Consider the following 99,054-nt stretch of genomic DNA (forward strand, 5'->3'; position numbering starts at 1 on the left):
AGCGGAATCAAGGACATCGTGGTAACTGCGCAGCGCCGCAGCGAAAGCCTCCAGCGCGTGGCGGTGGCGGTGACTGCGGTAAACAGCGCCGCTCTGGTCAGCGCAGGCGTTTCGCAGCCGCAGGATCTGTCGAAACTGGTCCCGGCGCTGATGATTGCGACGACCGGCGGTTCGGGCACGCAAGTCACCGTGCGCGGGGTCGGCAATTTTTCGGGCAATCCCTATGCCGAACCGGCTGTGGCGGTGAATCTCGACGGCGTCTATATCGCCCGCTCCGCCGGAGCCGATGGCCTGTTCTATGACCTTGAGCGCGTCGAAGTGCTCAAGGGGCCGCAAGGCACGCTGTACGGCCGCAACGCAACGGCAGGCGCGCTGAACATCATCACCAAAAAGCCCGAAGACAAATATTCGGCCAGCGGCAGCATCGAGGCGGGCAACTATAATCTGTGGCACGGCACGCTGGCCCTGAACGCGCCGCTCGGCAATGGAGCCGCCTTGCGTGTCGCCGGCCAGATCACGCGGCGCGACGGCTACTTCACCGATGGGTACAACGACGACAAGAGCGAGGCCGTTCGCGCGCAACTGAAGTTGGCCCCCACCGATCGCCTGAACGTGCTGCTCGCCGCCGATTACGCGCATCAAGGCGGCAAGGGACAGGCGGCTGTGATCGCCCCTTACCTCTCGGCCAATCCCTACGCCGGACCCACGGCTGACGGATCGAACCAGTTGCTGGCGAATACCTCTCTGGGGATCTCCGGCGGGCACAGTTCCACCCTGCTGCCGCCGTTCACCACCAACGGTTACGTCGATGCGAACAATGTCGGCGTTTCGGCCACGATCGACTACCGCTTTGATGGGGCAACGCTGAGCATCATTCCGGCCTACCGCAACAGCAGCAACGATTATCTGCACTACAGCGCGGGATTTCCGGTTCAAACCTACGAAGGTTCGGCGGTAACTTCCATGGAAGCCAGACTGGCATCATCGGATCGCGGGGCCAGGCTGAAGTGGCTGGTGGGAGGCTACTTCTTTAACGAGGATCTCCATTTCAGCCTGTTTGCCAATCAGGGTGTTGCGTTCAGCCGCACCGAGCCGCAGCTCAAGACGCAAAGCGCCGCCGCCTTTGGACAGCTGACTTACGCGCTGCTCGACGCGCTCCGCCTCACCGGCGGGCTTCGCTACACGCATGAGCACAAGACCCAGGGTGGACAGCACGGCGCCGCCGCCGGGGCCGACACCTCGTCCTGCGCCCCCTACGATGCCTCGACCGGAACCTGCTATGCCGCGCTGACCGGCGATCTCAATGCCGACCGCGTGACGTGGAAAGCCGGCGTGGAATTCGACGCCGGCCCGCAATCGCTGGTCTACGCCAATGTCGGCACCGGCTTCAAGGCCGGCGGCTTTTTCGGCTCGTTGCCGCCCAACACCTACAAGCCGGAAACGCTGACGGCCTATACCATCGGCTCCAAGAACCGCTTTTTCGGCAACACACTGCAAGTCAACGCCGAAGCGTTTTATTGGAATTACCGCAACAAGCAAGTCACGCACATGGGCCCGATCTTGCCCTCGGGCTTTGATCTGATCACCGAAAACGCCGGCAAGGCCGAAATCTACGGCGCCGAAATTGAGACCCTGTGGCAGCCCACCCCTGCCGATACGCTGAGCGCCGATGTGCAATATCTGCATTCGCGCTACAAGGATTTCAGCTTCACCCAGACCACCGTCACCGGCCCGGCGCAAACCGCATGCCCGGTCACGACTCTGAACAGTACGGCTGTGACTGTGAACTGCACCGGCCGAACCGTGCCGCTGTCTCCCACATGGACGGTCAACCTTTCCTACCGCCACCGCTTCGAGTTCCGTGACGGATCAAGGCTTGATGGCCAGATCGGCACCCGCATCGAAAGTGGCTTCTGGCTAGGCGAAGAATATCTGCCCGGCGAATATCAGAACGCCACGACAGTATCGAACGCGACACTCACCTGGTCCGCGCCGGGCAACCGCTACTCTTTCGGCGGATTTATCGACAACATCGAGAACCGAACGGTGAAATCGATGGCCTTCGTGCAGCCGGTGCTGGGCGTACCGCTGGTTGGGCTGCGCCCGCCTCGCACTTACGGTGTGCGGCTGGGCTTCAATTTCTGACCCGACAACCGAGCGTGCCCGACCAGCGTCGATTGGCCGGGCACGCATCGTCCGAACCGACGCGCTCTGACCTCCGCCAATCCAGGAGTATTGCCATGACTTGCACGATCAATCCCGGCTCGCGTTATCGCATGCCCGTCGTGTTCGGTCCCGCCGTGGGGCCTCGCCAGCATCCCGAAGGGCGCATGTGGAGGCCCGAGGAAACCGGCACCATGCATGCGGATTGGATGCGCGTCGCCTATCGCACCGATCCGGCCAAGCTGGAAAAGCTGCTTCCGCCCGGCTTCAGCCTGCGCGGCGATCCGGTCCTGTCGGTATCGTGCGCGTGGTTTCGCGATCTCTATTGGCTGGCGGGACGCAGCTACGGCATCCTGTCGCTCGATTTCCCGGTGACCTATGTCGGCAAGGACGAAACCATCGAGGGAAGCTTCTGCCCGGTGATATGGGAAGGCCGCCCCGACGCGATCATGACCGGCCGGGAAGAATTGGGCTTTCCCAAGATGTTCGCCGAATTCCCCGATATCGCGTGGGACAAGGACAAGGGTACTGCAACCTGTTCGGCAAGCTGGCTCGATTTCACCTTCTTCGACATCGCCCTCACCGATCTGGCCGAGGACGCCAACCCGACAAAGATCCTGCCCGGATCGGATGGCGGCGCGCAGCTTTACTACAAATACATGCCGCGCACGTCACCCTTTGGACGCGAAGGCGCGGATGTCAGCTATGTCTGCTGCGGCGCGCCCAAAGGCTCTGCCGCCGCCAATATCGTGATGGATGATTTCGCCTATCGCCGCTGGACGGGCAAAGGCAACGTCAACTGGCACCGCGCGACGTTCGAGCAACTGCCCTTGCAGTTCCACATCGTCAACACTGTGGCCGATCTCGACATTCTGGAGGTCGTGGCGGTGGAAATGGTCAGCTTTTCCGGCCCCGGCATCGCGATCGCGACCAATTCGATGCGCATCGTCGAACCGGCCTGAGCCCCGCGCCATGGCCCTCGTCCCACGCCCGATCCGCAGCTATGTCGCCCGCGAAACAGCGCTGGGCGGCCTGGTCAACGCCCTGTTCAGCGTCGCGGTATTCCTTGTCGCATTTGGCCGGCATCCCTTCATCCCGGTGTGGGCCTCCATCCCGGTGTGGGGCGTGGGACACCTGGCTTTCGACTTCGCCCCGCAAAGCTTCGGCGTCGCGTTCATGAGCACGTTGGTGCCGGGCCTGGTCGCGCGTCGCAATCTGCGCTCCGGCAAAGTGCCCGCGATCGAGGGGCATTCCGTCCTTCCGCAGAGCCTGCTCCGGCGCGCGATGCTGGTGGGCACGGCCTCGGCATGTCTGGGCTGGGCGTGCTGGGCGCTCCTGTTCCGCCTGCTCGGCATGGAGCAGATTGCCTGGCTGACCGCGCTGGTGGTGAAGGCGACTTATGGCGCCGTTCTGGGCAGCGCGACGATCGTCTGGACTCTGCCGATGGCGCTTCGACGACCGCAAACAAGAAATTGACCATTTCGTCATGGGAAAAATGCCCCGCGCGCCCCGGTTCTTCATCCGGGCATCTGACGGGATCACGCGGAAAGGGAACCGGATGTCAAAGATTTATGACGTTGCGATCAACGGTTGCGGCCCGACAGGGCTTGTCGGCGCACTGCTCCTCGCTCGTGCCGGCCACACAGTCGCCATTCTTGACCGGCACGAGGCGATCTATCCCCTCCCCCGCGCCATCGCCTACGATCACGAGGTCGCCCGCATACTCGGTGTGCTGGGCCTGACCGAAGCGATGATCCCGCTCGTCGCCACGCCCGGCGTCTATCAATGGCAGAACCGTGACGCAGAGTTGCTGTTCGAGCTGAATTGGGGCGATGCCGCCAGCATCAGCGGCTATGCCACATCATACCTGTTCAGCCAGCCCGATATGGAAAAGGTGCTGAACGCTGCGGCCCAGGCCGAGCCGTTGATCGAGGTCATGCGCGGGGTCGAGGCGACCGGCTTTGCCCAGGATGGCGACGGCGTAACCTTGACCGGGCATCGTCTGTCGGGCGAGGCGGTATCGCTGCGCGGTCGCTGGCTCGTCGGGGCCGATGGCGCCAACAGCCTGGTCCGCCGCGGCCTCGGCGTATCGCTGGAAGACCTGGGTTTTCGCGCCGACTGGCTGGTGGTGGACGTGATCCCCAAAGGGGGGGCCAGCCTGCCTCTCGACGACAATCTTATGCTGCAGGTGTGCGATCCGGCGCGGCCGACAACCGTGGTCTCCGGCGGACCGGGACGGCGGCGCTGGGAGTTCATGGCGCTGGAAGGCGAAACGCTGGAAGAGCTGAATTGCGAGAAGCGCGCCTGGGAATTGCTGAAACCGTGGGGCGTCACACCCGACAATGCCGTTCTGGAACGCCATGCTGTCTATACCTTCCGCGGCGCCCTTGCCGAAACATGGCGCCATGGCCGCGTGTTTATCGCGGGCGATGCCGCGCATCTCACCCCTCCTTTCGCGGGCCAGGGGCTGTGTGCGGGATTCCGCGACGCGGCGGCGCTGGCATGGCGGCTCGATCTGGCCTTGCAGGGCAAGGCCACCGAGGCACTGCTCGACAGCTATGAAAGCGAGCGCAGGGCGCATGCCCGCGCGTGGGTGATGAACGCCATCGAGCTGGGCAAAGTCATCTGCGTGCTCGATCCCGCCGCCGCTGCCGAACGTGACGCGGCGATGAAGGCCGCCCGCGCAACGGGGCAAGCACCGCCATCCTCGGGCATATTGCCGCGTCTGGGCGCGGGCATGAGCCTGACGGAACGCCACGGCGGCGCGCTGGCGGCAGGCGGGAAGGTCAGCTTCGGCGGCAAACAAGGCCATTTCGACGATGTGGTGGGCAGCGGCTTTGTGCTTGTATCGCGCAGTGGCGATCCGGGGCGTTCGCTTTCGGGTCAGGCGGCGGACCTATTCGCCGCTCTGGGCGGGATCAGCGCCGATGTCGGCCCCGATGTGGATTGCGCAAACGCCTATGCCCGCTGGTTCGACGAACTGGGCGCCGATACCGCACTGATACGGCCCGATTTCTATCTGGTCGGCGCGGCCAGCGGCCCCGCCGCCGCCAATGAACTGGTGATGGCGCTGGCGCCCTTTGTCACCGTGCCGGAACCCGCCCGGGCCTGAAGCGCCCGCCCGCGAAGAGAGGATGTATCATGACCGTCATCGAAGAAGCCAACCGCACCGCCCTGCTTGCCCGCGCGGACGTGCGCCCGATCATGCTGGCGCACGTCGTGCTGCGCAGCGCGCGCTATGCCGCCATGCGCGATTTCTACCTGACGCTGCTCAACGCCCGGGTCACCCATGAAGACGGCGTCGTTTGTTTCATGACGTATGATGACGAGCATCATCGTGTCGTCGTCATCGGCTTGCCGCATCTCGCGCCCGTGCAACACACCGCGAGCGGACTGGAACATTTCTCCTTCACGTACGCTACGCTTGGCGAACTGCTCGGCAACTACGAACGGCTCAAGGCGGCGGGCATTCACCCGGTGTGGACGATCAACCACGGCTTCACCACCTCGATCTATTACGCCGATCCCGACGGCAACATGATCGAAACCCAGTTCGACAACATGACTGTTGCGCAAGCCACCGCATTCATGGGGACCGATTACTTCGCGAAAAACCCGATCGGTGTCGATTTCGATCCGGAGGTGCTGCTCGCCCGCTATCGCGCGGGCGATCCGCTTGACGAACTGATCCGTTTCCAGTCGGCGCCTTATGCCGCCGGCAAGGCGCATATCCGTCCCGCCAATGTCCCGCCCTATGACGCCGACGGGGAACTGCTCTGAACCGGCTGACCGAACTCGGCGGCAGCCGCAGTTGCGGCCTCCAGCGCCGCGCCATCCACCACGCCGAGCGACCGCAGCAACATGAAGCCCATCTCGCGGATCACCCCCTGCGCGTCGGAACCACCCGTTCTGAGATGATCGATGGCGCTGGAAATCATCGCGAACACCGCCAGCATCCCGGCCTCGACCGATATGGCGTGAAAGCTGCCGCAGCCCAGCCCCGCTTCGATATCGTGGCGCAGGCCGCGATTGATCGGCGCGGCGATTTCGGCGCGCCGACGGGTGAGGTTGATCATCGCCCGGTAACGTTCGGGATGAATGCCGGCATAGCGGACCATCGCCCCCATCGCCCGCGCAATCCGCGCCGCCGGATCGGCGACGTCGATATTGGCCGCATAGATCTCATGCTCGCAATCGCCCTGAACAAGTTCGACAATGGCCTCGCCGAGGCTCTCCTTGCCATCGAAATAGTTGTAAAAGCTGCCTTTTGCGACATCGGCGGCCACGGTGATGTCATCAATGGTCACCCCGTCTATCGATCGCGCCGCAAACAGTCGCTGCCCCGCGCCGATCAGCGCGTTGCGCGTGCGCCCGCGGCGCCGGTCATTACGCGGCGCGCGGCTCGTGCCGGATGGTTGATCGGTCAAATTGGCCCCCGCTTGCGACATATCGCGCTTGTGCCGCGCGCAGCTTCCAAATTTCAACCCTGTTCAGAGTAAACTTGAGGAGAAACCGCATGACGAACTCCGTCATCATAACCTGCGCGATCACCGGATCGCTGCACGTCCCGTCGATGTCACCCTATCTGCCGATCACCCCGGACGAGATCGCCAGCGAATCCATCGCCGCCGCCGAAGCGGGGGCCGCGATCCTGCATCTTCATGCGCGTGATCCCGAAACCGGGTGCCCCACCCCGTCCCCCGATGTATTCCGCCAGTTTCTGCCGCGCATCAAGCAGTCCACCGACGCGGTGATCAACATCTCCACCGGCGGCGCGCCGGGCATGACGATGGATGACCGTCTCGCCGCTTCGGAATGGGTGAGCCCGGAAATGACCTCGCTCAACATGGGGTCGATCAATGTCGGCCTGTTTGCAGTCCTCGACAAGCTGCACGATTTTCGCTTCGACTGGGAAAAGCCGTTCCTTGAGGCATCGCGCGATCGCGTCTTCCAGAACACGTTTGCCGACATCGAGCAGATCCTGAGCCGACTGGGCAAAGGGCACGGCTGCCGCTTCGAGTTCGAATGCTACGACGTGGCGCATCTCTACAACCTCGCCCACTTCCTGGAACGCAAGCTTTATGAACCGCCGCTGTTCATCCAGTTCTGCCTTGGCATTCTGGGCGGCATCGGCGCCGAATTCGACCATTTGCTGCACCTGGTGCGCACGGCGCAGCGCCTGTTCGGCGATGACTTCGAATGGTCGGTTCTGGCCGCCGGGCGTCACCAGATGCCGTTCGCCACGCAAAATGTGCTGCTGGGCGGGAATGCCCGTGTCGGCCTGGAAGACAGCCTGTCCATCGGGCGCGGCAAATTGGCCACGTCCAATGCCCAACAGGTCGTCAAGATCAAAACCATCCTCACCGAACTTGGCTATACGATCGCCACGCCTGCCGAAGCTCGCCAACGCCTGGCCCTGAAAGGCGCCGACCAGGTGCGATTCTAGAATTCTCCTCGCCAGCAGCCAACCCGTCGGGATGGCTGCGGCAATCGCGCGGGCCAATCCATGGGCGGGCCCGCACCACACATACGATTAAACAATTTTACCATACTTTAAGTCAACGACGAGCTTCCAATAGGGGGACTATCACCCCCTTGAACCGTGACAACGATCCGGTTTTGCCAATCTGCGAGGGCAGATGGCGCATGGGTATGGGGAGGATGGATCATGATAAAACAGAAAGACGTGCTGTGTTCGGTGGCTGCGGGCGCCATTGTTCTGGCTGCCGGCCCGGCTTGGGCCCAGAACGCCACGTCAACCACCGCATCAACCGCAGCACCTGCCACTCCGGGCGCAACGCCCGAAGCATCTGGCTCGGGCATTCAGGACATTGTGGTGACGGCGCAGCGCCGGACCGAGAGTTTGCAAAAGGCGGCGTTGGCGGTCAGCGTTCTGGGCAGTGACGCGCTGAAGCAGGCGGGCGTGACCCAGGCGCAGGATCTGACCAATCTGGTGCCCGCGCTGACTTTGTCGAGCACAGGCGGCGGCGGCACGCAGGTTACCATTCGCGGCGTCGGCAACTTTGCGGGCAACCCCTATGCCGAACCTGCGGTCGCGGTAAACCTGGACGGCGTCTATCTGGCCCGTTCGAGCGGGCCGACCGGGTTGTATTATGATCTTGACCGGGTCGAGGTTCTCAAAGGGCCGCAGGGCACGCTGTATGGCCGCAATGCGACCGCCGGCGCCGTCAACGTGATCGCGCGCAGGCCGCAGAACGGCTATGAAGCCGAGGGCGAGGTCGAATACGGCAACTACAACAACCGGCGTGTCGAACTCGCGCTCAACGCACCGATCGAAGGTGTGGGCGCGATCCGGATTTCCGGGGTCGTGGCCAAACGTGACGGCTATGAATCGGATGGTTACGACGACGAAGACACCCAGGCTGTGCGGGGTCAGTTGCTGGTCGATCACGGCGGGCCATTCTCGCTGCTGGTGGTGGGCGATTATGCGCACACCGGCGGCATGGGCTCAGGGGGCGTCTTTGCCTTGTCGGAAACCGGGTTTGTGTCGTCGAACCCCTATCTGGGCGCGGCCGTCGACGGATCGAATGCGATTTTGCAGGGCGCTTCCCTGGGGATAACGCACGGAGCCACTGCAAACCTGCTGCCCCCGTTCAAGACCGACGGCTTTATCGACGTCAACAACTGGGGCATCAGCGCCACGGCCAAGTATGACTTCGGTGGGGCCGAGTTGACAGTCATCCCTGCCTATCGCAACAGCGTGAGCCACTATCTGCATTACGACGCCGGTTTTCCGGTCAATTCGGACGAGTACTCGAAGGCAACTTCAGTCGAAGCCCGGCTTGGCTCCAAAAACAAGGCCGCTGCCCTGCAATGGCTGATCGGAGCCTATTTCTTCAATGAAGACCTCAATTTTGATCTGGTTCCCTATCAGGGCGTGGCCTACGGACCGACCCAGCCGATCCTCAACACGCGCAGTCTCGCTGCGTTCGGTCAAGCCACTTACGCGCTGACGAGCGCGCTGCGCCTGACCGGTGGCCTGCGCTATACCAACGAACGCAAGACGCAGAATGGTCAGTTGGGCTATGGCCCGGGGCCGGGCTTGCCGGTCACCTATGTGTCCCTCGACGGCGGGCTGATCCAGGAAAGCCGGGTGAACTGGAAGGCGGGCGTGGAATTTGACGCCGGCCCCCACTCGCTGCTTTACGCCAATGCGGCGACAGGCTTCAAGGCGGGCGGCTTTTACGCATCGGCACTCAATCCCACCGCGCCCGATCCGGCAACGTCCAATACCTCACTGCCAGAAACGATTACCGCGTTTACCGCAGGCGCCAAAAACCGGTTCTTCGGCAATACGCTGCAATTGAACGTCGAAGGTTTTTACTGGAAGTACAAGGATCAGCAGATCACCCATATCGGGCCGGTTTATCCGGCGGCTGCGGGGAATAACCTGATCACCGAAAATGCCGGGAGTGCCGATATCTATGGCGCCGAAGCCGATCTGGTCTGGCAACCGATCTCGACCGATCGGTTTGCCGCCGATGTCCAGTATCTCCATGCGAAGTACAATAGTTTTGTATATTATCAGGCGAATGTTGCTGGCCCCGGCAGTTCTCCACAGACTGCCTGCGCCTACACGACAAACGCCGCTGATACTCAGTTTACCGTAAATTGCTCGGGCCGCGTCATGCCCCGGTCTCCGAAATGGACCGTGAACCTGTCGTACCAGCACACGTTCGAACTCGGTCATGTCGGCACGCTTGATGCCAGGGTCGGCACGCGGATCGAATCCGAATCCGTGCTCGGCATCGAATATCTGCCCGGCGAATATCAAAAGGCCTATACCAAAACCAATGCCAGCCTGACCTGGCATGACGCAAACAAGCGCTATTCCATCACCGGATACGTCGACAATATCGAAAAATCCGTGGTGAAAACTTACGCCTTTGTCCAACCGGTCGTCGGCATTCCCATGGTCGGCCTCGACGCTCCCCGTACTTACGGCGTGCGCCTCACCGGCAAATTCTGACCAACCAATCAAACGGGCTCCGGCAGGCCTTAACCTGCCGGGGCCCGTTCATCCATGCAAAGTCACCGAGTGCAGGCTCTCAAGCCGCCCCATTGCGGCTTTGCATCCGCCATTGCCCCGGCGTCTTGCCGAACTGACGCGCAAAGGCGCGCACCAGGGCCGGTGCGGACCCAAACCCGATCTCCTGCGCAATATCGCTTAGCGAAGCATTGGAGCGCCCGAGCATATCTGCTGCAATTTGCAATCGCAGGCGGTTGATTGTCTTGAGCGGGGTATCGTTGAAGGCCTTGCGAAACCGCTCGAAGAACGCTGCCCGGCTGAGACCGGCGGCCACGGCCAATGTTTCAACCGTCCAGGCGTCGCCCGGACGCGCAAAAAAGGCCGACATCGCGCGCAACACGAATTCATCGTGCAGCACGCCATTGCCCGGCAACGTGCCCTGCCACAGCTGCGAGCGCACAAATCCGACCAGTTGCAGCATGATCACTTCGGCCAGCCGGCGCGACACGCCGCTGTCCGGCCCGCCGCCAGCCTGATCCAGCTCGATCAATTCGACGCAGCCACGGATCATCGCCGCAAACGGATCGGCATTCGCGGGAATGATCACCGCGCCATGCGGCAGGCGTTGCAGCACGGCGGCACTTCGGTCGATGCTGCTCATGATCAATTCGAGCGGCAAGTCACCCGCCCCTCCCTGACCGCCAGCCCCTCCCTGACCACCATCTACGCGCTGCAGATCGGCGCGATGCAGGTGGCTGCGGTCCAGCCATTGGTGCGGATGCCCTTCCACGCCAACCGTCGTGCCCTGCGTGACATAATGCAGCTGGCCGGGCCCGGTCCGGAAAAAGGCGCCGCCGCGTTTCACATAATAGAAGCAGGCGCGCCGGGTTTCCGGAAAGTCCAGCGCGAACGGACGGTTTATCTCGAAGCGATCCCACGAAAGGCCGACCAGGCGCAGATCCGGCGTCCGCAACAACTGCGCATAGTCGCCAGACGCAAAATCAATCGTTCCACGCTTCAGGTTAATGACACACCTCCACCATCACGGCATCCCTGAATGATAATCGGCCGATACTCAAGAGGCCGGATAGCGAAGAAGGATGCATGGGAATGGCGATATCCGCATTGGGCTATATATGCGTGCGTGCCCGCGATCTGCCCGCGTGGGAGCGCTTTGCGACTGGCGTGCTGGGGCTCCAGGCGCAAAAGGACGCAGATGGCGCGCTGCTGTTGCGCGCCGATAGCCGCAGTTGGCGGTTCCGCATCGAGCAGGGCGACGAGGATGACGTGACCACCGTCGGCTGGGAATGCACCAGCGAGGCCGATTATCTGGCCACACTGGCAAAGCTGGGCGATCGTGCGACGATCAATCCCGCCCTGGCCGCCTCACGCGGGGTGCGGGCGCTTGCACAGTTTACCGATCCGGCCGGTATGGCCTGCGAACTCCACTGGGGGCCGACAGACGCGCCGCATGTGCCATTTGCCTCTCCCATCGGCGTCAGCGGCTTCGTCACCGCAGAACAGGGGCTTGGCCATGTGGTGATCGTGGCGGCCGATCCGGCGGGCTATGAAGCCTTCTACAAAGACCTCGGCTTTTCGGTCAGCGACTATATCGACATGCCGTTCGGCCCGGATCTCGTGCTGCCGGTCACGTTCATGCATTGCAACCCGCGCCACCACACGCTTGCTTTTGCACCGGCACCTGCCGTGTTCACCAAGAAATGCATCCACCTGATGCTGCAAACCCAGGTTCTGGACGATGTCGGCCTGGCCATCGATCGCGCCGAAAAGCTGGGCACGCCCATCGCGATGACGCTGGGTCGCCACAGCAACGACCAGATGCTGTCGGTCTATTTCGAAACGCCCTCGGGTATCGAGTTTGAATATGGCTGGGGCGCGCGGGTGATCGAGCCGGGCTGGCAGGTCGTCCGGCGCGACGCGATCAGCATCTGGGGCCACAAGATGATCGGGGGCCCGGCGGTCCATGGTTGATCAACGCTTCATCGAGGTCAACGGCGTGCGCGTGGCCTATCACGACGAGGGCAAGGGGCCCGTGCTGGTGATGCTGCACGGCTCCGGGCCGGGCGCGACCGGCTGGTCGAACTATAGCCGCAACATGCCGGAACTGGCGCGTCATTTCCGAGTGATCTGCCCCGATCTGCCCGGTTTTGGCGCTTCGGACGTGAAGCCGGTGACAGGCGCGATCCCCGGCTTTTGGGCCGAAACCATCGTCGCGCTGCTCGATGCACTCGGGATCGCCAAGGCGCATTTCGTCGGCAATTCGATGGGCGGCATGATCACCCTGAAGATCGCCCTGGAATACCCGGAACGTATCGCCCGCATGGTGCTGATGGGGCCCGGCGGCGGTTTTCCGGTCACGGCGCAATGGCCCTCGCCCGGTATCGTCAACCTTGTCACGTTTTACGAGGGCGAAGGCCCGACGCTGGAAAAAGTGCGCTTTTTCATCGAACAGGCGGTGTTCGACCGATCGGTCATAACGCCCGAACTGCTGGCCGAGCGCCTCGAAGCCGCGCTCGATCCGCGGATCGCCGCCCAGCCGCCGATGCGCCCCGGCCCGGCGGGTCCGCCGGAGGAATTGTGGCGCGACCCGCGTCTGGCGCGCCTGCCTCATGACGTGTTGATCCTGTGGGGGCGTGAGGACCGCATCCTGCCACTCGACACCGGTTTCACGTTCATGAAGCAGATCCCGCGCGCGCGGCTGCTGGTCATGCCGCAATGCGGCCATTGGGTGCAGTGGGAGCATGCGCAGGAATTCAACGAACAAGTCGCGCTGTTTTTGCAGGCGGCAACACACGACAAGGGAGATGCATGATGGCGACGATGGCAAAGCAGCCTGCGGCAAGCGTGATTCCGAGTGAACAACAAGTGCTCGATACCGTGCGGTCGCTGCTCCCCTGGCTCCGCGAAATGGACGCAGAATCCGAAAGGCAGGGCCGTTGCCCGGAGGACGTCGCAGCCCGGCTCAAAGCGGAAGGTCTGTTCAACATCCTCAAGCCCAAGGCATGGGGCGGCTGGGAAATGTCGATCCAGACCGCGCTGGAGGCCGTTCGCCTGATGGCGAGCGCTTCCCCCTCGATCGCATGGGTGGCCGCGTTGATGGTGATCCACAATTGGGAAATCGCGCTGGTCGATCCGCGCGTCGCCGAAGAAATCTGGGGGCCGCAGCCCGATGCGTTGATCTCCTCCTCGTATGCCCCGTTCGGCAAGGCCGAAAAAGTGGACGGCGGCTATATCGTCAACGGCGCATGGGCATGGTCATCGGGCTGTGACTTGTGTGACTGGGTGGTGGTCGGCGTGATGTTCCCCGCCGACAACAGCTTTGGCGCCGAGCAGAAAGTGATGATCGTACCGCGCACCGACTACGCCATCGATCAGGCAAGCTGGCAGATGGCGGGCATGCAGGGCTCGGGTTCCAAGACGGTGGTGATCAAGGACGCCTTTGTGCCCGAATGGCGGGTCCACAATGTCATGGAATCCTTCGAGGGCCACAATCCCGGCAATGCCACTTTTGACGCACCGATTTACAAAGTGCCTTTCGGCGCCCTGTTTGCGTGGTCGCTGGCGACATTGTGCATCGGCATGGCCGAAGGCGCGATCGACCTCTATGTCGGCGCGATGCGCAAGCGGCGCCATGCCTATGATGGCAAGCCGGTGGCGCTCGATCCGCACACCCAGCTCAAGCTGGGCGAGGCCGTGGCGATGGCCAATGCGGCGCTCGCAACCCAACAAAAGGATTTGGCGGACATGATGGCCTACATCCATCGCGACGGCGCCATCCCCAAGTCGGCGCGCATTGCCTACAAAAGCAACGCGGCGTTCGCGGCCCGCATGGCAACCGACGCACTGACCAAAGTCGTGAAGGCCGCCGGCGGCAGCGCTTTTGCGCTTTCCAACCAGTTGCAGCGCATGTTCCGCGACATCCACACGGGCAGCAACCATGCCTTTATCAACCCCGATCGGGGCGCATCAAACCACGGCGCCTTTCTGCTGACTGACGAAATCCACGACTTCGTGATCTGACCACGACGATCGTCCTTCATGGCGTGGCGGAGATCGTCGGCATAGCCCCGGCGATCTCCGCTCAGCCGCTCAGGGTAAACTTGCAGCGACTTTCGTCGGCCGCAATGGGCCCGAGGCCGGTTCGATCGATCAGGATTGGCCCGGGTTCCAGCCGCCGCCCACTGCCCGTGCCAGTGACACCGCCGCGTTCAACCGCAAGGTATGAACCTCGATGGCGCGGCGTTGTTCAAACAGCGCGGTGGTCTGCGCGGTGACGACGTCCAGATAGTTTGACGCCCCCTTTTCATAGCGCAGCATCGACAGGTCGGCAGCCTGTTGCGCCTGACCGGCGGCCCGGATCTGCGCGCTGTCCTCATCGCCGAAGTGGTGCAGCGCGGACAGGCTGTCTTCGACTTCCTGAAACGCGGTCAGCGCGGTGGAACGCCAGGCAGCGCCAGCCTCGTCCCAGCGCGCGCGGGCGGCGCGCACGCCCGCCTTGCGGCGACCGCCGTCAAACAGAGTCAGCGCCAGCGTCGGGCCCAGCGCCCAGAACGCATTGGGCGCAGCGACCAGACCGGCGAGAGCGGTGGCATTGGTCCCGCCTGCCGCAGCCAGATCGATCGTCGGGAAGAACGCGGATCGCGCGACCCCGATCAGACGGTTGGCCGCGTACATCCGCCGCTCTGCTGCCGCGACGTCGGGTCGGCCTTGCAGAAGCGTGGACGGCAGCCCGACCGGCGGAACCACGACATGCAACGTGTCTTTTGCGGGCGGCAGGACAAACGATGGCGCAGGCATGCCGACAAGGCTGGCAATGGCGTGTTCCAGCCGCGCCCGTGCGGCCAGGACATCGGCCAGCTGCGCCTCGGCATCGGCGAGTTGTGCGCCCGATCGCCCGGTGTCTATGCCCGTCGCCACGCCGCCGGAAAAGCGATCCCGGACCACTTTGTCCGCCTCGGCATAGACGGCGATAGTGCCTTTCAGCAGGTCGGTTTCGGCATCAAGCCCGCGCAGTGTGATATAACTCGTGGCGAGGGCGGCCTGAAGGCTGAGGCGGATCGCGGCGGCATCGTCGCTGCTGGCCTGCGCATTGGCTCTTCCGGCGGCGATCGAACCTTTGACACGCCCCCACAAATCGACCTCGTAGCTTGCCCCGAGTGCCGCGAGATTGTTGCCGTAATATACCGGCTGGCTGGCGCTGCGCAAAGGACGGTCGTCAGATTGCCGATCATACCCCAGCGCGCCGACCGCCCCGATCGTCGGCAGGGCATCGGCCTGAGCCGCGCGCAGTGCGGCGCGCGCCTCTTCGCTGCGCGCCAGGGCGGCAGCAAGCGTCGGGCTGTCGCCGGCAACACGGTCCTCAAGCGCGTCAAGCTGCGCATCGCCGAGCGCGCGCCACCAGTCTGACGGCGCCGCCGGTGTTCCGGTTGCTTCCGCCCAAGGCCCCGCTTCGCGGAACGCTGCGGGAACGGGTGTGCTTGCCGGGTAATTGGAGGCCGGATGATAAGGCGGCGCACCGGCACATCCGGCAAGCAGCAGCATCGTACCGGCCAACGGCAAGAACCGGTCGAGACGCCGACTGGGCTCAATCATGCGCGCCCTCCACCCGAACGACTTCGCCTTCGCTGATCGAATCCGGCGGGTTTGCGATCAGCCGCGTGCCCGCCGTAATTCCGGAGTTGATTTCGACTTTGCCGCCAAGATCGCGGCCGATGATCACCGGGATCAGATGCACCCGGCCATTGGCGGTGACAGTGGCAACCTGGCTGCCATGATCGCGCAGCACAAGCGCGCCTGACGGCACAATCAACCGGTCACCCGCGCCGGGCAGGGCAAAATGGACTTCGGCATAGCCGCCGGGTTTCAGCTTGAACCCCGGATTGTCGGTCTTCAGCTGCACCTGCAACGACCCGGTGCGCTGATCGATGGCAAACGACTGATCGGTCAGCGTCGCGGGAAACGTCTGGTCGGGATAGTCGGGCAGCTTCAGCGTGGCGGTCAAACCATTGTGCATCGCTGCGGAATATTCCTGCGGCACGTTGACATAGATGCGCATGCGCCGTTCGTCGGCCATGGCGAACATCGGCGTCTGATTGGTCGCGCCCGGGCCGACCAGATCGCCGATGTCGGCATTGCGCTGGGTGACCAGACCGGCAAAAGGCGCGCGCACGGTGGCATAGCCCTTCATCGCCAGCAGGCGCCCCAAAGCCGCGGCGGCTTCGTCGACGGCGGCGGCATGGGTCTTGGCATCGGCGTTCTTTTCGTCGGTTTCCTGCACCGAGACGGCCTTGCTTTTGACAAGGTCGTTCCATCGCGCGGCGGTCGACCGGGCGAGCGCCGCTTCCGCCCGCGCGCGTTCGAGCGTCGCGCGCGCCTGAATGATCTGCTGATCCAGCTCGGGCGTGTCGATCGTCGCCAGCGGCGCATCCTTGCCCACATCGGCACCGATGTCGCGAGTCCAGGCATGCACATAGCCGCCGACCCGGGCGTAGATGTGCGCGGTAAACCACGCCTGCATCGTGCCGGGCAGGACCAGTTCGTTCATCTTGCCCGCCGTCGTCGGCGTGATCAGATGAACACTGGGCCGGGCGGTGTCATCGGACGTGACCTGCGCCTCATGCGAATCGCGCGTTCGGACATAGATCCCGCCGACGAGAACCAGGGCGGCCAGCCCCGCCGCGATCACCCCAAAGCGGGCAAGACCCCGGGGCGGCGCCCCGTCGCCAGTGGGCAGGCCGTGGGGATCAGACATGCTGTGTTTCCTTCTGAGAATCGAGCCCGAGGGACGCCGTGTGGTCCGCCTCTCCACCGGCGGTGCCGGTCTGGCGGCGGTGCGCCAGGCTGAAAACCACGGGCACAAAGACCAGCGTGGCAATGGTTGCAAAGAACAGGCCGCCGATCACCGCGCGGCCGAGCGGGGCATTCTGTTCGCCGCCCTCGCCAAGGCCCAGAGCCATCGGCGCCATGCCGATGATCATGGCCAGCGCAGTCATCAGCACCGGGCGAAACCGGGTCGCACCGGCTTCGAGCGCGGCACGCACCGCATCGCCGGTCGCCTCAAGCCGCTCACGAGCAAATGTGATCACCAGCACCGAATTGGCAGTGGCCACCCCCATGCACATGATCGCGCCGGTCAGAGCCGGGACCGACAGCGTGGTGTGCGTGGCAAACAGCATCCAGACGATCCCGGCGAGTGCGGCGGGCAGCGCGGTGATGATCACGAAAGGGTCGATCCAGCTCTGGAAATTGACCACGATCAGCAGATAGATCAGCACGATCGCACCACAAAGGCCCAGAATCAGCCCGGAAAAGGCAGAATTCATCGTCTGCACCTGGCCGCGCAAGGACACCGTGGCGCCCTTGGGCAATTGGGCATGGGTTTGATCGAGCACGCGCTGAATGTCATTTGCCACCGCGCCGAGATCGCGCCCCTGCGGCGTCGCATAGATGTCGATCGCAGGCGCAATGGCATAATGGCTGATCACCGCTGCAGTGCGGCTTTCATGGATCTGGCTCAGCCCGCCCAGCGTCTGGAACGAACCGGCGCCGCTGCCTGTCACCGGCACGTTGTTGAGCGCGCTGATGCTGTTGGCGCGATATTCGGGCGCCTGCACGACGATCGGGTAGGACACGCCGTTCTTCGGATTGAGCCAGAACGTCGGCGCAAGCTGGAAACTGCCGGCGAGGTTTACCGACAGGGCCCGGGTCACGTCGTTTTCGGTGATCCCGACCCGGTCGGCGAGCGCCCGGTCGACATCGACCTTGAGCTCGGGATAATTGCTCGGTTGCTGCACGCGGACGTCGGCGATACCGGCGATATGGTTCATCCGGCCCATCACCTCGTCGGCATAGGCTTCGTTGGCGGCGTTGTCCGGGCCCGACACGATCACGTCGATCGGCGCGGGCGCCCCGAAATTGAGGATCTGGCTGACGATGTCTGCGGGCAGGAACGAAAAGCTGCTGCCGGGAAACGCGCGCGGCAAATCCTGGCGCAAGCGACGGACATAGCCGGCGGTGGGGTGATGATCTTCGTTCAGCGTGATCATGATGTCGCCATCCTGCGGGCCGATGCCGCCGCTGTTCGAATAGGCCATGTTGATCCCCGACACGGTCATACCGATGTTGTCGATGATCGATCCGGTTTCCGATTTCGGCAGATCGCTGCGGATGCGCGCCTCGACCGCGTCGAACAGGGCGGCGGTTTCTTCCAGCTTTGTGCCGGTCGGCGCGCGCACGTGGATGCTGATCTGTCCTGAATCGACCGCAGGGAAGAAATCGCGACCGAGGAACGGCACCAGCACGAAACTGGTAAGCACCACCACCATAAAGCCGATCACGAAGGTCCGGCGGCTGGCGAGCGCAAGATGGAGCACGCCGACATACCAGGTGCGAAACACTTCGAAACGACGTTCAAAGCCCTGCTGAAAACGGCGCAGCACATTGTGCGATCCCGGATGACCGATCATCGCGTCATGACCGACCATCTGGTCCGCGATATAGGCGGGGGCATGGGCCCGCAGCAGCCAGTTGGCCATTGTCGGCACCAGCGTGCGCGACAGCGCAAACGAGGCGATCATGGCAAAGACCACAGACTTTGCCATCGGCGTGAACAGAAAGCCCGGCACCCCGCCAAGAAAGAACATCGGCACAAAGGCGATGCAGATGCACAGCAGCGAAACGAACGCCGGCTGCACGATCTGCCTTGCGCCATCGAGAATCGCCGTTTCGACGCCCTTGCCCTGTTCCAGATGCCAGTTGATGTTTTCGATGGTGACCGTCGCGTCATCGACCAGAATGCCGACTGCCAGCGCCAGCCCACCCAGCGTCATGATGTTGAGCGTTTCACCCGAAATCGACAGCCCCATGACCGCAGCGAGAATCGCCAGCGGGATCGAGGTGGCAATGATCACGGTCGATCGCCACGACCCCAGGAACAAGAGGATCATCAGGCTGGTCAGCGCCGCCGCAATGATCCCTTCGCGCACCACGCCGCTGATCGCCGCTTTCACGAACAACGACTGGTCGGACAGAAGATCGATCTTCAGCCCATCGGGCAAAGTGGGGCGCAGCCGCTCGATCAGCGCGCGCGCATCGTTGACGATGGCGATGGTCGAAGCATTGCCCGCCTTGAGCAGCGTCATCAGCACCGAGCGCTGCCCGTCGACGCGTACTTCGTTTTGTTGCGGCGGCGATCCGTCGTGGACATGGGCAACATCGCGCATGAGCACGGTGGCGCCGTCGACGGTCTTGATCGGCAGCGAATTGAGCGAATCGATCGCTTCGGGCGCATTGTTCAGCCGGATATTGTATTCGAACGGCCCGATCCGCGCGGTGCCGGCGGGTACGACCTGGTTTTGCGCGGCAAGCGCCGTGCCAATATCGGTAGTCGACAGGTGACGGGCCTGCAGCGCCTGGGGATCGATGTCGATCTGGATCTGGCGCACCCGGCCGCCATAAGGCGAAGGCATCGCCGCCCCCTGCACTGTCGCCAGCGACGATCGGATCTGGTTCTGCGCGATGTCGAACAATTGCTGTTCGGACAGCGTCTTCGAAGACAGCGCCATCTGCAGGATGGGCACGGTAGACGCGCTGTAATTGAGAATCAGCGGCGGCGTCATTCCGGCGGGCATCTGCTTGAGAACGGTCTGCGAGGCCGACGTGACTTGCGCGGTTGCCGTACGAATATCGACACCGGGGCGAAAGAATACTTTCACCACGCCGATGCCGGTGTACGACTGGCTTTCGATATGGTCGATGTCGTTGACGGTCGACGTCAACTGGCGCTCGTAATAATAGATCACCCGGCCCGACATGTCGCGCGGCGACAGGCCATTGTACTGCCACACCGCCGCAATCACCGGCACACGGATGTCGGGGAAGATGTCCGTCGGCGTGGTGATCCACGAGATGACCCCGCCCAGAACGATCAGAATGGCCATGACCACAAACGTGATCGGCTTCGACAAGGCAAGTTTGACCAGTTTCAGCATGACACTTCCCCTGCCTGCGCAGCGGACCCGGTGGCAAATAAAGAAAAATTCACCACCCGGCAGGCGTATCGCCCGATGCTGCCGATGCGCGCGGGGCGACGATGCGCGCGACCAATCCCGGGCGAGGTTCCGCATTCGCCGGATCGAGATGCAGGATATAGCCGTGCAGCGCGACAATCACGGCAACAAGGCTCAGCCCCAATCCGGAACCGGCCCGGCCTGTTTCCGCAGCGGCGCTGCCGCGCTGAAACCGCTCCAGCACGCTCGCGCGCTCTGCCAGGGGAATGCCGGGCCCGTCATCGGCGACCGCGATGACGATTTCGCCGCCTTCTTCGGTTGCTCCAAGCGTGATCCGGCCCCCGGTGGGGCTGAACTTGATGGCATTTTCGACCAGATTGCCGACCGCTTCGAACAGCAGTTGTTCGTCGCCCAGAATGCGCAGCCCGTCCGTGCCGCTACAAACGAGGGCGATGCCGCGCTCTTCGGCCAGAGGCTCGTAGAGCTCGGCCACGTCGCGCACCATGTTCATCGGATCAAACCGGACAAATTGAGAATGACGGCCCGACGCTTCGAGTTCCGACATGCGCAAGAGCGCACGAAAACGCGCCAGCACGACATCCAGCTCATCCCGCGCGCCCGTCAGCAGGGCAGCAGCCTCGGAATCACGCGCAACGACGGAAAGCAGCGCAATGCGTTCAAGCCTGGTCCGGACATGCGACAGCGGCGTGCGCAAATCGTGCGCAATCGCATCTGTCGCGCCTTTCACCTGACGCAGCAGACGCTCGATCTGCTCGACCATCGCATTGATGATTCCGGCGATCATGTCGAATTCGTCGCCGCGCTGGCCGATCACCACGCGCAAATCCAGTTCACCCATCGCAATACGCGTCGCGGTAACCTCAAGCTGACGGATGCGGCGCATCGGCCATAGGCTGAGCAGGAGCCCCGCCCCCAACGCAACCGCAACCGCGCCGGCGCCGCTGATCATCATGATCATCCAGATCCGTGCGCGCAGATCGTGAATCTGCGTTATGTCGCGCGATACGACAATGGTCAGCCGGTCTGCGGCAGGCAGCGCCAGCGCGCGCACCGGAGCCCCGCGCGGACCGTTCAACCGTTCGAACATGCGCCCCAGCGGAAACGGAGGCGCCAGCCCCGGATCGCCCAGCAGGCGATGCCCCGCAGCATCGAACACCGCGATGCCCTCAAACCCGCTGGTCGTATCGCGCAGCGTGCGCACCGTCTGCGCCAATTGGGCCGCCGATGGGGAAGCCGCCAGCATCCTTGCCTTGTTCGCCACATTCTGGTCGGTGCGATAGATCAGTTCGGCGCTGGTTTCGGCATAAACCACCCACAACACCGCAAAGATTGCGAGGGCAAAGACACCGGTAAGCCCCGCACTGAGGCGGAATGCGGTGGTATGGCGCAGATCGATGAGGCGCGGGGTACGCTGCGGGCTGGTGGCATGCGCCGGAATGGTCATGCCACCGCCAGCCGATAGCCTTGGCCCTTGATCGTCTCGATCATGGCGGGCCACCCCGGTCGCTCCAGCTTTCGCCGCAGACGGGCGATGTGGACATTGATCAGGTTGTCGCTCGCTTCGAAATACAGGCCCCAGACTTGTTCGAAGATCACCTGCCGCGCCACGACGTGGCCCGCATGGCGGACAAGGAATTCGAGCAGGCGAAACTCCTTGTTGACAAGATCAAGCGCTTCGCCGTCGACCCAGGCCTTGCGCTTGACCAGATCGAGCGCAATCGGACCTGCGCGCAGAAAGCTGTCTTCGGGATAGTCGAGGCTACGCCGCAACAGCACCTCGATCCGGGTAACCATCTCGGCGGGCGAAAACGGCTTCCCCAAATAATCGTCACCACCGGCGCGCAAGCCGGCGATGCGCTCGTCGACATCGCCCAGCGCGGAAATCACGAGCACCGGCGTGGTAATCTGGCGCGCACGCATGCGGGCCACAAGCGTCAGCCCGTCAATCCCGGGCAGCATGCGATCGACCGTTGCCGCATCAAAACGTTCCGAGCCCAGCCGGTCGAGCGCCATGCGACCATCGACCAGATGGACAACGCGATGGTGTTCGGCCTCCAGCGCGGCGCAGATCAGCGCCGCCGTCTCGGCATCGTCCTCAACAACCAGGATGTGTGCCATGGGGGCCCGCCTTGCATTAAGCCAAATTCAAACGACATTGGCCGGTCGGGCAACACATTCAAGTAAAATTGGTTTCACATCCCGGCGCACCCAGCCACCTATACCGCGCCGCCTATGCCGTGCCGTCCCGCACGAGGCCAACCTGTTTGATCTGCAGGCAAAATATGCCGAAGTGGTCCCGAGGCACAGCGAATGCCCGTCCGGGCCATCGCCCATCGGTCGGCCCGGAATCCCGCCAAAGCCGATCCGGAACAGTTGGAACCATTCGCCGCCACGCCCGGCGCGCGGTAGTGGGTCAGATTTCACACTGACCCGCTACCGAATTCCGGCCTGACTTGCGCCGGACGATAAACGCCTGCAATGTACCGCAAAACCGAGTGTCGGACCTCGTGCGGCATGGCCTGCCATACGCGCGGTGAGGCCGACATCATGATTGGGAAGGTGTAGTGATGACCCGTCGCATTCTCGTGACCGGTGGCTTTGGCGTGCTGGGCCGCGCCGTTTCCGGCGCTTTCACAAGTCGGGGCGGCCGGGTGGCCCGGGTCGATTTCGCCCGATCCGCGCCTGATGCGAATCCCGGCGGGGTCGACATCGGCGGGGTCGACCTGACCGACATGGCAGCGACGCTGGCCGCGCTCGACCAGGTGCTCGATGCGTTTGGCGGACTGGATGTGCTGGTCAATATTGCCGGGGGATTCGTCTGGCAGACGCTGGCCGATGGCGGGCCGGAAACCTGGTCGAAAATGTTCGCGATGAACGCGCTGACCGCCGTGACCATGACCCGCGCGGCGCTGCCTACGCTTTCCACCACACCCGGTGCCGCGATCATCAACATCGGCGCGGGCAGCGCAGTGCAGGCAGGCGCGGGCATGGGCGCCTATGCCGCGTCGAAAAGCGCCGTTCACAAATTGACCGAAAGCCTTGCCGCAGAATTGGCGGGCGATGACTGCACCGTCAATGCCGTGCTGCCCAGCATCATCGACACGCCGACCAACCGCGCCGACATGCCCGATGCCGATTTTTCGCAATGGGTACGGCCAGAGGCGATTGCCGATGTGATCATGTTCCTCGCCTCACCCGCCGCGCGCGCCGTGACCGGCGCGCTGATCCCGGTCGGGCGCGGCGGCTAACGGCACAGGGGCAGGCAGGACGGTCCCGGGTCAGACCTGCCGTTCTCTTGTGCGCGATGCCCCCGTCAGAACGGGATGATCGTGCGCAAGCGCTGTCCTGCGACCATCCCGGCCAGACACCCCATCATGCGTCGCCCTGCATCGCCTGTTCGACGTCGTGCGCGCTGCGCGCGATCGGCGGGCCGAGTACCCGGCCACCCTCGGCGGTGACGTGCACGTCGTCCTCGATCCGGATGCCGCCAAAACCGCGCAGGCGATCGAATGCATCGTAATCGATCAGCCCGGCGTGGCGCGCTTCGCCGCGCCACATGTCGATCAGTTCGGGAATGAAATAGAGCCCGGGCTCAACCGTGACCGTCATGTCCCTGCGCAAGGGGCGGGCAAGGCGCAGATTGCGCAGGCCAAACAGCGCGCTGCGACGGTTTTCGCCATCATAGCCGACGTTGTCCTCGCCCAGCGCCTCCATATCATGGACATCGAGGCCGATCTGATGCCCCAGGCCGCACGGAAAGCACAAGGCATAGGCGCCCGTCGCCACGATGTCGTCGACCGCACCGCGAAACAGGCCGAGATCGACCAGATCCTCGACCATGATCCGCGCGGCCAGCAGATGCAGATCAACGAAGCGGACCCCCGGACGACACGCCTCGATGGCGGCCTGCTGGGCCCGCAGCACGGTTTCGTAAAGCCGCAATTGCAAGGCATTGAACCGGCCGGAAACCGGGATCGTCCGGGTAATGTCGCTGGCATAGCCGCCATGGCTTTTGGCCCCGGAATCGTTGACTACCAATTCGCCCGCCGCCAGCACGCGGTCATAGCGCAAATTGTGCAGCACTTCGCCCCGGCCCGAAAAAATCGGCTGATAGGCAAAGTGCAGGTCGGCTGCGCGCATGATCCCTTCGAAGCGCCCGACCACTTCGTGCTCGCGCACGCCGGGCCGGGTTGCCGCCATCGCGGCGTGATGCATCCGCGCGGTGACAGCCAGTGCCGCTTCCATCTCGGCGATTTCCGCCGCCGACTTGATTTCGCGCAAGCCGACAATCGCGCGCACCAGTGCCAGATTGCCAGGCGCGTTCGCGCTTGCCGCAATCCGGGCCAACGACTGCCCGGTCAGCCGAGCGAGCGTTACCATGCCTTCGGCGCAATAGGGCGGCGGCCAGGCAATCTGGCGGCCGCGACCGATCGCATCGGCCATGGTCGCGGCCAAAGCCGCCCCATCGGCACATCGGGTAACCCCGACACGCGCCGCCAGTTCGCCGAGCGATGGCCGGGAACCCAGCCACACCGCCTCATCGATCCCGGTCGCTTCGCCAAACAGCCAGGCGTCGCCGGTCTCCGTGTCGATCAGCCCGGCAAGGTCCGGCTGGTCGAGCCCGAAGAAATACCGGAACGTCCCATCCTGAACGAACGGATACTGATTGGCGCGGAAATCCATCGCCTTTGCCGCATTGCCCGGCACCAGCAGCAACGCCCCCGGCACGGCGCGGGCCAAAGCCTCGCGCCGTGCCCGGTAGGTGTCCGGGTCAAACACGCCCCGCATGGCGGGCGGGGCCGGATCTGCCGGGCTCATCACCGGATCAGAAGTGATAGCCAAGCGTCACACCCATCGTGCGCGGCTGGGTAAGTGCCACGCGGCGCGTCGTCGGCAAGTCGGCGGAAATCGCGGTCGGCAAGTCGGTTTCACCCGCCTTGTTGAACAGGTTGTTGACGTAGAGCGCAGCTTCCCACGGGCCCTTGGCCGGGTTCAGGCCCACCCGCGCGTTGAAGATCGAAAAACCGCTGCGGCGGTAGAACGGGCTGGTCGTATCATAGAGAAAGTTGGCAGGGCCGAGGTAGGAAAAGTCGACCCGGACAAAGCCGTCATACGTCTCGCCGACATGGTCGCGATATTCGGCGGCGGCATTGGCGGTCCACTTGGGCGTGTCGAGCAAGTGATCGCCCGATTTCGCCGCAGTGCCGGGCACGTCGTTGCTGAGCGTCGCGTCGGTATAGCCAAACCCGCTGCTGAGCGTGATCGCGTGTGTCGGGTGCAGTTCGACTTCGAGTTCGCCGCCCTTGCTGACCGCCTTGCCGAAATTGGCCGTGATGTTGAAGCCGCACTGCAACACGATCTGCTGCTGCACGCGGTTCCAGTCGATGTAGTACAGCGATCCGTTGACCGTCAGGTGACGGTCGAACCAGCTCGTCTTGGCACCGACTTCATAGTTCCACAGATGATCCGCGCCATAGGAAGTCAGCTGGCTCTGGCTCAGGCCAAGGCCGGCCACTTCGGTGCCGCAGACATTGGCCGGGGCCGGATTGTTGGGGCCGCCGGGGCGATAGCCTTCGGACACCGTGGCATAGAGCATCTTGTCGCGCGTCGCCTGCCATTGCAGGCTGAACTTCGGCGTGGCGCCATGGTCGTGGGATTCGCTCGACACGGTGGAATAACCGCCGTTGAACAGGCCATCGCCGGTCTGGGTAAAGCTCTGGTCGACCTGAAACACGCGCAGCCCGGCGCGCGCGCTCAACGTCGAGCTCAGCTGGAAAGACGCTTCGCCAAACGCCGCATATTCCTTGAGCCGCGCATTACGGGTTCCCGCATAGATCGTCTGGAAGCTGCTGAACGGCGCGGTGTTGGTATACGTATACGCGCTCGGGAACGGGATGCTGGAGGCGAGCGGCGCGGTCACATCGTGAAAGAAGCCGCCGACGATCAGCTGAAACGGACCCTTGAAACTGGTCGCTGCGCGCAGTTCCTGCGTGAATTCCTTGTTGTGATACGCGCCATACATCGCCACCGGCTCGACCTTCGGCGTGGAGAAGTAATACGCCACGACTTTCGAAGAATCGTCGACCAGCTCGACATCGCGATGGAAGTACGAGCTTGACGAGGTGATTTCGACCGAGCCCAGCTGCTGCTTGATCGTCAGATTGGCGATCCAGCTTTTCTGGGTGTTGGTTTCGGCAACGTCGCGCGCCTGGATCGGGTTCTGCAGCGAGCCGGGAACGGCATCGAACGTGAACGGCGAACCGAGCTTGGTGTGCTGATACAGGATCGACGGCTCGATGCTGAGCGTGTCGGTCGGCTTGTACAGCAACGCCGCACGCACGCCCTGGGTTTCATAAGTGTTCACATTGTGCTGACGCGGCGCGGTGGTGTCGGCGGCGAGGTAATTGGTCGGATCGATCGGGTAACGGTCGATAAAGCCGTCGTCGCGCCGGGCGTAGGCGGCAACGCGAACGGCCAGCACATCCTTGACGATCGGCGCGTTGATCACGCCGTTGACGCCCCAGTTGAAACCGCCGTGTTCGGTGCCCGACAAGTCGGTGCCGACTTTGCCTTCGATCTTTTCGAGATTGGGCTGGTTGGTGATGTAGCGCACGGTGCCGCCCATCGAGCTCGACCCGTAAAGCGTGCCTTGCGGCCCGCGCAGCACTTCGATCCGCGAAACGTCGAGCATCGAGGGATCGATCACCCCGCGCGTCGACAGCAGCGCCGCATTGCTCGACGCCGCGATCGGCGTGTCATCAAGGTAATAGCCGACCGTCGCGGCCGAACCCGCCGTCGAGGAAATGCCTCGAATGATCAGGTTGTTTTCGCCCGGCCCCGAAGAGACCACCGCCAGCGACGGCGCGATCCGCGACAGGTCATAAACGCTTTGCACACCGCGCTTTTCAAGCTCTTGCGAGGTGAACACCGAAATCGACAGCGGCACTTTCTGCACCGATTCACTGCGCTTTTGCGCGGTGACGACGATTTCGGTCGAATCACGCCCGCCCGCGGAATCACCGACGACAGGCGCCGCAGCCTGAGCGAATGCAGGATTGGCCAGCAGCGCGATAGCCATTGCGCCAAACGCGGATGCGCCCTGCAGCATGGTTGAAGAACGGAACCCCATGGTCTTTCCCCTAGAAAGAATGTTTTTTTCGACACCTCACCCGAAAGTCCGGTGCCGCTTGCCCCCTAAACTTCGTAAAAATGTTCGGTGTGTCAAACTTTTTTGATCATGGCGCATTTTTGTGGGCGTGCTATGGCATTCGGGCGACACAGGAGAGCGGCGTGAACAGGAACAACATGGTGATGAGCGCAATCATCGGCGGGACCGCCGCGGCGGTCGCGGTAGTGGCCGGATCGGCCCACGCTGCCTCAACCAATTCTGCCTCAACCAATTCTGCCTCAGCCCACGAAGCGCAAGCCCGCGCCGACATTCAGGCCGTGCTCACAGCCAGTGCCGCAGCATGGAGCGCGGGCGACCTTGACCGGTTCATGGCGTCCTACGCCCCGATGGCCACGACGACCTATCTCAGCGGCACGCATCTGGTGCACGGCTACGCCGAAATCCGGGCGATGTATGCCCAGCGCTTTGGCGGCGGATCGCAAGCGGCCATGGGCGAGCTGACAGTCGATATCGTCGATTTTCGCCTGCTCGGCCCTGCCCACGCCTATGTCATCGGACACTTCCACCTGCACCGTGACGCGGCGCACGGCGGCGATGCCGAAGGCCCGACTTCGCTGGTCTTCGAACGCACGCCGGCAGGCTGGCGGATCGTGGCCGATCACAGCTGATTGCCATGCCGGTGACGACCCTGCCTGCACCTGATGCACCATCCAGACCTGGCCATGCGGGCCTGCCGCCGATCGGCGCTGCCATTCGCGACCGGCGCAAGCGGCTTGGCATGACCTTGCAGGTCCTGGCCAGTGCCAGCGGCCTGTCGGCGCCGTTCCTGTCGCAAGTCGAGCGGGATCTGGCGATGCCCTCGCTCGTCTCGTTGACCGCGATCGCGCAGGCATTGGGCGTCGAGATGAGCTATTTCGTCGGCACGCCGCCGCCGGGCCAGGTCGTCCGTCGCGGCAACCAGCCGGAATTGCTGCAAGTCGGCAGCGGCCCGGTGGTCTATCACCGGCTGAGCGGTCAGCACGAAGAACGCAAGATGGAGGCGCTGCACATGACCGTGCCGCCCGGCATTGCATCCCCCCTCGCCCGCCGCGAAGGCGAAGGATTCTGGTATATTCTCGGTGGCGAATTGAGCGTGTGGATCGGGCAGGAACATTTCATCCTGGGCCCCGGCGACAGCGCCCATTTCGACCAGCGCCACCCCTATCGCATGCGCAACGACGGGGCCCGCGACGTGACGATGATCTGGGTCGGCACGCCCGCGTTGCTATAGGCCATTCGCAGCGCGTCAGCGGGCGGATTCGCGCACGGTTTCCATCGCGACGAAGGTCGACGTGCTGGCGACATGCGGCAGGCTCGATATTTTCTCGCCAAGCACCCAGCGATAGCGGCGAATGTCGGCTGTGCGGACCTTGAGCAGGTAATCGAAACTGCTCGCGATCATGTGGCATTCCTCGACTTCGGGAATGAGCCGCACCGCCGCATTGAATTCGCCGAGCGCCGCCTCGCGCGTGTCGGACAGCTTCACCTCGGTAAAGGCGACATGATCGAGCCCGACTTTCGCGGGATCGACGATCGCGCGAAATCCGACGATGACCCCGCTGTCGACCAGCCGCCGGACACGCTGCTGGCACGGCGTCTTTGACAATCCGACCTTGTGCGCAAGCTCGGTGAACGTGATCCGGCCATCCTTGCGCAGAGTATCGAGGATTTTTCGGTCAAAATCATCCAAATCGACTGCCATCACCGTCATACCCATCATGATTGGCTTTTTATCGCCGATAAAAAAGTCGTTATAGGCATATTCTACGGCATATGAAGTCGGATTGCCGCCAAGGCCTGGATTATGCTGACACCATGATCGAACAGCCCGCCTTCTCCGCATTCGCGCCGCCCATCCGCCCGTCATCACCGCTCCGCCGGGCGATCACCGCCGCATATCGGCGTGACGAGCGCGATTGTCTGGCGCCCTTGCTCGAAGCGGCAACGCTCGACGCGGCGACAAAGGCCGCCGTGCGCGAGACAGCGCAAAGGCTGGTGCAGACGCTGCGCACCGATCACAAAGGCACCGGCGTCGAAGGCCTGGTTCAGGAATATTCGCTTTCAAGCGAAGAGGGCGTGGCGCTGATGTGCCTTGCCGAAGCGCTGCTGCGCATTCCCGACGTGGCCACCCGCGATGCGCTGATCCGCGACAAGATCGCCCAGGGCGACTGGGGCGCACATCTTGGCGGCGGCAGGTCGCTGTTCGTCAATGCGGCAACCTGGGGCCTGGTCGTTACCGGCAAGCTGATCGGCAGCGTTGACGATCGGGGCCTTGGCGCCGCGCTCACACGCCTTGTCGCCCGTGCCGGAGAGCCGGTGATCCGGCGCGGCGTCGATTTCGCCATGCGCATGATGGGCGAACAATTCGTCACGGGCGAGACCATCGCCGAGGCGCTGAAGCGCGCCCAGCGGCTGGAGGCAAAGGGCTTTCGCTACAGCTATGACATGCTCGGCGAGGCTGCCGCGACGCGGAGCGATGCCGAGCGCTATTATGGCGATTACGAACGCGCCATCCATGCCATCGGCACCGCCTCGAACGGGCGCGGCGTTTATGCGGGGCCCGGCATTTCGATCAAGCTGTCGGCGCTTCATCCGCGCTATGGCCGCGCTCAGGCCGATCGTGTCATGGGCGAATTGCTGCCGCAGTTACGCAAGCTGGCGCTTCTGGCAAAGGGCCATGCCATCGGCTTCAACATCGATGCCGAAGAGGCCGACCGGCTCGAACTTTCGCTCGATCTGCTGGAAAGTCTTGCGCTCGATCCCGAGCTTTCCGGTTGGGACGGTCTCGGCTTCGTCGTGCAGGGCTATGGCAAGCGTTGCCCGACCGTGATCGACTGGATCATCGATCTCGCTCGCCGCGCAGAGCGGCGGATCATGGTCCGGCTGGTCAAGGGCGCCTATTGGGATGCGGAAATCAAGCGCGCGCAGGTCGACGGGCTGGCGGACTTTCCCGTCTATACGCGCAAGGTCCATACCGACGTCGCCTATATTGCCTGCGCGCGAAAACTGCTGGCTGCGCCCGACGCCGTCTTCGCGCAATTTGCCACGCACAACGCGCAGACCCTGGCTACCATCCATCATCTCGCCGGACCCGATTTCGCAGTCGGCAAGTATGAATTCCAGTGCCTGCACGGCATGGGCGAGCCGCTTTACGAGCAGGTCGTCGGCAAGGAAAATCTCGATCGCCCCTGCCGCATCTATGCCCCGGTCGGCACGCATGAAACGCTGCTCGCCTATCTCGTCCGCAGGCTTCTGGAAAACGGCGCAAACACGTCTTTCGTCAATCGCATCGCCGATCCGTCGGTGCCGATCGACGCGATGATCGTCGATCCTGTCGATCAGGTGCGCGCCATGCCGCATCCCGGCGCACGGCACGACCGGATCGCCTTGCCGTCCGCGCTGTACCCCGATCGCCGCAATTCGGACGGCATCGACCTGAGCGACGAAACCGCGCTCGCCACGCTGGGCCAGGCCTTGCGGGAAAGCGCGGCGATGCCATGGACGGCAGCTCCCGCCTCGGGCGCCGGGACAAAGCGGCCGGTGCGCAATCCCGCCGATCATCGCGACATCGTCGGTATCGTTGCCGAGGCTTCCCCCGAGCAGGCGACCGCCGCCGTCGCGCATGCCGCGACCTCTGCGTGGCGCACCTTTGCGGTTGCCGATCGTGCCGCGATGCTCGACCGCGCCGCCGATGCGATGCAGGCGCGCATGCCGATCCTGCTTGGCCTGATTGTGCGCGAAGCCGGCAAGTCGCTGCCCAATGCCATTGGCGAAGTCCGCGAAGCGATCGACTTCCTGCGTTATTATGCCGCGCAGGCTCGAGCGACGTTCGGCGTCGATCAGGCGCCGCTGGGCCCGATCGTGTGCATCAGCCCGTGGAACTTCCCGCTCGCCATCTTTACCGGCCAGATCGCGGCGGCGCTGGTCGCTGGCAACCCGGTGCTGGCCAAGCCCGCCGAGGAAACGCCGCTGATCGCCGCCGAAGCCGTGCGGCTCTTGCACGAGGCAGGCATTCCCGCCGATGCGCTTCAGTTGATGCCGGGCGATGGCGCGATCGGCGCGGCGCTGGTGGCGGCCCGCGAAACCGCCGGGGTGATGTTCACCGGGTCGACCGATGTCGCGCGGCTGATCCAGCGTCAGCTATCGACGCGCCTGTCGCCATCCGGCAACCCGATCGTGCTGATCGCCGAAACCGGCGGGCAGAACGCGATGATCGTGGATTCCTCGGCGCTTGCCGAACAGGTCGTTGCCGATGTCATCGCCTCCGCCTTCGACAGCGCCGGGCAGCGCTGCTCCGCCTTGCGGATCCTCTGCCTGCAAGAAGAGATTGCGGAGCGGACGTTGACGATGCTCAAGGGTGCGCTGAAGGAATTGCGCATCGGGCGCACCGACTCGCTCAAGGTCGACATCGGCCCGGTCATCAGCGCCGAAGCCAAAACGACGATCGAAACGCATTGCACCGCCATGCGCAAACGCGGCGCGCCGATCGAGCAGCAGCCCCTTCCCGCCGAAGCGATCAACGGCACATTCGTCGCGCCCACGATCATCGAAATCAACGACATCGCCGAGCTGAAGCACGAAGTGTTTGGCCCGGTGCTGCACGTCGTGCGCTATCGCCGCGACCGGCTCGATGCGCTGATCGATGCGATCAACGCGACCGGCTATGGACTGACCTTCGGCCTTCACACCCGGCTCGATGGAACGGTCGCGCATGTCACGTCACGAGTGAAGGCCGGCAATCTTTATGTGAACCGCAATGTGATCGGCGCCGTCGTCGGCGTGCAGCCCTTCGGCGGGCGCGGCCTGTCCGGCACCGGACCAAAGGCGGGCGGTCCACTCTATCTCGGGCGACTGGTCGCACAGGCCCCGGCATTCGCCGCCCGCGCCGACCATCCCGACGCGGCCATCCATGATTTTGCCGATTGGCTCGAAACCTGCGGCGAAACGGCAAGTGCCGCACTGGCGCGGCGCTATGCCGTAGCCTCTGCGCTCGGCGCAACGATCGCGCTTCCCGGCCCGGTCGGCGAAAGCAACCTCTATGCGCTTCATCCGCGCGGCCCGATCCTGATGGTCCCGGCCACCCGCGCGGGCCTGCTTGAACAGATGGCTGCGGTCCTCGCCACCGGCAATCGCGGCCATGTCGAAACGATGCCGCTTCCCGACGATCTGCCCGCGACGGTCGCCGCTGCCTTTTGTGCGCCGATGACCGGGCCCTATGCCGCCGCTCTGGTCGAGGGTGATGCCACGATCGTCCGGCAAACCGTCGCCCGCGTGGCAGACATGCCCGGCCCGATCGTCCCGGTCCATGCCGCGCAGGCGGACCTGCCGCTCGCCTATCCCTGCGCATGGCTGCTCGAAGAAGTATCGACATCGATCAACACGACGGCGGCGGGCGGGAATGCCAGCCTGATGATGATCGGATAAATTGTCCGCCTCCACCGCTGCGTCTGCGGCACAAGCCGCTTGACATCCGGGGCGGTGCAGTCGCCTCATCCGGCGCGATACCCTTCCCCCATGGAGGCCGCATGACCACGATTCCCGCCGAAACGCTCGACAGGCCGGTCGACATGACCCGCTTGCGCACGTTTGTCACCGGCCTCGCCGACGTGCTCGCCGCCACCGACGACGAAGCCGAAATCCTGCAATCGGGGTCAAAACTGCTCGCCCGGCTGGTCGCCCACGACGACTGGTTGCCCGACGCTTTTGCCGTGCCCCACCCCGACCGCTATCAGCAATACCTGCTCCATTGCGACAGCCGCGAGCGGTTCTCCATTGTCTCGTTCGTGTGGGGCCCGGGCCAGGGCACGCCGATCCACGATCATCGCGTCTGGGGCCTGATCGGCATGTTGCGCGGGCGCGAACAGGCGCAGCGCTATGATCGCGCGCCCGACGGCAGCCTGCACAGCCATGGCACCGTCGACACGCTGAGCCCCGGCGATGTCGAAGCGGTCAGCCCGCGCATCGGCGACATTCATCGCGTGTGGAATGCGCTGCCCGATGCCCCGTCGATCTCGATCCACGTCTATGGCGGCAATATCGGCGCGGTCGAGCGCGCGACCTTTGCCCCCGACGGCACGCCCAAACGCTTCATCTCGGGCTATGCCAATACGCTGATCCCCAACCTCTGGGACAAGTCGACAAAAGCATGACCGTCTCCCCGCACCAGATCCGCAACGCGCTGATCGCGCGTGACGAAATCGCGCTGATCGACTTGCGCGAAGAATCCGCCTTTGCGCTGGGCCACCCGCTGTTTGCCGCGCAGATCCCGCTGCGGCGCCTCGACATCGAAGCGCCCTGGCGCCTGCCCCGGCGCGCCGTGCCCTTGGTGCTCTATGACAATGGCGAAGGGCTGGTCGCGCCCGCGATCGAACGGCTGGGCACACTCGGTTTCAGCGAAGTCCACGCGCTCGAAGGCGGGCTGGACGGCTGGCGCGCGGCGGGCTTCGAGCTGTTCGAAGACGTCAATTCCTATTCCAAGGCCTTTGGCGAGCTGGTCGAACATCAACGCCACACGCCCTCGCTGCCCGCGCCCGATGTTCAGGCGCTGATCGAGGAAAAGGCCGACATCGCCATTCTCGACGCGCGGCGGTTTGACGAATACGCGACGATGTCGATCCCCGGCGGGGTCAGCACGCCCGGCGCCGAACTCGTGCTGCGCGCGCGCGAAGTGGCGCCCGATCCCGATACCACGATCATCGTCAATTGCGCGGGGCGCACGCGCTCGATCATCGGCGCGCAATCGCTGGTCAATGCCGGATTGCCCAATCGCGTCTATGCCTTGCGCAATGGCACGATCGGCTGGACTCTGGCCGGGCAAAGCCTTGAAACGGGGCAGCAACGCCGCGCGCCCGAGCCGCAGGGCGCAAGCGTCGACGAAGCCCGCGCCCGTGCCCGCGCGGTGTCGTATCGCGCGGGGGTGCGCCATATCGACTGGGACGAACTGGCCTGGCTGCGCGCGCAAACGGGCCGCACGCTCTATCACTACGACGTGCGCCTGCCCGAAATTTACGCGGCAGGCCATCTGCCGGGATTCCGCGCCGCGCAAGGCGGACAACTGGTGCAGGAAACCGATCACAACGCCCCCGTTCGGGGCGCGCGCATCGTGCTGTCCGACGATCTCGGCCCGCGCGCCGACATGACCGCCTCATGGCTGGCCCAGCTCGGCTGGGAGGTGCTGGTGCTCGACTGGCCGTCGCATGTCGCGCTCGAAACCGGCCCGGACGGCGCGCCGCCGCCGCGCGGGCCCGAAGGCCGCTACAAACGCCCCTACGAAGGCACCGACAACGCCGCCGCCGCGATGCAGGCCTATCTCGACTGGGAATACCGCCTCGTCGAACAGCTCCGCCGCGACGGCACCCATGGCTTTACCGTGATCTGATCCCCGCCTCGCCGTCGCGCGCGCGCCGTCTGTCGCCACGCGTTGCGGTGTAAGATCGCACACCGTCAGGCCTGGTCTGCGAGCAAATGATCGAGCACACGCTTTTCCAGCACCAACAGGGCGCTGGCCCGGTTGGTGCGCATGACGACCCCTTGGGCAAGCGCCTGCGCATTGGCGCGCACCGCATCGGCAAGCCGAGCGAATTCCGCGCGCGCCCGTCCGTCGGTGCCGTGCAGCGCGCAAAGCTGGCGCCAGTCCTGCACGAAGCTTTCGAGCATCATGCCGAACCGCGCGGCGCGCATCCCGGTTTCGGCCCTGTCGTCGGCAGCCGACAGTTCCGCGCGCATGTCGCCAACCAGCAGCTCCACTTCGGCGGCAGGCATCACCGGCGCGCGCTGGTCGCATTCGGTGAGCAGGTGCGGGTTTGCTGCGGGGTTCCAGGGGACCATCGGCCATTGCGCGCGCGGCGGCGTCTGTCCGCAGGCGAAATGCCAGAAAGCCGCCGTGCCGGCCGTATCCGCAACCAGATGGATGCGCGCTGCGCTGGCCGGATTTTCCACGTGATGCGGGCGCCAGTTATCAAAGATCCATGCGTCTCCGGCGGCCATGTGTACCGATTCCCCGTCGCAGTGAAAGCGCACTTCGGGCCGGGTGAAAATCGGAATGTGCAGCCGCACCCGCTTGTGCCAATGATGATTGATATCGGCGTGAAGCGGAACCCCGACCCCCGGCGCCAGGCGCATCAGCCGCGATCGGCTCCAGACCACGCCAAAGCCCGCCAGCACCTGACACATGTACGGCATCGCGACGAGCCAGCGCGTCGGCAGCATCTGCCCGTGATGGGTGTCGGTTTCGGCACCATCGACAGTGATCAGGCGCGCCGCGCTATTGCCGGAAACGCCATCGGGATGCGCCGCCCATGCCTCGTCCGGCAACGCCGCGACTTCGGCCTGCAGACGCGCCGCGTCGAAAAGCACGGGCAACTGGTAAAACGGGCGAGGCAACCGCATCGATCACATCCTGTAGCGGGTCAGGACATCGCCCAGCCTGTCGCGAAGCGGTGCCAGCCATTCGGCATAGCGCTGCCATTGCGTCAGGCCATCCCGGCCGATGGGCCGGCGCACTTGTTCGGAACTGGGCGTGCGCACGCTGCGCCGGGTTTCGTGAAATCGCAGGCATGCGGGATCGAAGGCCAATCCGCAATGCGCCAGGATGCGCCGCACATTCGCGTCAAGATCCTCGATCACATCTTCGTAATGCACGGTCAGCACCCGCCCCGGCAGGACCGCGTTCCAGTGCTGCATGCAATCGAGATAGGCGCGGTAATGGCGGGCCATGTCGTCGATGCCATAAGTAAATTCCTGATTGGTCGTGCCGAACAACTGCTTGAGATTGCTGAAACAGCACGCCATCGGTTCGCGCCGCACATCGATGATGATCGATTGCGGCAGGATCAGGTGGATAAGGCCGATGTGCCAGAAATTGTTCGGCATCTTGTCGATGAACAGGGGCCGACCCAGGCGGCGGTAGGCGCGCGTTTCGGCGAGGAACCGCGCGCCGAGCGCCCGGGCCTGTGATGGCGACATCTGCAACACCGCCTCCGGGTGCAGCGGCAGGCCGCATGCTTCATCCAGACCGCACAGTTCCCCGGCATAGTGCCCGATTTCGGTCAGTTCCTGCGTGCCTTCCACCAGCGGGTGCGAGGCGAGGATCTGTTCGATCAGGGTCGAGCCCGAGCGCGGCAGGCCCAGGATGAAGATCGGCGCCGGATCGGCGATTCCCCAGCCGTCGCGTGCGGCGAAAGACTGCGTGGTGAAAGTCTGTTTCAGCCGCTGCACGCAGGCTTCCGCGTCGTCCGGGCGATAGCGGCTGGTGCTGCGGCGAAGCGCATTGCCGCGCGCATAATCGCGCCACGAAGCCGCATGATCGCCCCGATCCTCCAGCGCCTTGCCGAGCGCAAAGCACAGATAGATACGATCCATGTCCTGCACGTCGCCCCCGGATTGCGCGTCGCGCATCCGGGCGATGTCATCGTCGGTAAAGCGATAGGTCTTGAGATTGGCAAGGCTGAACCAGGCCACCCCATAACCGGGCCGCGCATCAAGCGCCGCGCGATAGTCGGCGATGGACTCCTGCGGCCTGCCCTCGACTTTCAGCGCGTTGCCCCGCCACAGGCGCAATTCGGCGATTTCCGTATCGGATTCGCACGGACCGGCGAGCAGCCCGGCATAGAGATCGATCACGGCATCATAATCGCCAAGACCGACGCAGGCCGCGCCATATTGCTTGCGATAGGCCCGGTTTTCCGGATCATGTCGCAACAGGATATCGGCCTCCTGCCGCGCGCGCAGATGCTTTTGCCGCTGCAACAGCACCATCGCATAATCGAGACGCGCCGCATGATAGTCCGGCGCGAGGCCGAGCGCCGTTTCCAGCAAGGCCTCCGCCTCGTCGGGCGCATCGCTCTCGCTGCAAATTCGCGCCAGCAGGCGCAGCGCGCCGACATTGGCGCCATCCTTGCGCAAATAGTCCCGGATAACGCCCTCTGCCAGCGACAGGTCGCCATCGGCATAGAGGCTGTTTGCCACCACCACTTCGGCGGGGAGTTGTTTCAGCGCCGCCCAATTCCGGGCCGCCGCCGCCGCCTGAGCGCTATCGCCCAGCATGCGGCAAAGCTGTTCGAGCATGTCCCAGGCGGCCGGCAAAGTCGGGTTCAGGCGCACCGCCTCATGCAGCGCGTCAAGCGCAGCGGGCGCATCGCCGAGCGCGATGTGGCAATGGCCAAGCTCGTGATAGAGGCGGCTGAACCGGGGATATTGCCCCTGCAACCGCGCAAGCGCCGCCAGCGCGTCGGGAATGCGGCGACCGATGCGCAGATCCCGTGCCTCTTGCAACAAGGCCTCGCGCCAGGCGTAAGCGTCGGACGCCGTCACCGCGCAGCACCGGCGCGCAATAACGGCTCCAGCCACTGCGGGTCCGGCTGGTCGGCGTCGTAGTATTCGAAGATCAGATGGATCCGGTCGGTTTCGCCCGGATTGCGCACCCAGTGCGGGCCAAGGTTGTCGACCTCCACCGCCTCGCCGATGGGAAAATGGTGGTGGCTCCCGCCGAAAAAGCACACCACTTCGGGATTGGTCACCACCGGCACGTGAATCTTGTGCGGCCACTTCGCGGCGGGGTTGGCATCGATATGCGGGTGAATGATCCCGCCCGGCGCCATCCTCGCCAGCATCACGCGCGGAAAAACCCCGCGCGCATAGCCAAAGCCGCGCACCGCCTGCGCCAGCACCGGCTCCAGCACGCCGCGCCAGCCCGGCCAGGCTGTGCGATCGTGCGAACGGCGCCAGTCAAGCGGGCTGTCGATGAAGCGAAAGACGATGTGCCGGGTCGCGTCCAGCACATCGAACTTGTTGGGTTTGGCGGCATTTTCCGCGTCCCACACGTCCTGCGGGATCGCCATGACGGCTGTGGTCAGGGCCGTCATCTCGACCGGCCCGAGCCTGCGGACCGATGTCGTCTTGCGCGGATTGGCGACAGGGGCAAAGGTCATGGCGTACCTTCGAACGCATAACCGAACAGATCGAGATCGACGGCATAGCGCGCCGCAACGCCGTCGATCAGATCCCGATCGTAATAGCGGCGATAATCATCGCGGTTTGTGCCATTCACGCGGGCCAGCGGGCGCGAGGGAATGCCGATACGCGCGCAGATGGCATCATAGGACGCCTGCATGTCCTCGACCCGGCCAATTGCATCGGTCAGCAAGGTCTTGCCGTCCCGATCGAGCAGCAGCGAGGCCTGGGACTGAAACAGGATGTGCCCTTCCGGCGGATCGCGAAACAGAAAGTGGCGCATGACTTCGCGCGGCTGTTGCTGAAACAGGTCATTGCCGCGCAGCATAAACGCACAATATGACACAAACCGGTCAAACGGATTGCGCACAAAAGCAAATTTGAAAAAGCTGCCGAACGCATCCTCGCCGAGACAGGGGCGCACCTGACCCAGCGACAGGTGCCCATGCTGGACAGCCGCAAGATCGGCCCACGGGAAACGCCGGTTCACGAACAGCCCGACTTGTTCGACATCGTCATCGCCCATGTGCTCGCGCAGGGCCTGCCGCACCGAATGCGTGCCGGTCTTGGGCACGGCGGCAAAGATGAAGCGGTGTCGGTGGGATACGATCATGAAAGGGCACCATACCGAAAAAGCCCCCCTCCGCCGGAGGGGGGCTGCCTGTGCGGCGGATGTCAGAACTTGTAGCTGAACCCGGCCAGATACGTCGCGCCACTTTGCGTCTGGTTGTACAGATAGCGGTGCTGGCTCCAGAACTGGGTGTTGGTCTGGTTGGTCAGGTTGACCGCATCCAGCGTCAGCTGGAATTTGGGCGTGATGTTCACAAAGGCTGCGGCGTCGATATACGTCGATGCGAAATAGCCCTGCGTGCCCGCGCTCATCGGGTCCGTATTGTGCCCGGTGTAATAAGCGCTGCGGTGGTTCAACGAAGCGCGCAGGCCCCAGACCTTGGTTTCGTAATAGAGCGTGGCGTTGAAGCTGGTCGGCGAAATGCCGGTCAGCGCCTGATCGGCATGGACATAAGTGAAGTTGCCAATCGCACCCAGCTTGTCGAACGGCTTGGGCAGGAAGGTAAACTGCGCCTGCGCCGCCAGCTCGACCCCGGTCACGGTCTTGGTGCCGGGTTGATTGGTCGGCTCGTCAAATTCATAGACATTCGTGTTGGCGTTGGCCCCCTTGATCGATCCGTAGGGAACTCCGGTCTGACTGAAGGGAATATTGTAAACTGGCACCGTGTCAAAGAAGTTGGTGATCCATTTCTGGAAAACGCCTGCGGACAGCAGCCCGATCTTGCCGAAATAGTATTCGACCGAAAGATCGAGCGTGTTGTCCTTGTACGGCTTCAGCCCGGGATTTCCGCGTGAAACGGTGATCTTGGCATCGGGTGCCACCGTGCCGTCGTTGTTGTATTTGTCGGCTGATGCCGTGCCCTGCGCGGCGAGCGAAGTCAGCCCCGGACGGTTGAGGTTCTGCGTGGCGGCAAACCGCACCAGCACTTCCGGCGTCAGCTCGACCACAGCGTTCAGCGCGGGCAGAACGCCCGTATAGTGGCCTTTGACGTCGGCCGTGCCCAGATAGGCATAGCTGTTGCCCTGAACCCAGCCCTGGCTGCGGGTATCGGTATGATAGCCGCGCAGGCCCAGGTTGCCGCGGAAATGCTTGCCGAACAGCGTGCCGTCCCAGTCGAGCTGGGCATAGCCGGAGAATGTGCCCTCGGTGGTGGTAAACACCTGCTCGATGTCCTGGATCGCACCGCCCGTGCCGTCTGCCTTGGGCCCAAGCCGGTGATATTCGTTGAACTTGGCAAAGGTCTTGTCGAAATCGCCGACCAGCCATGAACCCACGCTGTTGGTATAGACGTCGGTGAGACCGACCGCCGAAGTGCCGCGCATCTCGCCGTTGGTGCCATTGACGTTGCCGTCGTAGTAATAGTTCGCACCGCTCTGCGAAAAGCGGTGGTAGGCCGCCCCCGCGCGCACGGTAAACACCGGGTCGATCTTGTAATGCAGATTGACCACGCCCTCGAACAGCTTCGATTCGTTCCAGAACGAACGGTAGTAGAAATCATCCATCGTATAGTTCGACGGGTCGGTCAGGTTCGTGCCGGGATAGCTGAACGAGGCCGACTGGCCATTCGCCCCATAGTTGGCCACAAGATTGCCCTTGGCGCGCATATAGAGCTTGTCGTCATAGGGGGTGTCATACTTCGACGTTTCCACGCCGATATGCCCGTCCACCTTGAACCGATCCGAAGCGTCCCACTTGTAAGTGAGCGCGCCCTGATTGAAGTTGTTCTTGTTGAGCTCGCGGCGATGTTCGCTGCCAAAGGTGACATTGCTGACGTCGGACGAGGTGACGTAGCCGTTGTTGTCGTATGTGAGAGCGTTTACGACCGATGAGGTCTGATACGCTGCGGGCCAGCCCTCGCCCGCCGGAGCATCCAGCGTGGTCGACCCCGGACCGCTGATCGGCCGCGTGGCAAAATGATACTCGTCGCGGTGGGTGGTGAACTGACTGTGCAGCAGATCAAGCGTCAGCAGCAGATTGTCTGCCGGGCGCCATTGCACGGCGCCGGTCAGACCCAGCCGCTCCTGCCGGGCATCCCACGAAGACAGGCGGTTGCCGTCAGCGAAATAGAGATCGCCCGACAGGAACTTGGCCTGCTCTGCAGATGACAGATGCGAGATGTCGAGACCGCCAGCAACCAGGCTCTGCATATCCGACGCACCGGGATTCGTATAGTTGTAGGTATCGTGGCCCTGCTCGGTTGTCCGGCGCTTGCTGTATGTGGCCGATACCGAGATGCCGAACGTGTTGTTCCAGTTCTGGCTGAACAGCCCGACAAGGCGCGGCTGCGCGTCCTTGGTATATTGGTTGGTGCCCAGCTTGCCCGAGACCGTGGCCTTTGTGCCAAGGCCGTAATCGAACGGCTTGCCGGTGAACAGGCCGACCGTGCCGGCCATGCCGCCCTCGTTCTGGGCCGCCTGATAGGTCTTTTCGACTTCCGCGCGGGAGAACAGTTCCGAAGCGAAGATGTTGAAATCGAACGAACGGTCACGGCTGCGCTGGCCACGGCTGTCCTGCGCGGAATCGACATTGCCCAGCACTTCCATGCCGTTGAGCTGCACACGGGCGAAATCCGAGCCGAGGCCGCGCAGCGAAATGCGACGGCCTTCGCCCGCCTCGCGCGTGATCTGCACGCCCGGCAGACGTTGCAGCGATTCGGCCAGGTTCAGTTCCGGGAACTTCGCCATGTCTTCGGCGACGATCACATCGACCTGAATGTTCGCGATCTTCTTGAGGCGACGCGCCTCTTCCAGCGAATGCCGAAAGCCGGTTACCACCACCTCTTCAGCCGCCGGATCGGCGGCGGGCTGACCCGAGGCCGGTTCGGCCGGAGCCTGCTGCGCACTGGCAACAGCAGGAAGCGCGGCAGCAACCAACGCGGCAACGGTAGACAGCAATATGGTCTTGGTACTCTGGCATTTTGCCAGAACGGGATCTTGGGATTTCATGATGGCCCCCGCCAGTTGGTATGGACCAGACCGGTTAAGCAGGCTGCGGCGACATCTCTGTGACAGTTTGATCAAGATCAATTGCAATAAGACTTTTTATCCATTCAGACACAGCCGACAGCACGCCAGACGTGCGCAACGATAGCGGCCCACGCCGCCTTTTTGGTATATACCACGTTAGCGAGCTAAGCGCGCATCGGGCCGATTCCCGGATCGGTCCGGCTGCTCGCCCCGGTTTCGACATGCCCGGCAAACTGCTGCGCGAATCCGGGGGCGTCGAGGGCCGACACACAGAGGCTGTACCAATGGTCGCTGGCCGCAATCGCCCATTCGCTCGTGACCGACTGCCCAGCCGCGACCGCGATCGACCGCCGCCGCTGCGCCGGGTCTGCGACGGGATAGGCATCATCCATCGCCACTTCGACAATGCGGGTCCGGGTGCCGTGGTTGGTGATGGCCAAGGCGATGTCCCCGCCCGCGACCTCGGTCAGCGCGAGCGCCAGATCCTGATCGGCGAGCCCCGCAAAGCGCCGGTAAAATCCGTTGGGACCATGCACGATCAGATCATGGCCGCCCGGCGTTTCGCCCCCGTTCCCGCTGTCGTTCCAATGGCCCGCCGCATGACGCTCTCCCGCGCCGATGGTATAGCGCCACGGACCTGCCGAACCGGTCGCGTCGAACACCTGAAACACCGCCCCGGTCGCCCCGGCATTGACCAGATCGATCCACAGGCGGCCTTGCGCAATGCGCGCATTGGCGGCGATCCGATAGGGCAGCGCGCGCGCCGGCTGCTGGCCCGCGTCCTGCTGCGCCAACGCCTGTTGCGCCGGGATTTTCAGGCCCGGAGCGGCCAGCGAGCGGGCGATCCGTTGCGCGTAATCGGCGGTATCGGGCAAAGTCAGGCCGGTCCAGTCGCGGTTGGGCGAATGAAAGTCGAAACACGAGGTCAGATCGCCGCACACCGTCCGGCGCCAGGCGCTGATATTCGGCTCCATCACCCCGAAACGCCGTTCGAGAAACCGCAGGACCGACGTGTGATCGAACACTTCCGAACAGACGAAGCCCCCGCGCGTCCATGGCGACACGACGATCGCAGGCACACGGATCCCCAGCCCCAGCGGATAGCGGCCCCGGTTCGCGGCTTGCGCATCGTGCGCATAATCCTTGCTCTCACCCGCGACCGAAACCGTGCTGAAGCCCTGATCGGGCGCGAGCGGCGGCATCGGCGGAAGCATGTGATCGTAAAAGCCGCCCGCCTCGTCATAGTTCAGGATGAACGCGGTCCTGGCGAACATGTCGGGATGGTCGACCAGCGCTTCGATCAGGCGCGCGCTCAAATGCTCGCCCTTTGACGGCACCGCGGTCGGGTGTTCGGACAAGTCCGCAGCGGTCACGATCCACGACACTTGCGGCAGCTTGCCCGAGGCGAGATCGGCGCGAAACGCCTCCACCAGCTGATCGCCGTCCGAACGGGTCCGGTCGGCGCCGGTCTTGTGCTCGGATACCCACGACCGCCCGCGCAGATACAGCGGCGAATCCTTGGCGCACGGCCGGAACGGTTTGAACACCGACAGGATATTGTCGCCGAAGTTGTCGTATTCCTGATAGATTTTCCACGAAACCCCCGCCGTCTCCAGCCGCTCGGCATAGGTTGTCCACGCGTGCGGGCCCTGCGCCATCGGCCGGTCCTCGGCCATGTCGGCGCTGGGCGTTTCGTCTTCGCCATAGTTGCTCATTTCCGGGTCGCCGCCGACGGCCCCGCCCCCGTTGCATCCGGTCCACAAGTGCAGCCGGTTCGGGTAAGTCTGCGTCAGCGTCGAGCAATGATAGGCATCGCAGACCGTGAAAGCGCTCGCCAGCGCATAGTAATAGGGCAGATCGGTGCCCCGATAATAGGCCATCCGCTTGTGCAGTTCGCCGCTATGGCCCCAACCGTCATAGCGACCGCCGTTGACGATCGGGATGGCGGCCTGATGGCCCTGATCGGACCCGTCGACGACAAATGCGTCGGATACACGCGAATCGCCGTGAAACGGCATGACATGGCCGTCGGGATGCTCGTGGCTGGGCTGGCGCCACACCGTCGCGCCATCGGGCAGCCGCAACGGACGCGGATCGCCAAACCCGCGCACGCCGCGCAGCGCGCCAAAATAGTGATCGAACGAACGGTTTTCCTGCATCAGGATCACGACATGATCGACATCCATGATCGAGCCGGAAACCTGGTGCGCAGGAATCGCCATGGCCTTGCGGATGGCAGCGGGCAGCACGCCAAGCCCGACGCCCGCCGCCAGGCCGCCGCCTGCCCGTTGCATGAAAGTCCTGCGATCGGTCTGCATGTCCGTGTTTCTCCCGTCAGGATTTGGTGTATACCAGTGCTTGGGGACGGTTTCGTGAAACCTGCGAACCGGTCCGCGCAATCCGCGCCGGACTGCCTTGCTCCCTTCGCAACATGTGGTACGTCAAAACGAAGATGCACACGCCGATCAGCGGGAGCGCCCTTTACGAAGGGCTCCATTATCTCGAATTGCGCAACGCGATCGCGGCGGAGATCGCTGCCGGTACGCTCAGGCCGGGCGAGCGGCTGCCCTCCGAACGCGCCCTGGGGACGGCAGGCGGGATCGCGCGCGGCACGATCCGCGAAGGTTTGGCGCAGCTTGAAGCCGAAGGCCTGATCTACCGCAAGGATCGCAGCGGCTGGTACGTATCACCGGCGCCGATCGTCTATGATCCGACCCGATGGGAAGGGTTCATCTCTTATGTCGAGGCGCAAGGGCGCACGCCATCCACACGCACGCTGGACGCCACGCTCATTTCCGCCGACGCGTTCCTTGCCGGGGTGATGGATCGACCGCCCGGCGCACCGCTCTACCAGATCCGTCGCTGTCGCTCCATCGACGCGCGCGCCGTGCTGGTTGAAACCATCATCGTGGATGCCGCACTCGCGCCCGATTTGCTGCGATTTTCGTTCGATCAGTCGCTGACCAGCATTCTCAAGGCGGAATACGGCCTGGCCGTGACCCGCAACAAGATCACGATGCAGCCCTGCGCGCTGACCGGCCACGAAGCCCACACACTTTGCGCAAAGCCGGGGCTGCCCGGGCTCAATGTCGTGCGCACAAGTTACGATGCGCGCGGCCGGGTGGTGGAATTCGACCGCGAATACTGGCGCCATGACGCCGTGACGATCAGCGTCGAGGCCCGCGTTCGCTGAGCGCTTTGGCTTCGGCGCGGCACATCGCCGCGTCGGGCGCCGGAGCAGAGACACGGACTTTGACCATTTCGTTGCGCGCGGCCTCCAGATCCGCGCGGAATGCAGCGGAACCGTGCAAGGCGGCAGTCGCCGCCGCACCGGCCAGCCAACCGGCCTCGACCGCGCTGCGGCTGTGCGCGCCGCATATCACGCGGCTTTCGCCAAAGGCTCGCCCGCGCGCCAGGATCGCGCTGGCCCGGTCAGGCACGAGCTCGGCCAGGATCAGCGCCTCCATCCATCCGCCCGCAGCGTGGCCGGACGGATAGTCGCCATTACCGGCAAGGTGCGCGGTCCGCGCCTGGCAGATCCGCACCGCCGGGCCCATGCCGATATAAGGGCGCGGCGTATGGTAAAACGCCTTGACCGGATCGACCACACCCGCCGTGCCGGCGCGGTCGAGCAGCCGCGCCAGCGCAGGCGCGGTATCGGGCGCAAGGCTGACCCCGAGCGCGCAGGCAAAGTGAACAAACGGCCCGCTTTCGACATCCGCAACAGCCAGCCGCCACCGTGCCGAGCCCGCGAGCCGACGCGTGGCGGCAAACACCTGACGATCCGCGCGGGCAACCGGCCCATGCCGCCGGGGCGGCGGCGGCAGGATGCGCAGGCCGTCGGGCATGGTGTTGCCAGGCAGATAGGCGCTGTCCCGCGCCCCCGGCGGATTCGCGTGTTCGACCGCGACCGCCCCGCAACGGGTGCCCATGCGCTGCGGATTGCACAGCGCCGCAGCGCCCCCCGGCAGGCGCACCTGATAGGGGCTGTGCAAACCCGGCTCTGGCCAGAGATAGTCGGTCGAAACATATTGCGCGCCCGAGGCCAAGGCGGCATCGCGCCGCCGCGTGTCATTCGCGCGCGCTTCCACCGTGTCCGCATCGGCGCGCGTGCGCACGATAAAACCGGCCGCGACCGCCTTGCGGATGCGCTGCGCATCGACGACCGGATCGTTGAGCGTCAGGTAGGCCGCCGCCGGCGAGCTTTCGTCGGTGTTGACGAAAAACACCCGGCCTTCGAGCGAGCGCCGCGCCCCGCGATAAAGCGCAACGACATCAGGCCCTTCGTCCAGCGCGAACAGCACTTTGCCGCGCGCCTGCCCCAACCGGGGCCAGGCGTCGTGAAGCACCGCCTGGCGCAGCGTCGGATACCCGCGCTGAACGTCGTCCGGCGTGATCAGCGAGGCGGGAGGAAACACCGCGCGCACTTCGCGATCGAGCGCATCGAACATGGCGGCGTCGAACGGCAAGGCATCGATCCCGCCGGGCATGGCCGCCGCATCCGCCTTGGCGTTGAACATCAGCATGATCGGCACATGATCGGGATGATCAAGCGACCAGCGCCGCACGATCCCGAGACATTCGCGCAAGGTCACGCACGAACTGAGCACGTCCAGATCCTGCACATGCATCACCTTGAAGCCCGGCTCGGCCAGTGCCGCGCGGCGCGCAGGATCGAGCGCCACCCCCGCCGCGCGCAGACCCGCCGGATCGAGATAGCGCCCGCCGACAGGATCGGCATAGACATCGATTTCGATCTGTCGCACCCCGGCATCGAGTTGCTCGGGCAAGGGCCGGTGGCGATAATCGATATCGTCGGCCCGTTGCGGCGCGGCCTTGCGGATCAGCGCCAGCACGGCGTCGGGCACTGCCGTCTTGTAACTGTTGTGCGTGCCGACGGTGACCAGATCGTTGAGCTTGAGATTGTGGTCCATCCACGCGCGGGCACACCCGGCGCCTGCACCGGCAAGGTCGATCGCCGCCAGGTTACACCGGGCAGAAGCCCCCGCGATGCCTGGGGACAGCAGGAAGGCCCCCGCAAGCGCGACCGAGATCTTCCACCGCGCACCTGCCACTTCGCCGTCTCCGCCATCGTGTCGACGCCACCTCGCCGTCACAATATTGGTCTAGACCACAGCAAAGTTACCGTCGGATGACCACGGGCTCTCTCTCCCGACCGGCAAAGACCCCGTTGTGGCCCTTCCCGCAGCGGTCACCCGATGTGCAGCAGATGGATCAGCGTCAGGCTGATCGCCCCCAGCACGGCCAGCGACAGCACGACCGCCGTGGTCACCCTGCCGCCTGCCTGGGCAACGGTGCGCACATCCACGCCAAGCCCCAGCGCGGCCATCGAAACCACGGTCAGCAGCGTCGCCGCAGTCCCCATCGGGGCCAATGCGGCATGGGGGATCATATCCAGCGAACGCAGTCCGGCGAGCCCGAGAAATCCGATGATGAACCAGGGCACCAGATGATGCAGCGGCGGGCGCCCCGGCACCGGGCGCTCGCCGGTGGTGACATGCGGGGGCAATTCGTCGGCTTCCTCGCGCAGACCGGTCGACGTCAGCGACAAGACCACGCAGACCGGGCCGAGCATCAGCACGCGAACCAGTTTGACCAGCGTTCCCATCTGGACCGCAACCGGCCCGATCGGCGCCGCCGCAGCAATGACTTGCGGCACCGCATAGACGGTCAATCCGGCCAACGCGCCATATTGCAGCCCGCTCATGTGCAGCCCCGCGCCGACCAGCGGCAGGCCGAGCACGACCACGACGCCGAGCACGGCGGTAAAGCCGATCGAGGCGGCGACATCCTCGCCATCGGCGCCGATCACCGGAGCGACCGCCGCAATCGCGGAATTGCCACAGATCGAATTGCCGCAGGCAATCAGCAAGGCCATGCGCGTGGGCAGCCGCAACAGCTTTCCAATGGCAAAACTGCTGACAATGGCCGCAGCGACCGTTCCGGCGATGCCGATCAGCAACCACGGCCCAGCCGCGACGATCGTGGCCGCGCTGATCGACGCCCCCAGCAGGACGACCGCCAGCTCGAGCAGGAATTTGGCACTGAAACCGATACCGGGAAACCAGCGCGCATCAGGCGTCCACAGGCTGCGCAGCGTCGTGCCCGCCACGATCGCCAGAACCAGCGCTTCGAGCCAGGCGCGGCCGAACAGCATCTGTTCGCCTTGCTGAAGCGCGAATGCGGCCCCCGTCACGGCGACGCAAAGGATCACGCCGGGGGCGAGGCGCGAAACGCGGTTTGAATGCGGCGGGTTGGTCCGGGTTGTCATGGCTTGGTCCTCTTGCCATGAGCAATGGGCGCGCCGATTTGATCAATCCAACGGGCAATATCGATCATTTCAATCCATTTTGCGGATTGATGGATACCCCCGCCCCGCGCATGACCGGGGCGCTCACATCAGCAGCCCTTCTGAATTTTCAGTATTTCCGGCATTCGCACGGGTACGCGCGCCGCATGTCAGGCCACGCCCAATCGTTCACCAATTACGATCAAAATATATCACTTTGATCTTATATAGAGATCAAATGATCCAATCGAACGGCCCGCCAAAGCTCTTGATCACATCCAGCAGCGCATCGGCGGCCTTGCTGCGGTAGCGCTCTTTCTGGCGCAGGCCAAAGAACGGCCGCTCGGCAAGATCGAACGGCAAGGCAAACAGCGCGCGCGCCTCGATCGCCGGGGCGACGACCAGATGCGAGAGCACGGCATGGCCCACCCCCGCCCGGACAGCGGCAAGCACCGCCTCGTTGGACGGCAAGGTCAGCACGACATTGAGATCGCGCGGATCGATGTCGCGGGCCCGCACGGCATCCTCGAACGTGGACCGGGTGCCCGAGCCGCGCTCACGCATGACCCACGGCGCCTCTCTGATCCAGGCATTGGTGATCGCATCGGCGGGCGCCCGGCCCACCAGCAGCATGCGGTCGGTGCCGATCTTCCAGTGGGCCAGCCCCGGCTCGTCGATGCTCCCTTCGATGAAACCAAGCTCGGCCTCGCCATCGAGAACGCAACGCGCCGCGCCTTCGGTATTGGCCAGCGCGACCGACAGCTCGATCTGGGGATAGCGCGCGTGAAACGCGGCAAGCCTTTCCGGCAACCAGTATCCGGCGATCGTCTGGCTGGCGACAAGACGCAGATTGCCGCGCTTCAGCCCGCCATATTCCGACAGGGCCAGTTCCGCGCTGGCCGCCCGCGCCAGCACCGCGCGCGCTTCGTGAAGGAACATCTGGCCCGCATCGGTCAATTCGATCCCGCGCCCCACCCGGTGAAACAGCTTGATGTCGTGGCGCGCTTCGAGCGACGCGATCGCCCCGCTTGCCGCCGACTGGGTGACATTGAGCATCTCGGCGGCGCGCGTGACATGCTCGCGCTCGGCCACCGCGACGAAAATCCTCAGCTGTTCGAGTGTCATCTATCTTCCCGGGGGCGCCGCAAGGCCGTCAATCGAAGCCCCAGTGGATTGTTTTTGACATTTGCATCCCGCCATCCGGATAGCACGGTCGCAAATGTCAAAAACGGAAAATCCACTAGAATCAAATGTTTCTAGTGGTCCGAAAAGATTCTGACATTTGCACACTACCTAGCCGAGAGCGGGTGCAAATGTCAGAATCGGACCACTAGGTTAGGCCGTGGATCGACGAAGGAGAAGATCCCAAGTGGATAACCACCGCCAACCGCGAAATTCCGCGCCGGACTGGGTAGATTCCGACGCTGCCGAGCCCTCGCGCCGGTTTCTATGAAGTCTGTTACGCAGCCTTGCGCGATCAGCCGCCGAGCGGACCTGTTCAAAGGTCTCCGGCTGGCGCCAATTGAGGAATTTTCGATGCGCATGAAAGCTCTAACCATTACCATGGCCGTATTGGGCATGGTGGGCGCGGCATTGCCCGCATCCGTCGCCATCGCGCAGCACGCCGGCCAACAGCATCAAGGCGGCGGCCATCAGGGCGGCGGGGGCCATCAAGGTGGCGGTCATCAGGGTGGCGCTCATCAGGGCGGGGGCGGCAACCCGCATGGCGGCGGCCAGGGCGGAGGTCACGGCGGCGGCTATGGCGGCGGGCACGGTGGCTATGGTCGCGGAGACGGCGGCGCAGGGTTCGCGTTCGGCGCGGTGCTCGGCTATTATGCAGGTCATCCCTATTATTGCCGTCATCACCGTCATTGGCGCTGGAGCCATCGCCTTCACCGCTATGTCTATTACACCAGAGGCGGCTATTGCTGATCGCGAACCACCCTTGATACCCACAGCAAGGCCGCTCCCGACTTGGGGCGGCTTTTCTGCGGGCTGACTATGCCCTGTCGCTCTCGTCCCCTGTCGCTCTCGGCACCGCCGAATGACATCTGCGCGCCGGAAACGAGGCCCGCTTGGCGCGCAAGGGTGCTATGCCATGGGGGCCCCTCGCAGGATGGAAACGCCCATGGAAAGTCTGCCCCTGACCAAGGCCTTCACGTTGATCGAACCGGGACCGGTGATTCTCGTCACGACGAACGATGGCCGCAAAGACAATGTGATGACCCTGACATGGTCGATGGTGCTGGATTTCGCGGCCAGTTTTGCGATCACGACCGGGCCGTGGAACCATTCCTTTGCCGCGCTGTGCGAGACGCGCGAATGCGTGCTGTCGATCCCCACTGTCGACCTGATCGATACGGCGGTCGGCATCGGCACCTGTTCGGGATGCGATACCGACAAGTTTGCGAAATTCGGCCTGACCCGTGCGAAGGGGGAAAGGGTCCGAGCGCCGCTGATCAAGGAATGCCTCGCCAATATCGAATGCCGCGTCGTCGATCTGATCGAACGGCACAATATCATCGTGCTCGAAGGCGTCGCCGCCTGGTTCGACAGCGCGCGCAAGGAACAACGGCTGATCCATGCCGTTGGCGACGGCACGTTCATCGTCGACGGGCGCACGATCGACCGCAAGGCCATGATGCGCTCAAAGCTGCCCGACGGACTTTGAGCAGCGCATGACGAGCTGCCCGCGCCGCCGTCCCTATTTCGAAGCGAACAACAGGCGACCGGTGCCCAGCCGCGCGAGAAGCTGGCCGATGTCGTCATGCGACACCGCGAAACAGCCCTCGCTGCGCCCGACCCGGCCGTGCGCCCTGGCCATGCCGCGGTCGACATAGCTCGCGGCGTGGATCACGATCGCCCGGCTTTCGGCCAAGCTGTTTTCGGCATCGAGCCCGTGCAGCCGGCGCGACCGGCCGTGCTTTCCCGAATACGTCTCGCTGGTCAGGAAACTGCCCTGACACGATGCATTGGAGCCGGGACGGTTCGACAACCGTTCGACCCAGCCGCTGTTCGCCGGATCCGACCCCCGGCCATGCGCGACGAGCATGCTCGCCACGACCCGGCCATTGCCGACATCGACGATCTGAAAGCGCGGCTCGCGCGAAGGAGCCGAAAAATCGACGAGACCGATCACGTCATGATACGGTATCGACGATCCATGAACCTTGAGCGCAGCCATCGCACGTGCCAGCAGGGCAGGCTTTTCGCCGGTTTTCACCGTGGCGAATGCCCGCGGCACAACCAGCCCTGCCGATCCGGCAACAACGACGCCCAAAAGATTGCGCCTGCTAAATTTCATTTTGTGCGATTCCCAAAATCTTATACCTCCAATGTGGGTATCGCAGGCCGGGTTTGCAAATACCTGGGTCAAACTTCGGACATATTTTTTGGATGCATGACACGATGAAACGATGGCTGGTTCTCGCGCTGGCGCTTGGGGTGTGCAGCGGCAACACGGCCCCGCCGCAACCGGGCTGGACACCCGCCGAAATCACCACGCTGAAACATTGGGTCGCCGCAGCGCCCGAAGACGCCTTGCCGGTTTTGCCCACGCATGACCTCGATCAGGCGTTGGCCGGGCCCGATCATGCGGCAATCGATCAGGCCGCGACCCGCCTCGCGCTGGCGCTGGCGCGCATCCATTTGCGCGGCGCGACCACTCCCACTCAGGGCCAGGACTGGCACCTGGTCGACACCGACGCGCGCATCGACATCGCGGCGCAGCTCGGCGCTGTCCTTGCCGGATCCGGCGGCAGCACCGCGCTTGATCGCTTTTTTGCAGGGGCGCGGCCGCAATCGCCCGATTATGCGGTATTGCGCACAGCTTATGCCTCGGAACGCGATCCCGCCCGCCGTGCGACGCTGGCGCTCAACATGGAACGGTGGCGCTGGATGCCGCGATCGCTGGCCCCCGATCATATCGAGGTCAACACCGCCGCCTTTGAAGTCAGCTTGTGGCGGCAGGGGCATCGGGTCGGCACCTGGCCGGTCGTCGTCGGCAAGCCGAAATCGCCGACGCCGGTTTTTTCCGCCGAAGTCACCGGGGTCACTTTCAACCCCTGGTGGGACGTGCCCGCCGATATTGCGCGCGAAAGCATCATCGGGCTGATGCGGCGCCACCCGGCGCTGGCGCGCCAACGCGGCTATGTGCACACCGCCGGGCGCTATCGCCAGCGGCCGGGCCCGGCCAATGCGCTGGGTCAGATGAAACTGGTGATGCCCAACCCGTTCAACGTCTATCTCCACGATACGCCCGAAAAAAAGCTGTTCGCCCGCGATGTTCGCGCCTTCAGCCATGGTTGCGTGCGGGTCGGCGATGCGCTGGGCTTTGCCACAACGCTGATGCAGGGCACCGCTTCTGCCGATGCGATCAAGGCGATCCTCGCCACGAGCCGCACGACGACCGTCGACCTCGCCGCGCGACTGCCCGTCTATGTCACCTATTTCACCGCAACCACGCACGCCGACGGCACGCTCGCGTTCCTGCCCGACGTCTATGGCCGCGACGCCGATCAAGGTCACGCCGACGATCCGGCGCACGACTGCGCAGGTTAGCCGCGCGCCCAGCCGCCGCCCAGCGCGCGAAACACATCGACTTGCGCAAAGGCGGCGTCGCGGCGCGCGGCGACGAGATCACTTTCGGCGGCGGCCAGCGTGCGCTGCGCATCGAGCACAGTCAGGAAATCGATCCGGCCTTCGCGTTGCCGGGCCAGCGTGATGCGCGCGGCACGCTGGGCTTCGTCGCGCGCGCGCTCCAGCGTGTCGATGCGTTCGCGCAGCCGGGCATAGCTCGAAAGCGCGCGCTCGGTTTCTTCGAGCGCGGTCAGCACCGTCCCGTCGAATTGCGCCAGCGAGGCCGCGCCGTCGGCGCGAGCGGCGGCAATGCGCGCGCGAACGGCGCCGGTATTGGGGAACGTCCAGCTGATCAGCGGCCCCAGCGCCCAGCGCGAGGAATCCGCGCCAAACACGTCCATGCCGCCCAGCGCAGTCGCCCCGCCCGACGCGCCGAGCGTGATGTGCGGATAGAGCTCTGCGGTGGCCACGCCGATGCGCGCGGTATCGGCGGCCAGGCGCCGCTCCGCCGCGCGCACATCGGGGCGGCGGGCGATCAAGGCGGCACCATCGCCGACCGGTATGGGCCGGGCGGGATGCGGCGTGACGCTGCGTTCGCCGAGGTCCGTCGGCATGTCCTGCGGCGTGCGCCCGGTCAGCGTGGCAAGCCGCAGCAGCGCGGCCCGGCGATCGGCCATGATCTGCGGGATGGCGGCCGCCTGTTGATCGCGCAGCGCGGTAACGCGGATCAGATCGAGCCGGTCGGACCGGCCCACGTCTGCACGCGCGCCGGTAATGCGCACCGATCGATCGAGCAGGGCCACCGTATCGACCGCGACTTTCAGCCGTTCCGCGCTGGTGGTCAGGTCAAGATAGGCGCGCACGGTATCGGCCACGACCGCAACGCGCACGGCGTCGGCATCGGCGTCCGCCGCCCCGGCATCGCCGCGCGCCGCCTCGATCCCCCGGCTGACCCGGCCAAACAGATCGACCTCGTAAGACAGTGTCAGCCCGCCATCATAGACCCAGGCCTCGCGCGCCGTGCCCGGCGTCAATTGCGCGGCGGAAAACCGCTCGCGCTGCGCCGACGCGGCAAGGCCGGTTGTCGGCAATCGCTCTGACCGGGCATTGCGCAACAGCGCGCGGGCATGGTCGACACGCGCAGCGGCAAGCCGGATGTCGGTGTTGGCGGCCAGCGCATCCTCGACCACGCGGGTCAGCACCGGGTCGTCATAGAGTTCCCACCAGCGGTCGACTGCCGCTTCGCGAGTGACCCCGGGGCTGTCCGCGCCAAGGAACGGCGCCCCGGCCGAAACGGAAAGCTGCGGGGGCTGGTAATTCGGTCCTGCCGCGCAGCCACTCAGCAGGCTGAGCGCCAGTAGCAGATAGACGATGTGTCGGTTCATGATCGGCATCCTATTGCGCGGGCATCAGCACCGGACGGCGCGCGCGGCGGTGCAACGCGTCGGCCATCCGGCGGCACAAGACATAGAAAGTGGGCGTGAACAGCAGGCCGAAGCCGGTGACCCCGGTCATTCCGTAGAACACCGCCGTACCCAGCGCCTGGCGCAGCTCCGCCCCTGCCCCGCTCGCCATGACCAGCGGCACAGTGCCGAGAATAAAGGCGAGGCTGGTCATCAGGATCGGGCGCAAGCGCGTGCGCGCGGCATGGATCGCGGCTTCGACCGGGCTCATCCCCAGCTCGTCCTCGGCGGCCCGCGCAAATTCGACGACGAGAATGGCGTTTTTCGCCGCCAGCGCGATCAGCACGATCAGGCCGATCTGGGTCAGGATATTGTTGTCCATCCCCCGCAGATTGACCCCCAGCATCGCGGCAAACAGGCACATCGGCACGATCAGGATGATCGCCAGCGGCAGCGCGAGGCTTTCATATTGCGCGGCCAGCACGAGGAAGACGAACAGCACCGCCATGGCAAACACCACGCCCGCCGTATTGCCGGCATGGCTTTGCTGATAGGCGATGTCGGTCCATTCCCCGCCGTAGCCGGGGGCCAGGGTTTCGCCCGCCAGCTTTTCGATCGTGGTCAGCGACTGCCCGGTGGAATGGCCGGGCGCGGTATCGCCATCGATTTCGACCGCCGGTTGCAGATTGTAGCGCACGACGCGATAGGGCCCGGTCTTGTCGCGAAATGTCGCCACCGAGCCGAGCGGCACCATCTGCCCGGTGTTCGACCGGGTCTTGAGATTGGCGATGTCGGCGACGGTTTCGCGATGCGCCTGATCGGCCTGGGCGGTGACCCGGTATGTCCGCCCGAGCAGATTGAAATCGTTGACGAACGCCGATCCCAGATAGACCTGCATCGCCTCGAACACGCGCTCGGGCGGAACGCCGAGCAAATCCGCCTTGCGCCGGTCGACATCGGCATAGACGCGCGGCGTGCCGATATCGAACAGGGTATAGACCTGATGCAATCCGGGCTGTGCATTGGCCTTGGCGATCAGCGCCCCGGCCTGCTGGTTCAAGGCGTCATAGCCGCGCCCTTCGCGATCCTGCAGCATGAAGCGATAGCCGCCCGCCGCGCCGATCCCCTGAATGACCGGCGGCGGCACGATCAGGATACGCGCCTTGTCGTATCCGGCGACCGCCTGCTTCGCCTGATCCATGATCCCCTGATAGGTCGCGCCCAACGCGCGGCGTTCGTCAAACGTCTTGAACGGGAAATAGATCGCCGCCGAATTGGGCGCGGCGGTCTGCGAAGGCCCATGAAACCCGGCGAACATCACCGCGCCGCGCAGCCCCTTGATCGGCAGGATGCGCGCGGCGACATCGCGCGTGACGGCATCGGTGCGTTCGAGCGAGGCGCCCGAAGGCAATTGCACAACGGCCAGGAAATAGCCCTGATCCTGCGCCGGGATAAAGCCCGAAGGCGTCACCCAGAACAGCGCAAGGGTCGCCGCGATCAATCCCGCATAAGCCGCCAGCATGCGGCGCGGCGCAGACAGCAGGCGCCGGGTCAGGTCGGCATAGCCATCGCTCAACCGGTCAAACCAGCCATTGAATGCCGCGCCCGCGCGTGACAGGACGCCGGGGTGATCCCCGGAATGATCCGATACCGCATGCGGCCGCAGCAACAGCGCGGCGGCGGCAGGCGACAGCGTCAGGCTGAGCACCAGCGAAATCACCGTCGCGCTCGCGATCGTCACGGCAAACTGCTTGTAGAACGCGCCCGACATCCCGCTGATGAACAGCGTCGGCACGAACACCGCGCACAAGACCAGCACGATGGCGACCAGCGCGCCCGCCACTTCGTCCATCGAGGTGCGCGCGGCCTGCAACGGGCTTTGGCCAAGGCCGATATTGCGCTCGACATTTTCGACCACGACGATCGCATCATCGACGACGATCCCGATCGCCAGAACCATGCCGAACAGCGACAGCGCATTGAGCGAAAAGCCGAGCGCGAGCAGCACCGCCGCCGCGCCCAGCAACGAGACCGGGATGGCGACAATCGGGATCAGCGCCGCGCGCCAGTTCTGCAGAAAGACGAGGATCACCAGCACGACCAGCACCATCGCCTCGGCCAGCGTGTGATAGACCGCATCGATCGACTGACCGATGAATTCGGTGGGGTTGTAGATCACCGAATAGCCCATGCCGCGCGGGAACGTTTTCGAAATGGTGTCCATCTCCGCCTTGATCCGGTCCGCCGCCGCCAGCGCGTTCGAGCCGGGGCGCTGCATCACCGCGATGACCACGGTGGGCTTGTTCGACAGATAGGTGTTGGTGCCGTAATCCTGCGCGCCGAGTTCGACCCGCGCGACATCGCGCACGCGCACCTGATGCCCCTGGGCGTCGGTGCGGATGACGATGTCGGCAAACTGGTCGGGCGTGGTCAGGCGGCCCTGCATTTCGACGCCAAGCTGAAAGGCATCGCCTTTGGCCACCGGCGGCGCGCCCAGCGCGCCCGAGGATACCTGCACATTCTGCGACCGCAACGCGGCGACGACTTCGCCCGCCGTCAGATTGAGCGCCGCCGCACGGCCCGGATCGATCCAGATGCGCATGGCATAGTCGCGCGCGCCAAACAGCTGCACATCGCCGACCCCGTCGAGCCGCGCCAGCCGGTCTTTCACCTGGGTCAGCGCATAGTTCGACAGGTAATCGCGGCTGAGGCTGCCATCGGGCGACTGCAGATTGACCACCATCAGAAAGTCGGGCGAGGTCTTGCGGGTCACCACGCCCATCCGCTGCACTTCTTCGGGCAGGCGCGGCACCGCCACGGCCACCCGGTTTTGCACCAGCACTTGCGCGGTATCGAGATTGGTGCCGATCTTGAACGTGATGGTGATCTTGACGGCGCCGTCGCCGGTCGACTGGCTGCTCATATAGAGCATGTTGTCAACGCCGTTGATTTCCTGCTCGATCGGCGCGGCCACCGTGTTGGCCACGGTTTCGGCCGAGGCGCCGGGATATTGCGCGCTGACCGTGACGGTCGGCGGCACGATGTCGGGATATTGCGAGACGGGCAGGCCGAAAAAGGCGAGTGCACCGACAACCGAAATGATCACGGCGATCACACCGGCGAAAATCGGGCGGTCGATGAAAAAGCGGGATAGACGCATGGGGATTTGTCCCGAAAAAAGGAGCAGGCGCGCGCGTCCGCCACCAGGCCCAACCGCGCCCGGCGCCGAATGCGAAAAAAACGTCGAAATCAGCGGGCGAGCGTGGCCTGCGCGGCGGCAGGCGCGCTGCTGCCGGATGCCATATCATCGGATCGAGCCGCGAACGGAGCCGGGCGGGTCTGCACTTTCGCCCCCGGCATCGCCGCCTGAAGATTGGTCACCACCACCCGGTCCGTGCGTTGCAGCCCGCTCCGGATCACGCGCAAGCCGCGCACCACCGGCCCCAGTTCGACGGGCCTTGCGACCACCGTCCCATCGGCGCCGACCACCAGCACGGTCTTGCGCGCCTGATCCGACTGGATCGCTTCATCGGGCACGAGCAGCGCATTGACCGTCCCGCCGCCCGACAGGCGCATATTGCCGAACAGGCCGGGCGTGAGGAACAAGTTCGGATTGGCAAGGACCGCGCGGCCCCGGATCGTGCCCGAATGCGGATCGAGCCCGTTGTCGGTAAAATCGAGCCGCCCATGCCAGGCATAGCCCGCCTCGTCCTGCAACCTGATCTCGACTTGCGGCGGCGCGCCTTTCGCGGTCTTGTCGCGTTGCGCCTTGAGGAACAGCGCTTCGGAGGAATCGAAGTCGAAATAGATCGGGTCGAGCGCGTTGATCGTGGTCAGCAGCGTGGCATTGGCGCCCTCGCCCGCCGCGACAAGATTGCCGACATCGACCTTGCGGTCGGAAATCCGCCCGGTGATCGGCGCGCGAACCTGGGTAAATTCCATGTCGAGCCCGCGTTGCCGCGCCCGCGCCTCGGCGGCGTCAAGACTGGCCTGTGCCGATTGCAATCGGGCGCGCAAGCCGTCGACTTCGCCCGCCGAAACCGCTTCATCGCCCGACAGGCGCGCGGCGCGGGCATAGTCGGATCGGGCCAGCGCCAGCGCACTGCGCGCGGCGGCGACATTGGCCTCTGCTTCGGCCAGCGCCGCACGATAGGGGCGTTGATCGATAGTGAACAAGAGCTGCCCTTTGCGCACCACGTCGCCGTCGTGGAAATGGAGCGCCGTGACTTGCCCGGCGACGCGCGGACGCACCTCCACCGACTGGCTCGGTGCGAAACGGCCGACGAAATCGTCCCATTCGACCACCGGTGCGACCAGCGGAGCAGCCACCCCCAGCGTCACTTCGGGCACGATCGCAGCCTTGGCCGGGGGACGAAGCACGGTGGCCCAGCCCAGCCCGCCGACGAGAACGAGCGCGATTGCGCCGATCGCCAGTTGGCGCGTGGACCGGCGTTTCATCGGGCGCGCGGACAGATCCGCATGCGTGTGGCCTGCACGCGATTGCGCGGTATCGATGCCAGTTTCGATGCCAGTATCGATGGTGGTTTGCATATCCATCAGGATGAACTCCGGAAATTCAGAATCGGGCGGGCAGCAGAGGGCAATCGGCAGCAATGCGCGGCGGCAGGAAGTCGCGGCAAGGCGCCCGCCGCGCCGCATGGCACACCGGGCCGCAGCCGCTCCGGCGGGAACGGTCGGGTATATGCGGTCCAGCCCTCTTCCCGGATGGACCGGCCCCGTCCGGCGGCGCCCCGCGAGTGGGGGGCAAGGCGCCGCCGGACGAGTGCCGGTTTCAGCCTGAAACGCCCGCGCTCCACAACAGGGACACGACAGGCGCCAAGCCGCTTCCGGCGCAGGCCATGCCTGTCACCGGACTGCCAAATGGCGCAGAAGCCCCGGAACGCTGGGATTGATCACGTCCGGTTGGTTGCACTTTGGTTGGGGGGGAAGCCAAAGGCCTCTACGCATTCAGTACCAAGCGGTATAGAATGCGACAGCATCGGCGTCAACCAATTTCTGTACCGTTCGGTAATCTATGATAAGGCGGGGATGTGGCGGGCGCGCTCAACGCCCCGGCCACAGCGCCAGCGTCGTCTGCACCAGTTGTTCCAGCTCTTGCGGGCTCGCACCGGAACCGGCCTGCACGCTCATGCCCTGCATCACTGCCGAGAGATAAGCGGCCAGCGCTTCGGGCGTCACACTCTCGGGAAAGTCGCCCTCTGTCCTGGCGCGATGAAAGCGCTCGATGATCGCCCGATCGGACGAGACTCGCCGCGCCATGACTTCCGCGCGAATCGACTCGGCAAAGTTGGCGCAGGCGACCGCGCTGATCACCCCGAAGCAGCCGCGCGGATCGCTGGCCCCGCTTTGCAAGGCTAGCGCGCCGCGCAGGAACCGCTCGGCCACGGCTTTGGCCGTCGGCGCTTCGAGCGCGCTGCGGACATAGGCCAGTTTGTCCCGTTCATAGAGATCGAGCGCCTTGCAAAACAACGATTCCTTGTTGCCGAAGCACGCATAGAGGCTGGGCTTGGTAATCCCCATCGCCTCGGTCAGCTCGGCCATCGAGGCGCCTTCGTAACCGCGTTTCCAGAACACCTGCAACGCGGCCGCCAACGCCGTTTCGGCGCAGAACTGGCGCGGACGACCACGTGGGGCGCCCATCATCTCTGGTACCGTCACCTCTGGTACCGTCGGCTCTACGGCCTCGTCGGAGCAAATCTCGCTTTCCATACCGAGCGGTATATAGGGATTCGCCGGGCCCGCGTCCAGTTGGCCGTTCAGGCGGCCACGGCCAGGCGGTTTCGACCGCTGTTCTTGGCGTGATAGAGCGCGGTATCCGCCGCCGTCATCACCGCCTCGGGACTGGTACCCGGCTCAAACGGGGCAAGACCCGCGCTGACCGTTGCCCGAAGCACCGTGTCGACCGAAGGGTGATTCTCACGGGCTGCAAAGCGCTGCAGGATCCGTTCGCAGATCTGCCGGGCATCGGCGATCCTGGCGCCGAACAGCAAGACGGCGAATTCCTCGCCGCCGAGCCTGACGGCATTGTCCCCGCCTCGCACGGATTGACGCAAGACCTCGGCAAACACCTGAATCACGCGATCGCCCGTCGTATGGCCATAAAGGTCGTTGATCCGCTTGAAATGATCCAGATCGAACAAAGCCAGACAGCCCGACTGACCGGTGGCAAGACCGCGCGCGAGATCCTGATCAAAGGCACGGCGATTGGCGAGGCCGGTCAGCGGATCGGTCATCGCCTGACGGGCAAGCGTATCGACCATCGCGTGTCGTTCGGAAATGTCGCGGATGATGGTGAGCGTACCGCTGACCCGCCCCAGGTGATCGAGTACCGCGCGTGTGCTGCCTTCGACCCACAGCTCACGACCGTCCCGGCATAGCGTGCGATACTCGATCACCGCCACCGCGTCCTTCGACTCCATGACCGCGTGGCGACTGGCCCGCACTCGCGGCGCATCGCGGGGATGGATGATCTCGAAAACCGAACGCCCGACGACATCTTCGGGCAGATAGCCCCACAGCCGCGCCACGGAAGGCGACGCGAAAATGACTTTCCCGTCGACTTTCACGCGCATGATGACATCGCTCGACCGCTCGATGATCAGTCTGTGCAGCGCCTCGGCCGCCTGCACCCGCTCAAGCAGGCGCCGACGCGCCGCAAGCTCCGCCGAAAGCGGCAGGAGAAGCACGACGACAGAGGCGAAATACCCCTGCAAAACCTCGAATCGCAACCACGTGCCGACATGAACAAAGGTCGTCGGCCCATAGCCCGCAGACGTCCCGACCAGCCCGATCGCGATCAGAATCATCACCGAGGCCATGGCGCCGAAGCGGCCAAGGCGCAACGTCGCGGCAACCATCGCGATCACCGGCAAAAGCACCAGCGGAAAGACCTTTTGCCCAAACGTGATCGTCGTGACCAGCGCCACGATACCCAGCAGGATGGCCGCTTCGCGCTTTTGATCCGGCGATGCCGATCGCATCCATTTGATCGCCTCCCCCTGCCGCGCGAGCAACAGCGGCGGCGAAAAGGCGATAAATCCCAGCGCGTGCGCGGCAAACCAGTCGCGCCAGGCCTGATCATAAGGCAAGCCGGTGGCAAAGTGAACGAACCAGGCCGCAGGCACGCCGCTTGCGGCGGGCAACAGCAAACCGGCGACGCCCAGAAAGCGCACCACTTCGTCGATCGATTGCAGTCGCCCGAAACGCGGATAGACCCGTTTGACGACAAAGGCCGCGCCCCAGGCCTCGATCACACCGATCACCGCCAGCGGCAGAGCCACTGCCGCGCCAAGCCCGAAGCACGCAATGGCCAGCGCTCCACAGGGCACCGCCCCCAGGATCAAGCCCAGCCAACGACGCCGTGGCGACAGCACAAACTGTACGAACAGCACTGCACCGGCGAACCACACCACCGCCACGCCGCGATCGAAACGCGACAACACGAGCCCGAGAACCATGCTCAGGAAATAGGCCAGCAGAAACAGGCCACGGGGGATCAGGCGCCCAAGCCGGGAGGACATCATCGCGACCAGCATGTCCATGTTTTTGTTACATGGAGCCTTATCACAGGTGACGAGGAGGGCAAGGGCTCGCCCTCAGTGCATTGCCCCGGCGGGCATGGCCGTACTCTATTCGTAGCGCAGAGCATCGATCGGGTTCAGACCCGCTGCCCGGCGCGCGGGGAAATAGCCGAACACCACCCCGATCGCCGCTGCGATCAGAAACGCGATGATGTTGATCCGCGGCACGAACAGCCAATCGACCTGCATAAACGGCGCAAGCACCAGCACCAGCAGTTGCGCCAGCACCAGCAGTTGCGCCAGCACGATGCCGATGACCCCGCCAAGGCACGACAGCACGATCGCCTCGACCAGAAACTGGGTCAGCACTTCAATCGAAGCCGCCGGCCTCGGCATCGGCGCGCGCGGCCTCGATGCTGCGCCCCCGCCCGCCAAAGATGTCGACCTGATACGAGGCATCGGCAGCAAGCGACAGGCTGTTTCCCGACGCGGTGGTGCCGGCAATGGCCTGGCTACGGTTATAGCCCCAGGATGCGGAAAGCGTCGGCACCATCGCGCTGCGGGCCTGTATCAGGGCTTCGCGCGATTGCCGCAAACGCGACAGCACCACCGCAATGTCCAGATTGGATTTCAGCCCTTCGCTCTCCAGCCGGGAAAGCTCCGCATCGCCAAAGCTGTTCCACCACAGCGGATCGCTGCCCCTGTGCGATGGATCGCTCGCGGATTGATCCGTCGGCACCGAATAGCGCGGCGGAACCCCCAGCGCGACCGGCGTCGGGGCATGATAATCCGGGCCCGCCGCACATGCGGAAACAGCCAGCACGCCCGGCAAGGCGATCAGCCCGAACCGGCAGCCAGCCCGCTCGGGCGCCGAAACGGTTCCGAACGGGTATCGAGCATTCCATCGCGCCATCAATTGCAGCGCTTGCGCCTGTTGTGGGCAAGCTCGTGCCCGGCGACACCGCCGGCCGCCGCGCCGACCAGCGTACCGCCCGTGCCGCCGAGAATCACATTGCCGAGCACGCCGCCGCCGACCGCGCCCGCGACGGTCCCGGTGGTCTTGTTGAAACGCAGGCAATGCCCGTGGCCCGACTGGGCATGGCGGTAATGATGCCGATGATGGCGCGCCTCAGCCGGGCTGGACAGGCCCAATCCCATGACAACCATGGCCGTCACGCCCAATAGATTTGAAATTTTCATGCACCATTCCTTGGTTATGCGTCGACGGGGCTCGCCTGCCGGTCAGGGCATCAATTCCCCGGTCTTTGGCCGCCCGGTTTTTGACCATGGCCTGGCTGGCCCTGCGGGTTCCCCGCATGACCGCCGCCCTGCTGACCAGACGCATGACCGTTGCCGGGGTTTACATGAACCGGGGCCTGACGTTGCGGAGCGACCTGGCGTTGCGGAACGACCTGTCGATGCTGCGTCCCGCCATGTTGCGCTCCCGCGCCTGGCTGAGCGCGCTGCGGCATTACCGATGGCGCGCCCCGGTTTGAGCCCCACTGCGGTTGATGGCCGGTGTTGTATTGCTGTTCCCAACGCGGCCGCTCGGCATAGAACGGCCTGCTGCGATAATGGCTGTCCCAATAGCTGCCGAACACGAACGACAGGATGCCGATCCCCATCGAGGGCATGATACTGCGCCTGCGCCCTTGATAGTTGACGACAATATCTCGCCCGGCGATCCAGCCACGATCATAGCGATTGCTGGCATCGCACCAGCTCCAATCGCTCAGGCAGCCATAGACGACCACGCCGCTGTTCCTGCGCAATCGCTGTAGGGCAGGGTAATCGGATTCAGGTCCGGCGTACATCGTCGTCGAACGAACCGTATAGCCGTTCATCTGCCTGGCCACGGCCGGCGAAATCGGAAGTGCCGCAGCCAATACGGCCGCGACGAGCACATAATTGCGCATCATGTTCAATCCTGGCGATTGTGCTGTTGGTCGTGGTGATCCTGATCGTGATCGCCCATGTGATGATCCCCCCGTGGACGACGGTCGTCCCGGTCGGGACGGCCATCGTGACATGCCGACAGGCCAAAGGTGGCCGTGATCAAGCCAATGACCAAGGCTGACTTACCTGCTTTGCGCGTCATCGAATAATCCCTTCGCAGAGTGAAGCTTTCGCAAAAGCTCTCGAAAATCAAACTTTATGACGTCCTCGAATGTGTGAAAGCCTCGGAATCTACGCGTTGACTTGCCCTTCGGGTGATGATGCCCCCGGCACAGCGGCTGAATGGGTAGTTTCCGATCCTGTCGAACGGCGATTTCCGGGTGCAGAGCAAAGCGATCTGGCCGCTGCGCCCCGCCCGATGTCTTGCGGGAGGGGCCTGCCAGACCGGCAAAAACGGCGACGGAGATCACATTGCCATGACCAGCATCCATCTGAACGGACACCATCGCAAGGCGCTCGCCGGACTGTTTCGCCATCCGGCATCCCACAATGTCGAATGGCACGATGTCGTGTCCCTGCTCAATCATGTCGGCACAGTGACCGAACGGCACGACGGCGCTCTTGAAGTCGCCATCGGGGCGGATCGGATCACTCTCAAACGGCCGCACGGGCACGATGTGCAGGGCGAAGAATTGCGCGATTTGCGCGCCTTTCTGACCAAGGCCGGGTTTTCGCCCGAAAGCCATCCGCCGCTTGATGCGGCTGATGAAGGGGGCAACCGACCCTGTATCGTGTTGATCGACCATCAGCACGCACGCCTGTTCGGATTGCGCGACGACGACGTCGATCAATTTGCCCCGCGCGTCCTCTCGCCCGAAGACGCCGATGGTTCGCGGCGCAAGCTCGAGCATCGCCAGGGAAACGACGACCATGACGGCGGCCATGCCGAAGAAGAAGACGCCTGGTACGAACGGATCGCCATCGATCTGGAACCGGCCCATCGCATTGTCGTATTAAGCGACGGCAAAGGGCGCAGCAGCGCGGGGGCCTATCTCGTCGACTATTGCAAGCGCCGTCATCCTGCCCTTGCCACGCGGATCGTCGCGACCGAGCGTGTCGATATTGCGCACCTGTCAGACGCCGAAATCGTTGCCGCGGGGATCGCCTTGCTGGACGCCGAACCCATGAATGCGCAAGAAAATGGGTAGATTCCGAGCCTGTTGCCGCGTTTGCGCCGCATTATAGGCATTCTTACCCCCCGTGGCGCCTGACTGTGCACTCCCCACGGTCAGGCGCCCTTTTTTCGGGGAGGCTGATCATGCGCACAGACCGTGCTTCGCACAGTCGCCAGTGGCGCAGCGGGCAAGGGTGATCGACCGCAGCGCCGATTGCCGATCCTGTCCGGGTCTTTCACAAGGAAACCACCATGTCGCTTGGCCTTCTTCTCGTCATCGTCCTCATCATCCTGCTGCTCGGCGGCTTCAGCGGTCGCATTGGCGGCTATGGCTACGGCTATGGCCATGGCGGGATCAGCGTGATCGGCATCGTGCTGATCATTGTCGTCGTCCTGCTTTTGACCGGGCGCATGTAATCCGGGCCCAATCACGCGGAACGCCGCTTTTTCAAAATCAATGGCAGGAGTTTGCCCGCATGACGCTTCTCAACATCATCATCACCCTGATCGCGGTCGGGGCCATCCTGTGGCTGATCAACACGCTGATCCCGATGGATGGCAAGATCAAATCGATCCTCAACGGGGTGATCACGATTGCGGTGCTGATCTGGCTGCTCAAGGTCTTCGGCATCGCCAGCATGCTTTCGACGATCCACGTCGGCAAATAAAACCCTCAAAATCATCATTCTTTTTGCCGAGACTGGCAGTTATCAGATTGTGATAAGCGGGTAAGGCCGGGATTTGCCAGCATCGCGGAGCCAGCCTACCGCACAGCGAAACGGCGTTGAACGCTCACCCGAGCCCATTGCGCCCGAGCCTTTGCTGCCCGAACGTTTTGCTGGAGGAATGCCGGTTTGCCTACCAAGTCGAGTCCGGGTCCGCGCACATCCGGCGGGGCCGCCGCAGCACGCGTGATCGCCATTCACACGGCGCGCGAAGAGCTGCGCACACAAGATGCCTTTGCTCCCGACAGCGATAAAGTGGTAGCCAGCGGCTCGACCACTTCACGCGGATCAGGGCAAGCCATGGAATCGAAATATTACCGGAACTGGCATTTGGCAAAGACCAACAGCGAGTTCCTCGTCACCGAATTCGAATGGGCACTGATCCGCCTGCACGAAGCGTTTGCCCGGTGGGTGGCGACATCCAGCTCGGTGCTGATCGACGAAGACATCAAGTTTTCCGAACACATGATCCTGCATGTCATCCGCATGCACGACCGGCCCAAGAACAGCGTCACGATCGCCCGGATGATGAACCGCGATGACGTGGCCAATATCCAGTACAGCCTGCGCAAGCTCGAAGCGGCCAACCTGATCGTCAAATCGCGCGAGAAATCGGGCAAGACGTTTGCCTATACGGTGACCGAAAAGGGCAACCAGATCACCCAGGGCTATGCCGATATTCGCAGCGACCTGTTGCTTCGGGCGATCAGCACGATTGCCAACATCGATGAACGCATTGCCGAGATGACCCAGACGATCGGCGTACTGACCGGCATTTACGAAGAAATGGCGCGCAGCGCGGCGACGTTCAGCACCCAGTACTGAACGCCTTCCTTTCGCCGAACCACCCCCCGCCCGCGCCCCTCGCGCGGGACGGAATGGCTTTGCGCGCCCGCAATACGAGCCACCGGATGGAGCAAACGATGAACGACAATCCCGAAATCGGCCGCCTTCTGGCCACTTGCGGCTACAACACCAATTGCCACGACGTCGGCTCGGGCGAAGCGGTCATGCTGTTGCACGGATCGGGCGCGGGCGTATCGGGCTGGGCCAATTGGCGCGGCCTGATGCCCGAACTGGCGCGCACCTATCGCGTCGTGGTGCCCGATCTCGTCGGCTTTGGTTACACCGAAACGCCCGACGATTTCACCTTCCGCTTTCTCGACAGTTGGGTCGACCAGATGTTCGCCACGCTCGACGCGCTGGGAATCGAACGCGCGCATATCGTGGGCAACAGCTTTGGCGGCGCGGTGGCACTGTGGATGGCCCGGCGTGCGCCCGAACGCACCGGGCGGCTGGTGCTGATGGGCCCCGGCGGCTGGCCTGCCCAGGTCGGGCCCGAACTCGCCGCGCTGTGGGCCTACAAGCCGTCGATCCCGGCGATGCGCGAAGCGATGAGCGTGATGGCCTACAATCAGGCGCTGGTGACCGAAGAGCTGATCGAAATGCGCTATCGCGCCACGTTGCGCGAAGGTGCCCAGGAAATGTTCGAACGGGTGTTTCCGCGCCCGCATCAGCGCTGGCTCGATGCCCAGGCGCTGCCGATCGGCGATCTTCAGGCGATTGCCAACGAAGTCCTGCTCATCCACGGCCGCGACGATCGCGTCGTTCCGCCAGACGTGTCGTGGAATCTCAGCCGCTATCTGCCCAATTCACAACTTCACGTGATCAGCAAGTGCGGCCACTGGACGATGATGGAACATCCCCGCCGGTTCCGCCAACTGGTCGAAAACTTCCTCGCCGAAGAAACCGCCTGAAACAAAAAAAGGGGGGCTGCGAGGCCCCCTTCCCTTTTCCTGAAACCAAAAAAAGGGGGCCATGCGGCCCCCTTTTTTTCAAAGGCCGAGGTCGCCGCGCGGCCGGGTCAGCGTGTCGATCAGCGCATAGGCGATCTTGTGCGCGCAAGGCATCAGATCGGGCACATACGTCGCGCCCATCCCGCCCAGCCCTTCGGCCACCGGCAAAGGCGATCCCGTTGCCGGCCAGGGCCAGCCCATCCGCGCGGTCGGCACGCCAAGCCGACGCAGCGCCGCGCCATCGGTCTGGCCGCCGAGCAGGTCGGGCTCGGGATAGTCGCGCCCTTCGATATGTTCCCACCCGCGTTGCGCGGACTGAATGATCCAGTTGTCGGGATCGGTGGTGCCGCCCGGCGTCGAACCATACATCGCCCAATCGAGATCGATGTCCGGATGGGCCGCGCAAAACCCGGCGATGAAACGGGCGAATTGCGCCTTGACCTCGCCCGGCGAGGTGCGCGGATTGATCCGCACATCGAAAAAGATCTCGGTCGCCGCCGTCGGAAACGCCGGGCGCCCTTCCCAGCCGCCGCGAACCCCGCCGATCCAGCCATAAGGCTTGATCTGACCCGACGTATTGGCGTCGGCATAGTCGATCAGCCAGGCTTCGAGCGCCGTGATGACAGTCGCGGCAGGGACCACCGAGCTGCGAAATTCGGGCAGGCCGCGCGGCACCCCGGCGTAGCCCAGGGTGCCCTTCACCGTAATCTTGAACCAGCCCATCCCCGGCTCTTCGTGATAGACCCAGTTCCACGGCTTCATGATGATCGCAAAGTCGGGCGCCATGCCGCGATTGAGCAAATGGAACACACCGTTCGACATGCCCGCATTGTCGCGCTCGGGAATGTTGACGGGCATGCCCCCATCGGCAAACGCGACGTTGAGATCGCCGGTCAGTTCCACCCCGCTTTCGACCACCGCCGTCGCGATTTCGACAAGTGTCGCAACCATCGCCTTGGGGTTTGACGAGCCGAGGCCATAGACCCAGTCATCGACCATGCGCGCGCGCGGCTGCAAGTCTGCCGTGCGATCGGGGCCAACCCAGGGGTAATCGCTGTCGTCGCCTTCCAGATGCGTGTCGATCGGGGCATAGAGCAAAAGCGTGGCGCCGCCGCCGCTGCCGCGCCGTTCGGCCAGCACATTGCCGGTCGTCGGGCTCATCGGCTTGTAGGCGCTGTTCAACCCCGCTTGCGCCAGCCGGTCCGCAATGAATTCGCTCGCCGCGCGGGTCGCGCCGGTCGGGCTGTGAATGTCGGTCAGATCGAACAGCAACTGCTTGAGCCGGTCCGCATCAAGCCGGGCGCAGACCCGTTCGTAGAGCGCCTGCTGCTCGGGCGAGAACGGCAGTTTGCGGGTATCGGGCATGGGCAAAGGCTCCGTCTCAGGCTGTAGGGGGGCAAGCTGGGGGGTCGAGCAGGCGCGCGGCGCGCGCCAGCGTGCGGCGATCGCTGCCGCGCCGTCCGTTGAATTGCAGGCCGAGCGGCAGACCGCCCTCCTCGCCCGCCGGAAAACCGAGGCTGGGCGTGCCGAGCGCAGTCCACGGGCGGCAAAACACCGGGTCGCCGGTGCTGTCGAGCCCGCGCGGCGCAGGTCCGGGCGCGCTGGCGCAGAGCAGCAGGTCGGCGGCCCCGAAGATCTCTTCTTCCATCGCCCGCGCGCGGTCCTGCACCGCGCAGGCCATCGCATAGGCCTCGTCCGCAATGGCCAGGCCACCGTCGATGAAGTCGCGAAACCTGGCGCTGACCGCGTCCGCGCGCTCGCGTCGCATCGCGCCGAGCAGGCGCGCGCATTCATACTGGTGGATCAGCTTTTGCGCCTCGCCCAGATCTTCGAGAATGGCAGGCGGTCTGCAGGCAAAAACAAGATGCCCGGCATCGGCAAATTCGCCGGCCCAGCGTTCCACCGTGGCCTGCATCGCGGCATGGGCCCACATCCCGTCTTGCAGGACACCGATCACCAGCGGGCGATTTTCGGATTCCACCTGGCTGTCGTCGTCGGCCAGCACGGCATCGGCCAGCGCGAGATCGGCGACATCGCGCGCGAACGTGCCGACGGTGTCGAGCCGGTGCGCGGTATCGATCACCCCTTGCGCCGGATAGCGGCCATGGCTCGGCTTGAAACCGAACGTGCCGCAAAAGGCCGCCGGGCGGATCACCGAGCCCGCCGTCTGCGTGCCCAGCGACAGCGGCACCTGACCATCGGCCACGGCCGCCGCCGACCCGCTCGACGATCCGCCGGGGGTGTGGCCCGGATCGGCGGGATTGCGTGTCGGCCCCGGACGATACGTCGCGAATTCGGCGGTGACGAGCTTGCCCATGATGATCGCGCCCGCCGCGCGCAGCCGCGCCGTCACCGCCGCGTCCGCCTCGGGATAATGGCCGCGAAACGCCTCCGACCCGAATTCGGTCGGCATGCCGCGCACATCGATCACATCCTTGATCCCGACCGGCACGCCATGGAGCGACCCTCGGGGCCCCGTCCATGCATCGGCGGCGCGCGCCGCCGCCAGCGCCGCATCGCGATCGAGGTATGCCCATGCGCGAACGGCATCGTCGCGCGCCTCGATCCGCGCCAGAAGCGCGCGCATCAGCGCCTCTGCGGTCAGATCGCCCGCCGCGATCATCCGCGCCGCCCCGAGCCCCATACTGTCAAGCGTCATCAGCGCGGAATCCGGTGGCCATAGAGCATCGGCTGATCATAGAAACGGACTTGCCAATCAGGCCCGACCAGTCGCCCGCCCCAGCCATATTCGACGCCGTAATCGCCCGGCGTGCGGATATAGAACGAATGGACATGGTCGTTGGTGTGCTTGCCCAGATCCATGATCATCGGATGGCGGTCGTCGCGCGCGACATCGTAGGCATAGCCCACGTCGTCATAATCGAGCGCTTCGAACATGATATGGTTGAAGTGACCGCTTTTGCGCCCCATGCACAAGTTCATGATCGCCAGCGTGTGATGGCGCGGGTTGCAGTGGAGAAACACTGCCGCCGCATCGGCCCAGCCCATGTAGTCCGACAGGCCAAAGCCCATCACTTCGCGATAGAACGTCACCGCGCCTTCGACGTCGTGGGTGTGAAACACCACATGCCCCAGCCCCAGCGGCCCGGTGCGATAGCCGGCGATGCCGCGCGTCGGAACAAAGGCATAGCGGTCGCTGTGCTGCCCGACGATCAGCTCGGTCTCGACCGAAAGAAACGGTTCGAAAAAGCGATAGAGCCGATGGACCCGCCGCTCTGCGCAGAGCTCCGCGCTGCCCTCGGTCACGTCAAGCCCGCGCGCGCGCAGCTTGGCCACGAGATCATCGAGCGCCTCGGCATCGGGCAATTGCCAGCCGACCGAGCGCAGCGCGTCGGTGCCGGTGGGATAGAGCGTGATGCGATGGTGCATCTCGTCGCAGCGCACCTCGATCGCGCCGTCGGCGCGCTCGGTCAACTGCATCCCCAGAACCCGCGTATAAAGGCTCTGCCAATATGCGGGATCGGCCATGTCGAATGTGACATAGGCCAGCGCGTTCACTCCCATACCCAAACCTCCTGCATCCGGTGCGCCATAAAGTGTCACGCGCCGCTGGCGGTGAAATGCTCGGCAAAGATGTTTTCGCTGGAAAGGCCCAGCGCTTCGAGATGCGCGCGCGCCGCCGCAATCATGCCGGGCGGGCCGCACAGATAGGCGACCGCGTCGGGCGGCAGCGCGTCATCGGCCGTGATCGCGGCGACCGGATTGCCGGTACGCGCGCTTTCGCATGTGCCCCGATCGACGCTGAGCCGGGTTTCGAGCCCCGGCAGCCAGTGGCCGCGCAATTCAAGCCGGTCGAGCGCGAACAGCCCCTCGGGCGTCTGACACCCGAACGACAGCAGCACCGGAGGCTTCTTGCCCGGCGTCGCGCGAATGGTGTCGATCATCGACAGCATCGGCGCCAGGCCGGTGCCGCCGGCGATCATCACATGCGGCGCCTTGACCTTGTCCTTGAGGAAAAACGCGCCGAACGGCCCTTCGATGGTGACCACGTCATCGACCGCCGCGCGGTTTTCCAGCCAGTCGGACATGACCCCGCCGGGCAGGAGGCGAATGAACAGCTCGATCCGGGGCAAGTCGGCCGGCGTCGTTGCCATCGAATAGGACCGCACCACGTCGGTGCCCGGCACAGTGACATTGATGAACTGGCCGGGGCGGAAGGTCATCCAGCTCCCTTCCGCCAATTCGAGCTCCAGCCGCACGACATCGGCCGCGACCCGTTCGACCGCATTGACGAAGCTTTGCGCGACGACCGGCTTCGTCTCGCCCACCTTGCTGTCATAGCCGAGGCTGAAGCTGCATCCCCCTTGCGCCTCGGTCATGCACAACAGCCGAAGCCCTTCGGCCTTTTCCGACGGGGTCAGCGACGAACTTGCCCCCGCGCGATGCTCTGCATGGCCCGAAGTGAGCCGGGCGAGACAGCTTGAACAGCTGCCCGACCGGCACTGGTGCAGCAAGGGCAAGCCGGCAGCGAGCCCCGCGTCGAGCACGTTCTGGCCGGCTTCCACCGCCAGAACGTGCTCTGCCCCATCGGCAAAGGTCAGAGTGACCTCGCTCACCTCAGCGCTTGTTAACATTCTCGATCTTTTCGACAAAGTAGCCTGGGGCCTTGCCTTCGGCGAGGCGGCGCATGCGGATCGAGCCGGTCTTGGTGGCGTTGGTCACGCCCTTGCCGGGCTTGGCAATGCCGCGATTCCACCGCGAGGCGAGCTTGCGCCAGACCACCGGGGAAATGTCGGTCTCGACCAGTTGTTCGTCATCCCAGCCGGTCCCGTCGGCATAGAATTCCTCCATCGCCTCGCGCGCATAGAGATCGCAGTCGTTGAACCCTTCCAGGCACAGCGGCACATAGACGGTGTCGAAGCGATATTTGAACTTCTTGCGGTCCTCGTCGGTCTTGCAGACCCGCACCAGCACTTCCCAGTATTCGTACATGTCATCGGTGATCGGCACGTACCATTCGTACTGAACGCAATGTTCCTCGGGCCAGTTTTCGACCATCAGCACGCCGGGCAGCACGACCGAAGTGCGATAGAAACGCCCCTTGAGGTTTTCGACCTTGAGCCCGAGCGCCTCGTTTTCGAGCACCGGCTTCCAGCGGTCGGTGAACAACCACTGCATCTGCCCCTTGGGGCCGTCTTCGTCTTCGATCAGCGTGATCGCATCGTCGGACGCGGGCAGGATCCCCAGCGGCAGCACCCAGTCGAGCGCGTGGACAATGGTATTGTCCTTGTGGACCAGGATATGCGCGTTGTCGAAACCGTTTTCGCAGGCGATCCGCCAGTTCGACTGGCCAGTGCGATGCATCCCCATGGCCACCGCGCCTTCATCGAGCAGCGAGGGCGTATCGGGCCACAACGGATGCGGAAAGCGTTCGTTGTTTTCGGGGAAACGTACGGGCAAGTCGTGATGAAGCGGCGGCACATCTTCGAGCGGGAAGTCATCTTCGCGCACAAAGACGAAGATCATGCCCGCCACTTCCTGCACCGGATACGTGGTGACGCCGGTCTTGCCGATCAGCGTGCTGTCCGGATTGGCGACGATGTTGTTCAGCATGCCGGTTTCAAGGTCGTAATTGAAGCCGTGATACCAGCAGGCGATCGACGTGTCGTTGAAACACATCGGTTTTGACGACAGGCGCACGCCGCGATGCACGCATTGGTCCTTGATCGCATAAAGCTTGCCCGCCGCGCGCCGCAACAGGATCGGCACGCCGGCGATCTGGATGCCTTCGACTTTCTGTTCGGGCAGTTCCTCGGAAAACAGCGCGGGATACCAATGGTTGATGAAACCCCAGGCGGCATCCTTGTAGGGCTGATACTGCCCCTGGGTCTTTTCATCGTTCATCCGCTCGGCGGCGATCTGGTTGGCGCTGACCGTCCTGCGTCGGCGGACGGGGGTCTGTTCGTTCATCGGACTGGTTCCTTTCGGCTGAGGCAGCCATGCGGGTCATCGGCAGGGGGGGAATTTCGCGCCCGGCATTTTGCATGCCGGGCGCTTGGATCAGCGGAAGCTGTAGCCGGCGGTCACACCCCACCAGCGCGGCTTGCCGTAAACTTCTTCGGAACAGCCGCAGAGGTTCGACAGGTCATAGCCGCTGACTTTGTAAAGCTTGTCGGTGACGTTGTTGACAAAGACGCCCAGGTTGTAGTGGCCGCCCGCGTCCTTCCAGGTCACCCCGGCGTTGAACAGCGTGTAGCCGGGCATCCACTGCGAATCGAAATTCTGCAGATTGTTGAACGAGCCCGAGGTATACGTGCCGTCGCCATTGACCGTCAGCGACCCGCCCGCGATCGAAACCGGCAGGCGATAGCTGACCCGGCCCGCGATCTGCGTGCGCGGGGCAAACGAAGGGCGCACATTGCGAAACACGCCAGGCGCAATCTGCAGATCCTTGACTTGCGCATCGAATGCCGAGACCGAGGCATTCAGCTGCAATCCCTGCACCGGCCGCAGCACGAGTTCTGCTTCGGCACCATACGTGCGCGCATTGCGGTTCTGCACCACACCCGACACGTTCTGGAACGTGAACGCCTGATAGTTGTGGTAATCGTAGTAATAGCCCGAAGCATCGAACGTGCCCGCCCCGTTGAGGAACGTCAGCTTGAACCCGGCTTCGTAGGACCACAGCACTTCGGGGCTGTAGGGAATCTGCGAAGCGGGCAGCGCCGGAGTGCCGTCAGGCAGCTTGGCATTGAAACTGCCGCCCTTTACCCCGCGATTGACCCCGGCGTAGATCAGGAGATCGTGATCGGGATGGTATTCGAGCTGCGCCTTGCCGGTCCACAGCGTCTCGGTGCGGCTGTCGTCAAAGCTCGGCTGCAACGGGAACAGTTCCGAACTCGCCGTGACCGGATTGATCGCAAAAGGATCGAGATTGGCCGTGGCGCCCGACGCGAAGTCATACGTCTGATGCTCGCTGATGATGCGGCCGCCGACGATCACTTTCCACTTCGGCACGAACTCGTATTCGACTTGCCCGAACAGCGATCCCGACGACGTCTTGAGCCGGAAACTGTTGGTCAGGTCAATGCCGGTGTCGGTCGCGCCAAGGCTCCCGGCAAACAGGCTGTAGGCCGGCGCGATAAAGCCGTCCGAAGCACGCGCGTTGATGAACAGGTAATAGGCGCCAAGCGTCCAGTCGAGCTTTGGCCCGCTGCCCGACAGGCGCAGTTCCTGGCTGAAGCTTTGCGTATGCGCCAGCGTGCCATAGGCAACGAAGCTCGTCGGCGAAGCGGCGACGTCCATCGCAAAGCTCTTGTCGAAGCTCTTGAAGTCGGTGATCGAAACGAAATGCATGCCGGAAAAGTCGTAATTGACATGCAGCGCGCCGTTATAGCTGTCGGTCCAATTGGCGTTCGAGCTGGCATAACCGACCGAAACCTGGCGCAAGGCCGGATTGGGCGCGGTAAAGCCGAACCAGTCCGCCCCCGCCAGACGTGACGTCGGCGAGCCGGAAAAGCCGGTGTAATTGGCGCCGCCCGGCCCGATCGCCGCGCGCGTCTCGGTCGGCGAGGCGGCATACGAATTGATCACACTGCCCGCAGCATTGACTTCGGCAATCGTGGCTTCCTGCTGATAGGGCCCGGTCGACATGCGCTGCCGCGCGATCGAGCCGACCAGACGCACGGTCAGATCGCTCGACGGCTGATATTGCAGCTGCAGGCGTCCGGCGAGCGTGTCCGCATTGCCTTCGTTGGCGCAGCACGGCGATGTGACTCCGCCCAGATTGACCGGCGTGCCGCCTGCCGCCCCTGCCGGATAGACGTTTTTCAGCGTGGCATCGTTGCGGTCGTAATAGAACGAGGCCCGCGCCGAAAGCGTCTGCGTCAGCGGGCCGCCGATCGCGCCGTCGATCCGCGTCTGGTTGTAGCGGCCATATCCGGCATTGAGAGTCGCATCGAGCTGATCGCTCGGCTTGGTCACGACATACTGGACCAGGCCCCCGGTCGCGTTGCGCCCGAACAGCGTGCCTTGCGGACCTTTGAGAACTTCGACGCGTTCGAGGTCGAACATCCCGAACGTCTGCCCCTGCATGTTGGGGACATAGCCATCGTCGACATAGACCGCGACCGGCGCCTCGACCGCGTCGTTGAAATCGTTCTGGGTCACCCCGCGGATCGAAAACTGGCTGTTCTGCCCGCCGACATTGCTCGACAGCGATACGCCCGGCGTGATGCGGGCAATATCGACCGAGGACTGGACGTTCAAGGTCTTGAGCGCTTCGCGGCCAAAGGCGGCGATGGCGATACCGACATCCTGACGCGATTGCGCGCGATGCTGCGCGGTAACGATGATCTCGCCCCCATCGGCAGGTTTCGGCGTCGGCTGCGCGGCATCGTCGGCCATCGCGGGCGACGCGGCGGTCATCAAAGCGGCGAGCGACACGCCCGCCAGGCTCAATTTCGAAATCCCCATCATGTTTAGCTCCCCTTGTCGAGCCAGTCCCCGGACATGTCGGCGCCGTTGCAGACGCCCGCCCTTTTCTAAGCGAACCCCACTGGTTCGGATCTGGCTTGTGGAGAGAGAATGATGGGCAGACGGCCGTGCTGTCAAAGCGCACCCCTGCCTGCGCTCTCATATCATGAGAGGATGATCGAGGCACCCTTTAGAGGAAACGACTTTATCTTGGATTGACTATCAATTGATCTTTGATACGCTTTCTATCAATCAGGACGGGGCCAACCCGTCTGTCAACCAATCTGCCAGCCACGAACAACCCGTCCCGAATCACGAGAGGGCGGACGCGCAAGGACTGGCCGACATGGGGGGAAAGCATGGCCACGCCGCGCATTCAGTCCGTTGACCGGGCTTTCAGTCTCCTTGCCTGCATCGCCCGTCGCGGCGGCAGCGAAAGCTTGCCCACGATCGCCGCGCAATGCGGCCTTTCGGTGGCGACCGCGCATCGCCTGCTGGCGACGATGGAATCGCTGGGCGCGGTGATTCACACGTCGCCGGGCAAATACCGCATCGGGCTCGGCGTGCTCGAACTCGGCCGCCATGCCTCGCTCGACGGGCTGCTTGCCGCCGCTGCGGACCCGAGCCTGCGCCGCATTACCCAGACAATCACGCCGACCGCGCATCTCGGCGTGCTCGACAGCGAATTCATGGTCACGTATCTCGCCAAGGCAACCGTGCGCAGCCACCCCTTGCCGACGCAGATCGGTTCCAAGCTCGAAGCTTATTGCTCGGGCCTCGGCAAAGTCCTGCTCGCCGCGCTGCCCGAGGCGCACCTTGACGCCTATCTCGCCGAAGGGCCGTTCATCGCCTTGACCGGGCGGACGATCATCGAGCCCGCGGCGCTCTCGCGCGAACTGATCAAGGTGCGCGAACAGGGCTATGCGTTCGACGATTGCGAACTGTTCGATGACTTGCGCTGCGTTGCGGTCCCGATCCGGGATGCCGATGGCCAGGTCGTTGCCGCGCTGTCCGGCTCTGCCCCGGCGCCGCGCCTGCCGCACCAGTCGGTTCCCGCCATCGTTGCCGAATTGAACCGCCATGCCGGCGAAATCGGCCGCAAGCTCTACCCCGCGCAGCCCGTCTGCAACTGAACCGGAAAGACCGCCATGACCCGCCATCGCATCCGCATGATCGTCCCCGTTCCCCTTCCCGCAGAAGCGCTGGCAGGATTTGCCGCGCAGCTTCCCGCAGGGTTGGTGCGCGATGACATCAGCGTCGAATTCACCGGCGTTCGCGCCGGAACCTCATCGCTCGATTCGGCCTATGAGGCGACCATGGCCGATGCCTTTTGCCTTGAGGCGGGTCAGCGCGCCGAAGACGAAGGCTTTGCCGCCGTGTGCCTCAACACGGTCAGCGATTCCGGGCTCGACGCGCTGCGGTCGCGGCTGTCGATCCCTGTCGTCGGGCCGGGCCGCGCGTCGTTTTTCCTTGCGGCGGATCTCGCCAAGCGGTTTTCGGTCGTGACGATGTGGCCGCAATGGCACTGGATCTATCGCAAGCTGGCGGTCGAAACCGGGCTTGGCGCGCGGCTGGCCTCGGTGCGCGATATTGCCACGCGCCCCGACACGCGCGAGTTGCTCGCCGGCAAGGAAGACATCGTGTTCGGCAAGCTGGAAGAGCAATGCCGCCGCGCGATCGACGAAGATGGTGCCGAAGCGATCATCCTGGGCTCGACGACAATGCACCAGTCGCACCGCTATCTGGCCGAACGGCTCGATGTGCCGGTGCTCAATCCCGGCCTGATCGCGTTCAAGCAGTGCGAAACGCTGCTCGATCTCGGCCTTGCACATTCCAAGCGCAGCTATCCAACGCCGGAAAATCCGCAGGACGCGGTACTGGCGGGCGTACCTGCGGTGTTCTGAAACGCTATCCGGCGGACAGTCCGCCATCGACCGACAGGACAGAGCCGGTGACATAACCGGCCGCGTCCGACATCAGCCAGACCACCGCGCGCGCCACTTCGTCGGGCTGGCCGATGCGCCCCATCGGCACCATCGCGTCCATGGCATGGGCATCGCCATCCATCACACGCAGGAAATTGGGCGTTTCCGTCCCGCCGGGGGCGACGGCATTGATGCGAATGCCCGCCCCGGCGCATTCCAGCGCGACCGCCTTGGTCAGGCCGACCACGGCAAACTTGCTCGCACAATATGCGGCGATGCCGGGCATGCCCTTGAGCCCGAAAATCGAGGCATTGTTGACGATCGCCCCGCGGCCTTTACGGCGCATCGCGGCGACCTGATGTTTGACGCCCCACATGACCGCGCGAAAATTGAGATCGACGACGGCATCGTCGTCGTCGGTCGCATCGATCGGCGCGGGATCGCCATGGCCGCCCGCATTGTTGAACGCGCAATCGAGCGCGCCGAATGCCGCGATACAGGCGTCAACCGCGCCCATGGCCACGGCCCGATCGGTGACATCGCCGGGATAAACCACCGCGCGGCCGCCGAAATCGGCAATTTCGCGCTGCACTGCCTCGAGCAGCGCGACCCGTCGCCCGACGAGCACGACGGAGGCCCCTTCGCGCGCCATGGCGAGCGCAGCGGCGCGGCCCATGCCGCTGCCCGCGCCGGTGACCAGGCCCGCCCTTCCCGCCAGCACACCCGTCACGAGAAGCTGCCCGCGTAAGTTTCGCGCAGCTTGGCCTTCAGGATCTTGCCCATCGCGTTGCGCGGAAATTCATCGAGCACATGGACCGCCTTGGGCTGTTTGAACCGGGCAAAGCGCGACGCGATCAGCGCCTCCATCGCGCCCATGTCAAACGCGCCGCCATCGAGCGTCACCGCCGCCATGACCGCCTCGCCGAAATCGGGATGCGGCACGCCAAACACCGCCACATCCTGCACGCCCGACACTTCGGCGAGGATCATCTCGATTTCCGCCGGATAGACGTTGTAGCCGCCCGAAATGATCAGATCCTTCGACCGCCCCGAAATCGTCACGCGCCCTTCGCTGTCCTTGAACCCGGTGTCGCCGGTCAGGAAATAGCCGTCGGCATGAAAGCTTTCCGCGGTCGCTTCGGGCCGCCGCCAATAGCCGCGACAGACATTGGGGCCCTTGATCTCGATTTCGCCGACTTCGCCCGTCGGCACTTCGGCGCGCGCGCCATCGATCACGCGCAACGACACACCCGGCAGCGGAAAGCCCACTGTGCCGGGGATACGCCCCGCCTGTTCATAAGGGTTGGAGGTGATCATCACCGCTTCGGTCATGCCATAGCGTTCGAGAATGCGATGGCCGGTGCGTTCCTCGAAGGCGTTGAACACCGAGGGCAACAGCGGCGCCGAGCCGCTGATGAACAAGCGCCGCGCCGCAGCCACGTCGCGCGTGAAGGCCGGATTGTCGAGCAGACGGGTGTAGAAAGTCGGCACCCCCATGAACACGCTGACCAGCGGCAATTCGGCAATCACCGCCTTCGCGTCGAACTTGGGCAACATGCGCAAGGTCGCCGCGCTGAACAGCGCGAGATGCAATGCCACAAACAGCCCGTGGGCATGAAACAGCGGCAGCGCATGGAGGATCGTATCCGCATCCGAAAAGCGCCAGGTTTCAAACAGCGCGGCGACATTGCTCGACAGATTGCCATGCGTCAGCATCGCGCCCTTGGGCCGCCCGGTCGTGCCGGAAGTAAACAGGATCGCGGCGAGATCGTCGGCCCCCATCGGCTCCGCGCCGCCAAGGGGCTCAAGCGTTGCGGCAAGATCGGGCAACGCCCCACTACCATCGCCTTCGAGCGTGACCCGGCGCACCGGCGCCTCGGCCAGGTCCGGCACGGCGGTCGCCGCCGCATGGACCAGCAGCACCGGCTCGGCATCCTCGATCAACAGCGCCACTTCGGCGGCGGTATAGGCCGCGTTCATCGGCACGAAAATCGCGCCCGAGGCCAGCACCGCGAGATAGGTGAAAACAAATGCCGGCGAATTGTCAGTCTTGACCATGACCCGGTCGCCGCGCCTGACGCCAAGCTGCGCCAGCGCCGCGCGATAGCGCCCGATGCTGCGCGGCAGATCGCCAAAGCTGCAAACCGTTTCACCGCGCCAGACCAGCGCCGGCTTGCCCTCGTGCCCGGCATGGCGTGCATGGAAAATGTCGATCAGGTTTGCAGATTGTGCGGACATGCGCCTGTACCCTTTGGTCGTGAAATTGCGCCCGTTTCAGCCGGGCCGCCTATACGGATCAGGCCATTAATCGGCCCGGTTCTCAAGCGCAAAACCGCCCTCTCACATTGTGGGATTCACGCAAATATCCGACAAAAAAAGACGGGACCATCCGCATGGAATGGCCCCGTCAGTCAGGGTGAACCGGTGAATCAGAGCTTGAACGCAGCAGTCAGCGACCATTCGCGGCCACGGTTGTAGACGCCTTCAAACGCCTGCAACGCATCGACCAGCACGCCTGAAAGCAGATAGCGCTTGTCAGCGATGTTCTTGACATTGGCGGACAAACTGATCTGGCCGCCGGCACTGGTCCATCCCAGGCTGGCGTTGAACAGCGAATAGCCCGCCTGGGCGATTTGCGGCGTGTTGAAAGCGTCGTTGTAGAATTTGCTGCGATACGACCAGTCGGCGTGCGGGCGCAGCAATGATCCCCCGGCCAGCGGGATGTCATACGTCGCACCTGCCGAAGCGGTCCATTTCGAAACGCGTTCGAACATGTTGGTCGGCTCGATATAGGTCGTCGCCGTGTCGATCTGCTTGTAATGCGCCGCCGTCAGGCCAAGCGTGCCTTCGACCAGCAATCCGTGCAGCGGGCGCAACTGGCTTTCCAGCTCGAACCCCTTGATCGAGGCGCTGCCCGCATTGCGAAACACCGGGGCGACACTGGTGAAGACCTGGACCTGCATGTCCTTGTATTCGGTGTCGAACGCCGCCGCGTTGAAGGTCAGGCGCCGATCGGGCGTCTGGAATTTTACCCCGGCTTCATAGACATCGACCTTTTCCGGGGCAAAGCTCGGGATCGCCGCGACCGGATCGGTGATCGGCGTGGTCACCCCCGGAATGATCGGCGGAAACACGCGCTGGCTGAACCCGCCCGATTTGAACCCGCGCGACCATGTCGCATAAGTCATCAGCGATTGCGTCGGCTGCCAGGCCAGATTGACCATCGGCGTCGGCTCGCTGAAATGCACTTTGGCCATGACATCGGGCAGGATGCGCGTGCCCGGATCGAAAATCGGCGAATTGAACGGCGCGCCGAGGAACGAGGCGAGATTGGCGATGATCACCTGATCGGGATGGAACCATTTGGTATCGTGGGTATAGCGCAGCCCCGCCGTCAGCTTCAGCGTATCGGTCAGCTTGAACGTGCCCTGCCCGAATGCCGCCAGGCTCTGGTTGCGATAATACCCGCCAGAGCGGAATTGCGAGATGGTGAAGGTCAGATTGTTGACGTCGTTGCCGGATTCCTGAAAGAAATAGCCCCCGATAATCCAGTCGAGCCGCCCGTCCAGCGCCTTGCCCAGCAGTTGCAGTTCCTGGCTGAACTGGGTCTGGGTGATATGATCGTAGAACTGCGCGATCGCGGCCGGGCTGTCATCGCCGTCGCGGGCATAAGTGCCCACCATGGCGCGCAGCGCGGTGATGCTCTTGATTGTCAGCGCGGGGCTGACCGCGATGGCATTCGTCATCGACACCCCGCCGATGTCGGAATTCGACACGCTCGGCCCGGTCCCGGCATTGGCATTGGGGCCCAGCACATAGCGATTGTCGAAACAGCCCGCGACCGCCGTGTTCACGGGTGCCGCCGCCGTGGCGCAAGGCACCGGCCCGCCGCCCGCCTTCACATTGGCGATGGTGTTCCAGATATCGGCCATCGGCGGGGTCGCCGGATCGGTGGTCTTGCCGTAATTGATGCCGATCAGGCTGGTCGGCGGGCCGTTTTCGCGCCCGGTGGTGCCATCGGCGGCAATATCCACCGTCCAGTCGGGCAAAGGCTCGATCCGTGCCGCGATCCGCCCGACCCAATGGTTCTGATTGCCCAGCAGCAACCCGTCGGATTCGCGCCGGACATAGCCGTCCTGCCCGAAATGGGCGATCGAGGCGCGCACGGCGAAATGATCGCTGATCGGCACATTGGCCATCAGCTTGAACACCGCCAGATCGTCGGTGCCGGTCGTGGCCGAGCCGCTGATCGCCAGCGCACGGGTATCGGGCGCGGTCGTCGTCACCGAAATCGCGCCGCCGATGGTGTTGCGCCCGAACAGCGTGCCCTGGGGCCCGCGCAGCACTTCGATCCGGTCAAAATCGACCAGATCGAGAATCGCGCCGACCGAGCGCGCGACATAGACCCCGTCGACATAGACGCCCACGCCCGGCTCGACCGTCGGCACGAAATCCGACTGGCCGATGCCGCGAATATAGATCGAGGCATTGTTGCTCGCGCCCGAATAGGACGGGTTGTTCTGCAGCGTGAGATTGGGCGTCAGGTTGGCCAGCCCGTCGGTGCTGCGGATGCCGCGCGCTTCCATCGCGCGCTGCGATACGGCGGTGATGGCGATCGGCGTATCCTGCAGCCGCTCGACCCGCTTGCGCGCGGTCACGGTGATCGCCTCGTCAAGCGGCGAGGCCCCGGCCTTGGGGGCTTCGTCGGCGTGCGCAAGGCCGCCTTGGGCCAGCGCCATTGCCGAGACGAGACCGGCCAATAAATGGCGCGCGCGCATGCGCCGCGCGCGCAGTTCGACTGTTGCTTGCATTGTTGAAAACTCCCCGAAGATCATGGTTTTGAGGCGCTTATTTAAGAAGTCGCCCGAATGGTCAGGCCGCTTGTGCGCGCTCCGACAGGAACCGGTCCGCCTCGACCGGATCGTAGTACCAGGGCGCGATCGCCTTGGGATCGTTGAAGCTGTTGGCCATCAGCCGCGCGAGCGTGGGATCGGTTTCCGCCGCTTTCAGGATCTGCATCATGTGCGGCGGCGGCGGGGTCAGCGTCATGTTCGTATAATCAACGACATAGCGCGCATAGTCCCAGTAAGTTTCGAACGTCGCGTTCATCCATTGCGCGTCAAACGGCCCATCATGCGCAAGGATCGCGTCGAGATAGACTTTGGCGCATTTGGCCGCGTTGTTCGAACCCTGCCCGGTGATCGGATCGTTGACGCAGACCGCATCGGCAATGCCGAATGCCAGCGCGCCGCTGGGCAGCGCGGCCACCGGATGGCGCGTCGTTGGCGTGATCCGCCCGCGCAGCACCGCCTTGTCGTCGGTCAGTTCGAGATGCCCCTCGATCCGTTCCGCCTCGATCGGAAAGAAGTCGCGCAGCAGGCGCTCGCTGACCGCCAGATGGTCCTGCGCGGTTTTGACTTCGCCCCAACAATCCATCGGCCCGCCCGGAATCGCCTCGATCGTGAATATCTCGCAAGGCCCGTCGAGCGTCAGCCCCGGAAACGATACGAATTCGCCGATGCCGGGATTGATGTTGATGCAGATCGCCGGCTTGCCCGGACGCGGGCTGAACCGGTGCACATACGTCAGCGCCAGAACCCGCTGCGGCTGGGTAAACGGCGAACGCGCGGGATTGCGTTCGAACAGGCGGCCGATCTCGCCCTTGCCTGAAGCGACGATCAGCAGATCGTGGCTCGCCGCCAGCCGCTCGAGCATCGCCATGTCGGCGTCGGCAATGATCAGATCGCCGCCCAGTTCCTCGAAACGGTCCATCCAGCGCGGCATCTTGATCCGCTGGTCGATCGACTGCCCCGGCTCTTCCATGTCGCCCTGCCAGAACAGGCCGACATTGCCCTCGCTGTCGGCGGCGCGCATTTGCGCGGCGCGATACTGCGGCGCGCCGTCCTGCCAATAATCGATGCCGAGCTCGCGTTCGAACCCGAGGGCCATGCCATACATCGACTGGCTCGACGTCACGAAGCCCGCCGCGATCTCCGCCCCGGTCCGGTTCGATACCATGGTGACCTGATGGCCGCCCGCAAGCAGGCCGATACCCAGATGCAGGCCGGCCTGCCCTGCCCCCACAATCGCAATCTTTGCCATGTCGCTCCCCGCTGTTTGCGAATGCGTACAGGCTATGGTTTCTCCGATCCGTCACAATCCGATCACGGCAAGCATCATCCGCGGATCGCAACCCCGCCACCCTTTCAAGCGCCTTTGTCAAAATTCGCGAAAGGGCGAATTTCGAGGGCGGCACCGGCCCGCTCCCCCACCCGACCACCCACCAAGGTACAATCGTTGAGTGGTCGGGTGGGGGAGCGGGCCGGTGCCGCCCCAATCAAACCCCGCGCTGGCGTCCAAGCGTTTCGCGCGGGGTTTCGCCAAAGCGGCGGCGATAGGCGACGGCAAAGCGGCCCAGATGTTCGAAGCCCCAGTTCATCGCGGCTTGGGTGACATTGGTCGTTTCATGCGGCGAGGCCAGTTCGGCGCGCACCCGGTCGAGCCGGATGTCGCGCAGCAATTGCATCGGCGAAACCCCCAGGACATGGCGAAACTGATGGTGCAGCGTGCGCAGCGGCACCCCGGCCACGGCAACCAGATCGGCCAGATCGATCGGCTCGTGCGCATGGGCCTCCAGATATTCGCGCACGCGGCGCACCGGCGCAGGATCGGCACCGGGCACCCTCTGCGCCAGTTGCGCGGTCAGGTCGTGCGGCTGCAGAAACAGCAGCATGCCCATCAGCGTGGTTTCGAGATGGCGTTCGAGCAAGGCCGGAACCGCCCCGCCCGCCGCCCCATGGCGCGCCATCGCGATCACCGCCTGGACTTGCTGGATCAGCATGGCGCCCAGCCGCGAATCCGTGTCGAACCACGGTTCGAAATCGACGCAGCCGCGCAAGGGGCGCCCGACGCAGGCTTCGACAAACCGCTCGAAACCGGCGCGGTCATAGCGCAGCACCAGTTTGCGGCAATCGCCGCTCCAATACATCGCCAGCGGCACTTGCGGGTTCTGCACCGAGGCGCGGCCCGGCCCGTAATCGCCGTGTTTGCCCCCAAGGCTGAGGCCCGAACGGCCCGCGACCGGGATCTGCACGAGATAGAAATCTTCCAGCCGCCCGGCATCGATCATGACATCGGCGCCATAGCTCATGTCGGTCAGCGCAACGCCGCCGCAGCGCAGATGGGCGATGCGCGTATCGAGCCGCCCGTCGGCATTGACCAGATCGAGTGAATGATCGCAGTACATCCGGCCGACATAGCCGCGCACTTCGTCGCGATCGCTCGACATGAAGCGCCGCCCGGCGACATCGGCCAGACCGACGTCGGCAAGGTTGGGCGCCAGATTGGGCGGGATCACGGCGGCATTGGCACGCTGTGCGGAAAACATCACCATGACCTCATGAACCGGGGCCAAAAAAGGGCAGACGCCATGACCGCCGATCGCGCACCCCCGCTTGCGCGATCAGGATAATCCCTGCCATCAGCGGATTTCGCCACGCCTTTTTCACACGCTACGACCCGGCCCGCAAAACACACCGGGGAGCCGCGATGATCGAGCAATTCAAAGCGGGCATGGGCCATCTTGCCGGCGCCGTGACCATCATCACCACAGGCAGCGGCCCGGGCGCCGTTGGCCCGAGCGCTGTTGGATTGACGGCGACGGCGGTCTGTTCGCTGTCGATGGCGCCGCCGCGCATGCTGGCATGCCTCAACCGCCATGGCGCGACGTTCGACACGCTCGCCCGCGCCGATGCCTTTTGCGTCAATGTCATGGGCGTCGGCGGGCGCGCGCTTGCCGAAACCTTTGCCGGGCGCACGGGCCTTTCCGGCGCGGACAAATTCGCCGACACCGGCTGGATTTTCGACGAAAACGCGCCGCCGCGCCACGTCGACGCGCTGACCGCGATCCGGTGTCAGGTCCATTCGATCACACTCGTGGCCACCCATGCGATCGTCATCGGCGATGTGACGGCGGTGTGGAACCGGCCGGATCTGGCGCCGCTGGTCTATCACGACCGCACCTTTCAGACGCTCTGTCCGCTGAACTGACGCCATCAAGGCCTTGCGCCGACCATGACCGAGATCATCGTCGTCGGCTGATCGGCGCAAGTGCGCCGCGTGCCGTTCAGGATGACCACTTCGCCGAACCACGTTGGTCTCCCCTGACCTCAAATCCCCGGATCGCATGCCATCATCGCGGCGGCAGACCGTCAACTGCGGGGGCCGTCTCCGGGCGCGCGGGTTCTCACATTGTGCAAAGCGGCGCGCTTGTGCGCGACCGCCTTGTCAATCCGTCCTTCGGGGCTTATGCGCACCGACGCGACAGGTTCCCCTTTGCCGGGGATCAAAAGGGAACTCGGGTGAAAACCCCGGGCTGCCCCTGCAACTGTAAGCGGCGAGCCGACCGGCCATTTCGCCATTGGGGCACAAAAGCCCCGAGAAGGCGCCGGATCAGCCTTGACCCGTGAGCCAGGAGACCTGCCTGTCGTGGTCGTTCTTCGTGCCGACAGGGGTGTTCGGCGCGAGCGGGGTTTCCCCTGTCGAGCGACAGCCATGGCTGCGTGGGTCTTTGGGCTTGCGGGGTGTGTCTGTTGATGGCCCGTTGGATCGGGCCGCCACCAATCCCCCCCTTGCGTCGACGCCTCATGCAGTTCGTCCGATGCTGTTATGGGGATTTTTTCATGACCCGAGATACCAGGTTTGCCCGTTTCCTGTTTGCCGCTTCGGCGCTTGCCCTGACCTGCTTCACACTACCCGGCGCCGCCTTGGCCGAAACCCCGTCGTCCGATGGGGGCGACGGAATCGTCGTCACCGCGCTACGCACCCCCGTCGACAGCGACCAGGTCTCGTCGAGCGTGACCGTGCTCGATGCCGACGATCTCGCGCTGGCGCAGCCGCTGGCGCTGACCGACGTGCTCGATCGCACCCCGAGCGTGACCGTCGCGCGCAACGGCGGCTATGGTCAGGTCACCAGCTTGCGCATTCGCGGCGCCGATCCGGCCGAGACCATCATGGTGATCGACGGGATGCGCATGGCCGATCCGACCTCGATCAACGGCGGATTTGATATCACGCATCTGTTTGCCGACGACATCGCGCGCGTCGAAATCCTGCGCGGGCCGCAATCGATCCTGTGGGGATCGAACGCGATGGGCGGGATCATCAATGTCACGACAGTTGTGCCGACAAAGCCGCTCGAAGGCGATTTCGGCGTCGAGGGCGGGTCCAACCAGACGGTCAATGCCCATGCCGGGCTGGGCGGCACCTCGTCGCTGGTCGACTGGCGCGTATCGGGCACTGCGTTTTCGACCGACGGCATTCCGACGCTGGTCGGCGGAACGCAGCCCAATGGCTATACCCGCAAGGCGGCAAGCGGCACGCTGACATTCCATATCGCGGCCAACGTCTCGCTCGATCTGCGCGGGTACTGGAACGATTCGCGCAACAGCTTTTCCGACACGTTCAGCCTGGCGCCGCAGATCTATGCGGGCGACTATGCGCTTACCAAGCAATGGTCGGTCTATGCCGGGCTCAATGTCGCGCTGCTCGACGACCGGTTCAAGAACCGCATTTCGGTCCAGCAGGATCAGACCGACAACGAGGATCTCTATCCGATCAACGCGCTCTATGGCAGCCCGGCGCTGACGTTTGTCGGCCATGGCAAGACTCGCCGCTATGAATATCAGGGCACGCTGACCCCGACCAAGGGGATCGACCTGATTTTCGGCGCCGAGCGCGAAGAACAGCACATGCGCACGGGCTCGCCTTATGATGATGGCGGGCTGATGCCTTATGCCCTGGTGCCCGAAAGCGCGAATACCAACAGCGTCTATGGCGAAGCGCGCGTGACGCCGGTCACCGGGCTGACGCTCAACGGCGGCGTGCGCCATGACCATCATTCGCAATTCGGCGGCAACACCGTGTTCAGCGCGGGCGCGGCCTATACCCCCGACAAGGGCACGACCGTTCTGCGCGCGACGTATGACGAAGGCTACCGGGCGCCCTCGCTCTATCAGCTTTACAGCGATTACGGGAACACCGGCCTCAAGCCCGAACATGCCAAAGGCTGGGAACTGGGCGCCGAACGCGCGCTGTTTGGCAAAGCGGTGCAGATCGGCGCGACCTGGTGGGAACGCCGTTCGACCAACCTGATCGGGTTTGCCTATTGCCCCTACCCGATCAACCCGTCGGACCCGTCGACGCCGCCGGCCTGCCTGATCAACGGCTATGGCTATTACGCCAATGTCGACAAGGCATTCGGGCGCGGGCTCGAACTGACCGGCAAGGCGCGCGTGGCGCATCTGTTTGCCGATGCCAACTATGCCATCGTCGTCAACGAAGACCGCACCGACGGCGCCACGACCTATGGCAAGCAATTGCCGCGCGTGCCGCGTCACGTGTTCAACGGCGAAGTGGGGTATGATCTGCCCTTTGGCGTGACCACCAGCGTCGCGATGCGCCACGCGGGCGCTTCGTTCAACGACAGCACTTATGCGCAAGTGCTTGGCGGCTACACGCTGTTCGACTGGCGCGTCGAATGGAAGGTCCAGAGCGCGCTGACACTGTATGGCCGGATCGATAACATCGGCGACCGCCAGTATCAGACCGCCTATGGCTACAACAGCCTCGGGCGCACCGCCTATGTCGGCATCCGGGGCCACTTCTGAACCAGCCCTGCCCGCCAGTAACCCTGCCCTCAGTGACCCTGGAGATACCATGGCATCCATAATGCTCCAGGGAACGGGGTCGGACGTGGGCAAATCGGTGCTCGTCGCCGGGATTTGCCGCGCTCTGGCCAATCGTGGCCTGTCGGTCCTGCCGTTCAAGCCTCAGAACATGTCGAACAACGCCGCCGTCACTGCCGACGGCGGCGAAATCGGGCGCGCGCAGGCCTTGCAGGCGCTGGCCGCGCGCGCCGAGCCGCATACCGACATGAACCCGGTGCTGTTGAAACCGCAGGCCGATCTGACCGCGCAACTGATCGTTCATGGTCGCGTGCGCGGGACGCTCGGCACGGCGGATTTCCGCGAAGGGCGGCGCCCTTTGCTGCCCGACGTGCTGAAAAGCCATGCGCGCCTCGCCGCGCGCTGCGACATTGTCGTGGTCGAAGGCGCGGGCAGCCCGGCGGAAATCAACTTGCGCAGCGGAGACATCGCCAACATGGGCTTTGCCCGCGCCGCAGGCGTGCCGGTCGTGCTGATCGGCGACATCGATCGCGGCGGCGTGATCGCCGCGCTGGCGGGCACGCGCGCGGTGCTCGATCCAGCCGATGCGGCCATGATCCGGGGCTTTGTCATCAACAAGTTTCGCGGCGATCCCGCGCTGTTCGAAGACGGCTATCGCGCGATCGAGCGGCTGACCGGCTGGCCCGGCATGGGCGTCGTTCCCTGGCTCGCCGCCGCGCGGACGCTGCCGAGCGAGGATGCCGTCGTGCTCGAACGCGGCCTGGGCGCGCGGGCCGGGCGCCGGTTGATCGCCTGCCCGATCCTGCCGCGCATCGCCAATTTCGACGATCTCGATCCGCTGAAGGCAGAACCGGTCGTCGAACTCGCGATGATCCCGCCTGGCACCCCCATTCCGGCAGAAGCAGCGCTGATCGTGCTGCCCGGATCCAAGGCGACGATCCCCGACATGGCCTTTTTGCGCGAACAGGGGTGGGACATCGACATCCTCGCGCATCACCGGCGCGGCGGCATGGTCTTGGGCATCTGCGGCGGATACCAGATGCTCGGACGATGGATTGCCGATCCCAAAGGCATCGAAGGCCCGCCCGCCACGATTGCCGGGCTCGGCCTGATCGATGTCACGACCAGGCTCTCGGGCGGCAAGACATTACGCGCCGTCTCCGGGGCCGCGCTCGGCACGCGGTTCGGCGGCTATGAAATGCACATCGGCGAAACGCATGGCCCCGGCGCCGGTTTGCCCTTCGCCGTGCTCGACGATGGTACGCTCGATGGCGCGCTCAGCCTCGATGGCCGGGTGATCGGGACGTATTGCCACGGCCTGTTTGCCGATCCGGGCCTGCGCGGCGCGCTGCTCGGCAAGCTGGGCCTCGCCAGCAACGGACTCGATCACGCGGCCATGGTCGATGCCGCGCTCGACGAGCTGGCCGACCATTGCGAACGCCATATCGCCATCGACGCGATGCTGGCCCTCGCGCGCGGCGCGGCGACCTGAGCCGATTTCACCATGGTCCCGTCCCCGTGACGCCCCCCCAAACCTTCATCCAGCCGAGATCAGAGCTGCCCCTTGCTTTTTCAGGTCGCCTAGTGGTCCGATTCTGACATTTGCGACCGTGCTATCCGGATGGCGGGAGGCAAATGTCAAAAACAATCCACTAGCAGCAGCGCCCGCCGCGCCCGCCGCCAAATTTGTGGGCTTCGCGGTTGCGGATGAATTCGGCGCGGGTCATCGGGGCCCGCCCCCCATGATCATGCCCCCCATGATCATGCCCCCCATGATCCTGTCCGGCCTGGCATTCGCGGATGTGGGCGCAATAGGCGTCATAGTCGCCGAGGCCCAGCAGGGCATAAACGAACGTGCGGATCGGGCTGCGCATGGGGCGATCCTTTCACAGGACAGCATGCATCGCAAGATGGCCGGGGCAAGATGGCCGGGGCAAGATGGCCGGGGCAAGATGGCCGGGGCAAGATGGTCGGGCTTGCCAGCCGGGCGGTCTTGGCCATATCGCTGAGCGCTGCGAAAAACCAACGGGAGAGATGCGCATCATGGCAATTCGGGGGCGACGCTGGCCGTGGCTGCTGGTCGGGCTGACAGGCGCAGGCGCGGCGGCGATGGTGGCGCTGTCGCGGGGTGAACGGGTCAATGCGATCTGGCTGCTGATTGCGGCGGTCTCGGTCTATCTGATTGCCTATCGCTTCTATGCGCGGTTCATTGCCACGCGCGTTTTGGGAATCGATCCGGCGCGACCTACCCCGGCGCACGTGCATGGCGACGGGCTCGATTTCGTGCCGACCGATCGCACCGTCTTGTTCGGGCATCATTTTGCCGCGATTGCGGGCGCCGGGCCGCTGGTCGGGCCGGTGCTGGCCGCGCAGATGGGCTATTTGCCGGGGACATTGTGGATTCTGGCGGGTGTCGTGCTGGCGGGCGCGGTGCAGGATTTCATCACGCTGTTCATTTCGATGCGGCGCGACGGGCGCTCGTTCGGCGAACTGGTGCGCATGGAAATGGGCGCGATTGCCGGGGTGGCCGCGCTGATCGGCACATTCGTGATCATGGTCATCATTCTGGCCGTGCTCGCGCTGATCGTCGTCAAGGCGCTGGCCAACAGCCCGTGGGGCCTGTTCACGGTAACCGCGACGATGCCGCTGGCGGTGATGATGGGCGCCTATATGCGCTGGGTTCGTCCCGGGCGCGTCGGCGAAGCCTCGATCCTGGGCGTGATCGGACTGTTTGCCGCGATCCTCGCCGGGCGCTGGGTGGCCGAGGCGCCGGTTTGGGCGGCCTTGTTCACATGGTCGCCGACCGCGCTGTGCTGGGCGTTGATCGGCTATGGCGCCACGGCTTCGCTGCTGCCGGTGTGGTTGCTGCTCGCGCCGCGCGATTATCTGTCGACCTTTCTCAAGATCGGGGCGATCGTCGCGCTGGCAATCGGGATCGTGCTGGTCCAGCCGGTTTTGCGCATGCCCGCGATCACGCCGTTTGCGATCAGCGGCGGGCCGGTCTTTGCCGGTGGGCTGTTTCCCTTTCTGTTCATCACTATCGCCTGCGGTGCGGTCTCGGGGTTTCACGCGCTGATCGCCTGCGGCACGACGCCAAAGCTGATCGCGAGCGAGGCCGATGCGCAATTCATCGGCTATGGCGCGATGCTGGCGGAAAGCTTTGTCGCGATGATGGCGCTGATTTCCGCCTCGATCCTCGATCCGGGGGTCTATTTCGCGATGAACAGCCCCACCGCGCTCGTCGGCACCGATGCGGCCAGCGCGTCGGCGGCAGTGACCAGACTGGGCTTTGCCGTTTCGGCGCAGACGATCGAGACGACCGCGCGCGAGGTCGGCGAAAAGACCGTGATCAGCCGCGCGGGCGGCGCGCCGACGCTGGCGGTGGGCATGGCGGAGATTTTCAGCCATGTTCTGGGCGGGGCGACGATGAAGGCGTTCTGGTATCATTTCGCCATCCTGTTCGAGGCGCTGTTCATCCTGACTGCGGTCGATGCCGGAACGCGCACCGGGCGCTTCATGTTGCAGGATCTGTTTGCGCTGATCGTGCCGCGCACGCAGGTCCAGTCGTGGCCCGGCGCGGGGCTGGCGACGGGGGCCTGCGTCGCTAGTTGGGGGTTCTTTCTCTATCAGGGGGTCACCGATCCGCTGGGCGGGGTAAACACCTTGTGGCCGCTGTTCGGCATTGCCAATCAGATGCTCGCGGCGATCGCGCTGCTGCTTGGCACGGTTGTCCTGTTCCGCATGGGGCGGGCGCGGTTTGCCTGGGTGACGATCGTGCCTGCGTCATGGCTGCTTGCCTGCACCGGCTATGCCGCCTGGCTCAAGCTGATGTCGGATGATCCGAAAATCGGCTTTGTCGCCCATGCCCGGCGCTTTGCCGCAGCGCTCGATGCCGGGACGGTGCTCGCCCCGGCGCATTCGCTCGGCGACATGATCCGCATCGCGGGCAATGACCGCATCGATGCCGCGATCTGCGCATTCCTCGCCCTCATCCTTGGCACGGTGCTGGCCTGCAGCCTGGTCGTCATCGCGCGCACGCGCGTTCGCGCGGCATGACCGCGCTGCTCGATCGGCTGGGCATCGCCTTGCCCATTCTGCAGGCGCCGATGGCCGGGGTGTCTTCGCCCGCGATGGCGGCGGCGGTGTCGGAGGCAGGCGGGCTCGGCGCGCTGGGGCTCGGCGCGGCGGGTGTCGCAGGCGCGCAAGAGATGATCGCACACCTGCGCAAGCGCAGCGACCGGCCATTCGGCGTCAACGTGTTTGTCCACACCCCAGCCCGCCGCGATGCCGCGCGCGAGGCGGGCTGGATCGAACGCTGGCGCCCCGAATTCGCCCGGTTCAAAGCCGAACCACCGGCGCGGCTCGATGAAATCTACACCAGTTTTGCCGTCGATGACGCGATGCTGGCGATGCTGCTGGCCGAACGTCCGGCGGTCGTCAGCTTTCATTTCGGGCTGCCCGATGCGGCGCGGATTGCGGCCTTGCGCGATGCAGGGATAACGCTGCTGGCGACAGCGACAAACCTAGCCGAGGCGCGCGCGGCCAAAGCCGCCGGGATCGACGCGATCATCGCGCAAGGCTGGGAAGCGGGCGGCCATCGCGGCAGTTTCGATCCCGACGCGCCCGATGATCGGCTCGGCACGCTGGCGCTGGTGCGCATTCTGGCGCGACAGGCCGACATCCCGGTGATCGCGGCGGGCGGGATCATGGATGGCGCCGCGATCGATGCCGCGCTGGCGCTCGGCGCGGCGGCGGCGCAATTGGGCACGGCCTATGTCGCTACCGATGAAAGCCTCGCCGATCCCGGCTATCGCGCGGCGCTGGCTGGCCCGGCGGCGCATCACACGACGATGACCCGCGTCATTTCCGGCCGCCCGGCGCGGTGTCTGGCCAATCGCTTTACCGCCATCGGCGCGGACATCCCGGCCGAAGCGATCCCCGCCTATCCGGTGGCCTATGACCTGGGCAAGGCGCTCAACGCGGCGGCCAAGGCCAAGGCAGAACCCGGCTTTGGCGCGCAATGGGCCGGGCAAGGCGCGCCGCTCGCCCGCGCCATGCCCGCCGCCGCGTTGACGCGCATGCTGGCCGGGGAAATGCGGCCCCGACCGATCGGCTGATCAGCGCGCGGGCGCTGCGTGCTGGACAGGATAAAGCTGCGGCGGCGGCCCCCGAAAGCGTTGCTGTTGCCAGGTGCCGAATTGCTGCGCAGCGGCTTCGTGCTGCGCGCGCGTTTCGGTCCAGGGGCGCTGCTCTTCGTCGCGATGCGCGCCGTTCCAGGCAGCCCAGTCGGGGTTTTGGTCCATCTGGCGCTGCCATGCGACGCGCTGCGCGGCGAGATCGGCGCGGCTGTCGCTCCAGACATAGGCATTGACCGCCAGATGCGGCCGCGTCGATGCCGCGCGCCACAGCGCATGGCCCCGATCGAGGTAGCGCCCGGCATAAATCACCGGCTGCGCCCCGTCGGCGAGATCGATCGGCATACCCGCAGGCGTAAACAGCGCGACCAGGGCGCCGTCGTCATAGGCATAGGCATAGTGCGAATCGCGCACGAGATAGGGCGTTTCGGACCCGGCCTGATACGTATACGTGCGATAGCCGCCCGCGACCGGCTCGCAGATCACCCGCGCGCCCTGCCCCGTGGTCCAGACCCAGAGCCGCACGCCGCCTTCTTCGAAACTGTAATCGGGCGGCGCGTCTTCGACCGCGTTTTCCTGATAGGCGGCGCGGTCGAGATAGCCAAAACTCTCGCGGCGGTCTGCCAGGCGCCGCAGCCGCACAGACTGCCCCACCGGCAGCGCGGTCACCGGCGGCGCAAGGCTGACCCTTGCCGGCGTCGTCGTGCTGAGCGGCAAGACGGCAGGCGTCGCATCCCCGGCCTCGGCGCTGCCGCTGTCCGATGGCGCCGCGCCCGGCGCACCATGACTGGCGCACGCGCCCAAGGCGCTGGTCAGCAAGAGCCCCGCGCTCCAGGTGGCAAATGCGCGTTTGCGCAAACGCGATTGCGACATGGCTCGCTCTCCTCGAATCCGGGCCCGCATGTGGGCAAGTCCGATGGAACCATCGAACCCCGCCCGCACATGCCATGGCCAAGCTGAGCCAGCGCTGAACCGGAGGTGCGGGCCCGGCTCAGGCAAAAAAATTCAAATGGTCAGCGCCGCGCCGCGCGCGACCATGCGCACCGTTCCGCCGATCCAGACCGCATCATCTTCGATGGCGACCGCGATCCGGCCATCGGCGCCGATGCATTGCCCCTGCCCGGCGACATAGCCCGGCGCGGCGACCTGGCCGCCGGCAACAAGATATTGCGCGACCGAGGCATTGAGACTGCCGGTCACCGGATCTTCGACCACACGACCGTTGGCATCGGCGAAAAAGGCGCGCAGTTCGAACTGGCGATCACGCCCGCCATCGCTCCACGCGCCGACCAGCCCGACATCGGTCGGCACCGGTGCGACCGGCACCGGGCGCGCAGCCAGCACCGCCTCGGCCGAAACCATCTGCAACAGCCGCCATCCGGGGCCGTTGTCGGCATGGACGGCAGCGATGACATCGGCCTCGCAGACCCCGGCGATGCGAATTGCCTCGGCCCGTTCCCCGGCATCGAGCGGCCCCGAACGGCGCAAGGGCGGCGCGCGAAAGGCAAAGGCCTCGCCATCGCGGCGCACCTCGATCAGCCCCACGCCACATTGCTGGACGATCACGCCATCGCGCGCCGGGCGTCCCCCGGCGGCAAGCCATGCCGCCGCGCTGCCCAATGTGGGATGTCCGGCAAAGGGCAATTCCCCCGCCGGATAGAAAATCCGCACCCGATAGTCCGCACCGGGCATCCCTGCACCCGAATCGCCGCAAGCCACGGGGGTCGGCGGCAAAAGAAAAGTGGTCTCGGAAAAGCCCAGCCAGCGGGTCAGCGCCAGCATGGCACCGCCATCCAGCGCATCGGCGCCATGGACCACCGCCAGCGGATTCCCGGACAGGGCCCCATCGGCAAAGACATCGACCAGATCAAGCTGCATGATGCGGGGCATACCGCGCGCCGGGTCGCCGGGCAACCGGGCAACCCGGCGCGACCTTCGTCGCGCGGTTGCAAAGGCCCTTTACCTGCCGCCCGTTAAGCGCGAATTAGGGCTCCCCCCAAAGACAGCCACAAGAGTCCCTCAAATATGTCGATGTTCCTGCTTGATGCCGCGCTGAAACGCCTGATCCGCCAGGGTACGCTGACCGTGACCGAGGCCAGTGGTCGCCAGCGCCGTTATGGCACCGAAACGCCGGGCTGGCCCAATCTGGGCCTGCGCCTCAATGACAAGGGCGCGCCGGGCAAGATCGCGCGCAACCCCAGCCTGGGCTTTGCCGAAGCCTATATGGATCAGCGCGTCGACATCGAAGGCGGCGACATCATGGATTTCGTCAGCTTCGTGCGGCGCAACAATCCCTGGGACAGCGGGCGCGACCTCGACAATCCGGGCCTCGTGGCAAAGGCGCGGCTGGCGCTGGTGGGCCGGATCAACCGGATCAACGCGCGCGCCGCTTCGCTGCGCAACGTGTCGCATCACTACGACATCGACGACCGGCTCTATGACTTGTTCCTCGATCCGAACCGGCAATATTCCTGCGCCTATTGGGCCGACGGGATCACCACGCTCGAACAGGCGCAAATCGCCAAGATGAACCACATCGCGGCCAAGCTGAATCTCAAGCCCGGCGTCCGCGTGCTCGACATCGGCTGCGGCTGGGGGGGGCTTGCCATTCACCTGCACAAAGTGACTGGCGCCAAAATTCACGGCATTTCGCTCAGCAAGGAACAGATCGGCTATGCCAAGGCCTGGGCCGAGCGCGAAGGCGTCGCCGATGCGGTGACATTCAGCCTGACCGATTATCGCGATGTCGCGGGCAAATTCGACCGGATCGTCTCGGTCGGCATGTTCGAACATGTCGGCACGCGCAATTTCCCTGAATTTTTCCGCAAGATCCATAACTTGCTTGAAACTGACGGCGTCATGCTGCTGCACACCATCGGCCGCTCCGCGCCTCCGGGGGTCACCGACGATTTCACGCGCAAATACATTTTCCCGGGCGGCTATATCCCGTCGTTGAGCGAAACGGTCGCGGCGATCGAGCCCAACAAGCTGATGCTGGCCGATTGCGAAATCCTGCGCCGCCACTATGCGCCGACGCTGCGCGCCTGGTTCGACCGCTGCGTTGCCCAGCACGATCGCATCGTCGAACTGTTCGATGAAAAATTCTATCGCATGTGGCTGTTCTATCTCGCAGGCGCGGCAACCGCGTTCGAACACGCCAGCCTGGTCAATTTTCAGCTGCAACTGGTGCGCGACCGCGACGCCGTGCCGATCACGCGCGATTATATCGAGGCGACCGAAAAGCGGCTCAACGCCGGCGATACGACCGGAATGGGCGCGACCGTCGTGCCGCTGCGCCGCGACAACGCGCCGGCCTGATTTATGGCAGAATGCCAGGGGATGGCCGGCCGGAGCCGGCCACCCCTGTTGCATCGCACGCGAATTACATCCGTTTCGACCAAATTATGGAACAATCGGATTAATCCAATATTTCCATAACCTTACCACATCCCTACGGCATATCCCCTAGGGCCAATCCCACGACTGTCGATCCAATCTCCAGTGATCTGGAGATGCCCTTAGGCACAGTCCCTGTTTCACTGTCTTCGCCACCAGAACGGAACCAGCAAGCCCCGGTTCCAGGCTCCAGTTCAAAGGGGGCGTGGTGCGAAGGCAAGAGATGCGACAGGCGGATTGGCCATAGCTCCGGAGGGTTGCACAGGGCATGGGTAGTCCTGGCAGCTGCTATCCGTCGGGAACCGCGAGGGTGCGCTCCCGACCCGCCGACCTGATGACACCGGGCCGCGATCATTCGTGGCAGGCCCGTTGCAGTCGCGATCAAAGGCCGACGCATCGCACCCCGTGGGGCTCGGGGCGATGGAAGAGGACATAATGTAAAACGATGCCAGAGACGGGACGCATCCCCCTGCCCGGACCGTTGCGCAACGGCCCGGGCAGGATTTACGTGGGGGCCGTGCGACCGATTTCGGGGGGCCATCGGTCAGCGCCGAAGCTGATTGGTCAGGCCGCGTGGGCAGATTGCAATGTTGCCTGAACGGCTCGTATTGGAGGGTTCCTGACTGTCGGCTTTCGTCGGGGGCGGTTTGATCAGCGCCAGCCATCTGGTAAAGGTTTACCCGGATTGAGCAGCGGTCCGTTGGGCAAATGATTCTGTACGCGCTCCGCCGCCCACTTGTCCTTCATCCGGGCGAAGCTCGCCTCGATTGCAGCCAAATCATAGTGGGCCCGCGCCGCCGCGACAGCATTTTGCCATGCGCCTGCGCCCACGCCGTTGGGCCGTCCTGAATAAAGCGGGACTTTGCGCTCATAGGAATAGGCCCGCTTCATCACCTCAAGCATGGCGTGCGGATCGCTGCCGAGCCAGGCGTTGATCGGACCACCCAGAGTCGCAGTGAACGAACCACGCAGTGCAGCTTCGCCATCTGGAGAGCCCAGCCTCGCCCAAGGCTCGCTGCGCACCTGCCAAAAATAATACCAGAATGACGCGCGCAGCATATTGCCTTGCCGCAAAAGTGCAGCGATCGCCAGAGGCAAGGAAAAGGGATTGACCAGATCAGGGCGGCTCGTGATCAGATCGGCGGCACGGTTTTGCTGCAGCATCGACCCGGACTGCAGCCGCATAAGGACAGCCTCTGTCGGCATATCGTCTGGCGCCGCAAATTCGTCGCCGGCAATTTGAGCTGTGTCGCCAAATCCTGGAAGGACCTGTTTAAAATTCAGGCAGTCGTCTTGGCTTCCCCGCCAGATGCTACCGTCGCCCACTCTGTCAATGTCTTGATCATTGGCATAAACTGCCCGGACAAAATCCAGAATTGCGGCTGGTGGGGCACTTGCACTGGGGATTTGCTCTGTCGGACCCGTTGATACGCTGCAACCAATAAGGCGCCCCTCCACGGATTGACCCGGCGCTGGTTCACCGCTCTGCTGTAAAGTCAGCGTGATTGGATAGGGCTGCGCATTGGACCAGCCAACAAAAAACCAGCCGAACGCACCTGCCGGGGCATGAAAGGCATCAATGGCAAAGCGCCCGGACTCCAAGGCAGGTAGTTCCACCAAACCAGGCTTTTTTAGGGTCGCGACATGCGCCGCCCTGACTGCATCGCGCGCCTTGGCCATGTCTGCCGCTACACCCGCTGCACTCGACGATTGCAGCCAATTTCGTGAATTGAGCCCAACCAGCGGCGATTCCGGGTCAAGCGGTGTTTGCTTCAAGACCTCAATGGCCCCCAAAAAATCTCGAATTGCGACCCTCTGATCAGCATCCAGCGCACGTACGTATGCCAATTTTTCTGGTTGCGCCGCGCAGTTGGCTTCCAAATTTCGCAGGGTTGCCAACGCGGCAACTTTCGCTTTCGATGGTGATTGCGGTGTAGCGCGCCCGGTCCTTAAATCTAAGCCGCCCTGGTTGTCAGGCTCATCACGCGCCTCGACCAACGATGGCCATTCTCGATGAAGTGATACGGTGCATGCATCGACATCAGATTGCAGGGATAGTGCCGAAGCAGCTGCGAGAATTAGCGTAATCATCCTGCAAAAGTAGCTTCGGGCAACACAAAATTACAAGCCCAACCGACATTTATCGCAAATCGCAGGTTTGGCTGCATAAGGTAGCGGAACATGAACGGAACTCGTT

At 64.3% G+C, this 99,054-nt stretch carries 79 protein-coding genes, 1 pseudogene and 1 riboswitch (1 of these 81 running past the window's edge); of the genes and pseudogenes, 35 read left to right on the forward strand and 45 right to left on the reverse strand.

What is annotated here, in order from left to right; all coding sequences use genetic code 11:
- The 5 genes from AQZ50_RS10095 to AQZ50_RS10115 form a co-directional block, all read left to right on the forward strand.
- Positions 1 to 2,145, forward strand: the 3' portion of a protein-coding gene (locus AQZ50_RS10095; RefSeq protein WP_231730213.1) for a TonB-dependent receptor. Its footprint begins 108 nt before the window's first position; the window shows 2,145 of its 2,253 coding nt (coding positions 109-2,253); its start codon lies off the left edge, out of view; it ends in the stop codon at positions 2,143 to 2,145.
- Between the two features lie 95 nt (positions 2,146 to 2,240).
- A complete protein-coding gene (locus AQZ50_RS10100) occupies positions 2,241 to 3,125 on the forward strand; it encodes an acetoacetate decarboxylase family protein (protein ID WP_067746095.1) in 885 nt (294 codons plus the stop codon).
- Positions 3,126 to 3,135: 10 nt separating this feature from the next.
- The gene (locus tag AQZ50_RS10105; RefSeq protein WP_067746097.1) at positions 3,136 to 3,639 is read left to right on the forward strand and encodes a hypothetical protein; all 504 of its coding nucleotides are present in this window, start codon (positions 3,136 to 3,138) and stop codon (positions 3,637 to 3,639) included.
- Positions 3,640 to 3,721: 82 nt separating this feature from the next.
- Positions 3,722 to 5,275 carry a bifunctional 3-(3-hydroxy-phenyl)propionate/3-hydroxycinnamic acid hydroxylase MhpA gene (locus AQZ50_RS10110; RefSeq protein WP_197412449.1) on the forward strand — a complete coding sequence of 518 codons (1,554 nt, stop codon included), beginning with the start codon at positions 3,722 to 3,724 and terminating at the stop codon, positions 5,273 to 5,275.
- A 29-nt stretch (positions 5,276 to 5,304) separates the two neighbouring features.
- Positions 5,305 to 5,943 carry a VOC family protein gene (locus AQZ50_RS10115; protein WP_197412450.1) on the forward strand — a complete coding sequence of 213 codons (639 nt, stop codon included), beginning with the start codon at positions 5,305 to 5,307 and terminating at the stop codon, positions 5,941 to 5,943.
- Here AQZ50_RS10115 and AQZ50_RS10120 read toward each other — a convergent pair.
- On the reverse strand, positions 5,916 to 6,590 hold the full coding sequence (locus tag AQZ50_RS10120; protein WP_197412451.1) for a TetR/AcrR family transcriptional regulator: 675 nt from the start codon (positions 6,588 to 6,590) through the stop codon (positions 5,916 to 5,918). The two genes, AQZ50_RS10115 and AQZ50_RS10120, sit on opposite strands and share 28 nt — an antisense overlap.
- 89 nt (positions 6,591 to 6,679) lie before the next feature.
- Here AQZ50_RS10120 and AQZ50_RS10125 point away from each other — a divergent pair, with 89 nt between their 5' ends.
- Both AQZ50_RS10125 and AQZ50_RS10130 read left to right on the forward strand, forming a co-directional pair.
- Positions 6,680 to 7,609, forward strand: coding sequence for a 3,5-dioxohexanoate:acetyl-CoA acetone transferase (locus tag AQZ50_RS10125; RefSeq protein ID WP_067746103.1), 930 nt, complete (start codon positions 6,680 to 6,682; stop codon positions 7,607 to 7,609).
- Between the two features lie 222 nt (positions 7,610 to 7,831).
- Positions 7,832 to 10,153, forward strand: coding sequence for a TonB-dependent receptor (locus AQZ50_RS10130; RefSeq protein WP_067746105.1), 2,322 nt, complete (start codon positions 7,832 to 7,834; stop codon positions 10,151 to 10,153).
- Between the two features lie 79 nt (positions 10,154 to 10,232).
- Here AQZ50_RS10130 and AQZ50_RS10135 read toward each other — a convergent pair whose 3' ends face one another.
- Positions 10,233 to 10,814, reverse strand: a complete 582-nt coding sequence (locus AQZ50_RS10135) for a helix-turn-helix domain-containing protein (protein WP_197412452.1) — start codon at positions 10,812 to 10,814, stop codon at positions 10,233 to 10,235.
- On the opposite strand from AQZ50_RS10135, the gene AQZ50_RS20735 reads away from it, so the two are divergent.
- Genes AQZ50_RS20735 through AQZ50_RS10150 form a run of 4 tightly spaced genes read left to right on the forward strand, consistent with a single transcriptional unit; the run spans position 10,779 to position 14,194 of the window.
- Complete coding sequence (locus AQZ50_RS20735; RefSeq protein WP_231730214.1) at positions 10,779 to 11,210, forward strand: hypothetical protein; 432 nt, start codon at positions 10,779 to 10,781, stop codon at positions 11,208 to 11,210. The genes AQZ50_RS10135 and AQZ50_RS20735 overlap by 36 nt on opposite strands.
- A gap of 53 nt (positions 11,211 to 11,263) precedes the next feature.
- Positions 11,264 to 12,145: a VOC family protein gene (locus AQZ50_RS10140; RefSeq protein WP_067746109.1), complete on the forward strand. Its 882-nt coding sequence runs from the start codon at positions 11,264 to 11,266 to the stop codon at positions 12,143 to 12,145.
- The gene (locus AQZ50_RS10145) at positions 12,138 to 12,986 is read left to right on the forward strand and encodes an alpha/beta fold hydrolase (RefSeq protein ID WP_067746111.1); all 849 of its coding nucleotides are present in this window, start codon (positions 12,138 to 12,140) and stop codon (positions 12,984 to 12,986) included. The genes AQZ50_RS10140 and AQZ50_RS10145 overlap by 8 nt, the downstream gene beginning before the upstream one ends.
- Positions 12,986 to 14,194: an acyl-CoA dehydrogenase family protein gene (locus tag AQZ50_RS10150; RefSeq protein WP_067746113.1), complete on the forward strand. Its 1,209-nt coding sequence runs from the start codon at positions 12,986 to 12,988 to the stop codon at positions 14,192 to 14,194. Before AQZ50_RS10145 ends, AQZ50_RS10150 begins: the two co-directional genes overlap by 1 nt.
- 129 nt (positions 14,195 to 14,323) lie before the next feature.
- Here the strand turns inward: AQZ50_RS10150 and AQZ50_RS10155 are convergent, their stop codons facing one another.
- Genes AQZ50_RS10155 through AQZ50_RS10175 form a run of 5 tightly spaced genes read right to left on the reverse strand, consistent with a single transcriptional unit; the run spans position 14,324 to position 22,320 of the window.
- Positions 14,324 to 15,766, reverse strand: coding sequence for an efflux transporter outer membrane subunit (locus AQZ50_RS10155; protein ID WP_067746115.1), 1,443 nt, complete (start codon positions 15,764 to 15,766; stop codon positions 14,324 to 14,326).
- Positions 15,759 to 16,925 (reverse strand): efflux RND transporter periplasmic adaptor subunit, encoded by a 1,167-nt coding sequence (locus tag AQZ50_RS10160; RefSeq protein WP_067746117.1) that lies wholly within the window; start codon positions 16,923 to 16,925, stop codon positions 15,759 to 15,761. The genes AQZ50_RS10155 and AQZ50_RS10160 overlap by 8 nt, the downstream gene beginning before the upstream one ends.
- Positions 16,918 to 20,163, reverse strand: coding sequence for an efflux RND transporter permease subunit (locus tag AQZ50_RS10165; RefSeq protein ID WP_082703560.1), 3,246 nt, complete (start codon positions 20,161 to 20,163; stop codon positions 16,918 to 16,920). Before AQZ50_RS10165 ends, AQZ50_RS10160 begins: the two co-directional genes overlap by 8 nt.
- Before the next feature lie 49 nt (positions 20,164 to 20,212).
- Positions 20,213 to 21,646 (reverse strand): sensor histidine kinase, encoded by a 1,434-nt coding sequence (locus tag AQZ50_RS10170; RefSeq protein ID WP_067746119.1) that lies wholly within the window; start codon positions 21,644 to 21,646, stop codon positions 20,213 to 20,215.
- Positions 21,643 to 22,320 carry a response regulator transcription factor gene (locus AQZ50_RS10175; RefSeq protein ID WP_067746122.1) on the reverse strand — a complete coding sequence of 226 codons (678 nt, stop codon included), beginning with the start codon at positions 22,318 to 22,320 and terminating at the stop codon, positions 21,643 to 21,645. The genes AQZ50_RS10170 and AQZ50_RS10175 overlap by 4 nt, the downstream gene beginning before the upstream one ends.
- Before the next feature lie 449 nt (positions 22,321 to 22,769).
- Between AQZ50_RS10175 and AQZ50_RS10180 the strand changes: the two genes are divergently transcribed.
- On the forward strand, positions 22,770 to 23,450 hold the full coding sequence (locus tag AQZ50_RS10180; protein ID WP_067746124.1) for an SDR family oxidoreductase: 681 nt from the start codon (positions 22,770 to 22,772) through the stop codon (positions 23,448 to 23,450).
- Positions 23,451 to 23,574: 124 nt separating this feature from the next.
- Here the strand turns inward: AQZ50_RS10180 and AQZ50_RS10185 are convergent, their stop codons facing one another.
- A complete protein-coding gene (locus tag AQZ50_RS10185) occupies positions 23,575 to 25,044 on the reverse strand; it encodes an aminopeptidase P N-terminal domain-containing protein (RefSeq protein ID WP_231730215.1) in 1,470 nt (489 codons plus the stop codon).
- Positions 25,028 to 27,331, reverse strand: coding sequence for a TonB-dependent receptor (locus tag AQZ50_RS10190; RefSeq protein WP_156427302.1), 2,304 nt, complete (start codon positions 27,329 to 27,331; stop codon positions 25,028 to 25,030). The genes AQZ50_RS10185 and AQZ50_RS10190 overlap by 17 nt, the downstream gene beginning before the upstream one ends.
- 161 nt (positions 27,332 to 27,492) lie before the next feature.
- Here AQZ50_RS10190 and AQZ50_RS10195 point away from each other — a divergent pair, with 161 nt between their 5' ends.
- Both AQZ50_RS10195 and AQZ50_RS10200 read left to right on the forward strand, forming a co-directional pair.
- A complete protein-coding gene (locus AQZ50_RS10195; protein WP_231730216.1) occupies positions 27,493 to 27,999 on the forward strand; it encodes a YybH family protein in 507 nt (168 codons plus the stop codon).
- A 5-nt stretch (positions 28,000 to 28,004) separates the two neighbouring features.
- Positions 28,005 to 28,601 carry a helix-turn-helix domain-containing protein gene (locus AQZ50_RS10200; RefSeq protein ID WP_067746126.1) on the forward strand — a complete coding sequence of 199 codons (597 nt, stop codon included), beginning with the start codon at positions 28,005 to 28,007 and terminating at the stop codon, positions 28,599 to 28,601.
- A gap of 15 nt (positions 28,602 to 28,616) precedes the next feature.
- Here the strand turns inward: AQZ50_RS10200 and AQZ50_RS10205 are convergent, their stop codons facing one another.
- Positions 28,617 to 29,072 carry an Lrp/AsnC family transcriptional regulator gene (locus AQZ50_RS10205; RefSeq protein WP_231730218.1) on the reverse strand — a complete coding sequence of 152 codons (456 nt, stop codon included), beginning with the start codon at positions 29,070 to 29,072 and terminating at the stop codon, positions 28,617 to 28,619.
- Positions 29,073 to 29,185: 113 nt separating this feature from the next.
- On the opposite strand from AQZ50_RS10205, the gene putA reads away from it, so the two are divergent.
- From putA to AQZ50_RS10220, 3 genes are all read left to right on the forward strand, one after another.
- A complete protein-coding gene (putA, locus tag AQZ50_RS10210; RefSeq protein WP_067746130.1) occupies positions 29,186 to 32,794 on the forward strand; it encodes a trifunctional transcriptional regulator/proline dehydrogenase/L-glutamate gamma-semialdehyde dehydrogenase in 3,609 nt (1,202 codons plus the stop codon).
- 101 nt (positions 32,795 to 32,895) lie between these two features.
- A complete protein-coding gene (locus AQZ50_RS10215; protein WP_067746132.1) occupies positions 32,896 to 33,519 on the forward strand; it encodes a cysteine dioxygenase family protein in 624 nt (207 codons plus the stop codon).
- Positions 33,516 to 34,748, forward strand: coding sequence for a rhodanese-like domain-containing protein (locus AQZ50_RS10220; RefSeq protein ID WP_067746135.1), 1,233 nt, complete (start codon positions 33,516 to 33,518; stop codon positions 34,746 to 34,748). Before AQZ50_RS10215 ends, AQZ50_RS10220 begins: the two co-directional genes overlap by 4 nt.
- A gap of 65 nt (positions 34,749 to 34,813) precedes the next feature.
- Here AQZ50_RS10220 and AQZ50_RS10225 read toward each other — a convergent pair whose 3' ends face one another.
- From AQZ50_RS10225 to AQZ50_RS10250, 6 genes are all read right to left on the reverse strand, one after another.
- A complete protein-coding gene (locus AQZ50_RS10225; RefSeq protein WP_067746136.1) occupies positions 34,814 to 35,758 on the reverse strand; it encodes an aspartyl/asparaginyl beta-hydroxylase domain-containing protein in 945 nt (314 codons plus the stop codon).
- 3 nt (positions 35,759 to 35,761) lie between these two features.
- Positions 35,762 to 37,681, reverse strand: a complete 1,920-nt coding sequence (locus AQZ50_RS10230) for a tetratricopeptide repeat-containing sulfotransferase family protein (RefSeq protein WP_067746138.1) — start codon at positions 37,679 to 37,681, stop codon at positions 35,762 to 35,764.
- A complete protein-coding gene (locus AQZ50_RS10235) occupies positions 37,678 to 38,298 on the reverse strand; it encodes an aspartyl/asparaginyl beta-hydroxylase domain-containing protein (RefSeq protein ID WP_067746140.1) in 621 nt (206 codons plus the stop codon). The genes AQZ50_RS10230 and AQZ50_RS10235 overlap by 4 nt, the downstream gene beginning before the upstream one ends.
- Positions 38,295 to 38,933 (reverse strand): sulfotransferase family 2 domain-containing protein, encoded by a 639-nt coding sequence (locus tag AQZ50_RS10240; protein WP_067746142.1) that lies wholly within the window; start codon positions 38,931 to 38,933, stop codon positions 38,295 to 38,297. The genes AQZ50_RS10235 and AQZ50_RS10240 overlap by 4 nt, the downstream gene beginning before the upstream one ends.
- Before the next feature lie 62 nt (positions 38,934 to 38,995).
- Entirely contained in the window at positions 38,996 to 41,836 is a 2,841-nt protein-coding gene (locus AQZ50_RS10245; protein WP_067746144.1) for a TonB-dependent receptor, read from the reverse strand.
- A gap of 185 nt (positions 41,837 to 42,021) precedes the next feature.
- On the reverse strand, positions 42,022 to 44,175 hold the full coding sequence (locus AQZ50_RS10250) for a phosphocholine-specific phospholipase C (RefSeq protein ID WP_067746146.1): 2,154 nt from the start codon (positions 44,173 to 44,175) through the stop codon (positions 42,022 to 42,024).
- Positions 44,176 to 44,309: 134 nt separating this feature from the next.
- Here AQZ50_RS10250 and AQZ50_RS10255 point away from each other — a divergent pair, with 134 nt between their 5' ends.
- On the forward strand, positions 44,310 to 45,050 hold the full coding sequence (locus AQZ50_RS10255) for a UTRA domain-containing protein (protein ID WP_067746262.1): 741 nt from the start codon (positions 44,310 to 44,312) through the stop codon (positions 45,048 to 45,050).
- Here AQZ50_RS10255 and AQZ50_RS20055 read toward each other — a convergent pair.
- Together AQZ50_RS20055 and AQZ50_RS10265 are read right to left on the reverse strand one after the other, a co-directional pair.
- Positions 45,025 to 46,932 carry a Ca2+-dependent phosphoinositide-specific phospholipase C gene (locus AQZ50_RS20055; protein WP_197412455.1) on the reverse strand — a complete coding sequence of 636 codons (1,908 nt, stop codon included), beginning with the start codon at positions 46,930 to 46,932 and terminating at the stop codon, positions 45,025 to 45,027. The two genes, AQZ50_RS10255 and AQZ50_RS20055, sit on opposite strands and share 26 nt — an antisense overlap.
- A 137-nt stretch (positions 46,933 to 47,069) precedes the next feature.
- Positions 47,070 to 48,149, reverse strand: coding sequence for a YeiH family protein (locus AQZ50_RS10265; RefSeq protein WP_082703563.1), 1,080 nt, complete (start codon positions 48,147 to 48,149; stop codon positions 47,070 to 47,072).
- A gap of 17 nt (positions 48,150 to 48,166) precedes the next feature.
- On the opposite strand from AQZ50_RS10265, the gene AQZ50_RS10270 reads away from it, so the two are divergent.
- On the forward strand, positions 48,167 to 48,388 hold the full coding sequence (locus AQZ50_RS10270; RefSeq protein WP_067746148.1) for a hypothetical protein: 222 nt from the start codon (positions 48,167 to 48,169) through the stop codon (positions 48,386 to 48,388).
- A 13-nt stretch (positions 48,389 to 48,401) separates the two neighbouring features.
- Here the strand turns inward: AQZ50_RS10270 and AQZ50_RS10275 are convergent, their stop codons facing one another.
- A complete protein-coding gene (locus AQZ50_RS10275) occupies positions 48,402 to 49,292 on the reverse strand; it encodes a LysR substrate-binding domain-containing protein (protein ID WP_067746149.1) in 891 nt (296 codons plus the stop codon).
- Between the two features lie 417 nt (positions 49,293 to 49,709).
- Between AQZ50_RS10275 and AQZ50_RS10280 the strand changes: the two genes are divergently transcribed.
- A complete protein-coding gene (locus tag AQZ50_RS10280) occupies positions 49,710 to 50,099 on the forward strand; it encodes a hypothetical protein (protein WP_156427303.1) in 390 nt (129 codons plus the stop codon).
- 196 nt (positions 50,100 to 50,295) lie between these two features.
- Positions 50,296 to 50,838 carry a flavin reductase family protein gene (locus AQZ50_RS10285; protein ID WP_067746153.1) on the forward strand — a complete coding sequence of 181 codons (543 nt, stop codon included), beginning with the start codon at positions 50,296 to 50,298 and terminating at the stop codon, positions 50,836 to 50,838.
- 33 nt (positions 50,839 to 50,871) lie between these two features.
- On the opposite strand, the gene AQZ50_RS10290 is transcribed toward AQZ50_RS10285, so the two are convergent.
- On the reverse strand, positions 50,872 to 51,471 hold the full coding sequence (locus AQZ50_RS10290) for a murein L,D-transpeptidase catalytic domain family protein (protein WP_082703564.1): 600 nt from the start codon (positions 51,469 to 51,471) through the stop codon (positions 50,872 to 50,874).
- A 104-nt stretch (positions 51,472 to 51,575) separates the two neighbouring features.
- On the opposite strand from AQZ50_RS10290, the gene AQZ50_RS10295 reads away from it, so the two are divergent.
- On the forward strand, positions 51,576 to 52,727 hold the full coding sequence (locus AQZ50_RS10295) for a L,D-transpeptidase family protein (RefSeq protein ID WP_067746266.1): 1,152 nt from the start codon (positions 51,576 to 51,578) through the stop codon (positions 52,725 to 52,727).
- Here the strand turns inward: AQZ50_RS10295 and AQZ50_RS10300 are convergent.
- From AQZ50_RS10300 to AQZ50_RS20435, 10 genes and pseudogenes are all read right to left on the reverse strand, one after another.
- On the reverse strand, positions 52,724 to 54,130 hold the full coding sequence (locus AQZ50_RS10300) for an efflux transporter outer membrane subunit (protein ID WP_067746270.1): 1,407 nt from the start codon (positions 54,128 to 54,130) through the stop codon (positions 52,724 to 52,726). The two genes, AQZ50_RS10295 and AQZ50_RS10300, sit on opposite strands and share 4 nt — an antisense overlap.
- 10 nt (positions 54,131 to 54,140) lie before the next feature.
- Positions 54,141 to 57,308, reverse strand: a complete 3,168-nt coding sequence (locus AQZ50_RS10305; RefSeq protein WP_067746155.1) for an efflux RND transporter permease subunit — start codon at positions 57,306 to 57,308, stop codon at positions 54,141 to 54,143.
- An 89-nt stretch (positions 57,309 to 57,397) separates the two neighbouring features.
- The gene (locus tag AQZ50_RS10310) at positions 57,398 to 58,699 is read right to left on the reverse strand and encodes an efflux RND transporter periplasmic adaptor subunit (RefSeq protein ID WP_369801408.1); all 1,302 of its coding nucleotides are present in this window, start codon (positions 58,697 to 58,699) and stop codon (positions 57,398 to 57,400) included.
- A gap of 513 nt (positions 58,700 to 59,212) precedes the next feature.
- The gene (locus AQZ50_RS10315) at positions 59,213 to 59,809 is read right to left on the reverse strand and encodes a TetR/AcrR family transcriptional regulator (RefSeq protein ID WP_231730219.1); all 597 of its coding nucleotides are present in this window, start codon (positions 59,807 to 59,809) and stop codon (positions 59,213 to 59,215) included.
- 116 nt (positions 59,810 to 59,925) lie between these two features.
- Positions 59,926 to 61,710 carry a GGDEF domain-containing protein gene (locus AQZ50_RS10320; RefSeq protein ID WP_156427304.1) on the reverse strand — a complete coding sequence of 595 codons (1,785 nt, stop codon included), beginning with the start codon at positions 61,708 to 61,710 and terminating at the stop codon, positions 59,926 to 59,928.
- Between the two features lie 87 nt (positions 61,711 to 61,797).
- Positions 61,798 to 62,073: pseudogene (locus tag AQZ50_RS10325) on the reverse strand (ABC transporter permease); the annotation flags it as partial.
- Complete coding sequence (locus AQZ50_RS10330) at positions 62,060 to 62,602, reverse strand: outer membrane factor lipoprotein domain-containing protein (RefSeq protein WP_067746159.1); 543 nt, start codon at positions 62,600 to 62,602, stop codon at positions 62,060 to 62,062. The gene AQZ50_RS10330 and the pseudogene AQZ50_RS10325, both read right to left, overlap by 14 nt.
- Positions 62,602 to 62,889, reverse strand: a complete 288-nt coding sequence (locus tag AQZ50_RS21185) for a glycine zipper 2TM domain-containing protein (RefSeq protein WP_156427305.1) — start codon at positions 62,887 to 62,889, stop codon at positions 62,602 to 62,604. The genes AQZ50_RS10330 and AQZ50_RS21185 overlap by 1 nt, the downstream gene beginning before the upstream one ends.
- A 50-nt stretch (positions 62,890 to 62,939) precedes the next feature.
- A complete protein-coding gene (locus tag AQZ50_RS10340; protein ID WP_156427306.1) occupies positions 62,940 to 63,614 on the reverse strand; it encodes an SH3 domain-containing protein in 675 nt (224 codons plus the stop codon).
- Positions 63,611 to 63,787, reverse strand: coding sequence for a hypothetical protein (locus AQZ50_RS20435; RefSeq protein ID WP_156427307.1), 177 nt, complete (start codon positions 63,785 to 63,787; stop codon positions 63,611 to 63,613). Before AQZ50_RS20435 ends, AQZ50_RS10340 begins: the two co-directional genes overlap by 4 nt.
- A 274-nt stretch (positions 63,788 to 64,061) precedes the next feature.
- Here AQZ50_RS20435 and AQZ50_RS10345 point away from each other — a divergent pair, with 274 nt between their 5' ends.
- From AQZ50_RS10345 to AQZ50_RS10360, 5 genes are all read left to right on the forward strand, one after another.
- Positions 64,062 to 64,793, forward strand: coding sequence for a hypothetical protein (locus tag AQZ50_RS10345; RefSeq protein ID WP_156427308.1), 732 nt, complete (start codon positions 64,062 to 64,064; stop codon positions 64,791 to 64,793).
- A gap of 218 nt (positions 64,794 to 65,011) precedes the next feature.
- A complete protein-coding gene (locus tag AQZ50_RS20060; protein WP_082703566.1) occupies positions 65,012 to 65,176 on the forward strand; it encodes a DUF3309 family protein in 165 nt (54 codons plus the stop codon).
- 59 nt (positions 65,177 to 65,235) lie between these two features.
- The gene (locus AQZ50_RS10350; protein ID WP_067746167.1) at positions 65,236 to 65,427 is read left to right on the forward strand and encodes a Thivi_2564 family membrane protein; all 192 of its coding nucleotides are present in this window, start codon (positions 65,236 to 65,238) and stop codon (positions 65,425 to 65,427) included.
- Between the two features lie 186 nt (positions 65,428 to 65,613).
- Positions 65,614 to 66,309: a winged helix DNA-binding protein gene (locus tag AQZ50_RS10355; protein ID WP_231730220.1), complete on the forward strand. Its 696-nt coding sequence runs from the start codon at positions 65,614 to 65,616 to the stop codon at positions 66,307 to 66,309.
- Positions 66,310 to 66,407: 98 nt separating this feature from the next.
- Positions 66,408 to 67,241, forward strand: coding sequence for an alpha/beta fold hydrolase (locus tag AQZ50_RS10360; protein ID WP_231730221.1), 834 nt, complete (start codon positions 66,408 to 66,410; stop codon positions 67,239 to 67,241).
- A gap of 78 nt (positions 67,242 to 67,319) precedes the next feature.
- On the opposite strand, the gene AQZ50_RS10365 is transcribed toward AQZ50_RS10360, so the two are convergent.
- The 6 genes from AQZ50_RS10365 to AQZ50_RS10390 all read right to left on the reverse strand — a co-directional run bounded on the left by AQZ50_RS10365 (position 67,320) and on the right by AQZ50_RS10390 (position 75,719).
- Entirely contained in the window at positions 67,320 to 68,645 is a 1,326-nt protein-coding gene (locus AQZ50_RS10365) for a M20 family metallopeptidase (protein ID WP_067746171.1), read from the reverse strand.
- Between the two features lie 16 nt (positions 68,646 to 68,661).
- A complete protein-coding gene (locus AQZ50_RS10370; RefSeq protein ID WP_067746173.1) occupies positions 68,662 to 69,939 on the reverse strand; it encodes an amidase in 1,278 nt (425 codons plus the stop codon).
- Positions 69,939 to 70,805 (reverse strand): VOC family protein, encoded by an 867-nt coding sequence (locus AQZ50_RS10375; RefSeq protein ID WP_082703567.1) that lies wholly within the window; start codon positions 70,803 to 70,805, stop codon positions 69,939 to 69,941. Before AQZ50_RS10375 ends, AQZ50_RS10370 begins: the two co-directional genes overlap by 1 nt.
- A 35-nt stretch (positions 70,806 to 70,840) precedes the next feature.
- On the reverse strand, positions 70,841 to 71,857 hold the full coding sequence (locus AQZ50_RS10380) for an FAD-binding oxidoreductase (RefSeq protein WP_197412458.1): 1,017 nt from the start codon (positions 71,855 to 71,857) through the stop codon (positions 70,841 to 70,843).
- A 1-nt stretch (position 71,858) separates the two neighbouring features.
- On the reverse strand, positions 71,859 to 73,211 hold the full coding sequence (locus AQZ50_RS10385) for a Rieske 2Fe-2S domain-containing protein (protein WP_067746178.1): 1,353 nt from the start codon (positions 73,209 to 73,211) through the stop codon (positions 71,859 to 71,861).
- Between the two features lie 90 nt (positions 73,212 to 73,301).
- The gene (locus AQZ50_RS10390; protein WP_067746180.1) at positions 73,302 to 75,719 is read right to left on the reverse strand and encodes a TonB-dependent receptor; all 2,418 of its coding nucleotides are present in this window, start codon (positions 75,717 to 75,719) and stop codon (positions 73,302 to 73,304) included.
- Positions 75,720 to 76,075: 356 nt separating this feature from the next.
- Between AQZ50_RS10390 and AQZ50_RS10395 the strand changes: the two genes are divergently transcribed.
- Entirely contained in the window at positions 76,076 to 76,849 is a 774-nt protein-coding gene (locus AQZ50_RS10395) for an IclR family transcriptional regulator (protein ID WP_067746182.1), read from the forward strand.
- Between the two features lie 15 nt (positions 76,850 to 76,864).
- The gene (locus tag AQZ50_RS10400) at positions 76,865 to 77,620 is read left to right on the forward strand and encodes an aspartate/glutamate racemase family protein (RefSeq protein ID WP_067746184.1); all 756 of its coding nucleotides are present in this window, start codon (positions 76,865 to 76,867) and stop codon (positions 77,618 to 77,620) included.
- Between the two features lie 4 nt (positions 77,621 to 77,624).
- Here the strand turns inward: AQZ50_RS10400 and AQZ50_RS10405 are convergent, their stop codons facing one another.
- The 5 genes from AQZ50_RS10405 to AQZ50_RS10425 all read right to left on the reverse strand — a co-directional run bounded on the left by AQZ50_RS10405 (position 77,625) and on the right by AQZ50_RS10425 (position 85,028).
- Complete coding sequence (locus AQZ50_RS10405) at positions 77,625 to 78,371, reverse strand: SDR family NAD(P)-dependent oxidoreductase (protein ID WP_197412459.1); 747 nt, start codon at positions 78,369 to 78,371, stop codon at positions 77,625 to 77,627.
- Positions 78,368 to 79,879, reverse strand: a complete 1,512-nt coding sequence (locus tag AQZ50_RS10410; RefSeq protein WP_067746186.1) for an AMP-binding protein — start codon at positions 79,877 to 79,879, stop codon at positions 78,368 to 78,370. The genes AQZ50_RS10405 and AQZ50_RS10410 overlap by 4 nt, the downstream gene beginning before the upstream one ends.
- A gap of 191 nt (positions 79,880 to 80,070) precedes the next feature.
- Positions 80,071 to 82,452: a TonB-dependent receptor gene (locus AQZ50_RS10415; protein ID WP_067746188.1), complete on the reverse strand. Its 2,382-nt coding sequence runs from the start codon at positions 82,450 to 82,452 to the stop codon at positions 80,071 to 80,073.
- A 61-nt stretch (positions 82,453 to 82,513) separates the two neighbouring features.
- Positions 82,514 to 83,743, reverse strand: coding sequence for a styrene monooxygenase/indole monooxygenase family protein (locus tag AQZ50_RS10420; RefSeq protein ID WP_197412460.1), 1,230 nt, complete (start codon positions 83,741 to 83,743; stop codon positions 82,514 to 82,516).
- Positions 83,744 to 83,978: 235 nt separating this feature from the next.
- On the reverse strand, positions 83,979 to 85,028 hold the full coding sequence (locus AQZ50_RS10425) for an AraC family transcriptional regulator (RefSeq protein ID WP_369801409.1): 1,050 nt from the start codon (positions 85,026 to 85,028) through the stop codon (positions 83,979 to 83,981).
- Positions 85,029 to 85,189: 161 nt separating this feature from the next.
- Here AQZ50_RS10425 and AQZ50_RS10430 point away from each other — a divergent pair, with 161 nt between their 5' ends.
- The 3 genes from AQZ50_RS10430 (at position 85,190) to AQZ50_RS10440 (ending at position 89,818) form a co-directional block, all read left to right on the forward strand.
- Positions 85,190 to 85,690: a flavin reductase family protein gene (locus tag AQZ50_RS10430; protein WP_067746190.1), complete on the forward strand. Its 501-nt coding sequence runs from the start codon at positions 85,190 to 85,192 to the stop codon at positions 85,688 to 85,690.
- A 258-nt stretch (positions 85,691 to 85,948) separates the two neighbouring features.
- Positions 85,949 to 86,142, forward strand: a riboswitch (cobalamin riboswitch).
- Between the two features lie 180 nt (positions 86,143 to 86,322).
- Positions 86,323 to 88,308 (forward strand): TonB-dependent receptor plug domain-containing protein, encoded by a 1,986-nt coding sequence (locus AQZ50_RS10435; protein ID WP_082703578.1) that lies wholly within the window; start codon positions 86,323 to 86,325, stop codon positions 88,306 to 88,308.
- Between the two features lie 49 nt (positions 88,309 to 88,357).
- Positions 88,358 to 89,818: a cobyric acid synthase gene (locus tag AQZ50_RS10440; RefSeq protein ID WP_067746192.1), complete on the forward strand. Its 1,461-nt coding sequence runs from the start codon at positions 88,358 to 88,360 to the stop codon at positions 89,816 to 89,818.
- Positions 89,819 to 89,978: 160 nt separating this feature from the next.
- Here the strand turns inward: AQZ50_RS10440 and AQZ50_RS10445 are convergent, their stop codons facing one another.
- Positions 89,979 to 90,200 carry a CstA-like transporter-associated (seleno)protein gene (locus tag AQZ50_RS10445; RefSeq protein WP_067746194.1) on the reverse strand — a complete coding sequence of 74 codons (222 nt, stop codon included), beginning with the start codon at positions 90,198 to 90,200 and terminating at the stop codon, positions 89,979 to 89,981.
- A 169-nt stretch (positions 90,201 to 90,369) separates the two neighbouring features.
- On the opposite strand from AQZ50_RS10445, the gene AQZ50_RS10450 reads away from it, so the two are divergent.
- Positions 90,370 to 92,382 (forward strand): carbon starvation CstA family protein, encoded by a 2,013-nt coding sequence (locus AQZ50_RS10450; RefSeq protein WP_067746293.1) that lies wholly within the window; start codon positions 90,370 to 90,372, stop codon positions 92,380 to 92,382.
- Complete coding sequence (locus AQZ50_RS10455; protein WP_067746197.1) at positions 92,379 to 93,443, forward strand: NAD(P)H-dependent flavin oxidoreductase; 1,065 nt, start codon at positions 92,379 to 92,381, stop codon at positions 93,441 to 93,443. The genes AQZ50_RS10450 and AQZ50_RS10455 overlap by 4 nt, the downstream gene beginning before the upstream one ends.
- Here AQZ50_RS10455 and AQZ50_RS10460 read toward each other — a convergent pair whose 3' ends face one another.
- Together AQZ50_RS10460 and AQZ50_RS10465 are read right to left on the reverse strand one after the other, a co-directional pair.
- Positions 93,444 to 94,334, reverse strand: coding sequence for a hypothetical protein (locus tag AQZ50_RS10460; RefSeq protein ID WP_067746199.1), 891 nt, complete (start codon positions 94,332 to 94,334; stop codon positions 93,444 to 93,446).
- 132 nt (positions 94,335 to 94,466) lie between these two features.
- Positions 94,467 to 95,339, reverse strand: a complete 873-nt coding sequence (locus tag AQZ50_RS10465) for a PhzF family phenazine biosynthesis protein (protein WP_067746295.1) — start codon at positions 95,337 to 95,339, stop codon at positions 94,467 to 94,469.
- 153 nt (positions 95,340 to 95,492) lie between these two features.
- On the opposite strand from AQZ50_RS10465, the gene AQZ50_RS10470 reads away from it, so the two are divergent.
- A complete protein-coding gene (locus tag AQZ50_RS10470; protein WP_067746201.1) occupies positions 95,493 to 96,779 on the forward strand; it encodes an SAM-dependent methyltransferase in 1,287 nt (428 codons plus the stop codon).
- Between the two features lie 729 nt (positions 96,780 to 97,508).
- Here AQZ50_RS10470 and AQZ50_RS20440 read toward each other — a convergent pair.
- Positions 97,509 to 98,855, reverse strand: coding sequence for a hypothetical protein (locus AQZ50_RS20440; RefSeq protein WP_156427309.1), 1,347 nt, complete (start codon positions 98,853 to 98,855; stop codon positions 97,509 to 97,511).
- Positions 98,856 to 99,054 lie beyond the last annotated feature (199 nt).

The organism is Novosphingobium sp. Fuku2-ISO-50, assembly GCF_001519055.1.
GTDB lineage: Bacteria > Pseudomonadota > Alphaproteobacteria > Sphingomonadales > Sphingomonadaceae > Novosphingobium.

What these genes read in the sequence shown, in the direction of transcription:
- AQZ50_RS10280 (WP_156427303.1), top strand. Translation starts at nt 49,710, where the DNA reads ATGAAAGCTCTAACCATTACCATGGCCGTATTGGGCATGGTGGGCGCG.
- AQZ50_RS10345 (WP_156427308.1), top strand. Translation starts at nt 64,062, where the DNA reads ATGACCAGCATCCATCTGAACGGACACCATCGCAAGGCGCTCGCCGGA.
- AQZ50_RS10385 (WP_067746178.1), bottom strand. Translation starts at nt 73,211, where the DNA reads ATGAACGAACAGACCCCCGTCCGCCGACGCAGGACGGTCAGCGCCAAC.
- AQZ50_RS10220 (WP_067746135.1), top strand. Translation starts at nt 33,516, where the DNA reads ATGACCGTCTCCCCGCACCAGATCCGCAACGCGCTGATCGCGCGTGAC.
- AQZ50_RS10420 (WP_197412460.1), bottom strand. Translation starts at nt 83,743, where the DNA reads ATGGCAAAGATTGCGATTGTGGGGGCAGGGCAGGCCGGCCTGCATCTG.
- AQZ50_RS10465 (WP_067746295.1), bottom strand. Translation starts at nt 95,339, where the DNA reads ATGCAGCTTGATCTGGTCGATGTCTTTGCCGATGGGGCCCTGTCCGGG.
- AQZ50_RS10245 (WP_067746144.1), bottom strand. Translation starts at nt 41,836, where the DNA reads ATGAAATCCCAAGATCCCGTTCTGGCAAAATGCCAGAGTACCAAGACC.
- AQZ50_RS10290 (WP_082703564.1), bottom strand. Translation starts at nt 51,471, where the DNA reads ATGAAATTTAGCAGGCGCAATCTTTTGGGCGTCGTTGTTGCCGGATCG.
- AQZ50_RS10440 (WP_067746192.1), top strand. Translation starts at nt 88,358, where the DNA reads ATGGCATCCATAATGCTCCAGGGAACGGGGTCGGACGTGGGCAAATCG.
- AQZ50_RS10265 (WP_082703563.1), bottom strand. Translation starts at nt 48,149, where the DNA reads ATGACAACCCGGACCAACCCGCCGCATTCAAACCGCGTTTCGCGCCTC.
- putA (WP_067746130.1), top strand. Translation starts at nt 29,186, where the DNA reads ATGATCGAACAGCCCGCCTTCTCCGCATTCGCGCCGCCCATCCGCCCG.
- AQZ50_RS10180 (WP_067746124.1), top strand. Translation starts at nt 22,770, where the DNA reads ATGACCCGTCGCATTCTCGTGACCGGTGGCTTTGGCGTGCTGGGCCGC.
- AQZ50_RS10170 (WP_067746119.1), bottom strand. Translation starts at nt 21,646, where the DNA reads ATGACCATTCCGGCGCATGCCACCAGCCCGCAGCGTACCCCGCGCCTC.
- AQZ50_RS10235 (WP_067746140.1), bottom strand. Translation starts at nt 38,298, where the DNA reads ATGACCTTTGCCCCTGTCGCCAATCCGCGCAAGACGACATCGGTCCGC.
- AQZ50_RS10145 (WP_067746111.1), top strand. Translation starts at nt 12,138, where the DNA reads ATGGTTGATCAACGCTTCATCGAGGTCAACGGCGTGCGCGTGGCCTAT.
- AQZ50_RS10445 (WP_067746194.1), bottom strand. Translation starts at nt 90,200, where the DNA reads ATGCGCAGCCCGATCCGCACGTTCGTTTATGCCCTGCTGGGCCTCGGC.
- AQZ50_RS10360 (WP_231730221.1), top strand. Translation starts at nt 66,408, where the DNA reads ATGAACGACAATCCCGAAATCGGCCGCCTTCTGGCCACTTGCGGCTAC.
- AQZ50_RS10455 (WP_067746197.1), top strand. Translation starts at nt 92,379, where the DNA reads ATGACCGCGCTGCTCGATCGGCTGGGCATCGCCTTGCCCATTCTGCAG.
- AQZ50_RS10430 (WP_067746190.1), top strand. Translation starts at nt 85,190, where the DNA reads ATGATCGAGCAATTCAAAGCGGGCATGGGCCATCTTGCCGGCGCCGTG.
- AQZ50_RS10275 (WP_067746149.1), bottom strand. Translation starts at nt 49,292, where the DNA reads ATGACACTCGAACAGCTGAGGATTTTCGTCGCGGTGGCCGAGCGCGAG.
- AQZ50_RS10410 (WP_067746186.1), bottom strand. Translation starts at nt 79,879, where the DNA reads ATGTCCGCACAATCTGCAAACCTGATCGACATTTTCCATGCACGCCAT.
- AQZ50_RS10300 (WP_067746270.1), bottom strand. Translation starts at nt 54,130, where the DNA reads ATGAACCGACACATCGTCTATCTGCTACTGGCGCTCAGCCTGCTGAGT.
- AQZ50_RS10225 (WP_067746136.1), bottom strand. Translation starts at nt 35,758, where the DNA reads ATGCGGTTGCCTCGCCCGTTTTACCAGTTGCCCGTGCTTTTCGACGCG.
- AQZ50_RS10205 (WP_231730218.1), bottom strand. Translation starts at nt 29,072, where the DNA reads ATGGCAGTCGATTTGGATGATTTTGACCGAAAAATCCTCGATACTCTG.
- AQZ50_RS10295 (WP_067746266.1), top strand. Translation starts at nt 51,576, where the DNA reads ATGAAACGATGGCTGGTTCTCGCGCTGGCGCTTGGGGTGTGCAGCGGC.
- AQZ50_RS10305 (WP_067746155.1), bottom strand. Translation starts at nt 57,308, where the DNA reads ATGCGTCTATCCCGCTTTTTCATCGACCGCCCGATTTTCGCCGGTGTG.
- AQZ50_RS10450 (WP_067746293.1), top strand. Translation starts at nt 90,370, where the DNA reads ATGGCAATTCGGGGGCGACGCTGGCCGTGGCTGCTGGTCGGGCTGACA.
- AQZ50_RS10100 (WP_067746095.1), top strand. Translation starts at nt 2,241, where the DNA reads ATGACTTGCACGATCAATCCCGGCTCGCGTTATCGCATGCCCGTCGTG.
- AQZ50_RS10150 (WP_067746113.1), top strand. Translation starts at nt 12,986, where the DNA reads ATGGCGACGATGGCAAAGCAGCCTGCGGCAAGCGTGATTCCGAGTGAA.
- AQZ50_RS10310 (WP_369801408.1), bottom strand. Translation starts at nt 58,699, where the DNA reads ATGCAAACCACCATCGATACTGGCATCGAAACTGGCATCGATACCGCG.
- AQZ50_RS10160 (WP_067746117.1), bottom strand. Translation starts at nt 16,925, where the DNA reads ATGTCTGATCCCCACGGCCTGCCCACTGGCGACGGGGCGCCGCCCCGG.
- AQZ50_RS10375 (WP_082703567.1), bottom strand. Translation starts at nt 70,805, where the DNA reads ATGGGAGTGAACGCGCTGGCCTATGTCACATTCGACATGGCCGATCCC.
- AQZ50_RS10110 (WP_197412449.1), top strand. Translation starts at nt 3,722, where the DNA reads ATGTCAAAGATTTATGACGTTGCGATCAACGGTTGCGGCCCGACAGGG.
- AQZ50_RS10315 (WP_231730219.1), bottom strand. Translation starts at nt 59,809, where the DNA reads ATGGGCGCCCCACGTGGTCGTCCGCGCCAGTTCTGCGCCGAAACGGCG.
- AQZ50_RS10155 (WP_067746115.1), bottom strand. Translation starts at nt 15,766, where the DNA reads ATGATTGAGCCCAGTCGGCGTCTCGACCGGTTCTTGCCGTTGGCCGGT.
- AQZ50_RS10320 (WP_156427304.1), bottom strand. Translation starts at nt 61,710, where the DNA reads ATGGACATGCTGGTCGCGATGATGTCCTCCCGGCTTGGGCGCCTGATC.
- AQZ50_RS10125 (WP_067746103.1), top strand. Translation starts at nt 6,680, where the DNA reads ATGACGAACTCCGTCATCATAACCTGCGCGATCACCGGATCGCTGCAC.
- AQZ50_RS10395 (WP_067746182.1), top strand. Translation starts at nt 76,076, where the DNA reads ATGGCCACGCCGCGCATTCAGTCCGTTGACCGGGCTTTCAGTCTCCTT.
- AQZ50_RS10190 (WP_156427302.1), bottom strand. Translation starts at nt 27,331, where the DNA reads ATGGGGTTCCGTTCTTCAACCATGCTGCAGGGCGCATCCGCGTTTGGC.
- AQZ50_RS10135 (WP_197412452.1), bottom strand. Translation starts at nt 10,814, where the DNA reads ATGAGCAGCATCGACCGAAGTGCCGCCGTGCTGCAACGCCTGCCGCAT.
- AQZ50_RS10270 (WP_067746148.1), top strand. Translation starts at nt 48,167, where the DNA reads ATGAGCAATGGGCGCGCCGATTTGATCAATCCAACGGGCAATATCGAT.
- AQZ50_RS10130 (WP_067746105.1), top strand. Translation starts at nt 7,832, where the DNA reads ATGATAAAACAGAAAGACGTGCTGTGTTCGGTGGCTGCGGGCGCCATT.
- AQZ50_RS10365 (WP_067746171.1), bottom strand. Translation starts at nt 68,645, where the DNA reads ATGCCCGATACCCGCAAACTGCCGTTCTCGCCCGAGCAGCAGGCGCTC.
- AQZ50_RS10105 (WP_067746097.1), top strand. Translation starts at nt 3,136, where the DNA reads ATGGCCCTCGTCCCACGCCCGATCCGCAGCTATGTCGCCCGCGAAACA.
- AQZ50_RS10460 (WP_067746199.1), bottom strand. Translation starts at nt 94,334, where the DNA reads ATGTCGCAATCGCGTTTGCGCAAACGCGCATTTGCCACCTGGAGCGCG.
- AQZ50_RS10470 (WP_067746201.1), top strand. Translation starts at nt 95,493, where the DNA reads ATGTTCCTGCTTGATGCCGCGCTGAAACGCCTGATCCGCCAGGGTACG.
- AQZ50_RS10425 (WP_369801409.1), bottom strand. Translation starts at nt 85,028, where the DNA reads ATGTTTTCCGCACAGCGTGCCAATGCCGCCGTGATCCCGCCCAATCTG.
- AQZ50_RS10240 (WP_067746142.1), bottom strand. Translation starts at nt 38,933, where the DNA reads ATGATCGTATCCCACCGACACCGCTTCATCTTTGCCGCCGTGCCCAAG.
- AQZ50_RS10165 (WP_082703560.1), bottom strand. Translation starts at nt 20,163, where the DNA reads ATGCTGAAACTGGTCAAACTTGCCTTGTCGAAGCCGATCACGTTTGTG.
- AQZ50_RS10370 (WP_067746173.1), bottom strand. Translation starts at nt 69,939, where the DNA reads ATGACGCTTGACAGTATGGGGCTCGGGGCGGCGCGGATGATCGCGGCG.
- AQZ50_RS10400 (WP_067746184.1), top strand. Translation starts at nt 76,865, where the DNA reads ATGACCCGCCATCGCATCCGCATGATCGTCCCCGTTCCCCTTCCCGCA.
- AQZ50_RS10175 (WP_067746122.1), bottom strand. Translation starts at nt 22,320, where the DNA reads ATGGCACACATCCTGGTTGTTGAGGACGATGCCGAGACGGCGGCGCTG.
- AQZ50_RS10350 (WP_067746167.1), top strand. Translation starts at nt 65,236, where the DNA reads ATGACGCTTCTCAACATCATCATCACCCTGATCGCGGTCGGGGCCATC.
- AQZ50_RS10215 (WP_067746132.1), top strand. Translation starts at nt 32,896, where the DNA reads ATGACCACGATTCCCGCCGAAACGCTCGACAGGCCGGTCGACATGACC.
- AQZ50_RS10330 (WP_067746159.1), bottom strand. Translation starts at nt 62,602, where the DNA reads ATGGCGCGATGGAATGCTCGATACCCGTTCGGAACCGTTTCGGCGCCC.
- AQZ50_RS10285 (WP_067746153.1), top strand. Translation starts at nt 50,296, where the DNA reads ATGGAAAGTCTGCCCCTGACCAAGGCCTTCACGTTGATCGAACCGGGA.
- AQZ50_RS10115 (WP_197412450.1), top strand. Translation starts at nt 5,305, where the DNA reads ATGACCGTCATCGAAGAAGCCAACCGCACCGCCCTGCTTGCCCGCGCG.
- AQZ50_RS10250 (WP_067746146.1), bottom strand. Translation starts at nt 44,175, where the DNA reads ATGCAGACCGATCGCAGGACTTTCATGCAACGGGCAGGCGGCGGCCTG.
- AQZ50_RS10255 (WP_067746262.1), top strand. Translation starts at nt 44,310, where the DNA reads ATGCACACGCCGATCAGCGGGAGCGCCCTTTACGAAGGGCTCCATTAT.
- AQZ50_RS20435 (WP_156427307.1), bottom strand. Translation starts at nt 63,787, where the DNA reads ATGACGCGCAAAGCAGGTAAGTCAGCCTTGGTCATTGGCTTGATCACG.
- AQZ50_RS10390 (WP_067746180.1), bottom strand. Translation starts at nt 75,719, where the DNA reads ATGATGGGGATTTCGAAATTGAGCCTGGCGGGCGTGTCGCTCGCCGCT.
- AQZ50_RS20060 (WP_082703566.1), top strand. Translation starts at nt 65,012, where the DNA reads ATGTCGCTTGGCCTTCTTCTCGTCATCGTCCTCATCATCCTGCTGCTC.
- AQZ50_RS10140 (WP_067746109.1), top strand. Translation starts at nt 11,264, where the DNA reads ATGGCGATATCCGCATTGGGCTATATATGCGTGCGTGCCCGCGATCTG.
- AQZ50_RS10435 (WP_082703578.1), top strand. Translation starts at nt 86,323, where the DNA reads ATGACCCGAGATACCAGGTTTGCCCGTTTCCTGTTTGCCGCTTCGGCG.
- AQZ50_RS10415 (WP_067746188.1), bottom strand. Translation starts at nt 82,452, where the DNA reads ATGCAAGCAACAGTCGAACTGCGCGCGCGGCGCATGCGCGCGCGCCAT.
- AQZ50_RS10200 (WP_067746126.1), top strand. Translation starts at nt 28,005, where the DNA reads ATGCCGGTGACGACCCTGCCTGCACCTGATGCACCATCCAGACCTGGC.
- AQZ50_RS21185 (WP_156427305.1), bottom strand. Translation starts at nt 62,889, where the DNA reads ATGAAAATTTCAAATCTATTGGGCGTGACGGCCATGGTTGTCATGGGA.